This is a genomic window from Aeromonas hydrophila subsp. hydrophila ATCC 7966 (assembly GCF_000014805.1).
Lineage (GTDB): Bacteria > Pseudomonadota > Gammaproteobacteria > Enterobacterales > Aeromonadaceae > Aeromonas > Aeromonas hydrophila.
In genome coordinates this window covers 2,253,011-2,367,359 of record NC_008570.1, presented here as the reverse complement: position 1 = coordinate 2,367,359, position 114,349 = coordinate 2,253,011, and the positions used below count along the sequence as shown (strand labels likewise).

The window sequence follows — 114,349 nt, the reverse complement described above, 5'->3', positions numbered from 1 at the left end:
ACTTGCACCCACCCCGCATCCCGGAGTGAGAGCTGGCGCAGGCTGACCATTCTGTGCTGCCCTGAGAGTCTGTTGGTCGTATCGCTCCGGATGTCTTGCCAGAGCGCGTTGACACAAGCAATCAGGGCAGCGGCAATTTGCCCATCCAGCTAGCTGACAGTGGCCACTCGCCATATCGAACGGGCGACCATCACGGGCTTTGAAGGGGCCGACCGGCAGCAGCTGGTACCAGCCATCACCTTGGGGGGTGAGCTGCGCATCGAGCACCGCCAGCCGCTCCCCGCTGACGGGGTTGGCTTGGAGGATGGCCACGAAGGGCGCTGAGTATGGGGTCTTGGATATGTTCATGCCGCCATAGTGCGGCGGCATGAAGGGGGATGGGGTTTATGGTGGGTTAGTCATTGCACAAAAGTAAATGAATCTCAAATGATTCCAATGGGGTTACGCTTCGGTTAGCATTAGGCTAATTGCATATAAATAATGCTTTTGTAAATAACATGGAGATATCAATGAGTTTTCCTATTACTGTTACTGCCCATATTGATAGCCAAACAACCAATAATACCAGAGAGATAATTCTCCATAAGGGACTGACAACTCTAATTGGCCCAAATGGTTCAGGGAAAACACATCTTCTTCGTTCATTAAAAATGGGTCTTCAGCCATATGTAACGAATAAAAAAATACGTTTCTTATCGGCCGGGAGAATGGGCCCGCTTGAAAACTATCGCTCGGATTATGATGGACATAGAGGTACACCTCGTTTTGACCATGCAAGACTAGGAAGTTCATCAGATACAAGTATGCGGCATTCCATTGAAACGCTGACTGGAGATTTTCAAACATTATCACAACGTGCTGATATTTTAGTAAAAGTACAAGAACGCCTAAGGAAATTATTTAATAAGGATATAATACTTGACTGGGACTCTGGTGGATTAAAAGTTTCTTTTATCAACTTAGATATTCCTGAAACTCCATATTCATCAGGAAAAGAAGCATCAGGATTGATCCATTTAGTTGGTATTCTATCGGCATTGTATGATGATGAGGTTGGGGCGCTCCTTATTGATGAACCTGAAGTATCTCTTCATCCACAATTGCAATCTTTTCTTCTGCAATAGATCATTAATGCGGCTGGGCATCCCAGTGAAGGTGGCTATAAGAAAATAATAGTGATTGCAACACACTCAACAGAAATGTTTAAGATCAATACACCATCTGATCTACCATCAATCATCTTTTGTCACAGCATATCAAAACCACCAGTACAAATCCCAACAGATGCTGGCGAATTAAACAATAGAAAAGTAAAAGAACTTATCGCTCGACTAGGTCAGGAGCATAAACTCGCCCTATTCTCAAAGCGCCCCCTACTTGTGGAAGGCCCATCTGATATTTTTTATATGCAGTGCCTTATCAAATATTTTTGATATTCATCTTGAAGCGGCTGGCTCTCAACTTTTACCTGTCATAGGTAAAGGACAGATGTCAGTCGTCGCAAAACTCTTTAGGTTAATGGGCAAAGAACCAGTAGCCTTGGTTGATGCTGATGGTATTGCAGATGGAACAGCTCTCGTCAGTGGTTACTTAGTGGAGAATACATATGCTGATGAACTTGCAAGTGATTTTGGGGCTGCCACGGCAAATGATATGGCAACAGATATTTACAATGATTTCTGCAGACTTGTTACCAATGAATGGAATAGCATAGCCATATTAGCAGCACAACATCCATACTGGATTAACAAATCTCAAGATGATGATCTTATAGTTTCAAAACGCAGAGCAACATTCTGTACACTTTTTACACATGAAGATCAGCTGCTGCCCCAACAATTCCTTTCCATAAAAAGAAGACTTACAGCACTTTTAAATATTTTGGAAAAAAGTGGTCTCTTTATTCTTAGGAAAGGGTCTATTGAATCATATTACTTAACATCAGATCAAAATACCTCTATAGGTAAACCGAATGCTGCTATTGATGAAATTGACGCATTCTACAGCATTAACAAATCAGATTTAACAACGTCATATGGAGATGTTATTAGATGTATTACTCATGCTGCAATGACTCAAAAAATAAGTGAGGCCGAAGCACTAAGAGCACTAATCCTTGCCATCGTATCTCCTGCACATGAGGTGTTTAAGAGCGATCCTACATCAACTCACTTCAATGCTTTAGCTAGGTCAATCCTTGGCGGACGTTCAGAAATGTTTGATCTAGCAGTTAAAAATGACAGACTCATCGTTGCTATTAAAAGTAATATCCTTGACGTTGATAGCTTCCCTGTTGAACTTAGCAGGGATGACAGTGTACCTCAAGTTATTAACAGAGCTCTAGGTATCACTTCTTAATAAACAGACCTGCAGTCTTCAGTGAAGTGCTATCTGCAACATGACAGCACTTCACTTTTAGCCAAGTGTTTTACATCGCCGATTTGTAGCTGAGTCTAATATCACCAAGTAATTAGCACTCCATTGAATTACTCGCTTTACATTCACCCCAAACCACGCTATCAATTGATTGCCGCTGTATCGTAAGGTGAGCGGTGTAAGGCTGATCCGGTTGTGCCGGTCAGTACCCGCTCTGAGTCTATGCAGGCCGACGGGACTTCAACTTGAACCGAAGTCCGTCCGGCTATTATCCAATCCATCCCGTCACGGACTTCAATATCAAACTGATTGAGGTCACGACCATGGGTAACATCGCCAAACAACGCCATCAGGCTGCCGTTCGTCAATCCTTTCACTGCTTCTATTGCGGACTGCCAATGTGGGAAGCCTCCCCTGCCGCACTGATGCATCAATACCGCCTCACCCCTGCCGAAGCCCGGCTATTGCAGTGCACGGGGGAACATCTGCAGCCACGCGGCGAAGGTGGCTCGAACCAGCCCGCCAATATCGTGGCCGCCTGTCAGTACTGCAACAGCACCCGCCACAAAACCCCCAAGGTGCTATCCCCTGAGCAATATCAGAAAAAAGTACGGGCGCGGGTGGGTAAAGGGGGCTGGTTTCCTAAAGGGATCACCAGCAAGGTCAAGGGGAGCAAAACCAATGGTGTTTAAGGCTGTTCAACCGCGCCAATGGCCAACACCTTGCTATCGGGCTGACCATCCGCTCTGGCGGGTAACACGAGTGCAAGGCCGTAGGTTAGATTAACGAAATGTAATCGGACTTTCGTGGCAGCAATAAAAAGGATGCCCTCAGGCGTCCTTTTTATTGCTGAACAGGATCAACTGCCCAGATGCAGGGCCAGCCAGACTGCCAGCGGTATCACCAGGACCGAGAGCGCATTGCCACCGAGCACGATGCTGGCCACCTTCTCGGGCTGGCACTGGTACTGCTCGCACAGCATGTAGTTGAGCACCGCCGGTGGCAGCGCCACCGACAGCATCAGCAGCGGGATCCAGGCCGGCTGCAGCGGCAACAGCCAGACCGCCAGCCCTAGGGAGATGCCGCCGGCCAGCAGATAGAGCAGGTTGCACTTGAGGGCGAGCCCCAGGTGATCCAGCTCCCCTTCCATCAGCCGGATACCGAGGGCAAACAACATCAGCGGCACCGAGATCTGGCCGAGCAAAGAGGCGCTGGTCACCAGGTATTCGGGCAGCGGAATGTGCAGATTGGCCACCAGCAGGCCGGCCAGGGCGGCCCACAGCACAGGGCTTTTCAGCCAGAGCCAGCGGGAGGTGTTGGCCGAGAGAATGAACATGCCCACCGAGAAGTGGAGCAGGTTGGAGAGCACGAACAGTATGATGATGGCGCCCAGCTGCTGCTCGCCAAAGGCCAGCACCATCAGCGGAATGCCGAGGTTGCCGGTGTTGCGAAACATGGCGGGCAGGATCAGGGCCGGTCGGCTGATGCTGCGAAGCCTGAGCAGGGAGAGCAGCAACCCCGGCAGCAGGATCACCAAGGCCCCCGCCGCGATGAGCGAGAGGTGGGCCATCAGATCCAGCGGGTATTTGACCAGCGCCGAGAACACCAGCGCCGGGGTAAAGAGCTCGATATTGGCCCGATTGACGTAACCCAGCGCGCCGCCCGGACGCAACCTGCCGTAGAGGGCGCCGAGCCCCACCACCGCAAACACCGGAATGACGATATTGAGCAGCGCGCTGAACATGGGCGAGTCCTTTACAGTTCGCGGGCGGGGGTTCCCATCAGCAGCACGGGATCCAGGGTCACTTCCTGGCGGCCGTTGCTCACCCAGAGCTGGCCGTCGGAGATGGTGCAGGTGAGCTGCATGGTGCGCTCCACCATCTCGGTCAGCGGCAGGGTCTGGCTGTCGGAGAGCTCAATCACGGTCAGGTTGTCGTGCAGGCCGAGTTTGCCCTGGTTTTGCTTCCACCAGACGCTGGTGCCACGGCCGCCGTAGAGGTAGAGCACCACATGACGGGAGCGGTTGCACGCCTTCTTGAGACGGCGCTCGTCGGGCTGACCGAGTTCGATCCAGAGTTCAATCTCGTCGGAATAGTTCTTGCGCCAGAGTTCCGGCTCGTCATCGGCAGAGAGGCCCTTGGTGAACTCCAGTCGCTCGGCAGCGTGCCAGGCGAAGGCCGCCAGCCGGATCATCATCCGCTCGTCAGTCTCGGATGGGTGACGGGCCAGGGTGAGAGAGAAGTCCTGATACAGATTGCGATCCATGTCGGACAGGCTGAGCTGAGCCTTGAATACGGTTGCCTTGAGAGCCATAGAAAACCTTGAATACCTTGGGAAGCGGGCCGAAACGAAAAACTGCGCGCCAGTGTAATCAAAATCGGCGGCCGGTTCGACCTCAAGCAGCACACATTTGGCCCCAGGAGCGCAGATAACTGCCTGCCAAGGCTCAAAAAACAAATGCCAGTCCGAAGACTGGCATTTGGCGGTATGAACGAAAGAAGCGGATCACTTCTCGGCGGACTTGACCCCGAAGGCATTGAGCAGCAGGCAGCAGGTCACTGCCACCGCCACAAACCCGCTCAGGAAGATAAAGGGCATGGCCCCGTATCCCAATACAGTCCAGATGGTTTGTTCAAGCAGACTCATTATGTGTCCTTCATCCAGTGAAATGGGTGTCCCTTTCGTGACGGGGTTATCCCCCCGTTCCTGATGATGCTATTTGACCCCAACCAGCGCCTGAGTCCTATGCCACCAAAGTAATAAATAGGGGGCTAGTTTGAGTTGGATCAACAATTTATCCCTTACCGAGGAAAAATATGGACGGGATTCAACCAGTTGTCAGCCTGCGGCCCCTGCATTTTCCATCCAAGCGCCAAAAAGAAGGAGGCGACCCCGGGGTCGCCTCCTTGTCGGTTGGCCAATTGCCGCGAGCGGCGCACGCTCAATAGAAGCGCTGCTGCTCCGCTGCCATCGCCTTGAGGCGATCGCAGGGGGCGAAGCGGTCGCCGTAGCGCTTCTGGTAGTGCTCAAGGCGCCCCACCAGATGCTCGATGCCGAGGCTGTCCATGTAGCGGAACGGGCCACCCAGGAACGGCGGGAAGCCGATGCCGAAGATGGCGCCGATGTCGCCATCGCGAGCCGAGGCCACCACGCCGCTGTCCAGCGCCATGGCCGCTTCGTTGAGCATCATCAACACGCAGCGCTCGGCCAGCTCCGTCTTGGCCAGCTTGGCCTGGGGCGAGATGCCGAGCACACCGTAGACGCTCTCGTCCACCATCTTCTTGCCCTCTTTGCCGGTGAGCTTGCTGCGCGGGGCCGCCTTGCCGTAGAGGTAGAAGCCCTTGCCGTTCTTGCGCCCCTTGCGATCGTTTTGCAGCAGCTTGTTAAAGGCCGCCGGGGCCTGGAACTGCTCGCCCCCCAGCTCTTTTTCGAGGATCGGGGAGATCTTGGCACCCACGTCGATCCCCACCTCGTCCAGCAGGGTGATGGGGCCGACCGGGAAGCCGAAATCGAGCAGGGCACCGTCCAGCACCTCCACCGGCTCCCCTTCCAGCACCAGGCGCGCCGCCTCGTTCATGTAGGGGGCCAGGATGCGGTTGACGTAGAAGCCCGCCTCGTCCTTGACCACGATGGGGGTCTTGCCCTGGGCGCGAGCAAAGGCCAGGGTGGTAGCGACCGTCTCGGCACTGGTGCCGGCGTGGGGGATGATCTCCGCCAGCGGCATCTTGTCCACCGGGCTGAAGTAGTGCAGCCCCACCACCCGCTCCGGGTGCGCCGCCACCGAGGCGATCTGGTGGATAGGCAGAGAGGAGGTGTTGGAGGCGAACACGGTGTGCTCGCCACACTCGCGCTCCACGTCCTTCACCATCTGGTGCTTGAGGGAAAGATCTTCGAACACCGCCTCCACCACCATGTCGACCCGGTGGAAACCGGAGTAGTCGAGGGTGCCGGTCAGCAGGCTCATCTGCTTCTCAAGCTCGCTGCGCAGCAGTTGGCGGCGCTTGAGCTTCTTGGCCAGGATGTCGTAGCTGTAGCGCATGGCATTGCCGATGCCGCTGCTGGCCACGTCCTTGATCCGCACCGGCACGCCTGCCTTGGTGGCGGTGACGAAGGCGATGCCGCCCCCCATCAGACCACCGCCCAGCACGGCGGCATGACCCACCTTGCGCGGCTCGGCCCCCTGATAGGTGACCTCCTTCTTCATCTCGGTGGTGGCAAAGAAGATGGAGCGCAGGGCGGCGGACTCAGCAGTCATCACCAGCTCGCCAAAGTGGCGGGATTCGGCGGCAAGGCCGGCCTGCATCCCCTCTTCCACCCCGATGCGCACCACTTCCAGGATCAGATCCGGGGCCGGGTAGTTGCCGCGGGTCTTCGCCTTCACCCCCTTGCGGGCCTGATCGAACAGCACCTTGCGGCCAAGCTTGTTGGTCTCCAGCAGCTTGCCCTGCAGATCCCGCTTGAGCTCGTGACGGGGCTTGCCCTTCTTGGCCAACTTGATGGCGGCGTCCAGCAGGATGGAGGGCGGCACCACGTCGTCCACCAGCCCCAGTTTCTTGGCCTGCTTGGCCCGCACCTGCTTGCCGGTCAGCATCAGATCGAGCGCCTTGGCCACCCCGATGAGGCGCGGCAGACGCTGGGTCCCGCCGGAGCCCGGCAGCAAGCCCAGTTGCACCTCGGGCAGGCCGAGCACCGTCTTGCCGTGATCGGTGACCACCCGGCCATGGCAGGCCAGCGCCAGCTCCAGCCCGCCGCCGAGGCAGGGGCCGTGAATGGCGGCGATCACCGGGATCGGCAGCGACTCGATCTCGGCGAAGATCACCTGCCCTTCCCGCGACAGCGTCTCGGCATCCTTGGCGCTGGTACAGGCCGCCAGCATGCTGATGTCGGCGCCGGCGATGAAGGAGTCCTTCTTGCCGGAGACCACCACCAGGCCGATCAGCTCTTTATTGGCTTTCACCTCGGCCAGCACCGCGCGGATCTCCTCCACAAAGGCGGCCTTGAGGGTATTCATGCTCTCGCCCGGCACATCCATGGTGAGAATGCCGATGCCATCCTGGCGCACCGCCAGGGAAAAAGTCTTCTCGCTCATCACTCTACCTCCAACACCATGGCCACGCCGAGACCACCCGCCGCACAGGCGGTGTTAAGCCCCAATCCCCCACCCCGGCGCCGCAGCTCGTGCAGGGTCTGGGTGATCATCCGCGCACCGGTCGCGGCAAAGGGGTGACCAAAGGCCAGCGAGCCACCGAGGACGTTGAATTTGTCCATGTCCACCTCGCCGATGGCCTGATCGCGACCCAGCTTGCTCTGGGCAAACTCTTTGCTGGCAAACATCTTGAGGTTGGCCAGGGTCTGGGCGGCAAAGGCCTCGTGCATGTCGATCAAAGTGAGATCGCTGAGCGTGATGCCGGCACGGTCCAGCGCCAGCGGGGTGGCGTAGGAGGGGCCCATCAGCATGTCCTGCCACACGTCGATGGCAGAAAACGCGAAACTGCGGATGTAGCCGAGTGGCTCGAGGCCCAGCTCGCGGGCCCGCCCTTCGCGCATCAGCAGCACGGCGGCGGCGCCGTCGGTGAGCGGAGTGGCGTTGGCGGCGGTGACGGAGCCGTGGACACGATCAAACACCGGCTTGAGCTTGGCATAGCTCGCCAGATCCGAGCTTTCGCGGATGTTGTTGTCTCGCTCCAGCGGCGCCTTGTAGGGCGGCACGTGGGCGGTAAACACCTCGCCACTCAACTTGCCATCGGCCCAGGCCTGTGCGGCCAGGGTATGGGAGCGGTGCGCCAGCGCATCTTGCGCCTCGCGGCTGATCTGGTGGCTCTTGGCCATCTGCTCGGCGGTCTGCCCCATGGAGAGACCGGTGGAGTACTCGGCCACGGCGGGCGGCACCGGCAGCAGATCCTTGACCCGCAACTGGCGCAGGATATTGAAACGCTGCTGCAGATTGCGCGCCTTGTTGAGATCCACCAGGGCGCGGGCCAGCTTCTTGCTCACCCCGATGGGCAGCACGGAGGAGGAGTCGGCGCCGCCGGCGATGGCGATGTCCACCGTGCCGGCCATGATGGATTCGGTGACGTTGGCAACGGCCTGGAAACTGGTGGCGCAGGCGCGCGACACGCTATAGGCATCGGTGCTGACACTCATGCCGGTGCCGAGCACGATCTCGCGGGCTATGTTGGGGGCTTCCGGCATCTGTACCACCTGGCCGAACACCAGCTGGTCGATGAGCTTGGGATCGAGATCGGTGCGAGCGAGCATCTCGCTCACCACCAGTTTGCCCAGATCCACCGCAGGCACGCCGTGAAAGGCGGTGGCCTGCTTGGCAAAGGGAGTGCGCAAACCCGCCACGACGGCAATCCGTTCGCCCTGGCGAGTCGTCAGTTTCAATGGCTCTTTCATCCTGGCTCCTTGGTTAAACGAGAAGACTAAAGGGAGAGGTCTGACCTCATTGCGCCACATCTTAACAATCCACTCACAAATTTCATACGGCTGATTGAAACTAAATTGCCGCCATCTTGGCCCCCTCCCTCGCCCTTGTGCGCCAACTGGAGTATAAAAAGATCAACTTCTATGAAAACAACGGGTTTATTGCATGGCAGCGGCCGAGTTCAGACAGCTTGGGGACTATCTGGGTAGTCAAATTCTGGGACAGGGCCCCCTCATCGAGGGGCTGCTGATCGCCCTGTTATGTGAAGGACATGTGTTGATCGAAGGCGCCCCCGGTCTTGCCAAGACCCGGGCCGTCAAGGCGCTGGCCGGCGCGGTGGAGGGGCGCTTCACCCGCATCCAGTTCACCCCCGACCTGCTGCCTGCCGATCTCACCGGCAGCGAGGTGTTTCATCCCCAGGATGCCAGCTTCGTGTTTCAGCCCGGTCCCCTCTTCAACCACCTGGTGCTGGCGGACGAGATCAACCGGGCGCCGGCCAAGGTGCAGTCCGCCCTCTTGGAGGCGATGGCCGAGCATCAGATCACGGTGGGCAAGAAGAGCTGGCGCCTGTCGCCGCTCTTTATGGTGGCCGCCACGCAAAACCCGATAGAACAAGAGGGGACCTATCCCCTGCCGGAGGCCCAGCTCGATCGCTTCTTGCTCAAGCTGCTGGTGGACTACCCGAGCCCCGCCATGGAGCTGGCCATCCTCCAACTCAACGCCCGCGGCGACACCCTGCCAACACCGCCGCTCACCCTGAGCCAGGCCGATCTGCTGGCGGCCCGCAGCGCGGTGCAGGCGGTGCAGATGCAGGGGCGCCTCGAGCACTATCTGGTGCAGCTGGTCTGCGCCACCCGACCGGGCAGCGGCCTGTGCCCGGAACTCGAACCCCTGGTCGCGGTGGGCGCCAGCCCCAGGGCCAGCATAGGTCTGGCCAGAGCAGCTCGCGCCAGGGCCTGGCTGGCCGGACGGGATTTCGTGCTGCCCGAAGACATTCAACAGCTGGCGCCGGCCGTGCTGCGCCATCGCCTCATTCCCAGTTATCAGGCGCTGGCGGACAACCTCGACAACGAGGCGCTCATCACCCTGCTGCTGGATGCGATCCCATGCCCCTGAGCCCGCTCGTTTCCTCTGTGCGGGCCCTGCTGCCATGACGAGCGCCGCCGATCCCCTCGCCCATCCCGATATCGCCCTGCCGCTTGCCAGACTGCTGGCGATCAGGCTGTGGGCCCGGCAGGGGCCGCGCTCGCGCATTCAACCGGTGGCGCAGGGCCGGCTTGGCCGCACGCCGGGGCTCACCTTTCGCGAGCTGCGCGCCTATCAGGCCGGCGACGAGGTGCGCCACATCGACTGGCGGGTGACCGCCCGCCTCGGTCGCCCCTATACCCGGCTCTACAGCGAGGAGCAGGATCAGGCCCACTGGCTGCTGCTCGATCTCTCCCCGGCCATGTACTTCGGCTCTTGCCACCAGCTCAAGGCACGCCTGGGCTGCGAGCTGGCTGCCGCCCTGCTCTGGCAAGGTGAAAAGCAGGCCAATACTCTGATCTGCCACGGTGTGGAGCCGCATCTGCAACACCAGCGCGGCCCCCTGGTGCCCTTGCTGGAGGCCCTCTGCCACCACTACCGGCTGGGGTTGGCGCGCACGCCGCCCCCCCACGCCCTGGCCCATACCCTGGCCCGGCTCAACCTGCCCCACGGTGCCAGACTGACTCTGATCACCGATCACAGCCCTCTCGACGAGGCGCTCTGCCGCCAGTTGCAACTGCTCGGCCGGCGCCACGACCTGCATTGCTGGCAAATTCGGGATCCACTGGAGGCAGCCCTGCCGGCCCAGGGCCGCCTGGCAGTGCGCGCCGGCCAGCAGAGTGGCTGGCTCGAGGCTGGCGAACCGGGGTTCGCCTGGCGCTATCAAGAGGCTGCCGAACAGCTGGCCCGCCAGAGCCATCAGCAACTGCTGCCGCTGGTGCAGCGCCTCTACCGGCTCGACAACGGCCAGCCGCTGCAACGCCAGTGGCAGGAGGGGGCATGCCGTCAATTCTGAACTGGCTCGCCAGCGCCGTGCCGGGCAGCAGCGTCCACACTTCCCCGCTGGCGGCCCAGCTGCGCGACATTCACCCCGGCCCGCCGCTGCAGCTGGCCTCTGATCCCCGCCTGCTGGGCTGGTGGTGGCTGCTGATCGCGCTGCTGGTCGGCGCCATGATCATCCTCGGCGTGCAGAGCCTGCTGCGTTATCACCGCTGGCGGCGACAGCTCGACTGGCAGTCCCCCGACCTGGTGCCCCAGCTGCAAGCCGTGTTGCGCGAGGCCGTGCTGCCCCGCTGGCCCGAGGCGGCCGCATTGCAGGACGCGCCCTGGCTCGTCTTTCTTGATTCTCTGGGGCTCGATGCTCTGGGGGGCAGCCGCTTTCGCGAGCTGGCCCCGCACTGGTCTGCCTGGCTCTACGGCGGTCAAAGCCCGGATGCGCAGCAGCGTCAGGCGCTGCGCCGGGCCTACCTCGCCTGGGGACGTAGCTGCATCTGCCCGCCAGCCTGGTTGCTGGACCTGCGCACTCGCTGGCGGCGGGGGCGAACCTGCACCAGCGACGCGCACGTCGGGAGAGAGCCATGATCCTCGCCTGGCCCTGGTTTGCCCTGGCGCTGGTGCTGCCGCTGCTGGTGCGCTTTGGTCTGCCCCCCCGCCCCCGCAGCGCACATGATCCTGGCGTATTGACCCATGCCGGCTTTCCCCTGCTGCGCCCCCATGCCGGCCAGCCCCTGTGGCGGATGGCGCTGTGCTGGTGCGCCCTGGTGCTGGCGCTCTGCCGCCCCCAGTGGCAGGAGTCGCCTCAGGTAAGCTATCAGAGCAGCCGGGATCTCATCCTGGCGGTGGATCTTTCCGACAGCATGCGCACCCAGGACATGCTGGATGAAGGGGAGCAAAAAGACCGGCTCAGCGCGGTGCGCCAGCAGATAGACAGGCTCATCGCCGCCCGCCCCGGCGATCGTATCGCCCTCATCGTGTTCGCCGATCACGCCTACCTGCTCTCGCCCCTGACCCAGGAGACCAACGCCCTGCTCGGTCTGACCCGCGAGCTCGATTTCGAGCTGGTGGGACGCACCACCGCCCTCGGCGAGGCCATCCTGCTTGCGCGCCAGCACAAGGCCCCCGAACGCTCCACCGCCCTGTTGCTGGTCACCGACGGGCGCAATACCGCCGGCAGCGCCGATCCCCTGCGCGAGGCCAAGCAGGCCGCCGCCGCAGGCATTCGCCTCTATACCCTGGGGGTGGGCGCCGATCCGGATACCTTTGCCGAGGCGATGACCCCAGCGCAGACCCCGGCCCAGAGCGACCCCAGTGCCGAGCTGGACGAAGCCCTCTTGCAGCAACTGGCCGAGGTGGGCCATGGCCGTTACTTCCGGGCGCGCACCCAGGGGGATCTCGAGGCCATCAATCAGGCGCTGGATACCCTGGAGCCCGTCGCCACCGCGCAGACCCGCTATCGCCCCAACCAGGAGCTCTACCCCTGGCCACTGGCGCTGGCCTGGCTGCTGCTGAGCTGGCCCGCCCGATTGCACTGGCCGGCGCGGCTGACCCGCAAAGCCACTCTGCCTGACAGTCCGTCCCGAGGCGCCCCATGATGGAACTCACTCTGCTGCGCCCGCTCTGGTTGCTGGCCCTGCTGCCCTGGCTGTGGCAGGGATGGCGCCGTCGTCGCCAGGCCCCGCTGCTGACCCCCGCCATGCAGGCCTATCTGCTGCCGGGGCAGCGGCGCCACTTTCCCTGGCTCTGGCTGGCCTGCCTGCCGCTGATCCTGGCCTTGAGCGGCCCGGCCCTGCGCCAGCAGAGCCAGAGCGTTCCCAGCCCGGCCCTCGACATCTGGCTGCTGGATCTCTCCCGCTCCATGCTGGCCACCGATCTGCTGCCAGACCGGGCCACCCGGGTGCGGGTACTGCTGCAGGATCTATTGGCTGACCGAGCACAGCAGGAAGCGGCCCATCCCATCGCCCTCATCCTGTTTGCCGGGGATGCCTACCTCGCCATGCCGCCGACCCGGGATCACCAGGCCCTCGCCCTGCTGCTGCCCGACCTGCGCCCGGCCATCATGCCAAGGCAAGGCAGCGCGCCCGAGCGTGCGGTGGCGCTGGCACTCAAGCAGATCCCCGCCGGCCAGCAGGCCCGCCTGCTGCTGATCACCGATGACCTGACCGCCCGTCAGGCCGAGCGGATCAAGGCGGTGTGGCCCTGCCAGGGCAGCCTCTTTTGCCACGCCCAGGTACAAGCGCGCCTCGACGTCTTGCTGGTCAACAGCGGCCAGGCCAGTCGCCTGCCCGCCACCATAGGCGGTGGCTTCGGCCGTGCCCTGCCGGCACCCGACGTGGTTACCCTGCAACAGTTGGCCGGCGATCTCGGCGGTCAACTGCAGTGGCTGCAACAGGGGGCGCCACGCTTTGCCCCCCTGCCCATGAGCCAGACCACAGGTGCCCACCAGGCCATGGATCTCGGCCCCTGGCTGCTGCTGCCCCTGCTGCCGCTGGCCCTGCTGGCCCGTATCGGCACCCTCTGGCTGGTGCTGGTGGGGACGCTCTTGCTGACGCCACCCTCTCTGCAGGCCAGCCCGGCGCCAACGGCCATCCCGCCTGCTGCCCATGACAATCAGGCCTGGCAGGCCTTCTTGCAAAAGCGCTATCAGGAGGCCGCCCGCACCTTTGCGGATCCCGTCTGGCAGGGCAATGCCTGGTATCGGGCTGGCGACTACGCCAAGGCGGCCGCCGCCTATGGCCTGGCCAGCACGGCCACTGCCCACTACAACCGGGGCAATGCCCTGGTGCAGCTCGGTCAGCTGGCGGCCGCCGAGCAGGCCTATCTGGCGGCGCTGGCGCTGGAACCCAGCCATCAGGATGCGCGCTACAACCTGACCTTGCTGCGCGCCCTGCCGCCCGAGGCAAGCCCACAGGCGCAGGACCCCAAGCCCATCGATGCCCCCGAGCAGGCCGCCCCCCCGGATGCTCCCCTGCCTCCGTCACCTCCCGTCCTGCTGCTGGAGCAGCGGCTGCGCAAGGAAGATCAGCGCAGGCGCGAGCAGGAGGCCGACCGTGGCCTCGCCCCTGGCACTCTGAAAGGAGAGGATCCCTGGTGAGCCGCCTCTTCGCCCCTTGCCATGCCCTGTGCCTGTTGCTGCTCTGGCTGATGACGGCGCAGGTTTTTGCCGCCCCACCCCGGGCCGAGCTGCTGCCGGGGGCCGATCGCCGCGACTGGTTGCTGATCATCGAAGCGGACGGCGAGCGCCAGAGCAGTGAGCTCGCCATCACCCCCCTGCTGCGTCAGTTCGCGGTGGGCAAGGTGACCATGAGCCGGGTCAGAACCCCGCAGCAGAGCCTGACCCGCTGGCAGATCCCCCTGCACCTGCTGGATACCAGCCCGCAGCAGGTGCCGGCCCTGTCACTGGGGGCGGAGCAGGCTCCGTCCATCCCCTTTCCACCGCGCAGCGAAGCCGGCAACCTGGCGCCAGCCCCTACCATCTCCCCCATCGAACTGCAGGCCCGGGTGCTGCAACAGGGGCCGCTCTACCCCGGCCAGCCGTTTGTCTATCAGCTCAGCCTTTGGCTACCGGCCAACATGGAGGCCCCCAACCTCACCGAGCCGGCCAGCGATGCCTTCACCATTCGCCGCCTCGGCAACGATCAGTGGCAACCACCGGCAAGCCCCGGCCTGCCCGGCCGCCTGACCCGCAGCTGGCTGCTGCAGGCCAAAGAAGCGGGGCGCCATCCGCTGGAGTCCCCCCGCTTTCAGGGGCGTTTGGCGCAAGATGACGGCGGCAGTGATCCGCTCTCGGCCCGGGCGGCCACCCTGTTCGTGCAGATCGACGAGCCCCCGCTGCAACCGGTGGCGAGCCAGCTCACCCTGAGCCAGCGGCTGGATCCGCCGACGGCGGCCAGAGCGGGTGAGCCGGTGATCCGCACCCTGACCCTCAGCCTGGAGGGGGGGGATGGCAATCGCCTCAATCTGGCACGCTTGCTCGGCTCATCCGGCCTGCCCGCCGGCATCCGGGCCAGGCCGGATGGGGAGCAGCAGCAGGAGCGCTACCTCGCCAAGGGGACGCTGCGCTTCGAGCGCGAGTGGCGCCAGGCTTTGACCGTGGACGAACCCGGTGACTACCTGCTGCCCGCCATCGAGCTGGCCTGGTTCAACACCCAGCGCGGGCGCATCGAATACGCTCGGCTGCCCGCCACGCCCCTGCACATCGCCGCAAGCACGCAGGCGCCGCCGGCGCAGGATGGGCCTAATGACGAGAGCCTGCGGTGGGTCATCTGGGCTCTGCTGCTGCGGGCCTGCTGGCGCCACGGGCCGCGCTGGCACGCCTTCTATCGCCTGCAACAGGCACTGTGTCGGGCCGATGCCGAGCAGGCCCGGGCCCGCTTGCTGGCGTGGGCCCGCCTGCGCTGGTCACTGCCCCATCCCCGCCTCGATGCCTTGCCCTGTCGCCGCGATCCCGCCCTGGTGCCCCACTTTGCCGCCCTGGAGCGCGCCTGCTTCGCTACCGTATCCCCTGCTGGGAGACACCCGCAAACCTGGGCGGACTTTGCCAGCGCCCTATGCGGCCACGAAACTTTTGCGATAGCCTATGGCCTCAGGCAAATGGCCAGGATCGGTTGATCCTGGCCTTCATTCAAATAAGGAAGCCCAGCGATGGCTTTAGGTTTTTTCAGAAAAAAAGGTGCCACGGTCGGAAAGGATCCCACGACCTCCCCGGTCTATGGAGGCATGGCAGACAAACAAACCAAATACGAAGCCTTGGTACATGCCCTGCACGGGGACATCTACCGTTACGCCTACTGGCTGTGCCGGGATCCGCAAGTGGCGGAAGATCTGGTGCAGGAGACCTTTCTGCGCGCCTGGAAGAGCATCGACTCCCTGCTCGACGACAAGGCCGCCAAGGCCTGGCTCATCACCATACTGCGGCGGGAAAATGCACGCCGCTTCGAGCGCAAGCAGTTTGACCTCGTCGATCTCGACGAGCATCCCCAGAGCGATCAGGAGGCACTGCACAGCGAGCAGGAGATGGAGAACGAGTGGCTCAGACGCCACATCTCCCGCCTGCCGGCCGAATATCAGGAACCCCTGCTGCTGCAGGTGCTGGGGGGCTTTAGCGGCGACGAGATCGCGGCGCAGCTGGGGCTCAACAAGAACACCGTCATGACTCGCCTGTTTCGGGCCCGCAACCAGATAAAAGAGGCCATGGAGTCAACGACCCAACAGAGAGGACACACCAATGGATGAGCTGGAATTTCGCCGTCGGGCCATAGCCCATCCACATGAGCAGGATCCCGCGTTTCTCGAGCAGGCCCAGCGCTCCCCCGCCAATCGCAAGCATCTGGACGAGATGAAGCAGCTCGATCGCAGCCTGCAGCGAGCGATGGAGGTCGAGGTGCCGGCCGGGCTGGCCGAGCGCATCCTGCTCAGACAGGCGCTGGAAGCCGATCAGCCGCAGGTGGTTCCCCTGCCGGTGCGACCGCGCAGCAACTGGCGTGCGCTGGCGATGGCTGCCTCGGTCGCCTTCCTGCTCGGCATGAGCACCCGCTGGCTGAGCTGGCCGCTGGCCGCTCCCGACGAGCTCTCGCTGGCCCAGGTCGCCATGGCCCATGTCTATGGCGAGGAGCCCTTCATCAAGGATGTGGACGAGCAGGTGAGCCTGCGCACCATCAACGCCAAGATGGAGAAATATGGCGCCACCCTGATGGGCATGCAGGGGCTGAAGATCACCTATGTCAACCACTGCTCCTTCTATCAGGGGCCGGCGCTGCACATGGTATTGCAGGGCAAGATGGGCCCGGTCACCCTGTTCCTGGTGCCCAAGCACGTACCACTCACCCTGCAGCCCACCTTTGAAGATGGGCAGCTCAAGGGCGAGATCCTGCAACTCAAGGGGGCCAACATGGTGCTGATCGGTGAGATGGAAGAGCCGCTGGCGCCGGTGGCAGAGCAGCTGGAATCCCGGTTGCACTGGTCGATTTAACAGGCATTAACCCAATCTTGACTCGCCTCGTAGCGGATCAAGCCAACGGGCAGACCAATCAGGTTGGCTGCCCGTTTATCTCCTTTCCCGTCACGATTCTCCCCTATTCGCCACTCATTCCCCGCAAATACCCAAAAATATTTTTGTGATGCAGATCGCTGTATGTGAGTGTTTTTTATCCAATTAATGGTAAAAGAGACTATTTAAGCGGCAAATTCAAACAAATGATTAACACTCTGGAAACTTTTATGTATTCTGCTGTCACTGGTCTGATTTCTTACCTCCTACCAGATCCATAGAATCACGCCAGAATTGAATGGGAAGAAGCTGAAATAACAACAGATCTTGTCACATACAGAGGCAAAATAGCCCTGATGCCGACGGAAAATCTGCCTACAAGAGAGAACACTATGACAACTGCCTTTTTCAAAAAGAGCCTGATCGCTGCCGCCGTCACCCTGGCCAGTACCCAAACCTTCGCCGCCGCGTTCCAATTGAACGAACACTCAGCCTCCGGCCTGGGTCGTGCGTATGCAGGGGAAGCCGCCGTGGCGGACAACGCCTCCGTGTTGTCCCGCAACCCGGCAGCCATGACCCAGTTTGACAAGATGGCGTTCTCTGTTTCCGGTACCTATATCAAGCCGGACGTGGATGTAAATGGTGACATCTATGCAGGCTCCGCCAAGATGGCCGGTGCCAGCGAAAGCGGCATCGCGCCGAGCGCCTTCGTGCCTGCCACCTACTTCATCCAGCCGCTGAACGACCAGTGGGCCTGGGGTATCGGCCTGTTCTCCAACTACGGTCTGGCCACCGAGTACACCGAGAACTTCAACGGTGGCTCCATTGCCGGCAACACCGAACTGCTCACCTTCAACATCAACCCGAACATCGCCTACCGCGTCAACCAGCACTTCAGCGTCGGCGCCGGTCTGAACCTGGTCTATGCCAAGGCTGAACTGAACCGCCGCGCCGGTGTACTGGCCGCCGTGCCGCCGCTGAGCAGCGTACCGGGTATCGGCAAGGACACCATCGTCAGCCACCTGAAGGGTGACGACTGGGGTTACGGCTGGAACGTGGGCACCATGTATGAAGTGAACGAGAACAACCGCTTCGCGCTGACCTATCGCTCCCAGGTAGACCTGAAGTTCAAGGGTGACTATCAGGGCACCTCTTCCGGCTTCAAGACCGTCGGTGGTGAACTGCCGCTGGATCTGCCGGCCCAGGCCGAGTTCGCCGGTTACCACCGTCTGAACCAGCAGTTTGCCGTGCACTACTCCGTCAACTGGACCGACTGGAGCGCCTTCCAGGAGCTCAAAGCCACCAGCGGTCAGTGCAACAGCACCGACGGTGCCGGCGTCTGCCTCTACAAGCCGGAGAAGTTCAAGGACTCCACCCGTTACTCTCTGGGCGGTACCTGGTACGTCAACCCGTCCTGGGAAGCTCGTATCGGCTTTGCCTACGACAACACCCCGATCGAACCGGAATACCGCAGCCTGAGCATCCCGGATTCCGACCGCGTATGGTATAGCGCTGGTGCCACCTACCACATCGACAAAGACATGAGTGTCGACTTCGGCATGGCCTATCTGGACGGCAAGAAAGTGGACGTCAACGAGAAGCTGGTCGAAAGCAACGAAGCCCTGCGCTGGAAAGGCACCTCCCACGGCAACGCCTTCCTCGCTTCCGCTCAGTTCAACATGAAGTTCTGATAATCAGCGAATTGACCAGAGCGCCTACGGGCGCTCTTTTTTTATCCCGAATTCATGTTTCAGCGTACACCTGTAGTAAACAACTGTACGCTTTTCTTTTTTTATCAAGCTATTAGCAGCACATCCCCCAGCATTTAATCTCGTTTTCATCCCCTCGCCCCCACGCCCGTTGCCTTACTGGTCATACCATATAAAATCCTGCCTCCAACCATAAGAACGTTCGAACTTCAGGTTCACTTTCAAGGACAATGCAATGCACTCCATCATGAAGCCGTCTCTCATCACCCTGCTGGTGCTGTCGAGCCAGGCCCAGGCGGCAGGTTTTCAGCTGGCCGAGCAATCCGCCACCGGCATGGGCCGCGCCTTCGCCGGCGAAGCCGCCATCGCCGACAATGCCAGCGTGCTCTCCCGCAACGCCGCCGCCATGACCCGTTTCGATACCATGGCCTTCTCCGGTGGCTTCATCTATGTGCGCCCCGACGTCAACATCGAGGGCACCACCCGGGTGCCGACCCCCAAGGGGCCGGTCAGCCTGGATGCGGCGGCCCACGACATCGCCGATGATGCCTGGGTACCCAACGCCTACCTCATAGTGCCGCTCAACGACCAGTGGCGCCTGGGGCTGGCTGCCACCTCCTATTACGGGCTCGGCGTCAAGATGCCGGACAACTACAATGCCGGTCACTTCGGCAATGTCTCCGACATCAAAACCGTGGATCTGGGTGCGTCGCTGGCCTATCGCGTCAACCGCGTCTGGTCCGTCGGCGCCGGCCTCTCCGCCATTCAGGGCGAAGGGGAAGTGGGCGGCACCTTCCCGTCCAACAACCAGATCGCCAAGCACCTGAAAGGGGATGGCTGGGCCATGGGCTGGAACCTGGGCACCCTGCTGGAGCTCTCGGAAGCGACCCGCATCGGCCTCTCCTACCGCCATGACGTTACCCTGAAGCTCTCTGGCGACGCCATCGGCATCGACCAGAACGGGCAGCCCTTCACCGATACCGGCAGCCTGGATCTGCCGCTGCCCGCCACCGCCGAGCTGGCCCTGTTCCATCAGCTGACGCCGGCACTGGCGCTGCATTCGAGCATCAACTGGACCAACTGGAGCAAGTTCGTGCAGCTGGAATCCGAGCTCGATCACCACGGCGTCATGCACATCAAGGACGAGCACTGGGAAGACAGCTGGCGCTACGCGCTGGGCCTGACCTACCAGCTGGCCCCGCAATGGCAACTGCGCTCCGGCCTTGCTTATGATCGCAGCCCGGTCCCGGCGGATCGCCGCACCATCTCCATCCCCGACTCGGATCGGGTCTGGTACAGCGCCGGGGTGGGTTATCAGATCGATCGCAACCTCTCGCTGGATCTGGGGGTGACGCTGATCGATGGCAAGAAGGTGGAAGTGAGCGAGACCATGCAGCTCAAACCCGGCATCCCGCAGACCACATCCACCTTCCAGGGCACCTCGGAAGGGGACGCCTGGCTAGCCGGTCTGCAGCTCAATTACCTGTTCTGACGCGGGCGGGCATCCCCTGCCCGCTCACTCAAGCACTATGCCAGTTATTGACCGTTTCTGGCCTCCAAGCGCTGGCATAGTGCGCGGCTTCACAATAAAATCAATCCAGTACACACGCTGGAGAGATGCATGTATTCATACGTAGCAAGGCAGCCCATCCTGGATCGGGAGTTGAACACCCACGCCTATGAGCTGCTGTTTCGCGACAGTCTGGATAACGTGTTCCCCCCCATCTCCTCCCAGCAAGCCACCGCCAGACTGGTTGTCGAACAGTTCCTGCAACAGAACATCGATCAGCTGCTTGGCGGTCGCCCCTGCTTCATCAACTTCCCTCACTCGCTACTGCTGGAAGGGCTGGCCGAGTGCCTGCCGCCGGAGAAGGTGGTGATCGAGATCCTGGAAGATGCCGATCCCGACGATGCCCTGCTGGCCAAGGTGAAGCAGTTGCACGGGCTGGGCTATCAGCTCGCCCTCGACGACTTCACCCTGTCGCCTGACTGGGAGCGCTTCCTCCCCTACATCCACATCATCAAGTTCGATCTGCGCGCCACGTCGCTGCTGCAGATCAAGGTGTTCATCCAGCAGCATCAGCAGCTCAAGCTCACCTATCTGGCGGAGAAGGTGGAGGACAAGGCGGAGTTTGAACGGGTCAAGCGCCTTGGCATCGACCTGTTCCAGGGCTTCTTCTTCAGCCGGCCCGAGATGGTCAAACAGGCGACCATGGAGCCGGCCCAGGTGGTGGTGATGCAACTGCTCAACGTGGTCAACCAGCCCGAGCCCGACCTCAACCGCATCGAGCAACTGCTGAGTCAGGATATCTCCCTGTCCCTCAAACTGCTGCGTTACGTCAACCACCTCAAGAGCCACGCCAACCCCATCTCCTCCTTTCGCCAGGCCGCCGTCTATCTCGGCCACACCCAGCTCAAACGCTTCGTGACCCTGGTCGCCGCCACCAGCGCCGGCCACGGCAAGAGTGCCGAGCTCTATCAGATGTCGATGATCCGGGCCCGCTTCTGCGAGCTGCTGGCCCACACCCATGCACCGACCCAGGAAGCCCAGCAGGCCTTCATCACCGGCCTCTTCTCCCTGCTCGATGTGTTGATGGAACAGCCGATGGACAAGCTGCTCGGCACCATTCCGCTGATCGAGGAGATCCGGGTCGCCCTGCTAGAACGCAAGGGCAACCTGGGGTTCTATCTGTCGTTTTGCGAGGATTACGAGAGTGCGAACTGGCAGCGGATCACGGCCAGAACGGCCCGGCTCGGGCTCAATGAAGAGAAGGTCAGTCAGCTCTATCTGACCGCCACCGCCTGGGTCAACCAGCAACTCCTGGCGATGGCGGAGACAGATTAACCCAGCTCGATGGCGACCGCCGTCGCCTCCCCGCCCCCGATACACAGACTGGCCACCCCGCGTTTGAGACCGCGTTCGCGCAAGGCATGGATCAGGGTCACCAAGATCCTGGCGCCACTCGCCCCCAGCGGATGACCGAGCGCGCAGGCGCCGCCATTCACGTTGACCTTGTCATGGGGTAGCTGGCAACCGGCCATCGCCAGCAGACTGACCATGGCAAACGCCTCGTTGACCTCGAACAAATCCACCTCCTCCACCCGCCAACCCACCTTGGCCAGCAGGCCCTTGATTGCCCCGATCGGCGCGCTGGTAAACTCGGCGGGCAGGGCCGCGTGGCTCTGATAACCCACCAGTCGCGCCAGCACCGGCAGCCCCAGCTGCGCGGCAGTGTCGGAGCGCATCAGGATCAGCGCAGCCGCCCCGTCCGAGATGGAGCTGGCATTGGCCGCCGTGATGGTGCCCGTCTTGCTGAAGGCCGGCTTGAGCTGGGGGATCTTCTCGGGCCTGGCCTTGGCAGGCTGCTCATCCTCGGCCAGCAGCAGGGTATCTACGGCCATCACTGGCGCCAGCTCCGCCGCAAAGGCCCCGCTGCGCTGGGCCGCCAGCGCCCGCTCCAGCGATGCGATGGCAAAAGCATCCATATCGGCACGGGTCAACCCGGCGCGATCGGCGCTCAGCTGGGCATAATGCCCCATCAGCTGACCTTCGTAGGCATCCTGCAGCCCGTCGAGGAACATGTGATCGAGCACGCTCTGGTGCCCCATCCGAAAACCGCTGCGCGCCTTGTCGAGCAGATAGGGGGCGCGGCTCATGCTCTCCATCCCGCCGGCGATCACCACCTTGGTGTCGCCGAGCCGTAGCCCATCGGCCGCCAGCATCACCGCCTTCATGCCGGACCCGCACACCTTGTTGACCGTGGTGCAGGGAATGCTGTCCGGCAGGCCCGCCTTCAGCACCGCTTGGCGGGCGGGTGCCTGGCCGACCCCGGCACTCAGCACGTTGCCCAGATAGGCTTCATCGATCTGCTCTCCCCTGAGCCCCACCTCTGCCATGGCCGCAGCAATGGCACAGGCGCCCAGTTCGGGGGCCGTCAGGTTGGCCAGGGTTCCCTGGAAGGCCCCCATGGGGGTACGTTTGGCCGCAACAATCACGATATCCATCAATTGCACTCTCCTTGTTACATTGAAATAACATATGCTGCCGCCGCTGCGGGAACAAGACTTGCGGGGCAGTTGACGTTTGGGTAAGGTGCCAGCCAGGATTGACAGCCAAGATAGCGCCATGAACCGAACCAAGGATGACACGCGGACCTACAGCATCAGCGAACTGGCCCGTGAATTTGATGTTACGACCCGAAGTATTCGTTTTTATGAAGATCAGGGACTTTTGAATCCTGCCCGTCAGGGACAGACCCGGATCTACAGTCGGCAGGACAGAGTGCGGCTCAAGCTGACCCTGCGCGGCAAGCGACTGGGCTTCAGCCTGGCGGATATCCGCGATCTGTTCGATCTCTACGATGCGGACAAGAGCAGCCGTACCCAGCTGCAGACCATGCTGGGGCTGGTGGCCGACAAGCGGGAGACCCTGCAGCAGCAGCTGGAAGACATCAAGATGGTGCTGCTGGAGCTGGACGCCGCCGAGCAGCGCTGCCAGCAGGCACTCGCTCAGCTCGGCTGACGCTCACAGCAACAAACATAAAGAAAGGGGCCTGCGGGCCCCTTGTTCATTGCAACTGGATTATTTGTTCCAGCGGTCCGGATCGTAATCCGGGCTGTAGCGGTCGACGATGACGGCGCAGGCCGCATCACCGGTGATGTTGAGGGCGGTACGGATCATGTCGAACAGGCGATCCAGCGCGAACAACAGCGGCAGCCCCTCGATGGGGATCCCGGCGGCCAGCAGCACGGCGACCACCAGGAAGCTCGGACCCGGCACGCCGGCCTGGCCGATGGCCCCCAGGGTGGCGGTCACTATGATGGCGGCCCAAGCACCCATGGAGAGGTCGATCTGGTAGACCTGGGCGAAGAAGATGGCGACCAGACCGTAATAGATGGCGTTGCCGCTCATGTTGATGGTGGCACCCAGCGGCAGCACGAAGGAGGCCGTGGCATTGGTCACCTTCAACTCCTCCTCGCAGGTCTCCATGTTGACCGGCAGGGTCGCCATGGAAGAGGCGGTGGAGAAGGCGACGATCTGCGGCTTCTTCATGGCAGACAGATACTTGCGTACCGGCGTGTTGGAGAAGAGCACGATCAGCAGCGGATAGACCACGAAGGCGAAGATCAGGATGGCGGCCAGATAGACCACGAACAGCTTGAGCACCAGGGTCAGCACGTCGAAACCGTAGGTGCCGATGGCATCGGCCATCAGGCCGAACACGCCGAGCGGCGCGATCAGCATCACCTTGTTGATCATCCAGACGAAGGCATCCACCAGGGTGTTGAGTCCGTCCACCAGCGGCTTGGCCCGCTCGCGGGGTTGCTTGGCCAGGGCGATGCCGAGGAACATGCAGAACACCAGGATCTGCAGGATGTTGGCTTCGTTGAGCGACTGGAACACGTTGGTCGGGATCATCCCGAGCAGGGTGGCGACCGCATCGGGCAGAGCGCCCTTGTCGGCATAGTCACCGGAGAACATGGAGGCCATGGAGCCGAACTCGACCCCGACACCGGGCTTGAAGATCTGCCCCATCACCAGTGCCAGCAGTACCGCCAGCGCCGAGGTACCGAGAAAGAAGGCCAGCGTGGTGACGCCAATCTTGCCCGCCGCCGGGCTGGCGCCGAGGTTGGCCGCCCCCGACAGGATGGCCACCGCCACCAGCGGGATCACCAGCATCTTGATCAGCTGGATGAAGAGAGTACCGAGCGGTGCAAACACGGTGGCTTGTTCACCCATGAACGCCCCCACCAGTGCCCCCAGCACCATGGCGACCACTACCTGGAAGCCAACGTTCTTAATGAGTCCTTTTGTTAACACAGAATGTTCCTTTAAGTAGCAAATATTCGCACTTTCCCAGTGCAATCAACCAAACAGGGGATGAACAGCTGTCCATTCCCCTGAGCGCGCGCTTTATCTCATATTTATTCGCTGTTTTAAATCGTCAAATCGTTAACGGGAGTTATTGATAAGTTTGCAACAAAGTAAAGATTCAAAAGGCTCACGGCGATTTTTCCCGCTTTATTCATGACAACTGGCAAAAGATTGTGCTACTTTGGCTGGGCAAACGTGCATACAGGGATGAAAACATGCTGAAAGTTAACGAGTATTTTGATGGAAATGTAAAATCCATCGGTTTCGAGCAAAAAGGCGACAAAGCCACCGTGGGTGTGATGGAAGCCGGTCACTACCAGTTCAATACCGCCGCCCCCGAGCGGATGACGGTGGTCAAGGGTGCGCTGACCATCCAGCTGGCCGACGAAGACGAATGGCACACCTATGAGCAGGGTCAATCCTTCGACGTGGCCGGCCACTCCTCCTTCAAGCTGGAAGTGAAAACCCCCACCGCCTATCTGTGCGAGTTTCTCGATTAAACCGCCGGCAACCCTTGCCTGAACACGCACAAAGGAGCAGCCCCCGGGCCGCTCCTTCTTTATTTGGCGCAGACCGCCCTCCTCTTTGCTGACCATCCTTGCTTTCATTTGCGTGCCGCCATCACACCCCTCGGTTTTCCCGCTTTCCATCGACTACAAAAAATTTACAATATTTAGACGAAACCCATAATCGGAGTGGTGTCATGATCAGTGTCTTCGACCTGTTTTCCATCGGGATCGGTCCCTCTTCTTCTCATACCGTGGGGCCGATGCGCGCCTCCTACGCCTTTGTCAACGCGCTCAAGCAGCAGGGAGTGCTGCCCAGCACCGAACGGGTAGAAGTGGAGTGCTACGGCTCGCTCGGCCAGACCGGCAAGGGCCATGGCACCGGCAAGGCCATCATCCTGGGACTGGCCGGTTTCGAACCCGAGTCGGTGGACATCGAAGCCATCCCCGCCTTTTTGACCGAGGTAGAGCGCAGCCAGTCGCTGCTGCTGGCGGGTGAACAGCCGAGCCAGTTTGCCCGCAGCGGCGCCATCATCTTCAACCGGCGCAAGACCCTGCCCGCCCACTCCAACGGCATGACCCTGCGCGCCTTCGCCGGGGAACAGCTGCTGTTTAGCCAGACCTACTACTCCATCGGCGGCGGTTTCATCATCGAGGAGAGCCACTTCGCCAACGCCAAGGAGGAGGCCGCCCGCTTCGATGCGGCCCACCCCATTCCCTACCCGTTCGAAAGCGGCGCCCAGTTGCTGGCCCACTGCCAGGAGAGCGGCCTCTCCATCTCCGGCGTGATGCTGGCCAACGAGAAGGTGTTTCGCACCGAAGCCGAGATCAAGGCCGGCCTGCGCAAGATCTGGCAGGCCATGCAGGGCTGCGTCGAGCGCGGTTGCCGCAGCGAGGGGGTGCTGCCCGGCGGCCTCAAGGTGAAACGGCGGGCCCCGGCGCTCTATCGCCAGCTCAGCTGCGAGACCAATTTCAACAAGGATCCGCTGATGGTGATGGAGTGGGTGGATCTGTTTGCACTGGCCGTCAACGAGGAGAACGCCGCCGGCGGCCGGGTGGTGACCGCCCCCACCAACGGCGCCGCCGGCATCATTCCCGCCGTGCTGCACTATTACGATCGCTTCGTGCGCAAGGTGGATGACGAGCTGCTGCTGAGCTACTTCCTCGCCGCCGCCGCCATCGGCATCCTCTACAAGAAGAACGCATCGCTCTCCGGCGCCGAGGTGGGCTGCCAGGGGGAAGTGGGGGTGGCCTGCTCCATGGCGGCGGGGGCGCTGACCGAGATCCTGGGCGGCAGCCCGGCGATTGTCGAAAACGCCGCCGAGATCGGCATGGAACACAATCTGGGGCTCACCTGCGATCCAGTGGGTGGCCAGGTGCAAGTGCCCTGCATCGAGCGCAACGCCATGGGCGCGGTCAAGGCGATCAACGCCGCGCGCCTGGCCCTGCGCGGTACCGGCGAACACAAGGTATCGCTGGACAAGGTGATCAAGACCATGTGGGAAACCGGCAACGACATGAAGACCAAATACAAGGAAACTGCCCGCGGTGGCCTGGCGGTTAACATTACCGAGTGTTAAAAATCGGTAACTTGCTCCATTTGGTTCCTAAATACCCGGCATTGTCGGGTATTTTTATGGGCAAACGCTTAACAAAATGGATAAGCATCAAAATAAATTTTATACTCGCCCGCTCTGATTCAACAAAAATAGATCTATTTCAACTTTTTTTGGGCTTTGAGCCGTTACACTGTGGTTATCTGGTTCATTGACCTCGGCGACGACGCCCTCGTCCCATGGATCACCCCGTTTCTGCGAGTGGGCATGGCGCCCCCTTCTATCCTGAGGTAATTGTTACATGATCAGCGTTTTTGATATCTTCAAAATCGGTGTTGGCCCCTCCTCTTCCCACACTGTCGGCCCGATGAAAGCAGCCAAACAGTTCGTGGATGAACTGCGTGCAGGCGGCAAGATCCGTGACATCACCCGGATCCAGGTCGATGTCTACGGCTCACTCTCCTGGACCGGCAAAGGTCACCACACCGATACCGCTATCATCATGGGTCTGGCGGGCAACCTGCCGGAAAATGTCGACATCGACGGCATCCCCGAGTTCATCTCCCGTGTCGAGCAGACCGGTCGTCTGCCCATCGGCCTGCACTGCCACACTGTCAGCTTCCCGCGCGATGCCATGGTGTTCCATGACGAAGCCCTGCCGCTGCATGAAAACGGCATGAAGCTGACCGCCTTCATCGAAGATGCTGCCGTCTACAGCAAGACCTACTACTCCATCGGCGGTGGCTTCATCGTTGACGAAGAGAACTTCGGCAAGGCCGACAGCGGCGACATGTCCGTCAGCTACCCGTTCAAGAGCGCGGCCGAGCTTATCGCCCACTGCAGCCAGACCGGCCTCTCCATCTCCGCCCTGATGATGGAGAACGAGAAGTGCTTCAATACCCCGGAAGAGATCTACAAGAAGCTCGGCAAGATCTGGACCACCATGCGTGAAGGGATCGAGCGCGGCTGCCGCACCGAAGGCGTTCTCGCCGGCCCGCTGCGCGTACCGCGCCGCGCCGCGCCGCTCTATCGTCAGCTGACCACCAACGAGAACCTCTCCAACGATCCGATGAACATCGTGGACTGGGTCAACATGTTCGCCCTGGCGGTGAGTGAAGAGAATGCGGCCGGTGGCCGTGTGGTGACCGCGCCGACCAACGGTGCCGCCGGCATCATCCCGGCCGTGCTGGCCTACTACGACAAGTTCATCCAGCCGGTTGGCCGCGACGACTACACCCGCTTCTATCTGGCTGCGGCTGCCGTCGGCATGCTCTACAAGATGAACGCCTCCATCTCCGGCGCCGAAGTGGGCTGTCAGGGTGAAGTGGGCGTCTCCTGCTCCATGGCCGCCGCCGGTCTGACCGAGTTGATGGGCGGCAGCCCGGAGCACGTCTGTGAAGCCGCCGAGATCGGCATGGAACACAACCTGGGTCTGACCTGTGACCCGGTCGCCGGTCAGGTGCAGGTGCCCTGCATCGAGCGCAACGCCATCGCTGCCATGAAGGCGGTCAACGCCTCCCGCATGGCGCTGCGTCGCACCTCCAAGCCGCGCGTCTCGCTGGACAAGGTCATCGAGACCATGTACATCACCGGCAAGGACATGGACTCCAAGTACCGTGAAACCTCCCGCGGTGGCCTGGCCATCAAGGTGATGCAAGTCGCCTGCGAATAAGTCGGCGTGGCAACAATAAAAATGGCGGGCATTCCCGCCGTTTTTATTGCCTGTCGTTTGGATATTCCGCCCCGCCTCACCCGGCAAGTCCGCCGCATCCGATCGTTATTCCCACGCTGACGGCTTGCCCCGATGGCAAATCCGGCGGCACCATTCCGATCGCTATTCCCACGCTGATGGCTTGCCCCCGATGGCAAATCCAGCGGCACCATTATCGATTATTCCACGATACGATCGGCCAGGGTGCCCACCGCCACCACGAAATAGTGGGAGCGATTCCAGTCGCGCAGCACCCGATAATTGGGATAGGCGAGATAGGCAGCCCCGCCCTCCCCATCGGGCTGCACCAGCGAGGCCTGCAGCGACGCCTGCGGCAAGTCTGCCCCATCCGCTTTGCGCACTCCGAGGGCCTGCCATGCCGACAGTGCCCGGATCTCCTCCAGTCCGACCAGCGCAGAATCCAGCCCTGCCGGAGCCCTCACCAGGCGACCCCAGGTTTCATCCCCGTGCCAGCCGTTCTGATGCAGATAATTGGCTGCCGAACCAAACACATCCGCCAGATTGCCCCACAGATCCTGCTTGCCGTCCCCGTCCTGATCGACCGCATATTTGAGATAGGACGAGGGCATGAACTGCACCTGCCCCATGGCGCCGGCCCAAGATCCCTTGAGATCGGCTGGCGCCATTTTCTGCTGCTCCAGAATGCGCAGGGCGTCAAACAACTGCCCCTTGAAGAAGGCTTCACGGCGCCCCTCCCAGGCCAGGGTCGCCAGCGACGACACCAGCGGATATTTGCCGGTCAATTTGCCGAAATTGGTTTCAATGCCCCACAGGGCGACAATAAAACGCGGTTGCACATCATATTCCGCCCCTATTTTTGTGAGCAGCGGCAAATACTGACGATATAGCCGTTTGGCTTGATTGACTTTCCATTGCGGCACGGCGCGAGGAATATAAGTGGCGAGGGTCTGTTTAAATTCCGGCTGATTTTTATCGTGCCGAATGGCGACCTCGATCAGGTGAATATCGGCGAAGGCGGTGGCGACCGTCGCCGGCGAGATCCCGGCGGCCAGGGCCTCTTGTTTGAGACCCGTCACATAATGTTCAAAATCGGGGCTGGCCTGCAGCGGGTAACTGATGATCCCGCTTATCAATAACAGAGCCAGCCGACCCTTCATTCCCGTTCGGCCTTTAATTGGGCCTTGTGTTGTTCCAGCAGGTTTTCCGGTGGCGGTGGCACCTGCAGATAGAAACCCTGGCTCTGCAGCGCCTCCATCACCCGGCTGGTGGAGGCGATCCCCAAGGGCTTGGCTGGGTCCAGTTTGGTCATCAATACCAGTTCGGGACGGCCGAATGCACTCATCAGCACCTCGGGGACGCGGGAAAAATCCTCTCTTCTTTCAACAAAAAGATAGGTCTCGGCTTTTTTGCGACTTTTATAGACTGCACACAACATGGAAATTGATATAATCCAACCGGTTTATTGCCTCTGAGGATGGCAAACTATAACATCGGGAATTGAATAACAATAACGGATTACCGTCTCTGTCTCGGGGAAGATTCATGGTTGAGCGCGATAACGAATTGAAAGGGACCACCTTCACTATTTCTGTGTTGCATATCAGCGATGGCAAACCTGAGCGGATCCGCCAGTTGCTGGCGGCCAAAGTGGCTCAGGCGCCCCAGTTTTTTAATTGTGCCCCCCTCGTCATCAATGTGGAACGGCTCACCGATATCCCCGACTTCGAACAGCTCAAGGAGCTGGTGGAATCGGAAGACTTCGTGCTGGTCGGGATCACGGGGGCCCAGAGCGAGGCGATGAAGACGGCCGCCAAGGCGGCCGGACTGGCGGTGATGGCCTCCGGCAAGAGCCGCAAGGCCGAGCCGCAACCCCAGCCAGAGCCTGCTCCAACCCCGGCCCCCATCGTCGAGGTGAAAGCCGTGCCGGCTCCGCTGGTAGCGAGCAAGGTGCATGTGGGCCCGGTACGCTCCGGCCAGCAGCTCTACGCCGCCGGCACCTCGCTGGTGGTGCTGGGCTCGGTCAGTCCGGGCGCCGAAGTGATCGCCGACGACAGTATTCATATTTATGGCACTCTGCGCGGCAGGGCCATTGCCGGTGCCAAGGGCAACCCCCAGGCACGGATCTATTGCCAGCAATTGCAGGCCGAGCTGCTCTCCATCGCAGGCACATTCCAGCTGAGCGATGCATTGCCGGCCGGCCTCATCCAGCAGCCGGTTCATGTCCGGCTGGATAACGAACAACTCCGTATAGACCGTATCAAATAGAGTTACAAGGAAGCGAGAATGGCGCGAATCATAGTCGTTACATCGGGTAAAGGTGGCGTTGGCAAGACCACAACCAGCGCGGCCCTGAGTACCGGTTTAGCTCAGCGTGGCCACAAGACCGTGGTCATCGATTTTGACATTGGTCTGAGAAATCTGGACCTCATCATGGGCTGTGAACGGCGCGTGGTGTATGACTTCGTCAACGTCATCAATGGCGAGGCCAACCTCAACCAGGCCCTCATCAAGGACAAGCGCTGCGAAAACCTGTTCATCCTGCCCGCCTCCCAGACCCGGGACAAGGACGCCCTCACACGTGAAGGGGTCGAGAAGATCCTGGATCAGCTGACCGAGATGAAGTTCGACTACATCGTCTGCGACTCCCCGGCTGGGATCGAAGCGGGTGCCCTGATGGCGCTCTACTTCGCCGACGAGGCCATCGTCACCACCAACCCGGAAGTCTCGTCGGTGCGCGACTCGGACCGCATCCTCGGTATCCTGGCCTCCAAGTCCCGCCGCGCCGAGCGTGGCGAAGACCCCATCAAGGAACACCTGCTGCTCACCCGCTACTGCCCGACTCGCGTCAACCGTGGCGACATGCTGAGCGTGCAGGACGTACAGGAGATCCTGGCCATCAAACTGCTCGGGGTGATCCCGGAGTCCCAGGCGGTGCTGCGTGCCTCCAACTCGGGGGAACCCGTCATCCTGGACAAGGAGTCCGATGCCGGTCAGGCCTATGAGGATGCCGTTGCCCGTCTGCTGGGCGACACCAAGGATTTTCGTTTTCTGGAAGAAGAAAAGAAGGGCTTCTTTAGCCGACTGTTCGGGAGTTAAGCATGTCATTATTGGATTATTTTCGTTCCAACAAGAAACAGAGCACCGCACAACTGGCCAAAGAGCGGTTGCAGATCATCGTGGCTCACGAGCGTTCATCCAGAGGGGGGCCGGATTACCTGCCCCAGCTCAAGCAGGATATCCTCGACGTGATCCGTAAATATGTGCAGATCGACCCTGACAAGATCACGGTCCAGCTGGACAAGAAGAGTGATGAGTTGTCCGTGCTGGAGCTCAACATCACCTTCGCCGATGACAAGAAGGGATGAGCTGACGCCCTATGCGTGACCCCTTCCCCCAATGAAGACCGGATCCTGTGCCAGGATCCGGTTTTTTTATTGCCACGGCGCCGCCAGCCGTGCTCGCCAAGCACGCAGGGGCCAGCTAGAATACCGCGCGCCACCGCCTGGCCTTGCCGACGGGGTTTTTCTTTTATTTTCAGCTGGAACAGACCGCTTATGTCTTTGAACGACGAAATGCACAGCGTCGAGGAACTGCTCGACACCGCTCTGGAACTCTTCATGGAGCTGGCCTCCGACAACCTGCCGGAGCAGGAGATTGCCCGCTTCAATCAGGAGTTCAACGATCGCGGCCTGCTGGCGGAAACCGATCCGGCCGATGACTGGGAAGCGGACGTGGGATTCGAAGTCAGCGACGCCGACTATGCCGAAGTCTGGATCGGGCTTGGCAACGAGCAGGAAGAGTACGAGCACCTGTTCGCCCGCATGCTGCTCTCCCGCCGTGTTGACGAGAAGTTCTGCCACATCGAATGGCTGCCCCAATAATTCCGGATCCCGATGATCCCAGCCACTACGTCTGGGAGCCGGAGCCCGACCCCGTGCGTCCCGCCCTGGCCAGACGCCTGCTGAGCGGGCTCGGCAAACTGCTGCTGGCGGCACTGCTCAGCACCATCGTCTCGGTGGCCTTGCTGCGCTTCATCGATCCGCCCATGTGGACCTGGCGCCTCGAGCGGGCGCTGTTTCCACCGGCCAAGGTGGCCGAGGTCAAGCACGACTGGGTGCCGCTCGAGCAGATCTCCCGCGAGCTACAACTGGCGGTGATTGCCGCCGAAGATCAACGCTTTGCCGAACACAATGGCTTCGACATGGATGCCATCAGCTCGGCGCTCAAGCACAATCAGCACAGTGAGCGGGTGCGCGGCGCCAGCACCCTCAGCCAGCAGACCGCCAAGAACCTCTTCATGTGGAGCGATCGCAGCTTCCTGCGCAAGGGGATCGAGGCCTGGTTCACCCTGCTGATGGAGCTGGGCTGGGACAAGTCCCGCATCCTCGAGATGTACCTGAATATCGTGGAGTTCGGGCCCGGTATCTACGGCGCCGAGGCCGCTGCCAGGCACTACTTCGGCAAACCGGCCGCCCGCCTGACCCGTTACGAAGCCTCCCTGCTGGCCGCCGCCCTGCCCAATCCCTGGCGCTATCGGGTCAAGCCTCCTTCACCCTACGTCCAGCAGCGCTCGGCCTGGATCCGCCGTCAGATGGGCCAGCTGGGTCAGATCACCCTCAACAAGGTGCATCAGGCCGATTGACCAGCCGGCCGCCAAGGCTCAACTGCCGGCGGCCGGGTCGTCTGCCGGCGGGCCCAGATGGCCGCCTATGGTACCCCGGTGCAGCGGCAGATAGTGCCACCACCAGGCCTCTCGCCGCCGTTTGATCTGCTGTCGCCTTGTCCGTCGTTTCATGGCACCTCTCCCTTGCCCTCGCCCCCTTCAACCATACCCCTTTGCCGGCGCCCTTGCCCAGACCCGGCGCACCATGCCCACTGGTCTGGCCGCCACCGCCAATAATTGCTACAGTAGCGAACCTCGATGTATCTGGAGTGATTTCATGGAACAGCGTACCCCGGATCAACTGGTCGAATGGGCCTATGATCAGTTTCTTGAGCAGGCCGCAGACATGCTGGCCCCCGAACAAATCGTCGACATCACCCTGGAGTTCGAACAGCGTGGCGCCGTCGAGGCGACCCTGCCCAACGCCGACTGGTCAGCCGAACTCGGTGTGCCGGTCGACATGGAGCGCTGGGTCGAGGTGTGGGTCGGCTTGCTGGATCATCAGGAGGAGTTTGAGGTGATTTTTGCCACCTTCCTGCTGCCCCGCCATCTCAATGAGCACGATGTCCATGTGCGCTGGCACCGCCAGCAACAGGCATAAAAAAGGCGCCCTCGGCGCCTTTCTCTTTTCTGCAAAGCCCCTCAGGGACGGGCCGCCATGGCCTTGACCAGACAGCGGCGGCACCAGCAGGCGCTGGCCTCCCCCATGGGCAGGGCCGGCAACTGGCTGCACCAGCACTCGGCGATGGTCGCGCCGGCTGACACGGTGCAAAATGCCGGCTCACCGCAGCCGGGACAGCGGTGGGTACTGGTTGAACCGTCCAGCTGCGCCATTACCGCCAGCTGGGCGTCACTGTCCATGGCGGACCAGCGACCTATCTCGGTCAGGGTACGGCCACAGCCAAGACAGAGGCCATCCTTTGCCTGGCAATGACCAATGCAGGGGCTCGGCACTTATTCGCCATCCGGCGCGTTATCGGCAGCCACGAGCGTGATGCAGTTGTCCTCGAGCACAATCTTGCCCTGCTTGTAGAGGCCGCCGATGGCCTTCTTGAAGGTGCCCTTGCTCATGCCAAGCAGCTTGTAGATGAGCTCGGGTTCGCTCTTGTCACCCACCGCCAGACTGCCGCCCTGCTTCTTGAGGCGGGCCAGGATCAGCTCGCCGGCATCGTCCATCCGCGCCATGCCCGGCTTTTGCAGGGTCAGATCCAGCTTGCCGTCGTCACGCACCTGCTTGACCCAGGCGGTCAGCGGCCGGCCCGTGGTGACCCGGCCGAACACCTCGTTCTTGAACAGCATGCCGGCGTATTCGCCGTTGACGATGGCCTTGATGCCGAGCGGCGTGCGCTCGCCGGGCAGGGCAGTCACTTCGTCACCCGCCTTGAAGGGGGGCTTGTCGGTGCGCAGGAAGCGCTCGAGGCGGCTGGTGCCCACCATGCGGCCCTCGTGATCGAGCATCAGCCGCACCAGATAGACGTGGCCCACCTGCATCGGTTTGTTCTGCTCACGGGTCGGCACGAACAGATCCTTCTTCATGCCCCAGTCGAGGAAGGCGCCAATCTTGTTGGCATTGACCACCTTGAGGCCGACGATGTCGTCCACCATGGCAAACGGCTTGTCGGTGGTGATCACCGGCTCGCAGTCGGCATCCAGATAGAGGAAGACCTTGACCTCACTGCCCTCGGCCACCCCTTCCGGCAGTTGGCGTTTGGGCAGCAGCAGCTCGCCATATTCGTCGGCCGCAAGCCAGGCGCCGCGCTCTTCGAGCTCGACTACGGTAAGGGTGTTCATCTTGCCAATCTGTAGCATGGTGTTCTCTTCTTTCATTGTCCGGATGGCCAATTTTTCATTGTCCGTATGGGCGCGCATGTTACCCCAAGAGCGGTAACAGGGCCTAGTCCCTTGCCCGGTTCGCGGGTGATTTTCAGGGCCTTTTGGCCGCTTTACGGCGATATAATCGCCAGTCAGCCGCCCTTTAGCTGCAAATAACCCCACTTTTGGGTAGACTTCGCCGCTGTCAAAATCCAGAGGAACTGTCGATGAATCCATCCACTCGTACCCGTCATCTCAATCAATGGATCCAGACCCACAGTGGGCAGGACATGACCTACCCGGCGCTGCACGGCTTTTTGTGTGCCCGCCTGGTCGGGCCGGATGCCCCTAACTGGCAGGCCCCGCTGGCCGGTCTGTTGCCCCATGACGCCGAGCTGGATGAGAAGAGCCGCGACGCGCTGCACCATCTGATCGCCGAGCTGGAAGCCCAGGCCGATGAGGCCCAGCTCGCCCTGCCGAGCCAGTGCCGCCTCTCCACCGAGAGTCCGGAGCAGGTCTTCGAGCAGAGTCACCCGCTCGGTCAGTGGTGCTACGGCTTCAGCCAGGGCTTTGCCACCTGGCCCAAGCCCAAGGATCTGAACGACCCGACCACCCAGTACCGTTTCAGCCTGGCCGCCGAGCTGAGCCTGTTTCGCGACAAACCCATGGCCCAGATGCTGCACTCGGCCGCCGGCAGCGACCTCCCCTTCATGGAGTTCTGCAAGCGCCAGCGCCAGAACATGAAAACCGCCCTCAACCAGCTGCTGCAACTGGATGAGTATCAGGCCGTGCCAAGCTCGGAGCTGGCGCTGGACAGCGAGCAGGCCGAGCAGTGGCAACAGTGGTTCGAACGGGCCGATGCCAGTCGCGATCTGCACAGCCGTCTCGGCTGGTTTGACAAGGTGATCGCCGACGCCGAGCCGCTGTTCGACGCCGCCTTCTGGCAGCAGATTGCCGGCCATGGCTGGAGTGCCCACGAAGCGCGCCCGCTGCTGGCCGCCCGGGCCGGGCGGGCCGACTGCCTGCTGCGTCTCGGCCAGCTGGAACAGGCGCGCAGCGAATATCTGGCGCTGCTCGAGCTGTGTGTGGCCGACGAGCTGGGTTGCCGCTATCCCCTCTCCAGCCTCTATGCCCTGCAAGGGGAGTGGCAGGCGCTGCAGGCATTGCTGGTGCGCTTTGATGAAGCCTCCAGCTGGCTGCTCTACAACAAGGCGCTGATGACGTTCGTCTGCGCGGGGGCCGAGGCCGCACAGCCGCTGCTGAGCGCCGCCATCAAGGCCAACGCCCATGTGCCGGCCTGTCTGCTGGGCCAGCGCAAACTGCCCAAACAGGAGCCCCACAGCTGGCAGGCGGGCAGTCGCGACGAGGCCGCGCTCTACACCCTGCAAAGCCGCGACGCCTGGCTCAAGCACAACGCCTTGATCTGGCTGCGCAAAGGCTGAGCCGCAGCCACAAAACCAGCCTCGAACAGACCCGGTTGCGGCGGATGACGTGCGCAACCGCACATTTCTCTGGTGCATGTTCAGACAAACGGCCTTGTGTTACGTATCATCAAGGCCAAAGTATCAAGAGAAACTGCACCCGATGCAGCCGTCACAGCAGGATGTCATATGTCAAAGATCATAGAGCTGCTTGCCCACTATCCCCCCTATCAGCTGGTTCACGCCGCCGAGATGGTGCGCGACACCTTTGAGCAGTTTTACCAGCAGCGCTATCAGCTGACGGTGCCCCAATGGCGCCTGATGATGGTGCTCGGCCCCAACTACCCCATCAGCCAGAAAGAGCTGGTCGAGGCGAGCGGGATGGACAAGGTGCGGATCTCCCGCGAAATTCACCGGCTGGTGGAGAAAGGGATCCTCTTTACCGAGAGCAGCGAACACGACAAGCGGGTCAGCCTGGTCTCCTTCACCCAGGCGGGGCTCACCCTGTTCCAGCAGCTCAAGACCGAAGCGGGCAGCTGGCAGCACACCCTCACCGACTACCTGCCGGCCGAGGCGCGTCAATCCATTCGTCTGCACCTGCAAAGCGTCAGCGACGCCATCGAACAACTTCACCTGCTGGATAGCGAGCGACCCTCATGAACCTGAACAACTTTGCCACCATGGACGTCAACATGCTGCTGAGCCTGGTCAACATGCAGCTGCGTGATCGCTTCGATGATCTCGATGATCTCTGCAAGGCGCAGGATCTCGACAAGGCGGCGCTGGTCGCCAGGCTGGCCAGCGGTAATTTCCACTATCAGGAAGATCAGAAGCAGTTCAGATAGGGATCCGGATCACAACCCGGCCCATGCCGCTGGCTCCGGCGGCAAAAGCTGCTATGGTGATGGCTACCCCGGTCAACTGACCTGCGGCAAGAGGTACGGATACATCTTGCTGTCATAGACCGCGGTTAGCCTTCTATTCACCAGCCGCAGCCAAGGATGACCCATGATGTTCCTGACCCGCCCGACCAGCCTGATCACCCTCTGTGCCCTGCTGATGATCAGCCTCTTGTCACCGCGCCTGCCCGACAGCGCCGAGCAGTGGCTCACCACCCTGCTGCTGGGCTCCCTGGTGGCGGTCTGCCTGATGGTCGGCAGCGGCTGTCGCCGCTTTCTGCGGGATTGACCTACCCGGCCCCATTCGCCACAAGGCCCCAAAACAGACAACGCAGCCCGAGGGCTGCGTTGTCGCTTTCTGACGTCTGGCAAATTGCCGTCTTGATCAGAGTGCCAGGGTCTCCAGCTGGCCTTTGGCCTGCTCGATGCCCTTGGCCTGGGCATCCGGGCCCATGCCCATGCCTTCGGCGTAGATGAAATCCACCTCCTTGATGCCGATGAAGCCCAGCACGGTACGCATGTAGGGGGTCACCAGATCGGTGGCGCTGCCGACGTGCATGCCGCCGCGGGGGCTGATCACCAGGGCGCGGGTGTTTTCCACCAGGCCGACCGGACCGGTTTCGGTGTAACGGAAGGTAACGCCGGCGCGGGCCACCAGATCGATCCAGTTCTTCAGCTGGGTCGGGATGTTGAAGTTGTACATGGGGGCGGCAATCACCACCAGATCGCTTGCCTTCAATTCGGCGACCAGCTCGTCGGACTGGGCCAGCACGGCCAGTTGACGATCATTGAGGTTCTCACCACCGCGCAGGCCCATGGCCAGCTCGCCATCCAGTACCGGCAGGTTCAGGGACGCCAGATCACGCACGGTGACGGTGTCGGACGGATGGTCGGCCAGGAAGCCGTCGATCAGGGCGTTGGATTGGGAATATTGGCCCAGGATGCTGGACTTGAGTACGAGGATGTTGGCCATGGTAAAACTCCATTTGGTTGTCGGTTGAACAGCGGTGCTGTCGATGGAGGTCACTCTAAACATTGGGCTTCTATACAGATAGCGAAAATAGATGCTCAACTTATTCAAAATATTTGATGTTAGCTCACTCTCTCGCCAGCCACTGCTCCCCCGTCCCGCCAAGGCTTGGCAGAACAAACGATTGCCGTTATGATCCGCCGCACTTTTTTCAGCGTTCCGGATCCCATGACACCCTCGCGCAGGCACTCTCCCTTTGCCGGTGCAGTCTGGATGATGGTAGCGGGCCTCTGCTTCGCCGCCGTCAACAGCCTGAGCCAGTATGTCAGCTTCAAGCTCGGCCTCCCTTCGACCCAGGTCGCCTTCCATCAATATCTGATTGCCCTGGTCTGCCTGCTGCCCTGGCTCATTCGTCACGGTCTGCGCCAGTCGCTGATGACCAACCAGCTGCGGCTGCACCTGCTGCGGGTCGCTCTCGCGGTGGTCGGCATCCAGTTCTGGCTGTGGGCGCTGGCGGTGCCCGTGCCCATCTGGCAGGGCATCGCGCTGCTGATGACGTCACCACTGTTTGCCACCCTGGGGTCGGCGCTCTTTCTCAAAGAGCAGGTGAGCCGGGCCCGCATTCTGGCGACCCTGGCCGGCTTTGTCGGCGCCATGCTGATCCTGGCCCCCTGGACCGACGATTTCAGCTGGGCCTCCCTGCTGCCGGTGGCGGCGGCGCTGTTCTGGGCCGGCTACTCCTTGCTGGTGCGCTATCAGGCGGCGAGCGAGTCGTCCCACACCATCGTCGTCTACCTGCTCATCTTCAGCACCCCGTTCAACGCCATGCTGGCGCTGCCGGAGTGGCAGTGGCCGAGCGAAACCCAGTGGCTGCTGGTGGCCGTGTCAGGGGTGCTGTCGGCACTGGCCCAGATGTCCATCGCGCGCGCCTACAGCGTGGCCGAGGCTTCGTTCGTGCAACCTTTTGATTTTGCCAAGCTGCCGATGAACGTGCTGGCCGGCTGGCTGGTGTTTGGCTGGGCGCCGCCCGGCCGATTGTGGCTCGGGGCCGCCATCATCATCGGCGCCATCACCCTGCTCACCCATCTGGAGCAGCGCGCCCACAAATCCGTTTCCTGAGGTACGCCATGCGTGCCTCTTTTTTTGCCCGCTATTCGCGCAATAGCGGCCATCAACCATCACCCACGACATCAGGAGAGATCACATGTTTGGAACCGCTACCCGCCCCGGCGCCACCCGCGCCCTGCTGCTGGGCTCCGGCGAACTTGGCAAGGAGGTCGCCATCGAGCTGCAACGCTTCGGCATCGAGGTGATCGCCGCCGACCGCTATGCCGATGCCCCCGCCATGCAGGTGGCGCACAAAGCCCATGTGCTGGACATGCTGGACGGCGCCGCCCTGCGTGCCCTGGTCAACGAGGTCAAACCGGATCTGATCATCCCCGAGCTTGAAGCCATCGCCACCGATACCCTGGCCGCCCTGGAGCAGGAAGGTGTCAAGGTGGTGCCGAACGCCCGCGCCACCCAGCTCACCATGAACCGGGAGGGGATCCGTCGCCTCGCCGCCGAGACCCTGGGCCTGCCCACCTCCCCCTACCACTTTGCCCAGAGCAAGGAGGAGTTCGTCGCCGCCGTTGACACCATCGGTCTGCCCTGCGTGGTGAAGCCGGTGATGAGCTCGTCCGGCAAGGGCCAGAGCGTGCTGCGCGATCTCGCCAAGCTCGACGAGAGCTGGACCCATGCCCAGGAGGGCGGTCGCGCCGGTCGTGGCAAGGTGATCGTCGAGGGCTTCGTCCCCTTCGAGTACGAGATCACCCTGCTCACGGTGCGCGCCGTCGACGGCATCCACTTCTGCCAGCCCATCGGCCATCGGCAGGAAGATGGCGACTACCGCGAATCCTGGCAGCCGCAAGCCATGAGCGAGCAGGCGCTGGCCCGCTCCAAAGAGGTAGCTGCCAAAGTGGTAGAAGCCCTCGGTGGTTACGGCCTGTTTGGGGTCGAGCTCTTCATCAAGGGTGACGAGGTGTGGTTCAGCGAGGTCTCGCCACGTCCGCACGACACCGGCATGGTGACCCTGATTTCTCAGGATCTCTCCGAGTTTGCCCTGCACGTGCGCGCCATTCTGGGGCTGCCGGTCGGCACCATCACCCAGTACGGGCCGAGCGCCTCCGCCGTGGTGCTGCGCGAAGGTCACAGCCAGGACATTCGTTATCAGGGGATTGGCGAGGCATTGGCTCTGGTGCCAGGCGCCCAGTTGCGGCTGTTTGGCAAGCCGGAGATTGCCGGTCGCCGCCGTCTAGGCGTCGCGCTGGCCCGGGCTGAAGATTGCCCCACCGCCGTCGAGCAGGCCAAAGCGGTGGCCGCCAGGGTGGACGTGCTCTTCTGACCACTTTTTTGTCTCGCACAAACAAACGTTTGCCTGCGTGATCCGGCGCAAGGGGCATGGCAATGCCCCTTTTGCATTGAGGCGCCTCGCTTATAATCCCCCCTTCACCTATGTCAGGAGTACAAGATGTTAACTGCCGTGATCTTCGATATGGATGGTGTTCTGATCGACTCGGAACCCTTTTGGCAACGGGCCCAGATGGCCGTGTTCTCCGAGCTGGGTCACCCCCACACGGTGGAAGATTGCGAATCGACCATCGGCGTGCGCATCGATCAGCTGGTGGCCCACTGGTATCGCCTGCGTCCCTGGAGTGGCCCCAGCCAGGAAGAGGTGGTGCAGCGCATTCTGGATCGGGTCAACGCGCTGATCCTCTCCGAAGGTCAGGCCAAGGCCGGCGTGCTGGAGGCGCTCGATCTCATCGAGGCGCGAGGCCTTAAAATAGGTCTGGCGACCTCCTCCCCCTTTGCCATGGTAGAAGCGGTGCTCGGCAAGCTCGGTATTCGCGATCGCTTCCTGGCGGTCCACTCCGCCGAGGTGGAGCGCTTCGGCAAGCCGCATCCGGATGTCTATATCCACGCCGCCGAGAAGCTGGGGGTGGAGCCGGTGCATTGCCTGGCCATCGAAGACAGCTTCACCGGCCTGCTGGCGGCCAAGGCGGCCTCCATGAAGGCGCTGATCGTGCCGGACCCCGCGCTGGTGGGCGATCCCCGTCTGGCCATTGCCGATCATCAGCTCTTCTCCCTGCGCGAGCTGGATGCCCCGATGCTGGCCAGCTGGGTCAAGTAAACAACAGGCAGGTGCTGTCGGACTGACCTCCTGCCTCCCTTGATCCCGGTCATAAACGTGCGCTTGCTCGCGGTCAGGGCAGTGCGAACCAACTAGAATCAGGGGAGATAGGCGGCCCACGGGCCCGAGGAGGTCATCATGATCGAGTACACCAGCAAGCGCATCGTCTGCCCCCACTGTGGCCATCATACCCGGGTCGAGCTGGATGCCAGCCAGGGGGATCAGGAGTTCTACGAGGATTGCATGGCCTGCTGCAACCCCATCCACCTGCGACTGCACCGGGATGAGGCGCGCGACTGCCTGCAACTGTTTGTGGACGCAGACGACGAACAGATGTTCTGACTGCCAGTGAACCCACCCACCAGATAGCCAAGGGCCTGCATGATGCAGGCCCTTTTCTATGGCAAATCCCTGAGGGCGCGTTGGTCAGCTTACCCCGGCTGACGGGCCGCCAGTACCCGCTCCACCGTGTCAACGATGGCCTGGGTCTGGGGGTCAATCTCGATATTGGTGTGCCAGCCGGCTTTGACCCAACCCAGGTTGGTGCGGGCCAGCGTCTCGGGAATGAGATTGACGCAGAACTCGTTGCCGCGCACTTCCCCCACGGTGAGGCTGATGCCGTCGATGCCGATGTAACCCTTGGTCAGCACGTATTTCATAAGCGTTGGGGCGAGGCGATACCACACCTGCCGGTTGTTGGGGGTGTCGATGACCGAGACCACCTGTGCGGTGCCCATGATGTGGCCGGACATGGCGTGGCCGCCAATCTCGTCGCCAAAGCGGGCAGCCCGCTCCACGTTGACCTTGTCCCCCGGCTGCAGCTGGCCGAGGTTGGTGAGGCGCAGGGTCTCCTGCATCAGATCGAAGCTGACCAGCTCTCCCTCGACCCGGGTGACGGTCAGGCAGCAGCCGTTGTGGGCCACGGAGGCGCCCAGCACCAGCCCCTCGCCCCAGGCCGGGCTCGGCATGCGGATCACGTGGGTACGAAAGTTGGGCAGCTCGTCGATGGCCACCAGTTCGGCGGTCCCCTGTACTATGCCGGTGAACATGTCTCGTCTCCTGCTACGAAAAAAGGCAGGGTAACCTCGCCCCGGGCCCCAGACAAGCGCGCTGGCTGACAAGCGGGCGGCCGATCGCTATAGTGACGGCATTCAAACCAGCGCTGACAAGGAAATAAAAATGCAGGTATATCAATGCTGTGAGGCCATTCGCATCGCCTACAACCAGATTGGCTCCGGGGAGCAGGGCTATGTGCCGCAGGCCATTGCCGCCACCATCAGGGCGCTCAACGCCGTGGCATCGGACGAGCGGGTGCCGGCGGATCTGCGCGAACAGGCCGCCTACGCCGCCGCCAACCTGCTGATCAGCGATCACGAAGACGCCTGATCCGGCCCTTGCGCCAAACGTTTCGTCCCGGATGAATTTCAGGCTAGAATGACCCCCCCGCACTTTGCATTCCCGTTTCGGGAGTGCAAAGGCTCTTCCCGCTACCCGCTCTTTTTACGCTTTATCTGATCCACTCGGAGGTGTCAGTGCAACGTTATTGGTCCGAGGCGAGGCAACTCGTTCGTCTAGCCAGTCCCATTCTGGTGGCCCAGGTGGCCCAGGTCGCCATGAGCTTCGTCGATACCGTGATGGCGGGCCAGGTCAGCGCCGTGGATCTCGCTGCGGTGTCGGTGGCCTCCAGTTTCTGGCTACCGATCATCTTGCTGACCCAGGGCATCATCATGGCGCTCACCCCCATCGTCTCCCAGCTCAACGGGGCCCGCAAGCGGGACGAGGTACGTCCCGCCGTGCATCAGGGCTTCTGGCTGGCGCTGATGGTGATCCCGATCGCCATGCTGGCGCTCTATTTCAGCCCGCTGGCGCTGCACCTGATGAAGGTGGATCCCGTCATGGCCGCCAAGACCACCGGCTTTTTGCACGCCATCATGTGGGGCCTGCCCGCCTTCGTGCTGTTCCAGGTGCTGCGCAACTTCAGCGAAGGGCTCTCCCACACCATGCCGACCATGGTGATCGGCTTCGTGGGGCTGGCGGTCAACATCCCCGCCAACTATGTCTTCATCCACGGTCACCTCGGCATGCCCAAGCTCGGCGGGGTCGGCTGCGGCGTGGCCACCGCCATCGTGCTGTGGGCCATGCTGCTGGCGATGATCGTCTATGTGAAGCTCTCCTCCCACTTCAAGGAGATCAACCTCTTCTCCCGGCTCGCCCGCCCCAATGGCAGCCGGATCTGGCGCCTGTTCCGCTTGGGCTTTCCCATCGCCATGGCCATCTTCTGCGAGGTGACCCTGTTCACCGTGGTGGCCCTGATGCTGGCCCCCTTCGGTGCCGAGACGGTGGCGAGCCACCAGATAGCCCTCAACTTCTCCAGCCTGGTGTTTATGCTGCCCTTGTCGATTGGGGTGGGTGTCACCATCCGGGTCGGCCACAGCATCGGCGAGGGTCAGCCCGAGCACGCCCGCGTCGCCGCCCGCACCGGCCTGATGCTGGGCATGGCGGTGGCTGCCGGCACCGCCGCCCTCACCGTGCTGCTGCGCGAGCATATCGCCAGTATCTACACCGACGACCTGCAGGTGATCACCCTCGCGGCCATACTGCTGTTCTTCGCCGCCATCTATCAGATCTCCGACTCGGTGCAGGTGGTGGCCGCAGCCGCCCTGCGCGGTTACAAGGACACCAAGGCGATCTTCTACGTCACCATCGTCGCCTACTGGGGACTGGGGCTGCCCACCGGCATGATCCTGGGGCTGACCGACTGGCTGGTGCCGCGCATGGGGCCGCAGGGCTTCTGGATCGGTTTCATCGTCGGCCTGACCGGCGCCGCCCTGATGCTGGGTGCCCGCCTGCGTCATATCTATGGCCGCTTTGCCAGCCCGGAGGCCTGCAGCGCCCTCTCCAAGGCGCAATAGGGCAAACTCGCCTGCAAAATCAACAGGCTGCGCAAGAACTGGGCAAACAGTCTGCTTTGTGCGTGCGGCCTGTTGACAGCCTTGGGGGGCATGGGTAGTATGCCGACCACGCCAGCAGTGCTGGTGTGGTGAAACGGGTTTCTGACCCGGTTTGCAAAGTGGGTTTATAGCTCAGTTGGTTAGAGCACTACCTTGACATGGTAGGGGTCGTTGGTTCGAATCCAATTAAACCCACCACTTTTCCGTGATGCGTCCTTAGCTCAGCTGGTTAGAGCACCACCTTGACATGGTGGGGGTCGGTGGTTCGAATCCACTAGGACGCACCATCATGGAAACCTGTTATGCGTCCTTAGCTCAGCTGGTTAGAGCATCACCTTGACATGGTGGGGGTCGGTGGTTCGAATCCACTAGGACGCACCATAACAGTTTGAATATATTGCAGATATAAGTTTGATACAGGCTTATAGCTCAGTTGGTTAGAACAGTACTTTGACATGGCGTAGGCGATGTCGTTGGTTCGAATCCAATTGAACACAGATGTGGGTTTATAGCTCAGTTGGTTAGAGCACTACCTTGACATGGTAGGGGTCGTTGGTTCGAATCCAATTAAACCCACCACTCCCCTGCAATCAGATAAAGTCGCCTTGCGCACCCTGCGTCCTTAGCTCAGCTGGTTAGAGCATCACCTTGACATGGTGGGGGTCGGTGGTTCGAATCCACTAGGACGCACCAGATTAGCAAAGCCCGCTCCTCGAGCGGGCTTTTTGCATTTCCCCTTTCCAGCTTCTCCCGACGTCCGCACGGCGGCAGCCGCCATACGCTCAATCGTGCCTAGCAGGCCAACCTCCCCGCCAACTCCACACAGCTTAAAAGAGATCGAGCTGCTGGCCGCAGATCCGCTCGAACGACTCGCCAATAAAGGGGAGGATCGCATCGGCAATGGGCCTTAACTGCTTGTCGATGTAGTGCTCGTAGTCGATGGCGCTGCGCCGGTATTCCAGCGGCTCGGGGCCATTGAGGGTCATCAGGTAGGCGATGGAGCCCCGATGCTGATAGCGCTGGGGCAGGCCGCGGCGCAGGTTCTCCTCGTCCGCCAGGCGCGCCGCCCGCACATGGGGTGGCACGTTCTTCTGATACTCCTCGAGTTTCTGGCGCAGCCGCTTGCGATAGACCAACAGCTCGTCGTGCTGGCCGGCCCGGGTCTCGTCCACCATGATGCGCACATAGCCGCTGGGATCCTGGTCGTGAAACACCATTTCGTAGAGGCGGGTCTGAAACGCCTTGGCAAGAGGCGTCCAGTCGGTGCGCACCGACTCGAGCCCCTTGAACACCAGCTGCTCCTCTTCACCTGCCTGATGGCCTGCCACCAGCCCGGCATAGCGCTTCTTGCTCCCCTTCTCCAGCCCGCGAATGGTGGGCATCAAGAAACGGCGATAGTGAGTCTCGTACTGGATCTCCAGATAGCTCGGCAGGTTGAACTCGCGCTTGATCAGTGCCGCCCAGTTGTCGTTGATCATCTTCGCCAGCCGCCGACCAATCTCGTCCGCCTGCTCGGGGCTGGCATCCCGCCCCAGGTGCACGAAGGTGGAGTCGGTGTCGCCATAGATCACCTCGAAGCCCTCCCCTTCGATCCACTCCCGGGTCTGCTGCATGATGCCGTGACCGCGCAGGGTGATGGAGGAGGCAAGCCTCGGGTCGTAGAAGCGGCAGCCCCCCGAGCCCAGCACCCCGTAGAAGGAGTTCATGATGATCTTGATGGCCTGGGAGAGCGCCTTGTTGCTGGCGGCCTTGGCCCGATCCCGTGCCGCCCACAGGGTGGCGATCAGATCCGGCAGGAAGTGGCGCTCGCGGGAGAACAGGGCGCCGCGAAAGCCCGCAATGGCGTGGTCGGGGTGCTGCAGCCCCTCGATGAGCCCCATGGGATCGATGCAGAAAGTGCGAATGATGCTGGGATAGAGGCTCTTGAAGTCGAGCACCAGCACGTGGCGATAGAGGCCGGGTTTGGAGTCCATCACATAGCCACCGGGGCTCGCCAGCCCGCCGTCGGCCGGCAAATTGGGCGCCACGTAGCCGCCGCGATGCAGCCGCGGCAGATAGAGATTGGTAAACGCCGCCACCGAGCCCCCTACCCGGTCCAGCTCAAGGCCGGTGAGGGAGGCACGCTCGATGGCAAAGGGGATGAGGTGGCAGAAATCGAAGATCTCCCACACCAGCCGGCAATCTTCCAGGTTGTAGCGGGCCAGCGCCTCCTTGTCGGAGTGGAACAGCTCGGTGATCTTCTCCCCGCGGTTGGCCACATCCTCGATATCCTTGCCACGGCCGAGCAACTCGCTCGCCACCGCATCCAGGCTGTAGCTCGGAAACTGCCAGGTGGCGCTTTTGAGGGTGTCGATGCCGTCCAGCACCATGCGCCCGGGGATGATGACGCTGCCGCTCTGGGGATCATTGCGCGACGATCGCCAGAAGCAGAGCTCGTGACCGCGCCCCAGCCGCAGCCGCCGCTTGTTGAGCTCGGCGCGGCGCAGCAGCAGGCGAAAGTCGAAGTTGACCACGTTCCAGCCAATCACCAGATCCGGGTCGTGCCGCACAAACCAGCGCTCCAGCGCACTCAGCAGGGCGCTCTCGTCCGCCACCCATTCGACCTGGGTACCCCAGCTGGCGGCATCCGCCTCCGGCGTACCGATCATGATGACTCGCGCATCCTGTTCGCTATAGAGCCCCACCGAGAAAAGCGCCCCGTCCATGGCGCACTCCACGTCCAGCGACACCCAGGAGAGGGTCGGCGTCACCGCCTGCGGCGCGCAGCGCGCCTCGTTCACCTCCCAGTAGCCGTGCTTGCCCCCTTTCTTGAGGGTGCGCCCCTCGAAGCGCACGCCGGCAGTGATGAAACGCTCCATCAGGTAGCGCTCCGGCAGCCGGATATCCGCCTCGAAGTGCTCCAGCCCGCGGATGAGCAGCAACTCGATGGCGCGGTGAAAGGCGCTCAAGGTGGCAAAGTAGCAGCCCACCACGGCGCGGCCGTCGAAGGTGTGCATCGGCAGGCGGCGAAACCGCCCGCTCACCCCCGCCCCCTTGAACAGCTCCGCGGCTTCTTCCATATGGCTCTGGGGCAGGAAGAAGACCGGCTCCTGCCCCGGCACCACCAGTCGCACCGGCCCCTGCGAGCTCCAGAGCCACATCACGATCTCGGTGCGTTCGCCATGCCCGTTGCGACCGCGCACATCCCGCCCGTGACGGGTCAGAATAAAGCCGTCTCGCGGCGGTGTAGTGGATGGGATGGACGGGTGGTCAGTCATGCAAGTCATCGGGATCAACATGGAGATGGAAGTATTGTACGTTCATACAGTGCTTTGCTGCAATCGGCATGCCCAGCCGCCATGGCCACGCCAGGCTGCGAGCCGCACCGCAAACTGGTAAGCTCGGCCAGACTGGCAGCGACTGCCGGTGGCGGCTTTATTCGCCGCGCTATTCATCACCCACTCTTCACCCGACATCAGGAGGTCATGTGGCGCTTTACTCTCTGCTGGATCAGCTGGCCATTCCCTATCAGCGCATCGATCACGCCCCCGTCTTCACCTGCGAGGAGGCCAGCCGGCTGCTGCCCAAGCTGCCCGCCGCCAAGACCAAAAACCTCTTCCTGCGTGACCCGAAGAGCGAGCGACTGTTTCTGGTAGTGACGCCGGAAGAGAGCCGGGTCGATCTCAAAGGCCTGGCTGCCGCCCTTGGCGTCAAACGGCTGAGCTTTGGCTCGCCAGAGCGCCTGGAATCTGTGCTTGGCCTCACCCCGGGTTCCGTCACCCTGCTCGCCATGGTGCGCGACAGGGAAAAAGCGGTGGAACTGGTGGTGGATGAAACGATCTGGCAGGCCGAGCGGGTGCAGTGCCACCCGCTGGTCAATACCGCTACCCTGCTTATCCGCCTCGACGACGTGCGCCGCCTGCTGGACCACCTCGGCCGGGAGGCCACCGTCATGCGGCTGCCGGTCGTGAGCGACTGACCCAAGAGGGAGGGAAGCATAAACACCCCAGCGTCATGCCCCGCCCCTGATTAATCGAGTCAGCAGCCCTCTTGTGGCGGTTGTTGCCGCGATCGTGCCCGGATCACTTAAACCATTGCTCAGCGGCGCAATTCATGCTGTGATCCGGCCCAGTCACCCGGCCCTGAGGTCGCTGCGCCGTTCCCGGCAGGAAGAGCCCAAACCCTTGATGCAGAGTCTGTTTTCCTCGGCCCAGTTGCTGAGTCTGGTGCTGTTCGTCAGCCTGTCGCACATCGGGGTCGCGGCCATTTTCGCCTACCTGTGGCATACCCAGCGACCACTGCGCTCTCTGCTCTACTGGTCGGCCAGCGAACTGGCCATCGCCGCCGCCTTTGGCTGCCTGCTGCTGCGAACCCTCACGGGGGATAGCTCCCTTGCCAATATCCTGCTCACCAACCTGCTGATCATCGCCACCCCGCTGCTCTATGAGCGGGGGCTGCGCCACTTCTTTCGACGTGAGGCCGACCGTTTCGGCTGGCTCTGCCCGCTCCTTGCCCTCGCCGGCTTCCTGCTGTTCGCCGTCACCGCCGCGCAGTTGCCGCCGGATGACATACACAGCCGGATCGTGGTGCTCTCCGGGGCCATCTCGCTGCAGATATGCCTGCTGCTGTGGCAGCTCTGGTGCTATCAGCGGCTGGCGCCCGCCTACCGGGTGCTGCGCTTCGCCATCCTGCTGCTCGCCCTGCAACTGGCCCTGCAGCTGGTCAGGATGGCCAAGCATCAGTGGTGGCCGGAGTCGGCCGCCTCCAGCCTCACCGATCCCCTGCTCGGCCCGGTGATCCTGCTCAGCCTGCTCTTTACCATCGCCCGCAGCTTCATTTTGCTGAGCCTGGTGCACACTCGCCAGCAGCAGGCGCTGCTCGCCACCCAGCGCGAGCTGGAGCGACGCGCCAACCTGGATGCTCTGACCGGGCTGGACAGCCGCCACCATTTCGAGCAGCAGCTGGCGGCGCGCGCCTGTCGCAGCGCCCGCCCCTGGCAGCTGCTGCTGATCGACCTGGACAACTTCAAGCAGATCAACGACCGCCACGGTCACCCCGCAGGCGACGCCATGTTGCGGGCAGTGGGACGGGTGATCCGGGAGAGCCTGCCACCGGCGGGGCTGGCCGGGCGCCTTGGCGGCGACGAGCTGGCGCTGCTGGTGATGGAGACATCGCAAACACTGCCGGCCTGCTGCCAGACCCTGCAGCAACGGGTAGCAGACGCCACCCGGCCGCTGGCTGGTGGCCCCATCAGCCTCAGCATCGGGCTGACTTCGCTGCAGCAGGGCGAGCGCTTCGAGCAGGCCTATCCGCGCGCGGATCGGGCACTCTATGCCGCCAAACAGGCCGGCCGCCAGCGCGCCTGCATCCAGGAACCGCACCACAGCGAGCCCAGGCCGCTGTGGCCCCTGGCCACCCAGACCTGATGCAACCCCCCATCGAGTGCCGGGCCGCTCGACCGACCGACGCCCCCGCCTACCGCCGCTACGTGACCGAGTGTGGCGCCGCCGGGCTGCCGCTCTATCAGGTGGCCCAATTCGACCCGGATCAGTGGCTGCAGGAGTTGCTCGCCCATGCCGATGGGCTGCATCTGCCGCCGGGCTACCCGCCCACCACCACCTATCTTGCCCTCGAGGGGGAAGAGATCCTCGCCACCTTGCGCCTGCGTCACGGCGACAATTCCGCCACCCGCCAGTGGCTTGGCCACATCGGTTACGAGACCCGCCCCTCCCGCCGGGGTGAAGGCGCCGCCCGCACCTTGCTCGGCTGGCTGCAGCGCCATGTGCTGAGCGAACCCGTGCTCATCAGCTGTGACGAGGCAAATGCCGCCTCGCTCAAGGTCATTGCCGCCGCCGGCGGGCAATGGCTGGATCGCCGCTACCATGCCGGCGATCGCTGCTGGCTCCGGTTTTACCGGCTGGCCCCGGCCAAGGGGACAGGGCTGAGCGGCGGACAATAAAAAAGAGCGCCACAAGCGCTCTTTGTTCACTGACCACAGCCACCAGCAAGATCAGTAGCTGTCTTCCTCTTCGGCCTTCATCCTGGCCTGACGGGCCAGTGCCTCCTCCTGGGCGCTCTCGATCTCGTGCAGCACGGAGTCGAGATCCACCTGCTCGCGGCTCTCCTCGAACAAGCCGGTCAGCTCGCTGTCGGGGGTCAGCTTGCCATCTTCATACAGGGCCCACATCTCCCGGGCGTAGCGGGTCTTGAGCAGCTCGGGGGCATACATGCCGTAGTAGTTGCGCATGTTGTTGACGTCGCGCTCCAGCATGGCCTTGGCCTGGTTGTTGGCGGCGGCATCCACCACCTGGGGCAGGTCGATGATGACCGGGCCCTGTTCATCTACCAGCACGTTGAACTCGGAGAGATCGCCGTGGATGAGGCCGGCACAGAGCATGCGCACCACGTAACGGATCACCTTGGCATGGTCGATGACCGCCTGCTCGGCAGAGAGCGCCACGTCGTTGAGGCGGGGGGCGACATTGCCCTCTTCGTCGGTGATGAGCTCCATCAGCAGCACGCCATCGAGGCAGACATAGGGCCTGGGCACCCGCACCCCGGCCGCCGCCAGTTTGAACAGGGCATCCACTTCGGTGTTCTGCCACACCTCTTCGTGCTGCTTGCGACCGTATTTGGAGCCTTTCTCCATGGCACGGGCATCGCGACTGCCGCGCACCTTGCGCCCTTCCTGATAGACCACGGCCTGCTTGAAGCTGCGCTTGGACGCCTCTTTATAGACTTTGGCGCAGCGGATCTCGTCGCCGCAGCGCACCACATAGACGTCGGCCTCTTTGCCGCTCATCAGCCGGCTGATGACGTCATCGACCAGGCCGTCATCAACCAGAGGTTGGATTCGATTTGGAATTTTCATGGCCGCCCTTTTACCCTATTTGCGCATCAGAAGATAGCCCCTCCCGGGCCACTTGCCTATCCCTGTTTCCTGACGGCGCCCGGCGTGCCGGCAACCGCGATGATCCCGGTGCGATAACCCGCGCCGCCGGGTCGGCCGGCCTCACTCCCCGGGAGGGAGATCGCCACGGATCCGCTTAATGCCCTCTTCGTAGAACCCATCCGATCCCTGCTGGTGCTCCATGGTCTCGAAGATCTTGAGAAACCACATGTACTGCTCGGGATGCTGGCGCAGCTGCTGCTCCACCATGCCATTCATGGCACAGACATCGGCCACCAGATCAGCACCGGGATAAGGATCGAAAGGCGGCTCGATCTCCAGCCGGTAGCAGCCCTCCTCCTCGTCATAGCAGGCAAGAATGGGCACCGCCCTGGCGCCGGTCAGTTTCACCAGCTTGGGCAGGGCCGGCAGGGTCGCCTTGGGATAGCCGAAGAAAGGCACGAAGATGCTGGCCTCGCGGCCGTGATCCTGATCCGGCAGGTAGAAGAAGCTGGCGCCGCTGCGGATCGCCTTGATGGCCGGCTTGATGCCGACGCTGCGCTCATATACCTTGCCGCCCTTGGCCCGCTCACGGTTGATGTACCAGTCAAACACCTGATCCTTCGGGCTCTTCATCATGGTGCACATGGTCAGCCCCCGAATGGCGAAGTAGCGGCCGATCATGTCCACCGCCCAGGTGTGGGGTACCACCAGGATCACCGGCCGGCCGGCGGCCCGCTCTGCCTCGATATGCTCCCAGCCACGCACCTTGACGCGGCTGGCCAGATGAGCGGCGCTGCGCAGGGTCAGCTCGGCAAAGCCCATGAAGGTCTTGAGACCGACCCGGATCGATTTGAGCAGCAGGGCCTGACGGCCAGCCTCGTCCAGCTCGGGAAAACAGATCTTGAGGTTGGTCTCGGCAATGTAGGCCTGCTTCTTTGACATCCGAAGCAGGGTGGGCGCCAGACGGTTGGCGAGCCGGTCGCGCAGGCCATGGGGCACCAGCGCCAGCAGACAGAGCAGACCGAGCGCCAGCCAGCTGCCCCACCAGCGCGGATACAGCAGACGGGGATGAAATGAGGTGTCAAAAACCGGATCGTGTGAGGACATGGCCGCCATCAAGTCATAGAAAATAAACGGTTATTTTAATTATCCTGACAGATTTTTCCACTTTGGCGGCCACGCCCCCCGGCTACCGGGCTGGCAGGCAAGGAAGCCCTCCCCCATGGCGGGTCACCATCGCCAATAAAAATGGCCCCGCAGGGCCATATGACATAAAGGCGTGCCGCCTCAGGGCAGCGGCTGCAAGCCACTGCGGATGCGCTGGATCCCCGCCTCGTAGCGGCCATCCAGGCCGACCTGATCCTCGCGGGTGTCGAAGATCTTGAGGAACCACATGTACTGACCGGGGTCGCGGCAGAGCTGCTGCTGCACCATGTCGTTCATCCGGCAGGTGTCGGCCATCACGTCCTCGGTGGGATAGTTGTCAAACGGCGCGTCGATCTCCAGCCGGTAGCAGTGCTTGGCCTCGTCATAGCAGGCCAGCAGCGGCACCGCCTTGGCGCCGCTCACCTGCACCAGCCGTGGCAACGCCGGCAGCGTCGCCTTGGGGTGCCCGAAGAAAGGGGCAAAGATGCTCTTCTCGCGGCCATGATCCTGATCCGGCAGATAGAAGAAGCTGCGACCGCCCTTGATGGTACGGATCACCGCCTTGATGCCGGCACTGCGCTCATAAACCCGGCAACCGTTGCGGGCGCGGGCCCGATTGAGGTGCCAGTCAAAGACCGGATTGCGCGCCCGCTTCATCATGGTGCACATGGGCACCCCGCGCCGGGTGAAGTAGTAACCGGCCGCATCCACCGGCCAGCTGTGGGGCACCACCAGGATCACCGGTCGGCCGGCGGCCTGCTCCGCTTCGATATGCTCCCAGCCGCTGACCTGCATCCGGCTCATCAGATAGGCGGGGCTGCGCACGGAGAACTCGCCAAAACCGAGCAGACTCTTGAGACCGACCCGGATCGAGGTCATCAGGATGGCGTCGCGCTCGGCCTCGCTCTTTTGCGGAAAACAGAGTGCCAGGTTGGTTCTGGCGATATAGATCTGCTTTTTCGAGATACGGAACACCAGCGGTGCCAGGGCGGCGGCGAGACGGTCGCGCAGACGGACCGGCACGAACGCCAGCAGCATCAGTACGCCAAGCGCCAGCCAGCTGAGCCAATAGCGTGGATGCAGGAATCTGGCCTCGAAGCGGGTGTCAAACACGGGATCATGGGAAGACATGGATGGGGATCAAGCTAAGAAAATGGAGCTGCATTGTATTCGTCCTGACAGGTAATACCAGTGAAATTCATCATTGTCCCCCCAGGCTGGGCGCTGGCGCAAAAAACGGGGCGCCAACGGGCATGAATGGCACCTTTCGCTGCCAGAACCGGTACAAAAAGCGCTTCACCCGAGGGTGAAGCGCTTGGTCATTATCCGGTTGATGGCCCCTGTCTGCTGCAAGGTTGCTCATCAACGCCCCGTATCCCGGCTCTCACCGTCTTCTTCTTAGCGACGAACCATGCCGTGCGCCATCTCGTCGCTGCCGCCGAGCGGCAGGAAGAACATCAGGTAGCGCAGGGCCACATAGCCGACGATCAGAGTGGCAGCGCCCAGTTCGAAGTGGGCCAGCAACCGGATCTGCTCGACATACTCGGCAGCCTGGGGCCACTGCTCGACCAGGTGGCTCACCTTGAACAGGGCGGTGGCGCCGATCACCAGCGGGAAGGTGAAGGCGGCGTAGCCCGGTGAGAACGGCAGACGCAGCAGCTTGATGAAGGCCAGATAGATGATACAGGTCATCAGCACCGCAATCCCCAGCAGCACGGCCACCAGCAGCAGGGAGGGTTCCTCGCTCACGGTCAGGTAACCGGCCAGTGACAAGCTGGCGGGGGCCGCCAGGATGGCGATGGTCGGCTTGGCGGCATCCGGCACTTCATGGCTGAAGATGAGGCGATAGAGCATCAGCGGCAGCATCAGGCCGTAGCAGAGCATGCCGAACCAGAGCAGGCCGTTGGCCAGCGCTGCAAACTGGCCACCCGGGAAGGCGACGTCCGCGACGATGATCCCCACCGGCGGCACGAACCAGCTCGGCACCATGTGGTGGATTTCAAACTGTTTGGCCCGATGCCAGACGAAAGTGGCCAGGAACGCCAGGTGCAGCAGCACGGCAAACAGCCAGAGCCCCTCGCCCAGACCAGCGTCGAGCATGCCGACCGCCTTGGAAACCACCATGGTGCCCATGGCATAGGTGGGCACCACGCTGCCGACCACGGGGTGAGCCAGATCCTGCCACAGCAGGCGCGGGTGCAGCAGAAACTTGAAGGTCAGGATCACCAGCAGCACGGCGGCAATGGCTGCTCCCAGCAACTGCAGGCGACCATCGAAGTGACCGGCATTTTCCCAGCACCAACCGAGACTGGCGATCCCGAGTGCCAGCCCTGCCATGGGAGTCGGGGCTTTGCCTAAGGATTGACGGGTTCTTGCGATCATGTCTGAAACCTCTGATGAGAGACGATGGGCATAGGATAATGGCCCCGTATCGTTTACGATATCTAAATGAATTAAATCAATCGTTCAGGATATCCAAACATGAAGCTGACCCTGCAACAACTCAAGGTCTTTGCCACCATCGCCCGTTACGGCAATCTGGGGCTGGCCGCCAATGAACTGTGCCTGAGCAAGGGCGCCGTCTCCCAGTCGTTGCAGGAGCTGGAACGCCAGCTCGCCACCCCGCTGTTCGATCGCATTCATCCCAGATTGCAGCTCAACAACGAGGGACGCCTGCTGCAACCGGCGGCCGAGGAGCTGCTGACCCGGATGCAAGACATCGAAACCCTGTTCAGCCCGGATGCCGAACCGAGCGGCCAGCTGCGTCTGGGCGCCAGTCAGACCATCGGCAACTACCTGCTGCCGGCCCTGCTCGCCACCAGCAAGCAGGAGCTGGGACAGCCACCCCGCGTCACCATCACCAATACCCACCAACTCTGCCACCTGCTGGCCAACTTCGAGCTGGATCTGGCGCTGATCGAGGGGGAGAACCACCACCCGGATCTGGTCAGCGAGCCCTGGCTCCACGACGAGATGCTGATCGTGGCTCAGCCCGCTCACCCCCTCGCCGGTCGCAGCCGTCTCTCCCTCGCCCAGCTGAGCGATGAGACCTGGGTGCTGCGCGAGCCCCAGTCCGGCAGCCGCGAGCAGTTCGAGCAGCAGATCCAGCCCGAGCTGCCCCGCTGGCAGGCCGGGCTCGAACTCAATACCCTGGAGGCGGTGATGCTGGCGGTCGAGAAGGGGCTCGGCATCTCCTTCATCTCCCACCTGGCGGTGTCGGATCGGTTGCAGGCCGGCCGCCTGGTGGCCCTGCCCCTGACCCGCCACTTCCCCCGTCAGCTCTCCCTCATCTGGCACCGGCAGAAGTATCACTCCGCCACCCTGCGCCGCTTTCTGCAATTTTGCCGCGCCCAGGAGGATGTGTTGCACAGCGATGCCAGCAGCACCTGAGCCAATGGGATGATCGGGCAGCCTATTGCCCCGCATGCACTTGCCGCCGGGGTATCAACAGCAATAGAAGAGGGAGAGCCCAGGCTCTCCCTCTTTGTCATTCAGCCTTGTGACTCAGCGTTCAGCAGGCAGCAATCCCCGCTCGACCCAGCCCAGCACTTGTCTGCTCAGCGCCTGCGGCACCCAGGGCGAATCGCTCAATCCTTCTCTGACGCAGGCGGCAAAGTGATCCGCCTCGTGCTGCATGCCGCCGCCCCCGACCGGCAACGCAATGTCGTGCGGCCAGGCTGGCAGAGGGTCACCGCCCCGCCAGACGATCTGCTGGGGATTCCACCACTTGCCCACCAGCTCCAGCGCCCAGCCGGGCCCGGACAGCCAGGCCGACTTGTCGAGATCCGCCACGATGGAGGCGGCCAGTTCGGCCTTGAGCGGGCCGACAAAATCAAAGCGGGCGGCTTCGTCCACCTCGCCCGCCTGACGAGACAGCGTGACCTCGGGCTCACCCGCCGCCAGCCCGAGCTGGTGACACAAGGCGGCATAGAGCCAGAGCGGATAGACCCCCACATCCCAGGCGGCGCCGCCGGCCAGCGCCGGGTCGAACAGCTTGCCGTCCCGCGTCTGCACCGAGCCAAAGGCGGCCCGCAGTCTGTCGGGAGCTGGCAGGGCCGCAAGCCGCCCCAGCAATTCGCGCATGGCGGGGAAGCACATCACCTTCATCGCCTCCATCAACAGCAGGCCCCGCTCGGCGGCGAGCCGCACCAGCCGATCCCAGTCCGCCACCCGGGTCACCGCCGGTTTTTCCACCAGCACGTGCTTGCCCGCCAGCAGCATGAGTTCGATCAGGGCGGCGTGCTCCGGGTGGATCACCGCCACATAGACCGCCTCCACCTGGGGGCTGGCCGCCAGCGCCTGATAGCTGCCATAAGCCTGGGGCAGCCCCTGCTCATCGGCGAAGGCCTGCGCCCGCGCTTGATCGCGGGCGGCGATCGCCACCACCCGGCTGCCACTGGCGTGCTCGTTCACATCCTGACAAAAACGGCGGGCAATGGCCCCCGCCCCGGCAATCCCCCAGCGCAGCGGCTGGTCGCTTGATCTCTGTTGCATCCCTGTTTCCTTATGCTGTCTGCCGGTCGGTCATCATGCCTTCGCCAGGCTGCGCAACCAGCGGATCTCGTCGCCCCAGATGGACTCGTCGATGGTCTCAAGGATCAGCGGAATGCCGTCGAAGCGATCGTCATTCATGATGTGATGGAACACCGCCTCCCCCAGGTTCCCCTCGCGCAAGCTGTGGTGGCGATCGACCCGGCTGCCGAAGGTACACTTGGCGCCGTTGATATGCATCCCCTTCAGGTACTGAAAGCCGACCGTCTGTTCGAACTCGGCAAAGACGGCGGCGCAAGCGTCTGCGGTACGCAGATCATAACCGGCGGCAAAGGCGTGGCAGGTGTCAAAACAGATGCCGACCCGGCTCTTGTCTTCCACCCCGTCGATGATGGTGGCCAGATGCTCGAACGACCAGCCGAGGTTGGTGCCCTGACCGGCGGTGTTTTCGATCACCGCCGTCACCCCCTGGCTGCGCTCCAGCGCCCAGTTGATGGATTCGCTCACCAGCTTGAGGCTGGCCGCCTCCGGGATCTGCTTCAGGTGGCTGCCCGGATGAAAATTGAGGTAGCAGAGCCCCAGCTGTTCGCAGCGTTTCATTTCGTCCAGAAAGGCGTCACGGGACTTGGCGAGACCGTCGGGGTCGGGATGACCCAGATTGATGAGGTAGCTGTCATGGGGCAGGATCTGCTCGGGGCGAAAGCCCCCCTTCTCGCAGGCCAGCTTGAAGGCGTGGATGCTGGCCTCGGAAAGCGGCGCCGCCTGCCACTGGCGCTGGTTCTTGGTAAACAGGGCGAAGGCATTGGCGCCGATGGCCTGGGCACGGGCGATGGTGTTCTCCACCCCGCCGGCCGCACTGACGTGGGCTCCGATAAATTTCATCTCATCTCCTCTGCACTGTTGCTGGCTCTGGCCGCGCAGCAAAGGGGCGACCAACATGGGGCGCCATTATGCCCAAGCCCGCCCCTTGCGCCAAACCGGGATTGTCGATGGCAACCATAGAGAGGCCCGCAGCACCGGCCGCCGATGAGCGGAACGTCAACGAGTCAATCGGCCGCGTCGCTCCCGATGCTTGGCTGCCCGCCATCGCGTAGTCCGTCAGGCTCCAGGGCTGATGCCAGAATGCCGCTCAACCACTGGATGAACGCCTGCACCCGGGGGGCCAGCTGACGGCGATGGGCATAGAGGGCGTGAATGGGTAGCGGCGGCGCCTGCCACTTTGGCAGGATGGCCACCAGCTCGCCGCTGGCCAGCAGTGGCTCCACCCCGACTCGCGGCAGCTGGATGATGCCAAGCCCGGCCAGCGCCGCCGCCAGATAGGATTCGCTGTCGTTCACCGTGAGCGCCCCGCTCATCGCCAGCACGGCGCGAGAGCCATCCGCCTGCAGATACTCGAAACCGCTCTCCCTGGGTCCGCTGCCGCCACCGTAGTGCACCAACCGATGGTCGCTCAGCTCGCTCAGGCTGCGCGGCGTTCCATGGCGGGCCAGGTAGCCAGCGCTGGCACAGTTGATCTGGCGGTAGTGGCCGAGGGGGCGCGCCACCAGGCTGGAGGACTCGAGTGCCCCGACCCGGATCACGCAGTCAAAGCCCTCCCGTACCAGATCGACCCGCCGGTCCGTGCTGCTCAGCAGCAGTTGCAGGTCGGGGTGGGCCGCAAGCCAGGCGGGCAGCGCCGGGATCACCAAATGGCGGGCCATCCGGCTCGGCATGTCCACCCGCAGCTGGCCGCTCAGCTGCCCCTGCTGGCGAAACAGCGCGTTGAACTCCTCCATGTCCGCCAGCAGATCCTGACAGCGGGCGTAACAGAGCTTGCCATCCGGGGTCAGCTGCACGCGCCGGGTGGTGCGGTGCAGCAAGCGGGTGCCCATCTGCTCCTCCAGCCGCCGAATGGTCGCCGAGAGCGTCGCCTTGGGGACTCCTAGCTGTTCGGCACTGCGGGTAAAGCTCTCCAGCTCCGCCACCCGCACAAACATCCTCATCGCATCCAGTTGATCCATCCCGCCATTGTCTCGCCAATTGGAACAGTGCATTCATTATCACCTTATTTATCCAATCAACAACGGACAATAGAGTGATCACACCGGCTCATCCCGAGCGCATTACCCACAGACAGGAGTTCCCACATGGCCCACCCCATCGCACTCATCACCGGCGCCAGCCGCGGCCTTGGCAAACAGGCGGCGCTGGCCCTCGCCGCCCGCAGCATCGATCTCATCATCACCTATCGCAGTCAGGCCGATGAAGCGGCGGCCGTGGTGGCCGAGGCGACCGCACTCGGCGTCAAAGCCCACGCCTTGCCCCTTGATGTGGCCGACAGCAGCAGCTTTGCCGCCTTCGCCAGCCAAGTGCGCGAGCAGCTGGGCGCATGGCAGCGCCAGCAGATCGATTTTCTGGTCAACAACGCCGGCATCGGCATTCACGCCACCATAGAGCAGACCACCGAACAGCAGTTCGACACCCTGTTCAACATTCACCTGAAGGGGGTGTTCTTTCTAACGCAACAATTGCTGCCGCTGATCCGTGATGGCGGGCGCATCCTCAACCTGTCGAGCGGGCTCACCCGCTTTGCGCTGCCCGGTTATGCCGCCTATGCGGCCATGAAGGGGGGTGTCGAAGTGCTGACCCGCTACCTGGCCAAGGAGCTGGGGCCGCGCGGCATCGCCGTCAACGTGGTGGCGCCGGGGGCCATCGAGACCGACTTTGGCGGGGGTGTGGTGCGGGACAATCAGGCCGTCAACGACTTCATCGCCAGTCAGACCGCCTTGGGACGGGTGGGCCAGCCGGAAGACATCGGTGGCGTGATTGCCGCCCTGCTCTCCCCTGACAGCCGCTGGATCAATGCCCAGCGCATCGAAGCCTCGGGCGGCATGTTCCTCTAGACCTGTCCCCGCAGAGGATACGGCGCTGCCAGCAGGGGCAGCCCGTCAGTGGCTTAAGCTGACGTCAGGCGCCTGTCCGCAGGCGGCACACAGCGCCTGCGGCAGATGGGCGGCCAGGGTCGCAACCACTTCCACATCGACCCGGCTCTGGCTGGCCAGTTGCTGCAAAAAGCCGAGCGCCTGCCCGGCGCTCAACCCCTCCCGGTAGGGTCGGTTCTGCACCATGGCCTGGAAGATATCGGCCACCCGCAGGATCTTCGCCTCCAGCGGCATCGCTTCGGCGGTCAGGTGGAAAGGGTAACCGCAGCCATTGGGCTCTTCATGGTGATAGGAGGCCCACAGGGCGATCGCCTCGAAGCCGTCGATATGGCGCAGGATCTGATAGGTCTCGAAACTGTGGGTATTGATGATGGCCCGCTCCCGCTCATCGAGTGAGCCCGCCTTGTCGAGGATTTCGTCAGGCACCCGCAGCTTGCCAAGATCGTGCAGCAACCCGGCAATCTCCAACTGCTCGCAGTGCCCCTCTTCAATGCCCATCAGTTCGGCCAGCAGCCGGGCCAGTCTGGCCACACCGAGGGAGTGGGCCACGGTGAAGGGACTCTTGGCATCGACGATGGCCGAGAAGATCCGCGCCAGCTGCTTGAGCTCGCCGTTGCTGGTGAGACAGGGTTCCCGCTCGCTCAGCATGTCGTGCATGTAGTCGCTGATGGCACGCCCCTCCAGTTGCAGCCAGAACGCCTCCGAGCGGGACGCTAAGAGGAAGGCCGCCACCAGCTCGGGATCGAAAAACTCGCCGGCGCACGCCTCGATCCGTTGCCGGATCTCGTGGGTGTGCATCAGCAGGGAACCGTCGCCGTAATGAGGTGCCGCCAGGGCATCCACCCGGTCCACCAGAAAAATAAGATTGGCATGGCGCATCACGCCCGCCGCCAATCCAGGGGTTTGTACCAACCGGTGCCAGTGGGTGTGGTGATAACGGATGGGCTCCGCCAGGGGCGCCAGCGGTGGAAAGTCCTTGAGCAGGTCATGACCGACCTCGCAGTGGAACTGGGAGGACTCCCAGTCAAACTCGCTGACCAGATGGCAATGAATGAAGGTGGAGGAGACGCCGATGTCGTGCAGCACCCCCAGTTCGAACAGACAGGCTCGCTCGCAGGCATTGGCTCCCAGCGCCTTGCCGCACTCGGCAGCCATGATGCCGACCCGCTTGCCGTGCGCCACATCACCGATGCCGACCAGATCCAGCGACGCCGACAAGGCGTATACCACCTGGCGCAAATCAACCTGCTGGGAAACGTGCTCACCGCTGCGGGTGTATGGGGTGTTGCTGTTCATGATGCGTGTCCACATCTGCCAACGTGAAACATCCCGTGTCTGGGGCCGGGTAAACACATTGAATTTAAATCAGAATATGAACTCTGGTGGTAGCCTCACCCAGATACCCCTCATCTAATTGATAAAAAGATGAGTTGGATCAATTTGGCAAGGCACGTGCCGGTTGTGTAATAGATGTGAAAAAAAATGATGACTTGTGGTTACTTGAAACCATCATCAATAGTCATTCGGAAATGGTCTATGGTTAGAGCGAAACGGCCTCAACAGGCTGGATATCAATAAGTTGCCAATAAGGAACCCACCATGAAAGCGCTAACCTTACCCCTGTTTTACCTCTTGTCTTTACTCTTCTGCGGTCAGGCCTACAGTGCCGATGAGGTGATCCTCAGCGTCGCCGCCAAGGGTTGCTGCAACAACGCCGACAAGATGGAGTACAGCCGCGCCCAGCTGCAAGCGTTGCCGCAAGCCAGCGTCACCACTACCACTCCCTGGACCAAGGGCTCCCATGTCTATCGCGGCGTCTTGCTCAAGACGGTGCTCGATACCCTCGGCGTCACTGCCGACAAGATAAAAGTGATGGCCCAGAACGACTACTTTGCGGTGATCCCGCGGCAAGATGTCGAGAAATATCCCGTGCTGCTGGCCATCGAGGAAGATGGCAAGGCACTGACCCTGCGCAACAAGGGCCCGGTCTGGGTCATCTACCCCCTGTCGGACCACCCCGAGCTCAATATCGAGCAATATCACAGCCTGATGGTGTGGCAAGTGCTCAAGCTTGAAGGGATGTAATGATGATCAAGGGCAAGTTCCTCTCCCTTGCCTTTATCATGGTCTCCTTTCTGGGGGTGACCATCTGGTCACTCTTCAATTACGATCGCACCTTCAATGACATGGTCAAATACAACCAGCTCTCCGCCTGGTCTCTGGCCCAGCTGGAGCTGGAGCTGCACGGTTTTGACGAGCAGCTGTCGCTGTATCGCAGCGGTCAGACCGATGCCGGGCAGTTGAACAAGGCCTATGACATCGCCTGGAACCGGCTGGACATCTTCCTGACCGGACAGGAGACCGCCCTTATTCGTTCCCGCTACCAGGCCAGCGAGAGAGTCGGCGCCTTCTTTGAGGTGCTCAAGGAGTATGAGCAGGACGTGGTCAACCCCACCCCCGATTCAGCCCGGCTGGCCGAGATGGAAGGCAGAATGAACAAGCTGCTGCCTTCCATCCGGGATCTGATGGTGATGAACTTCACCGGCCCCTCCGCCATCAAGCAGCGTCAGGAGCTGCAGCAGTCCAAGGAAGGGCACGTACTGGTACTGGTCGCCCTGCTGGCCATCGGCCTGCTCATCCTGTTCGTGGTCTCCCGGGAGATGAAGCTGCAATACTTCCTGGCCTGGAATGACCCACTGACCCTGCTGCCCAACCGGGCCGCCTTCATGACCCGGCTGGAGCGGCTGGCCAAGGGCAAACAGCCCGCCGACTGTACCCTGACCATCTGCCTGGTCGAGTTGAACAACTTCAAGGAGGTCAACGACAGCCTGGGCTATGCCGCCGGAGATGAACTGCTCACCATGGTGGCCAACCAGATCAGAGAATATGCCCATGACCAGGCCTTCATCGCCCGCATGGGCGGCGATGAATTTGCCCTCTTCATCTATGGCGCCATGCCCATCGAGCACCGTGTTCCCTACCTTGTCCGGCTGCTGGATGAATTGAGGCCCACCGTCTTTCAGGCCGATCCGGCGCACCGGGTGCGCGTCAGCATGGGGATAAGCCAGCACCCCATCACGGCCCACAAGATCGAGGAGCTGATCCTGTTCGCCGACATTGCCCTCGCCAATGCCAAAAAGCTCAAGGAGAACCACCTGCAGGTGTTCAACCACCGGATGTTCGAGCACTACAGTCGCAACCGGAAACTGGCTGCCGAGCTACGCGAACATTTGAATATCATCTCCAACAGCACCCTCTATCTGCACTATCAGCCGGTGATAAAACCGGGCAATGCCTACAACATGGGGGCCGAGGTGCTGATCCGCTGGCATCACCCCGAATACGGCTTCATCAACCCGCTGGACATCATCGCCATGGCGGAGGAGAACGGCCTCGGCGAGCTGCTCGGCAAATGGATCTTCAGCCGGGTCAACCACGACATGTCGCAACTGCCGGCCAGCTTCGTGGACAAGCTGGAGCTGGCCATCAACCTCTCCAACTCCATGTTCACCCCGGCCCTGTTCCACCAGGTCAACGAGATGCTGCAACAGAGCCCGCTGCGCGCCGAACAGCTCATTCTGGAGCTGACCGAAACCATCGCACTCGACGATCTGCCGCTCAGCCAGCGCATCTTCAAGGAGCTCAAACACATCCACGTGCGCATCGCACTGGATGATTTCGGCACCGGCTGGTCCTCCTTCTCCTATCTGATGTCTCTGAGCTTTGACAAGCTCAAGATTGACAAGTCCTTCGTCAGCAACATCGAGACCGACCCGCGGCAATTCATGTTCGTCGAGTCCATCACCAAGCTATCCCATCAGCTGGGGCTGGTAGTAGTGGCCGAGGGGGTGGAGAACCTGCATGAACTGCAGCAGCTGGCCCATATCGGGGTGGACGAGATCCAGGGCTACTACTACTCCAAGCCGCTCTCCCCAGCCGAATTCTTCATCTATGCCATGACCCATCTTGCCCACAACACGGAAGAGACCGTGGACGCCAGCTATCACTGACCTCACATCCCATTGCGGACACCCTCTTTCGTCTCACCTTATCCTTCACACCAAAAACAACAGGCCCCGCCGGTGGGCGGAGCCTGTCGAATTACTACTGCTCAGTTTGTCTAGAGCGTTTTGCCGCCCGAGCTTATTACCGTCTGGTACCAGTAGAAGCTGTCCTTCTTGAGCCGGCGCAGGGAGCCGCCCTGTTCGTCACGCTCCACAAAGACGAAGCCGTAGCGCTTCTGGTAGCCGTTGAGCCAGCTCAGGATGTCGGTGAACGACCAGGCGCAATAGCCCAGCAGTTCCACCCCGTCCTGCAGCGCCTCCTGGCACGCCTTGACGTGGCTGCGCAGATAGTCGATGCGGTAGTCGTCGTGCACCCGATCTCCCTCTGCCAGCTTGTCGAACTCGCCGAGGCCGTTCTCGGTGATCATCAGCGGCAGACCGTAGCGGGAGGAGAGCCGGCGCAGGGCGATGCGCATCCCGGTCGGGTCGATGGCCCAGTCCCAGTTGCTGGTCTCAAGGTGCGGGTTGGGGGCCGTCTTGTAGAGGCCGGGAATGCCGCTCGAGGGAGTGGTACCCTTCTGCCCCGTGGTGTTGATACGCTGCAGGGTCTGGCCGCCGAGCGGGTTGTCGGTGAAGGTCAGGGTGTAGTAGTAGTTGACCCCGATGTAGTCGGGCGTCCCTTCCCGCAACAGCTCGAGATCGCCGGGCAGGATATCCGGCGCCTCGCCGGTCTCCCGCAGGTAGGCAAGCGCCGCCTGCGGATAACGGCCAAAGCAGTAGGCATCCAGCCACCAGAGGTTGGTGAACTCCTCGGCGTTTTCAAACGCCAGCATGTCTTTGGGGTCGCACGACGCCGGATAGGCGGGCGAGTAGGCAAAGCTAGGGCCGATCAGCCCCCCCGGCACGTGCTGGCGGAACGCCTTGATGACCTGGGCGTTGGCCAGGAACGCGATGTGGTTGGCGGCAAAGAAGCGCTTGCGATCCTGCACTGCGGGCGGGTGCGTGCCGAGCTGATAGGCGTTGGTCAGGTTGTAGTTCTGCTCGTTGAGCGACACCCAGTACTTCACCTTGCCGGCAAAGCGCTGATACAAGGTCACGCAGTAGTGCTCGAAATCTTCGATGATGCGTCGGTCTTCCCAGCCGCCGTATTCATCCTGCAGCACCTGGGGCAGATCCCAATGATAAAGGGTGAGCACCGGCTCTATCTGATGCGCCAGCAGGGTATCGATGAGTTTCTCGTAGAAGGCCAGCCCCGCCTCGTTCACCTCGCCGCGGCCGGTGGGATAGATGCGCGGCCAGCTCACCGAGAAGCGGTAGGCCTTGAGCCCCATTTCCGCCATCAGCGCCACATCCTCCTCCATGCGGTGGTAGTGATCCACCGCCACGTCGCCGTTGCTGCCCTCAAAGGTCTTGCCCGGCAACTTGGTGAACAGATCCCACACCGAGGGGCCCTTGCCATCGGCGTTCCAGGCCCCTTCCACCTGGTAGGCAGCGGAGGCGGCGCCCCACAGAAAATCGGCGGGGAAGTCGTTGAACTTGTGGTGATGCATCTGGGTTGCTCCTTCTGCGGCGGTGGCACCGGCCACCTCTATCGCGCCGACTGGCGGCGCCCAATGGAATTGGCATAAGCATCGAACAGTTATAAAATTCCGTCCAATGACAAATCAAACCATTCAACATTCCAAACAGGAATCATAGGGGCCGGGATGGAGTTACGGGATCTGAAAGCCTTCGTCACCCTGGGAGAAGTGCTGCACTTCGGTCAGGCAGCGGTGCGCCAGCACGTCACCCAGTCGGCCCTGAGCAAGCAAATACGGCGGCTAGAAGAGGAGCTGGGCGGCGAGCTGTTCGAGCGCAATGCCAGCAGTACCCGCCTCACCGTGCTGGGGCGGGCCCTTTACCAGGATGCCAGCGCCTTGGTGGCGGCCAGCGAGCAACTCGGTCGCACCGCCCGTGACGTGCTGGCGGGCAACAGCGGCACCCTGCGCATCGGCTTCGGGGTTGCCACCAAGATCCTGGTGCCCGCTGCCATCGCCCGTTTTCGCACCGAACGCCCACAGGTCACCATAGAGCTCAACGATCTCTCCACTCACCACCAGTTGCTGGCTCTGAACGAGGGCAAGCTGGATCTGGGTTTTTGCCGCCTGCCCACCCCCAAGGGGTGGCACTGTCTGCCGGTGGTACGGGCGCACTTTGTCGCCGTGCTGCCGGCCAGCTACGCCGGCGTGCGCGAACTGGCGGATCTGGTGGACAAGCCGCTGGCTATCTTGCGCCGGGACAAAGCCCCCTCGTTTTATGATCACCTGATGAACTATCTGGCCCAGAGCGGGCTGCGCTTTCGCGATATCCAGTACGTCAACGACTTCGCCGCCGGCGTCGCTACCGCCGCCGCCGACATCGCCTGGACCCTGGTGCCCTCCTCCACCACCATAGAGCACCCGGATGTGCTGACCCTGCCGCTGCGTGATACCGAGGCGAGCTGGATCATCGGCCTGATCCGCCCGCCCCACAGCAAGGGCCCGCTCATCGACGCCTTCTGGCAGATTGTCGCCGACCTGAGTGAGCCAGGCCCTGCGTCATAGCAGGCTAACCCCGGCTGCCGCCCGATAGACGCATGTCGTGCTGCGCAGGCAGACAGTGAGCGATGAAGGTATCTAGCGGCATCGGCTTGCCGTAGAGATACCCCTGAAAGCGATCGACCCCTGCCTTTCTTAACAGTGCTACCTGCGCCGGCGTCTCAATGCCTTCGGCAATGACGCTGGCACCAATGCGATCTGCCAGGTCCATGATATTCATCACGATCTGATAGGCCATCGTGCTCCGTTCAATGTCCTGCACGAACAATCTGTCTATCTTGATGGCACCGATAAAAGACGAATGGATGTGCTTTAGGGACGAGTAGCCAGTGCCGTAATCGTCCACGGCAAAGCAGACACCGGAAGCTTGCAGAGATCTGAATGCCCCCATCAGTACCGGCTCCGAGTGATGCAATTGTGATTCTCGCTCCACCAGCTCAAGACATAGTCTGGGTTTGTCACCTCTTTCGAACGCCTTCAAAAACGCTTCGCAGGCTGTTTTCAGGGAGGGATTGAGCAAATGTGAAAGGGTAACATTGAAATTGATGGTGAACCCCGGCGGCAGTGTGACGTCAGCCACGCTGATTTTTTCGGCAACTAATGCCATCAACCGTTCCGTCATGGGAATGATGGCTCCGCTCCGTTCTGCCTGGGTTACAAACTCAGCAGGGCTGAGCAGCCCGTATACAGGATGACACCACCTCACCAGCACTTCGCTACCAATTACCGCTTGTGACCGACTATCCACCACTGGTTGGAGATAGGGTATGAATTCATGGTTGGCAATCCCCTTGCGTATATCGATCTCAGTGAAATCAATGCTGGCAAGCCAGTGCCGTATCAGCATATATGCAACAAGCGAGAGAACCATGATGGCTACCATCAACCAGCCATAGCTATCCATCATGGCCATGATGATATAGAGGTCACCTTCAATATAAGGAACAATACCAAAACCGTATTTATCTGAGTGACTCAATACGGCAACAGGAGGAGCTCTCTCAACCTGAAGCCCCATCCCCTGCAACAACTGAGTGTCATGTATCGTGTCTATGGTCAGTTTATAATTGACGATATTGTTCAGTCTATTGTTGTCGGCAATCAGATCCGCTATATATCTTGCATCGATGAAAGCCATGACGCTGCCACTTGGGCCATGTCGAGAGAGAAAAAATACCGGATGACCGAGTATGACATCAAGATGAACACCCTCCTGCCGTGCCGACACGTTAAGCCTCGAGACAATACCAGCGACATTCAGGCTGTTGTCTTTATAGGATGAGCAAATTTCACCGGATTGATCCAGAAAAGAGTAAATCATGGCATAAGCATTACGGGTTGCGGTATCAACCAGCATCTTTGTCAGCTCGGGGCAACCCACTTTTTTACTGCGCGCCACTATGTCATCCATCCCCCCTTCCACCACTTGAAAAATATTGTTAATACCCAATATGGCTCGACGGGCATCTCTGTTGCTCTGCGCAATAACATCTCGCTTTTCATGATTGAATACTGCGTACATGGCAACGATAGAAAATATAATACACATCGCAAGGGCAACCGCATTACATATGCTCGCATTCAATCTGAACAAGCGATGATAGTGAAGCCACTTCACAATGATTGCAGGTCCATCAAGTTGACACTTCTTGGCCTGGCGTAATAAAAACCCTGCACTGCCCAACAGCCAGTGGAGAGCACTACCTCGCTCTGCCTCTTTGTTTCCACTTTGCTGACAATGGTTTTCATCCTGAAAGTCTCCTGCAATGACAACAATGCATCTTTGAAAACATTTATCTCGCTTTGCAACAAAGGGGGCGTATCAAACTTTACACAACTGAATATTCCACTCGACAGGTAACGCTCACGCCAGTCACCACCTCGCCAATCGAAGTTGTCCATCACCAAAATGACGCCATGTTCATGTAATTTCACCAGAGTACTTACTGGTAATGCACTTGATATCAAAGGATACTGGCTGACTTCTATATGGAGCCTGACACCATGCTCTAAAAACACCTCCGAAAAGTAAATCAGAGCATCCCCAAGCGCATATAACACTCTGGATTCTACTTTAAAAAATAAAGCGGTTGATTCTTCTCTCAAAGCATTCAACAGTGCATCGCTTAATTGCAACAGTGTCAATTCGACAAGCGAGATGGCATCACAACTATTGTAAAAGGCAACCGCAGACTGGGTGTCATGAGGTCGATAGAACAACTCAGATAATCGCTCATCCGCAACAACAGCACCATTTAAAGATGCATCCATATGATTTCTTATGGAATCGGCAGTGAACAACTCCTGCACAAGCGGTTTGAGCGAATGTATGATGGCTGGGTTGAACAAGGATCGGCGTTTTGCATTGAATGATTCGATTTGTTCAATCCCCATCAGTCGATAGGGTTGCAGATCAACACCCTTATCTCTGAGCTCCGCAATCAAACCAGACATAACTCCCCTCCGTGCTTTATACAATCATAAATAAGCCCATCTGAATCCAATAAGTGGTGCATACTACAATAACGTATTTCTTGATGGTTTATCCTTTTTGCCTTTTTACACAGGTATGGCAAAACTGTCACCACAAAAAAAATATATGTCGTCATAACAATTCTTGTATATCAAGCCATTCAAGAAACATGAAATAATATCTCTCTAACATTACTTTATTATTGTGGTCAGAGATGAAAAAACTTACATCCATAAAATTAAAATCACTCATCATTGCAAAAACAGTTGATGAGTTGCAAAGCATGAGCGCGGCCGCAGTCAAATTCAATTCTCACCAACCATACGTCAGCAAGATCATCAGTGATCTGGAGAAAGGTCTCGGTTTTAAAATATTCAATAGAGACAATGCCGGTGTGACCACCACAACAATGGGGAAAAACTTCATTGAAAAAGTGGATAACATTCTGATGGCTTATGGTGAACTGGATAATTTTATCGCGGGCTATAAAAACTCGGCCTGTGGTGAAGTTTATATATACGGAGATGATCTTGCCTTGAATTTCATCGCCAGCAAGATTTCACCTTGTTTGACAACAATACAGGGAGATGTCAGCATCAGACTCATTGCAACCCTGGGAGAGTATGCGCCAGATAACAATGATGAATGGGATCTGATTGTCTCTTCCACAATACCCAAGGATGATAACATCATTGTGAGAGAGATTGCCGAGATAGGCTATAACTGTTTTGCCTCACCAACCTTGTTCAATACCACTTTTCATGATCCCTCCTTCCTTAGCAAGGCAGCCTGTATCATTTGGGAAGATAACATGCTCCCTGCAAAAGATGGGAGGCAGTGGATATTTACCATCGACAAGCAACAGGTCAAAATTGATATCGCAGGCAAGATCAGTTGCAACAACATGTCAACCGCTATCGAAATGTCAAAAAATGGTCTCGGCATTATTTATGTACCCTACTACACGGTACAGGAGCATCTCGATTCAGAAAGGCTAATACCACTCTTCGATTACCGGTTGAATCATTATAAAAAGATATATCTCATTTATCGACGCAGAGACAATCAACCCTTCATCGTCAATCAGGTGATCGATCACATCACCGATTATGTGCAACATGCACTGCCGCTCACATGTTGATTATCTCGGTCTAAATTGCCTGACCACAATCCAAGAGAACATACATAGCCACGGAATATCTTGCTATCCCAGCACAAAGGCAGGTAGAACAGCGCCCCCACCCTGCCATTCTGGTGATGCCCGGCACACTCCACTGATTAAACCGCCGCAGCGTAAATATTTACACAACGCCACTGGTGTCATTGCCTGTCACCCGATGAGCCGCGAGCATTGGTGCCTGGATGAAGATGGCTATGGCAGCAGGCTCAAAGAGCGGCCCTCTTCTATTGGAATATCTACGACTTGGGGCCAGGAGGAGTGGTACAAGCGACATAACCGCCGGAGCCATCATCTTGGCCAATCACTGCTGCCAGGCGGTCTCTGGCTGTGCGACAGGCGACACACCAGATGTGGGTCTGGACTTGGCCGACAACTGGGTCACCTTGTGGAAAGCACAAGGCTTGTCTCGGGTATGCAGGGATTTTTGCTCTCTGTAGGACGACCACAGAGAAGCGTGGTGACTTTCCGGTAAGCCCAGATACAGTGGTAACTGAGCGAGAGATTCACAGAGAAGACTCCTGATCCATCCACACAAAGTGGATTACCAAGCGGTCTGAAGGGGGTAATTAGCTGTAACTTATTGAATTGCAGAAACAAGTGGTGGCCCTACCAGCCACATCCCGGCACTCGAGTCCCCCGCCTTGGCTGCTACCTTCCGGTCCTGACCAGGTCGACGGGTTATCAATGCGAGAGGACCAATAGGACCACCGGCGAGGAGAATAGGCAAACTGGCCTCTCAATGCAACGGCTTTCTGCCCTCGCTCGTGCTGTTCGCCTTATTTTTCAACAATCTGGCCAAGGGTTCAGCTAAACAGCATGAATTTGGCACCCACCAGCAGCATCAGCAGGGCGAACGCCTGCTTGAGCCGCTGGGGAGAGAGCCGGTGCGCCAGCTTGGCCCCGACCCGGGCAAACTGGGTACTGGTGAGCACGATGCCGAGCAGCGCCGGCAGATAGATGAACCCCAGGCTCCACTCTGGCAGGTCTGGATTGTTCCAGCCGGCATAGAGGTAGCTGAGGCTGCCCGCCAGGGCGATGGGCATGCTGCAGGCGGCGGAGGCCGCCACGGCGTTGCGCATCGGCACGCTGTTCCAGCTCAGATAAGGCACGGTCAGCGAGCCGCCACCGATGCCGAACAAGGCCGACATCCAGCCGATGACGGTGCCGGCGATGCCGGTGCCGAGCGCCCCCGGCAGATGACGCTCCGCCTTGGGCTTGAGGTTGAGCCCCATCTGCAGCGCCATGGTCCAGGCGAAGCAGCCGATGATGATGTTGAGGGTGCTGGCACTGAGCAGGTTGGCGGTCATGCCGCCGAGCCAGGCCCCGACCAGCATGCCGGCGCCGAGCCGGCGGATCATCACCCAGTCGACCGCACCGGCCTCCTGGTGGGCACGCAGCGAGCTGAAGCCGGTGAAGATCATGGTGGGCAGCGAGGTACCGAGTGCCAGATGGGTAATGATGTCGGGCGCAACGCCCTGGGCGTGAAAGCTCAGCACCAGCACGGGCACTATGATGAGACCGCCGCCGATGCCGAACAATCCCGCTAGCATGCCGGCGAACGCCCCCAGCAGCAGATAACCCATAAACAGCATAAAAATTCCTTCCGAGGCGGTGCAGCGAACAAATGGAGCGCTGCACATAAAAAAAGAGATGGCCCTTGGGCCATCTCTTTATTGTGCCGGTTAACTCAAGGGAATGGTACCGTCCATCACCTTGTAGAAGGCCAGCACCGCGCAACCGAGCAGGGCCGCCGTCATCCCCTGCTCCAGCCGGTTGAGGCCGCGCAGCCCGTGGTGCTGGCGCGCCTTCCAGTAGATGAAGATGCCGGGGCTGTAGAGCAGCGCCACCAGCAGCAGGTACTCGACCCCGGCGGCGTAGACCAGCCAGCAACCGTAGCCGGTAGCCACCAGCGCCAGGAACAGATCGCGCTTGCGCTGATGAGGTTGACCCGCGTAGGTCTCCCCTTTCAGCGCCAGCTTCAGCCCGTAGGCACCGGAGAAGACGTAGGGCACCAGCGCCGCCGAGGTGGCGATGTTGACCAGCGCCAAATAGGTGCTGCTCTGGAAGTAGATGATGATGAGGAAGGTCTGCACCAGGCAGGTGGAGCACCAGAGCGACACCTGCGGCGAGCCGTTCTTGTTCTCCTTGGCAAACCAGCCAGGGAACACACCGGTCTTGCCCGCGATGTAGGGCACTTCCGCCGCCAGCACGGTCCAGCTCAGCAGGGCCCCCATCACCGAGATCACCAGGCCGATGTTGATGAGCCAGGCGCCCCAGGGGCCGACCACGGCTTCCAGGATCATGGCGGTGGAGGGGTTCTTGAGGGCCGCCAGTTGCGGCTGGTTCATGACCCCCAGCGAGAACAGGGTCACCATCACGTAGAGCGCCAGGGCCCCCAGCAGCGCCAGCACGGTGGCACGGCCCACGTCCTTGCGATGACGGGCACGGGCGGAGACCACCACGGCCCCCTCGATGCCGATGAAGACCCAGAGCGTCACCTTCATGGTGGACTTGACCTGATCCATCACCGAACCCAGCTCAGGGGTGCCCTGACCCCAGATATCCAGGGTGAAGGTCTCCATGTTGAAGGCGAGCAGGATGGCCACGCAGAACACGATGAGCGGTACCATCTTGGCGATGGTGGTGACGATGTTCACCAGCGCCGCCACCTGAATGCCGCGCAGCACCAGAGCGTGCACCGACCAGATCAGGATGGACGCCAAGGTGATGGCCACCGGCGTGTTGCCGTCACCGAAGATGACCTTGTCCGGCGTGTCGAAGAAGTAGCTCAGCGCACTGAACACCACGATGGCGTAGGAGACGTTGGCCAGCAGCTGACAGAGCCAGTAGCCCCAGGCGGCGTTGAAGCCGATGAAATCGCCGAAACCGGCCTTGGCATAGCTGAAGATGCCGCCATCGAGATCCGGGCGACGCATGGAGAGGTTCTGATACACCAGCGCAAGGCAGATCATGCCGATACCGGTGATGGCCCATCCCAGCGCGACGGCCCCGGCACTGGCATGAGCGGCAATGTTTTGCGGCAGACTGAAGACTCCGGCACCGACCATGGAGCCGATCACCAGCGAGATGAGGGCACCAAGCCCCAGTTTCTTGTCCATCTCAATCCTGTTTAATTAGGCGGCGGCAGAGCGTCCGTATTCATACTGCGCGCAATATGGGAGGGGCTAGAAATCCGTACCCCGTGAAAAAGGCGGCAACTATATTGCATGACTATTCCGACCGCAATCCCTCGTACCGTCAATCATGCACCGTCTTGACCGCGCGCAATTTTACAGCACTGACCCCGAGGGCCTGTGAGCTGGTTCAAATTAAGAAAGACCCGTTGATATTTCACATTTTTCCATGACCTGAGCCCCGTTTTTACGGATCAGACCTGCATGAGAATGCAGCTTGCAGCCGAGGTCGACAAACCCGGCTGTTGACAAACGTTTCAATAAAAATGCCCCTGCGCCGAGGGCCAGGGGCATCTGCAACAGAGCGCCGATATTCAGAGGCGCAGGCCGCCGTCCAGCTCGATCATCCGCCCAGACAGATAGTCATTGGCGAGAATAAAATGCACCGTCTGGGCCAGCTGCGCCGCCTGCCCGAGGGTCCCCACCGGGATGGCCTGCTGCATGCGGGCCATCGCCTCCGGCTTCATCGCCGCCGTCATGTCGGTGGCAAACACCCCCGGAGCGATGCCCATCACTCGAATGCCGTGGCGGGCCAGCTCCTTCCCCCAGGTGACCACCAGCGAGGCCACCCCCGCCTTGCTGGCGGCATAGTTGCTCTGACCGATGTTGCCGGCGCGGGCGATGGAGGAGATGTTGATGATGACGCCCCCCTCCCCGCCGGTGGCCATCAGCGCCGCCCCCTCGCGCCCGCACAGGAAGGTGCCGGTGAGGTTGACGTCGATGACGCTCTGCCACTGGGCCAGGCTCATCTTCTCCGTCAGCGCCCCCTCCTTCACCTTGATCAGCATGCCGTCGCGCAGAATGCCGGCACAGTTGATGAGACCGTGCAGGGCACCAAACTGCCCCTGGATGGCGGCGAAGGTCGCCTCGACCTCTGGCTCGCTCGCCACGTTGCAGACGAACAGGGCGCACTGGCCGTCACGGCTGCGCACTTCCGCCTCGGTCACCTCCAGATCGGTGCGGTTGACGTCGATGAGCGCAAGTTGCGCGCCCTGCTCCGCCAGACTCAGGGCGATGGCGCGGCCCAGCCCCCTGCCCGCCCCCGTGATGGCGATGACTTTCTGTGTGATATCCATAAATGCTCCTGGTGAAATGGCCAGTGACTGTCGAGTCAAAGACTATCGGGTAAAAAGGTAGATAGCGGCCCTTAACCCGGCTCTGTTTTGTCCAGATAGAGTTCGACGATGCTGGAAAAATCCCGAGCACCCTGCCCCTTGGTTGCGTGCAGGTTGAAGAGGTTGCGGGCCAGGGCCCCCATCGGCACGGCGCTGTGGGCATGCTCGGCCAGGGCCATGGCGAGCCCTAGGTCTTTGACCATCAACCGGGTCATGAAGCCCCCCTGATAGTTGCGCGAGGCCGGTGCATTTTCCATCACCCCGGGCCAGGGATTGTAGCGCTCGAGACTCCAGTTGTTGCCCGAACTCTTGCCCATGATGGTGGAGAGCACCCCCGGATCCAGCCCCTCCTTGACCCCGAGCGCCAGCGCCTCGGCGGTGCCCGCCATGTGGATGGCCAGCAGCATGTTGTTGCACATCTTGGCGATCTGGCCGGCGCCGAGCGCCCCGGCGTGAAACAGGTTCTGCCCCATGCAGGCGAGCACAGGTTTGGCCGCCTCAAAATCCGCTTGTTCGCCGCCGACGATGAAGGTGAGCGTGCCCGCCGCCGCGCCGGCCACCCCCCCCGAGACGGGGGCATCGAGAAAACGGATGCCGCGCGCCTGCGCCGCCGCCCCCACCTGACGGGCCGAGGCCACATCGATGGTGGAGCAGTCGATGACCAGGGCGCCGAGCGGCAGGGCCGCCAGCAGATCCTGCCCGCCCCGCTCACCGGCACCCTCGCCCAGCCAGAGGCTGCGCACATGCTCGCCCGCCGGCAGCATGCTGATCACCAGCTCGCAGCCGCTCACCGCCTCGCGGGCATCGCCGGCGGCGATGCAGCCGGCCTCGATGGCGCGGGTCAGGCTCTCGGCCACCAGATCAAACACCTGTACCGTGTGCCCCGCCCTGGCCAGGTTGGCGGCCATGGGGCCACCCATGTTGCCAAGCCCGATAAATCCAATCCTTGTCATGGTCTGTTCCTTGTGTGTGATCGCCCGTCAGCAGGGACGCAGGGGGTTGTTCCCCTCGGGCCAGCGATAGAAGTCATCCAGCCAGGCCTCGCCCGCCTGCGGGGCCTGCCAGCGGGGTGATTTGTCCTTGTCGATGAGCAGGGCCCGCACCCCTTCCACGAAATCCCCTTTGAGCACGCAGTTGACCGAGAGGGCCAGCTCGTCGGCAAACACCTCGGCCAGCGACTGGCGCCGTGCCTGCCAGAACTGACGCCAGAGGATGGCGCGGCTGATGGGGCTGCCGCTCTGGCAGGTCTCCCGCGCCAGGGCCAGCGCCGCTTCGGCCAGCTCGGCCCCCTCGAGGCGTGCCAACACCCCTTGCAGGGAGCGGCCGGCCAACAGCGCATCGATGCAAGCCTGGTGGGGCAAGAGCACGGGGGCCGGCAGCGTCTGGCCAAGGGATCGCTGCAACCCGGCCAGCAGCCCCTCAATCTGCTCGCCAGTATCGGCAGAGTCAGACCAGTCGAGGGCGGCGAGGCGCGCCGGCAGCTCCGCCCGCTCACGGCTCGCCATGGCGTGATCCGCCAGACCCAGGCCGATGGCATCCGCCCCGTTGAAGCGGGCCCCGGTGAGGCCGAGCCAGAGCCCGAGCCGCCCCGGCATGCGGCTCAAAAACCAGCTGGCCCCCACATCGGGGTAGAGGCCGATGGTCACCTCCGGCATGGCGAACAGGCTCTTTTCGGTCACCACTCTAAAACCAGCCCCGGCAAAGAGGCCGATGCCGCCGCCCATGCAGATGCCGTCCGCCACGCAGATGAGGGGCTTGCTGTAGCGATGGATGTGATGATCGAGCCGGTACTCCTGCTCGAAGAAGTCGCGGGCATAGCCAAACAGTGCCGACTCGCTCGCCTCCTGTTTGCGGTAGTAGAAGGAGCGGATGTCGCCACCGGCGCAAAACGCCTTCTCACCGGCCCCCTGCAGCAGCACGCAGACGATGGACGGATCCTGCTCCCAGCGGGTCAGCGCCGCCTGCAACAACTGGATCATCTCAAGGCTCAGGGCGTTGAGGGAGGCGGGGCTGTCCAGGGTCAGCATGCCGATGTGGCGGCCATCCGCCGTGGGGTGGGTCTCGATGCGCACAGGCTCACTCATGGCGAACCCCCGCAGACAGGGTATCAGCCCCTGCGACATGGCGGGCCGCCATCATTACCTCATTCATCCTTCACTCCCTCACTCTTCACCGGCTTGGATTGGTCGTAATGCCAGCGCGGGGCCCGCTTCTCGAGGAAGGCTGCCACCCCTTCACGCTGGTTGGCATCGTCAAACAGGGTGAGGAACAGGCTGCGCTCCAGCGGCAGCGCCGCGTCCCGATGGCTGCTGCGCCCCTGGTTGATGAGCTGCTTGCAGGCGCGCAGGGCACTCGGGCTCTGACGCTCCACCAGCTGGGCCATCTGGTGCGCCGCCTCCCAGGCGTGGCCCTCCTTCACCACCTCCTCCACCAGCCCCATCTCGTAGGCCAGGGTGGCGCTCACCTTTTCGCCGCAGAGGATCATCCGCTTGGCCCAGCCCGGCCCCACCAGTTCGGTGAGGCGCTGGGTGCCGCCGGCGCAGGGCAGCAAGCCCACCGAGGCCTCCGGCAAGCCCAGCTTGGCCTGCTGCTCGGCAATACGGATGTCGCAGGCCAGCGCCACCTCGAGGCCGCCCCCCATGGCGTAGCCATTGATGGCGGCGATGCTGACCCCGTGAAAGCGGGCCAGCGCCTCGAAGGCGCGGCCAAAGGCCTCAGCCACTTCGCGGGCGTGCTCCAGGTTGCCGTCGGCAAACATGTTGAGATCGGCGCCGGCGCAGAAGAATTTGTCCCCGGCACCGCGGATCACCAGCGCCACCACGTCGGGGCGGCTGTCGAGCTCCACCATCATCTGCAAGAAGGCCTGCAGGCTGGCGAGGGTCCAGGTGTTGGCGGGAGGATGGTCGAGGGTGATGTAGGCCACGTGACCGTGATATTCGAGCCTGATCCTTGTCATTGCGTTGTCCTTGTCAAAAAACCTGCCCCATGATGACAGGGTTGAATGGAGCCGACCTGCGGCTGGCTCACAAAGCCTGACGACGAGCCACGCCAGCCCCGTCGTCAGGGTGAGCTGCCGAGCACAGCGGCTCCCCCCTGCTACTCCAGCGCCAGCCCGGGCTCCGCCAGCAGGCGACGGGCGATGATGAGCCGCATCACTTCATTCGTCCCTTCCAGAATGCGGTGGACCCGGGTATCGCGCAGGTAGCGCTCGAGCGGGTACTCGCGGATATAACCATAGCCGCCAAAGAGTTGCAGGGCGTCGTCACAGATGCGGTGACCCACGTCGGTGGCAAAACGCTTGGCCATGGCGCACCAGGCGCTCTTGTCCGGCGCCCCGGCATCGAGCCTGGCGGCCGCCTGACGCACCAGCAACCGAGCGGCCGCCAGTTCGGTGGCCATGTCGGCCAGGCGAAACTGCACGCTCTGAAATTCGCTGATCGGGTGGCCAAATTGCTGGCGCTGCTGCACATGGGCCAGCGCATCGTCAAGGGCCTGCTGGGCGGTGCCCACAGAGCAGGTGGCGATATTGATGCGCCCGCCATCGAGCGCCTGCATGGCGAACTTGAACCCTTCCCCCTCCTGCCCCAGCCGGTAACGGGCGGGAATGCGCACGGCGCTGAAGTTCACCTCCCGGGTCGGCTGGCTGTTCCAGCCCATCTTCTCCTCCGCCTTGCCATAACTCACGCCGGGGGTCTGGGCCGGTACCATGAAGGCGGAGATCCCCTTCGCCCCCTCGCCACCGGTGCGGGCCATCACCACCAGCACGTCGGTGCTGCCGGCGCCCGAGATGAACACCTTGCTGCCGTCGATGACGTAATCCTCGCCATCGCGCACCGCGCGGGTCTTGAGGGCCGCGGCATCGGATCCGGCGCCCGGCTCGGTGAGGCAGTAGGAGCCCAGCAGCTCACCGCTGGCGAGCCTTGGCACCCACTCCTCGGCCACCTTGGGAGGCAGCCAGCTGCCCAGCATCCAGCTCACCATGTTGTGGATGGTCAGATAGGCGGTGGTGGAGGTGCAGCCCATGGCGAGGCGCTCGAAGATGAGGCTGGCATCGAGCCTCGGCAGGCCGAGCCCGCCGTACTGCTCCGGGGTGTAGAGGCCACAAAAGCCGAGCGCAGCCGCCTGCTTGATGGTAGGGATGGGGAACTCATGCTCCTTGTCCCAGCGCGCGGCGTGGGGCTTGAGCGCCTCCTCGGCAAAAGCGCTGGCGGCCTCCACATAGGCCTGCTGATCCGGGGTCAACGTAAAATCCATCTTGTTCGCTTCCTTGTACTTGTTCGATCCGTTTCTGTCAGTGGGTGCGCCCGGGCAACCTGCCATCAGCGCAGCTGAATGGTCATGTTGGGGCCGCTGGGAATGTCTTCGTCGAACCAGCGTTCGGTGACCGTCTTGGTCTCGGTGTAAAAACGCACCGCCTGCTTGCCGTAGGCGTGCAGATCCCCGTAGAAGGAGCCGCGCCAGCCGGTGAAGGAGAAGAACGGCAGCGGCACCGGGATGGGCACGTTGATCCCCACCTGGCCCACCGCCACCTCGTGGCGAAACTTGCGGGCAGCCGCGCCACAGCTGGTGAAGATGGAGGTGCCGTTGCCGTAGGGGTTGTCATTGATGAGGGCGAGCGCCTCATCGAGGCTCGCCACCTCGAGACAGGCCAGCACGGGCCCGAAGATCTCCTCCTGGTAGATGCGCATCTCGGGGGTCACGCCGCGAAACAGGGTCGGTCCCACCCAGTTGCCCACCGGGTAGCCGGGCACGTCGCAAAAACGGCCGTCCAGCAGACATTCGGCCCCTTCGGCGATCCCCGCCTCGATGAGCCCCTCCACCCTGACTTTCGCCTCCGGGCTGATGAGGGGGCCGTAGGCGGCTTCGGGATCGTGCCAGATGCCGGGCTTCACCTTGGCGAACTCGGCGGCGAGCTCGGGGATCCACTCCCGGGCGCTACCCACGAACACCGCCACGCTGATGGCCATGCAGCGCTGACCGGCGGCGCCGACCCCGGCCCCCACCAGATTGCTCAGCACCTGCGCCTTGTTGGCATCCGGCATGATCACCATGTGGTTCTTGGCACCGACAAAACACTGGGCCCGCTTGAGCTGCGAAGTGGCGCTGCGATAGACGTGACCGCCAACCCGGGCCGAGCCGACGAAACTGACCGCCTTGATGTCGGGATGGGCCAGCAGCGCATCCACCTGCTCGGCGCCGCCGTGCACCACCGACAGAATGCCCTTGGGGGCTCCCGCCTCGGCAAACAGCTCGGCCAGCCGCATGGGGGTGAGCGGATCCTGTTCGGAGGGCTTGAGCACGAAGCCGTTGCCGCAGGCCACCGCCAGCGGGAACATCCAGAGCGGGATCATGGCCGGAAAGTTGAAAGGAGTGATGCCAAGGCAGACCCCGAGCGGCTGCACCCAGGAGTGACCGTCGACCCGCCGTGCCACGTTGCCCATGGTCTCCCCCAGGGTCTGGCTGGCGATGGCGCAAGCCTGCTCCACCACCTCGATACCGCGCCACACATCCCCCTTGGCATCCGCCAGATTCTTGCCGGTCTCCTGGGCCAGCAGGGCCGCCAGCTCGTCGTGATGCGTCTTCAAGAGATGCTGGTAGTTGAACATCACCCGGGCCCGCTCGGAGGCCGGCACTTCCCGCCACAGCAGATAGGCGTCGTGGGCGGTGCGCACCGCCAGTTCAATTTCCGCCGAGGTGGCTTTCGGCACCCGCGCCAGCAGGCTCTGATCCGCCGGGTCGGTCACCTCGATCCACTGCTCGCTCGCGGAAGGGTACGCCTCCCCGCCGATGTGCAGCGGCACGTCGCCGAACCGGGTCTGATGGTTGTTCATGGGCACTCTCTCCTTGCTGGCACATCATGGACCGCTTGCGAACGGACCATGGGCACTCCTGTGACGGGGGCCATCACGACCGGGCAATCGCCCTTGCCGTCATGGCGCAACAAATTTACCTTAGACTAACAATCAATTTACGTTTACGCTAACGTAAACTTAAATCACAAATGGACTGACCAGTTTGGCCCCCTGTTTCAGCTTGGGCCGCCAAGCTGTCACCCCCTTCATATGAGGAGAGCAAGGATGCATGCAGTGATGGACGAGACCCTGTGCGCCCTGACCGAGCAGGTCGAGGCCTTCTGCCAGAAAGTGATTGCACCGCGCGCCAGCGAGATCGATCAGAGCAACGCCTTCCCCCGCGATCTCTGGCCCCGCATGGGTGAGCTGGGTCTGCACGGCATCACGGTGGCAGAGGAGTATGACGGGGTGAACCTCGGCTATCTGGCCCACGTGCTGGTGATGGAGCAGGTGAGCCGCGCCAGCGCCTCGGTCGGCCTCTCCTACGGCGCCCACTCCAACCTCTGCATCAACCAGATCCACCGCCACGGCACGCCGGAGCAGAAAGCCCGCTACCTGCCCGATCTTGTGAGCGGTGAGCATGTGGGAGCGCTCGCCATGAGCGAGCCGGGCGCGGGATCCGACGTGGTCAGCATGCGCCTGACAGCCGTGCGCGAGGGGGATCACTTCGTGCTCAATGGCAACAAGATGTGGATCACCAACGGCCCGGATGCCGATACCTTCGTCATCTATGCCAAGACCGATCCCGCCGCCGGTCCCAAAGGGATTTCCGCCTTTATCGTCGAAGCGGGGACTCCCGGTTTCTCCACCGCCCAGAAGCTCGACAAGCTCGGCATGCGCGGCTCCAGTACCTGCGAGCTGGTGTTCGACAACTGCCGGGTGCCGCAAGCGAACCTGCTGGGCCCCCTGCATGGCGGCGTCAAGGTGCTGATGAGCGGGCTCGATTACGAACGAGTGGTGCTGGCGGCCGGCCCCCTTGGCATCATGCAGGCCTGCATGGACGTGGTGCTGCCCTATGTGCGTGAGCGCAAGCAGTTTGGCCAGCCCATCGGCGAGTTTCAGCTGGTACAGGGCAAGCTCGCCGACATGTATACCCGCCTCGCCAGCAGCCGGGCGCTGGTCTACTCGGTGGCGAGCGCCTGCGATCAGGCCCGCACCAGCCGCAAGGATTGCGCCGCCGCCATTTTGTTTGCCGCCGAGAACGCCACCCAGATGGCGCTCGATGCCATCCAGCTGCTCGGCGGCAACGGCTACATCAACGAATACCCCACCGGCCGCCTGCTGCGGGACGCCAAGCTCTACGAGATAGGCGCCGGCACCTCGGAGATCCGCCGCTGGCTCATCGGCCGCGAGCTGATGGGAGATAATGCATGAGCAGGATCCACTCCCGCCTCGACACCGCTAGTCCGGAATATGCGGCCAATCGGGCCGCCATGCAGGCCCTGGTCGACGATCTCAATGCCCGCCTGGAGGAGATAGCCTTGGGCGGGGGCGCAGCCAACAACGCCCGCCATCAGGCCCGTGGCAAGCTGCTGCCTCGCGAGCGCATCAACCAGTTGCTGGACCCGGGTTCCCCCTTTCTCGAGCTCTCGGCGCTGGCCGGCTGGCAGGTCTATGACGAGCCGGTGCCCGCCGCCGGCATCATCACCGGCATCGGCCGGATCTCTGGCCGCCTGTGCATGCTGGTGGTGAACGATGCCACCGTGAAGGGCGGCACCTACTACCCGCTCACGGTGAAAAAACACTTGCGCGCCCAGGCCATCGCCGAGCGGCTGCGCCTTCCCTGCCTCTATCTGGTAGATTCCGGCGGTGCCTTCCTGCCGATGCAGGACGAGGTGTTCCCCGACCGGGATCATTTTGGCCACATCTTCTACAACCAGGCCCGCATGTCGGCCCAGAACATCCCCCAGCTGGCGGTGGTGATGGGGCTCTGCACCGCAGGCGGCGCCTACGTGCCCGCCATGGCGGACGAATCGATCATGGTCAGGGAGCAGGCCACCATCTTTCTGGCGGGGCCGCCGCTGGTCAAGGCCGCCACCGGCGAGGAGATCAGCGCCGAGGCGCTGGGCGGCGCCGAGGTGCACTGCGCCCATTCCGGGGTGGCGGATCACATGGCCCGCGACGATGGCCACGCCCTGGCCATTGCCCGTACTCTGGTGACCCACCTGGGCAACGAACCGGTAGAGACCAGCCCCGGCTATGAGCCCCCCTGCTACCCCATCGAGGATCTCTACGGCCTGGTGGGCACCAGCCTCAAGCGCCCCTATGACGCCCGGGAGCTGATCGCCCGGTTGGTGGATGGCTCGGACTTTGACGAATTCAAGGCGCTGTTCGGCTCCACACTAGTGACCGGCTTTTCCCGGATCTGCGGCATGCCGGTGGGGATCCTCGCCAACAATGGCGTGCTGCACAGCGACAGTGCCCAGAAGGGGGCCCACTTCATCCAGCTTTGCAACCGGCGCGCCATCCCGCTGATCTTTTTGCAGAACATCACCGGCTTTATGGTGGGAAGCCAAGCCGAGCGCGAAGGGATCGCCAAGCACGGCGCCAAGCTGGTCACCGCCGTCGCCTGCAGTCGGGTGCCCAAGATCACCCTGATCGTCGGCGGCAGCTTCGGTGCCGGCAACTACGGCATGTGCGGGCGCGCCTACGACCCCGATTTTCTCTTTAGCTGGCCCAACAGCCGCATCTCCGTCATGGGGGGCGAGCAGGCGGCCGGGGTGCTGGTACAGGTGCGCCGGGACAAGCTGGCGGCCGAGGGCAAGTCATTGAGTGAGCTGGAGGCAACCGCCATCCGCGCCCCGGTGATCGAGCAGTATGAGCGTCAGGGTCACCCCTACTACGCCAGCGCTCGCCTGTGGGATGACGGCGTCATCGACCCGGCCCAGAGTCGCACCGTGCTGGCGCTGGCACTGGCGGCCTGTCAGGGGGCCGAGACCGGCCCGGAACAGTACGGCATCTTCCGGATGTAAGGAGTTCACATGTCCGATCCACTCAGTCACGCTCTCCAGCCCGGTTTTCGGCTGGAGCGACACGGCCCGCTGGCCGAGCTGGTGCTCGACCGCCCGGCCCGCCACAATGCCTTTGACGCCGACCTCATGCTGGGGCTGCTCGACTGCCTCGACGAGCTGGCCCACACCCACGGCCAGGCCCTCGCCGATCGCCCCCACGCCTTGCTGCTGCGGGCCGAAGGCAAGCATTTTTGCGCCGGTGCCGACCTCAACTGGATGCGCAACCTGGCCCATGCCGATTTCGAGCACAACCGGGAAGACGCCCGGGTGCTGGCCCGGCTGATGCAAACCCTGGACGAGCTCCCCTTCCCCACGGTGGCGCTGGTACAGGGCGCCGCCTACGGCGGAGCGCTCGGCCTCATCTGCGCCTGCGATCTGGTGCTGGCCGCCGATGACGCCCGCTTCTGCCTCTCCGAGGTGAGCCTCGGGCTGGTGCCTGCGGTGATCAGTCCCTACGTGGTGCGCGCCATGGGGATGCGCCAGGCCCGCGCCCTGATGCTCTGCGCCGAACCGTTCGATGCGGTGACCGCCTGCCGCCTCAACGTGGCGCACCGGCGCTGCCCGCCGGATCAGCTGCTGGCCGAAGGACGTGCGCAGGCCCTGCGCCTGTGCCGTAACGGGCCAGAGGCGATGAAAGAGACCAAGCGGCTGCTGGCCGCCCTCGAGAGCCATGGCGCCAGCCTGCACGAAGAAAAAACCGTCGAGACCATCGCCCGGGTACGGGTCGGTCTCGAAGCCCAAGAGGGAATGCAAGCCTTCTTTGACAAACGACCCCCCGCCTGGCGCCCCCGTTTCAAGGACGAAGCATGACTCAATACCACCCCATCAAGCGCCTGCTGATCGCCAACTGTGCTCAATATAACTGGATTGTGGATCAACACGCTTCGCACTTGTGCGCCTTGAACGACAGGGAGCCAGCATGACCCATCACACTCCAATTAAGCGCCTGCTGATCGCCAACCGCGGCGAAATCGCCGTGCGCATCATCAAGACCGCGAGGCGCCTCGGCATTCACACCATCGTCCTCTACTCGGACGCTGACGCCCGCGCCATGCATGTGCGGGAAGCTGACGAAGCCTGGCATCTGGGGCCGGCCCCCGCCCGGGAGAGCTACCTCGACACCGGCAAGGTGCTGCGCATCGCCCAGCAGGCGAACGCCGACGCCATCCACCCGGGTTACGGTTTTCTGTCCGAAAACAGCGATTTTGCCACCGCCTGCGAGCAGCGGGGCGTGCGCTTCATCGGCCCAAGCGGCGCCGCCATCCTCGCCATGGGCGACAAGTCGGGCGCCAAGGCGCTGATGCAGGCAGCCGGCGTGCCGGTGCTGCCCGGTTATCACGGTGCGGATCAGCACCCCGACTTTTTGCGCGATCAGGCGAGCCTGGTGGGCTTCCCGCTCCTTATCAAGGCGGCCAGCGGCGGCGGTGGCAAGGGAATGCGCCGGGTCGATCAGCTGGCCGACTTTGACGATGCCCTGGCGGCGGTCAAGCGGGAGGCCAGCGCCGCCTTCGGTGACGACCACGTGCTGCTGGAGCGCTATCTCGCCCGCGCCCGCCACGTGGAGGTGCAGGTGTTTGCCGATACCCTCGGCAACGCCATCTATCTGGGGGACCGGGACTGCTCGTTGCAGCGCCGTCACCAGAAGGTGATCGAGGAGGCCCCCGCCCCCGACATCGCACCGGCGCTGCGCCGTGCCATGGGCGAAGCGGCCGTCGCCGCCGCCCGGGCCATCACATATCGGGGAGCCGGCACCATCGAGTTTCTGCTGTGCGGGGAGGAGTTCTTCTTCATGGAGATGAACACCCGGCTGCAGGTGGAGCATCCGGTCACCGAGGCCGTCACCGGCCAGGATCTGGTGGCCTGGCAGCTGGCGGTGGCCGAAGGCAAGCCGCTGCCGCTCACCCAGGATGAAGTGGTGCTGCGCGGCCACGCGGTGGAGGCGCGCCTCTACGCCGAGGACGTGGCGGCCGGTTTTCTGCCCGCCAGCGGCCCCATCAATTGGCTCCACTGGCCAGATGGCGTGCGCATCGACACCGGCGTCGGTGCTGGCGATGCGGTGAGCCCCTATTACGACCCCATGATCGCCAAGCTGATCGCCCACGCACCGAGCCGCAGCGAAGCCTTTGCCAGCCTGGCCGACGCGCTGGCGGCGCTGGAACTCGGCCCCTTGGTGCACAACAGCCCGCTCTTGCTGCGCCTGTGCGAAGAGCCAGAAGTATTGGCCATGGGCCACCACACCCAGTGGCCCATTCCCACCGACACCCTGCCCGTTCCGGCGCTCGCCTGGCCGCTCGCCGCGCTCTGGCTCGCCACTCGCGAGCACGGCGCCTCCCCCTGGCAACAGGCTGCAGGCTTTCGGCTGGGCCCCACCCGCAGCTTTAGCGCAGCGGTGCGCATCGGCGAGGAGGCCCGCGTGCTGACCCTCGCCGAGCGGGCCGGCGCCCTGCTCTGGCAGGGCGAGCAGCTCCCGTTCGAGCTCGGGGCGGATCATATTCGTCTGCAGCAGGCCGGCAGCTGGCAGCGCTACCCGCTGCACGCCCTCGGCGAGGGCGACTATCTGCTGCAACTGGCGGGCAGGCGCATCCGTTTCTCGGCAGATGATCAGCATCATCAGCTGCACCATGATCACCAGGCCGGCGATGCCCCCGGCATCCTGGCCCCCATGCACGGCATCGTCGTGGCGTTGCAGGTCGAGGCCGGCCAGCCGGTCAGCAAGGGGCAGCCCTTGCTGGTGCTGGAGGCGATGAAGATGGAGCACGTCCTCAAGGCCGACCGGGATGGGGTGATCGAGGCGCTGCAGTGCCGCCAGGGCGAACAGGTGAGTCAGGGCGCCCTGCTGGTGCGCTTTGCCGAGCAGCATACCGCGCAGGAGGAGCGCTCATGAGCCGAGCACAGGAAAGCCGGGACGACAAGGTCAGCCTGGTGGAGATGGGGCCGCGGGACGGCCTGCAAAATGAAGCTGCCACCCTCTCGCTGATGCAGCGGCTGGAGCTCATCGCCCGCCTGGCCGAGAGCGGGCTGCAGCGCATCGAGGTGGGCGCCTTCGTTTCGCCCAGGAAGGTGCCGCAGATGGCGGATTCCGCCGCACTGTTCAACGCCCTGCCGCGCAGGGGGCCGACCCGCTATGGCGCCCTGGTGCCCAATCTGCAGGGTCTGCAGGCCGCCATTGCCGCCCGCGCCGACGAAATAGGCCTCTTCACCGCCTGCTCCGACGGCTTTACCCGGGCCAACATCGGCATCAGCGTGGAGGAGTCGCTGGTGCGCTTCGCCCCGCTGGTGCAGGAAGCACGCAGCCTCGGCATCAAGGTGCGCGGCTACCTCTCCACCGTCATCGCCTGCCCGTTCGATGGCCCGACCCGGCCCAAGCGGGTCGCCGCCATGGCCGAGCGATTGCTGGATCTGGGCTGCCACGAGATATCGCTCGGCGACACCATCGGCGTCGGCACCCCGGGCACGGTGGCCCCCATGCTGGATGCGGTGCTGCACGAGATCCCGGCCGGCCGGCTCGCGGTCCATTTTCACGACACCTATGGCCAGGGGCTGGCCAACCTGCTGCCGGCGCTGGAGCGCGGCATCCGCACCATCGACAGCTCGGTGGCCGGGCTCGGCGGCTGCCCCTATGCCCCCGGCGCCTCCGGCAACGTCGCCTCGGAGGAGGTGGTCTACCTGCTGCACGGCCTTGGCATGAGCACCGGCGTGGATCTCGACCAGCTGGCCGCCACCGGCCAGTGGGTCAGCGAGCAGCTCGGCCGCCCCAACGGCTCGCGGGTCGGCCGGGCCCTGCACGCCAATGCCGAGCGGCTGCGCACCCGGCTGTGCCAGCCATCCCCGCAATAAGGAGCCCCGCCATGTCCAATACCCTCGCCCACGGGCTCGCCGGCAAGGAGGTGACCTACAGCATCTCCGAGCTGGCCCACGAGTTCGACATCACGCCGCGCACCATTCGCTACTACGAGGACGAGGGGCTCATCACCCCGACCCGGGAGGGGCAGACCCGCATCTACAGCCACAAAGACAAGATCCGGCTCAAGCTGACCCTGCGCGGCAAACGCCTCGGCTTCAGCCTGGCGGAGATCCGCGAGCTGTTCGACATGTATGACACCGACCGCTCCAGCAAGACCCAGCTCAACTCCATGATCCAGCTCATCGAGGCCAAGCGTCACTTCCTGCGCCAGCAGCTGGAGGATATCCAGATGGTGATGGCCGAGCTGGAGGCGGCCGAGCAGCGCTGCGTTAATTCCCTTAACAGCTTGAAAACCAGCGCAGATTAACCGAATCTGGGATCAACTCTGCCTGCTGGGAGACCCCATGAAACGCTGGTGCTGGTTGTTGCTGCTGCTTTGCTGTACGGCATGGGGCCACCCGCTGATCCGGGTCGGTGGTTACCCCTATGCCCCCTTCGTCGTCAAGGACGACAGCGGCCACTATCGCGGACTGACCCTGGATCTCATCGCCCTGCTCAACGACATCCAGCAGGATGTGCACTTCGTGTTCGTGCCCACCTCTGCCCCCCACCGCTACAAGGCGCTGGCCCTCGGCCGCTTCTCGCTGATGCTGTTCGAAGATATCCGCTGGGACTGGAATGCCGATCAGGTGCGCATCACCCGTCCGCTGCTGCTGGGCGGCGAGCGCTACGTCGCCCTCAAGGCACCGGGGCGGGATCAATCCTTCTTTGACAACCTGGCGCAGCGCCAGCTGATCGGGGTCAGCGGCTATCACTACGGCATCGCCGACTTCGACGCCACCGCGAGCACGCTTAAGCAGCGCTTCAATATCACCCTGGTCAAGGACAACATCAACGCCCTGCAGGGGCTGTTCAAGGGGCGCGGCGAGGTGGCCATCCTCAACCTCTCCTACCTCAACCAGTTCGACAAGGAGTACCCCGAGCAGGCAAGCCAGCTGCTGCGCTCCAACCGGTGGGATCAGCAGTATGAGCTGCGCGCCCTGCTCAGCCCGGACGCCGGGATCTCGGTACAGCAGCTGGAACAGTGGCTGGCGCAGCTGAAAGAGAGCGGGAAATTGTCAAGCCTTTGGACAAAGTACGGCGTACAGCATCAAGTGGCACCATGATCATGACCTGAAAGTTTGTTACCCTATGCGCATCAATTGGAGACCCTCATGCCCAAGCCTCTGCGTGCCCGTCTGCTGCGCTACGCCCTCTACCTCTGCGCCGCCCTGCTGCTCTCCCTGCTTATTCTGTTATGGCAAGCCCCCACGCTGACCCAGCGCCACCTGCCGACCTGGCTGGCCAAACACTACGGCCTGCACCTGAGCCTGGGGGAGATCGACGTCGGCCTGCGCCACCCCTCCCTCGCCATTGGCCCCACCACCCTGTTCGATGACCAGCAGCAGCCCCTCGTCGCCTTCGAGCGCCTGCAACTCACCCCCTTGCTAGGGGAAAGCTGGCGCCAGCGCGCCCTGATCCTCGACGAGGCGCGCCTCGTCAAGCCAACCGTCAACCTGGTGCGGCTCTCGGATCAAGGCAAAACCGTCCGTTTCAACCTGACCGAAGCGCTGGCCAGCCTGCTCACCCCGAGTGAAACCACGGACACCGACAGCGGTGCCCCCTTGCTGGTGCAGATCAACCAACTGGCGGCAGAGCAGGGTCACATCACCTATCAGGACAGCCGCAAGCAGAGCAGCCCCGGCTGGGTGCCCAGCCTGACCCTGAGCGGGCTCGACCTGCAACTGCCGACCTTCTCCACCGCCCCTGGCCGCGCCAACCCCTTCGTGCTCGCCGCCACCCTCAATCAGCAGAGCCCGCTCAAGGCGAGCGGTGAGCTCGACATCATGAGCGGCGCCGGCAAGGGGAAGATCAGCCTCGGCAAACTGGCGCTCGCCCCCTTCGCCCCGCTCTGGGCCCCTTATCTCGACGTCAAGCTGGCCAAGGGCGAGGCCAACGCCGAGCTTGCCTACCAGATAGCCGAGGACAAGCAGGGGCTGAGCTGGCAGCTATCCAAGGGCAAGCTGACCCTCAATGACTGGCAGCTCCAGCGTCGCAAGGGCGGCGAATTTGCCCGCTTCAAGCAGCTGGCGCTGACCGGCATCTCGCTCGACGGCAACAAGCAGGTGCTGCAGATAGACCGGCTGGCGCTCAAGGCGCCGGCCATCAGCGCGGTGCTCGATGCCAACCAGCAGCTGGATCTGGCGACCCTGCTGATCCCCCAGCCGCCGGTCAACACCAGTAAAGCGGCCAAATCGGCGGCGCCGGGCCAACCCTGGCGCTGGAGCCTCAAGCAGACTCGCATCGAACAGGGCCAGCTCAAGCTGACCGAATCGAGCAGCGGCAAACCGCTGCTGCGCGAGCTCTCCGCCCTGGCGCTGGCGCTGGGTCCGCTGGGCAGCCAGAGCGGACAGCGCAGCCCGCTCACCTTGAGCTGGGCGCTCAACAACCAGGCAAAACTGGACTTTGACGGCGATTTCGTCCTCGCCCCCTTCAGCCTCAACGGCGAGATCAAGCAACAGGGCCTGCCGCTCAGCTGGGCCCAGCCCTATCTGCAGGATCTGCTGCGCATCAGCGTGCGCGACGGCCAGCTTGCCAGTCGCACCAAGCTGGCGCTGGCCACCGATGCCAAGGGGGCATTGAGCAAGCTGGAGTTGAGCGGCGGGCTCGATGTCGAGCGGCTCAACGTGCTGGATCGGGCCGACAACCAGCGCCTGCTGCAAATTGAGCAGTTGCAGCTGAGCGGCCTGCACTACGACGGCATCAGCCAGCAGGTGAAGATCGACGACATCCTGCTGCGCAAACCCTTCGCCCGCATCGAGATCAACGAAGACAGGGTCACCAACGTGCAGCAACTGCTGTTGCCGCAACCCGCCACGGCCAAGTCCGCCAGCAGCGGGCCGGCCCCCCGCGTCAGCATCGCTCAGGTCCGCACCGAGCAGGGCAACCTGCGCTTTGCCGATCGCAGCCTGAGCCCAGAATTCGTGGTGGACATCGCGGCCCTCAGCGGCCAGAGCCGCCACATCAGCAACATCCCCGGCCAGCGCTCCGAGCTGGCCTTCAACGGCAAGGTGGACCGCTACGCCCCGGTGACCATCCGCGGCGGCACCAACCTGCTGATCGAGCAGCCGGTGCTGGACGTGGCCGTCACCTTCAACAACTTGGAGCTCACCACCTTCACCCCCTACTCCAGCACCTACGCCGGCTATGCCATCGACAAGGGCCAGCTCTCCATGAAGCTCAACTACCAGTTGCAGGGCAACCGGCTGGAGGGGGACAACGACATCACCATCAAGAAGCTGCAGCTGGGGGAAAAGGTCAAAAGCGAGCAGGCCAAGGATCTGCCGCTGGGACTGGCGGTCGCCCTGCTGAGCGATGCCAACGGCGTCATCCAGATGAACCTGAAGGTGAAGGGCAATCTGGATCAGCCGGACTTCAGCCTCGGCAACATCTTCTGGGACGTGCTCGGCAACACCCTGCGCAAGGCGGTCACCTCCCCCTTCTCGCTGCTCGCCTCCCTGGCGGGCGGCAGCGAGGATCTCGATGAGCTGCCCTTCCTGCCCGGGGAGCCGGATCTCACCCCCACCCAGCAGGAGAAGCTGGCCAAACTGGCGCAGGCCCTCAAGGACAGGCCCAAACTCAGCATGAACATTCGTGGCAAGGTCAACTTCAACGAAGAGCGCCCCATCCTGCAGCGCCAGAAGCTGGAGCGAGTGCTGGCCAAGATCACCGGCGGCCCGGTGGACCTCGAGCTGCTGGAGCAGGACTCCGCCATGCAATCGGCGCTGGCACAAGCTTATGAGGCCCGTTTCAACGAAGATCTCGGGGATCTGGCCGATCGGCTGAAGCTCGATGAACAGAGCCCGGCCCTGCGCGCCCAGGCGGTTACCCTGCTGCGGGATCAGCAGCTCATCACCGCCAAGTCCCTGCGCAATCTGGCCATGCGCCGCGCCCAGAACACCAAGGAGTTTCTGGTGGACCGCCAGGGGATCGCCCCGGAGCGGCTGTTCGTGCTGGACAGCCAGGTCAAGGAGGCCGACAAGGAGGCCAAGGTGGTGCTGACCCTGGACGATTGAGCCGCTGACATCAGCAGGATGAGGGGGATGCCATCCCTCTCATCCTGCACGTGGCACGCTCGTATCCTCCTGGCGCCCGCCGCCACATCCATCATCTCGCCGCAGCCTTGCTTTATTGCTTTACCCTTGCTGCAGCCAGCCACTGGCTCTCTCGGCAATTCAGCCACCGCACGGTCACGTCTGCGCACGATGACACCGCCACTTATCGGCCTAGAATTCTCTCACTCAGTCCCCCTAGCCTCCGGTCGTTTCGCTCCTCAACCCCCTCAACAAACCAGTCCCGCGCTAAAGACCCCTGCTCGACCTCGTCGATGCTGCGAGCAGACAGCTTGGCCGTTTGCCTTAATCAAGTAATTAACGCCTCTTGTCTGATGGCATATGAGAGCATTTTTTATCCTCAAATGTACTCGGGCTTGGCAATGGGCATCCCGTTGACGGCACTGCTCATCCCATCGGACAGATTTGTATGAAACTTTCAGAATCGTGCTGATCAATACAATTTTTCAACCTTGTCCGCACCATTCATTCACCTGCTATCTACCTGGATCGCACGAATGGTTAGTCAGGTAAAAAATCCCGTTATTTTTTACCGTTTCGACCATTCCCCCCCTTGCCCAGCGCCCAGAGCCTGCCTAAAATCGCGCGTCTTTTATCAACCCCCACCTCTATTTTTGGAGAACGCCACGTGAGCGAAAAATTGGCCAACCCTGCCCCTCTGGGTCTGATGGGTTTCGGTATGACCACCATTCTGCTGAACATCCATAACGCAGGTTTCTTCCCCATCAGCGCCATGATCCTGGCCATGGGCCTGTGCTATGGCGGTCTGGCCCAGATCATCGCCGGTATCATGGAGTACAAGCGCGGCAACACCTTCGGTGTGACTGCCTTCATCTCCTACGGCACCTTCTGGTGGAGCCTGGTGTTCCTGCTGGTGATGCCGACCATGGGTCTGGCCGAAGCCACCCCGCACGCCTACATGGGCTGGTACCTGCTGATGTGGGGCATGTTCACCCTGTTCATGCTGATCGGGACCGTCAACTACCCGCGCGTGAAGCAGTTCGTGTTCGCCTCCCTGACCGTGCTGTTCTTCCTGCTGGCCGCCCGTGACTTCACCGGCAGCACCCTGATCGGCACCATCGCCGGTTTCGAAGGCATCATCTGCGGCGCCAGCGCCATCTATCTGGCCATGGCCACCGTGATCAACGAACAGTTCGGCCGCACCGTGATGCCCATCGGCGATCACAAGAAAGCTGCCGCCGTTCAGCTCAAAGCCGCTGCCTAAGCACCCGGCCGACACAGCTGTCACGAAAAAGGCACCCCGCAGGGTGCCTTTTTGTTGGGCGCGATTTGCCAGGATCGCCCGGCTAGCCTTGATACTCGGGCTCCCCCGCCAGCAGCCGGGTAGCAGGAAAACGCGCGGCCGGTTGCTGACCGAAGAAGCGGGTGAACTGCTGGTACACCGCCGGATAGGTGTCGCGCAGGCGCAGCGGATCGGTGAAAAAACACTCGCTGCACACCGCAAAAAATTCGGCCGGGTGCGAGGCGGCATAAGGATCGATGGCGGTAGGCTCGTGACGATCCAACTGCCCCTGCATGGCATCGAATGCCGCCTGCAGCGCACCGCTCCACTGGCGCGGATCCATGCCCGCCGGCAGTGGCGGCGCCCCGTCTGCCTCCCCTCCCAGCATGTCGAGCTTGTGGGTCAGCTCGTGGATCACCAGATTGAAGCCGTCCCAGTCCCCGTCCTGCTGCAGCTCGCTCCAGGCCAGCACCAGCGGCCCCTGCGGCCAGGATTCGCCGGCGTTCTCCTCTTCAACTTCACTCACCAACCCGAACTCGTCCTGCACCTGCTGGCGGCGCACCACCGGCTCGGGGATCAGGATGATCTCGTGAAAACCCCGATACCAGTCGAGCCCCAGATTCAAAATGGGCAGCGCCGCCTGCAGGGCCAGCACCGCCTGCTGACGGGAAGTGAGCGACACCCCGAGCTGGGTCAGGGTCTTGCGGGCCAGCAGCTGCTGCGCCAACCCGATCAGGGTCTGCTCCTCCTCCCGGGAAAAACCCTGCAAAATGGGCACCGCGGCCAGGGCCTGCTGCCACTCCAGCGCGCCAGGCCCATTGCCATCTTGCCGGGACGCACCACCAAACACACTTCGTAAGCGGGACCAGAACACGCAAACTCCTCTTGCTGATCAGACTGTTTTCACAAACCGTTTCGGACGCTCGACATACCCCTGCGCCAGATAGAAGCGATGGGCCCCTTCCCGCTTGAGGCTGCTGGAGAGCTCCAGCTGGCTGCAACCCTGCGCTCGCGCCCGCTCCTCTGCCGCCACCAGCAGGTCGGTGCCAACGCCGCGTCCCCTTGCACCCTCATCGACAACCAGCGCCGAGATCAGGCCCCACGCTGGTGCAACGTGCAGCGGGCTGAGCCAGTGCCACACCAGCACGCCCGCTATCGCGTCCCCCAGGCAGGCCACCAGCACTTCGCGGGCCGGATCCGGCACCAGCCAGCGATCCCCCAGCACCTGCGGGCTGACCGGGTAACCCAGCTGGCCGAACAGGTCGGCCATGGCGGCCGTATCCTCGGCACACGCCGGGCGGATCATCGCTATTTCTTGCTCCATCTTCATCCTTGGCCTTGATTTTGCTCTCCCTCTCCCGCCGCAGAGCGCCGACGAAAGAGGAGATGATACCGGGCCGGCACCGCATTCTGTCCAGTTGCACCGGCCATTTGTTAATGTCAATTCACAAATTAACAAGATAACAACATATTTCGCTGGGAAGCCCCAACACAAATCGATATGTTAAAACCCGCGGACTGGCCAGTGGAAACATCCACCGACCCGTCCCACACCATAACGAGTGACCCGAGGGTCACCACCAATTTGAGGGAGCGGGGCACAGACCCCGCCAACAAGACAGCACAACAAAGGAGTTGTTGTACATGAATGAGATCGTCAATGCCATCAATGGTGTGATTTGGAGCCCGGCGCTCATCTATCTGTGTCTGGGGGTAGGCCTCTACTTCTCCCTGCGCAGCCGCTTCCTGCAACTACGTCACATCAAGGAGATGATCCGGCTGATGTTTGATGGCAAGAGCACGGATGCGGGCGTCTCTTCCTTCCAGGCGCTGGCCATGACCCTGGCTGGCCGGGTGGGTACCGGCAACATCGCCGGCGTCGCCACCGCCATCACCTTTGGCGGCCCGGGTGCCATGTTCTGGATGTGGATGGTGGCCTTCCTCGGCTCCAGCTCCGCCTTCGTGGAGTCCACCCTGGGTCAGGTCTACAAGGAGAAGATCAACGGCGAATACCGCGGCGGCCCGGCCTTCTACATCGAGAAAGGACTCGGCATGAAGTGGTACGCCTGGACGTTCGCCATCGCCACCATCTTTGCCTGCGGCGTGCTGCTGCCGGGGGTGCAGGCCAACTCCATCGGCGCCAGCCTGCAAACCGCGTTTGATATCGATCCGAACGTCACCGCCGCCGGTCTGGCGCTGCTGCTCGGCTTCATCATCTTCGGCGGCGTCAAGCGCATCGCCAACTTCGCCAGTACCGTGGTGCCCTTCATGGCGCTCGGTTACATCATCGTCGCCTGCGTCATCATCGCCCTCAACATCCACGCCCTGCCCGGCGTGATCCTGCTGATCTGGAAGAGTGCCTTCGGTTTTGATGCCGGCTTTGGCGCCATTTTGGGTCTGGCCATCATGTGGGGGGTCAAGCGCGGGGTCTACTCCAACGAAGCGGGTCAGGGTACCGGGCCGCACGCCTCCTCCGCCGCCGCGGTAAGCCACCCGGCCAAACAGGGCCTGGTGCAGGCGTTCTCGGTCTACATCGACACCCTGTTCGTCTGCTCCGCCACCGGCTTTATGCTGCTCATCACCGGCCTCTACAACGTGCAGGGACCGGACGGCGCCGCCCTCTACACCGGCATCGCCGGCGTGGCCGCGGGCCCGGGCTACGTGCAGACCGCCATGGAGAGCATGATGCCTGGCTTTGGCAGCATGTTCGTGGCCATCGCGCTGTTCTTCTTCGCGTTCACCACCATCGTTGCCTACTACTACATCGCCGAGACCAACATCGCCTACATCAACCGCAAGGTGAACCGTCCCTGGCTGACCTTCGTGCTGAAATTGACCCTGATGGCCTCCACCGTCTATGGCACCGTCAAGACCGCCGAGCTGGCCTGGGGCATGGGTGACATCGGCGTCGGGCTGATGGCCTGGCTCAACATCATCGCCATCCTGCTGCTGCAAAAGACTGCCTTTGCCTGCCTGCGCGACTATGAAGCGCAACAAGCCAAGGGGCTGGATCCGGTGTTCCACCCGGAGAAGCTCGGCATCAAAAACGCCGACTACTGGGCCGGTCACCGCTCCGAAGACAACCTGGAGCAGGAGAAATCCGGTCACCCCTTCGAACCGGACCAAGATCGCAAGATTTCCTGATCGCGCACTACTCTCCAACAAAAATGGCAGCCGAGGCTGCCATTTTTATTTATTTAAATTCAATAGCTTGATTAACTCAATTAGTTGAATGCCAAAAGCATCGACGGCGCCTACCTGGACGATGACGAAGAGGCTGGCACCGCCGCCGATGAGGGCGCCCTGCATGCCGTGGCCTGGGCCAGTTGGTGGGGCATTCGCACCTTCCAGCAGATCGGGGGCGCCCCGGTCGGGGTATGGCGCGAGCTGCGCCGTATCAGCAACGCCAAGAAGCATGCCGATTTGGTGGGCCCACCCAAGCCCGTGCTGCAAGACCCGCGCTTTGAGGCGGCCCGCTTTGCCGCGGATAACGGCATCTTTCGCTGCTACCCGCACGCCATGGGCGGCGCACTGGCCACCCGTGCCGACCCCCCATCAAGCTGGCCCACCTTATCGAGGAGCAGGCCAACAGCCATGGCGAACGCCTGATGGGCATTACCTCCGCTCGCCTGGGCATCAAGACCCGCCTGCAAGGGTGGGAAGTCGTGCCTGCCGGCACCCATGAAGCCAGGAAAGCCGCCGAGGCTGCAGCGAGGGAAGTTGGGGTTAAGACGGGCGACAGCCCGGCACCTTGGAGCTCTGACAATAACTGTACGCTACCGGATCCTGATGCCTTCACAGACCAGACCATGAGGGAACAATGGGGATTATCGCCTTTCTCCATCGACCGTTTGGAGGCTGGGGCCAGTGTCAGGGCAGACGGTTTCACACTCTGGCTGGAGAACAGACAGGTGCAATCGTGCAGATCGCACCCAAGCGAACCAGATTGGCAGCCAGAAGGACTGTGGCCCGCCGAACAGGACCAGCCGGATGAATACGCGGTGCCGGAAGGCGATCCGGACTGGCCGATGCTGGTTGAGCTATGCGGCAAGGTGTACCAGGCACAAGGCCATGCAGGGACACACCAATGGATTGAGATGCTGCCACAGCCCTATCAGTCAGAAATGTGGCGGGTATTGGAGGGGCTGGACACACAGGAGTGGCAACAGGATGACTACAGCGGTGAGTGGGTATGAACAACACACCGAATGCTTGGTGGTGTTTTTCGTCGCCACTCCTTGGTTGTGTTTTTACTCAGCGGCAGAGGTAACGCCAAAAGAAGCCAAACGAATACACCTAGACATATGAGATACACTGGTAATATCATGTTCTAAAAGAGGTTTTTTACTATTAGTTATGAGGGCGTGGTGGGGCTATACAGAAGGCTATATTAACGGATTAATACCTCCGTCCATCTAATTACTGTTCAGCACCACAAGTAGGATTTGCAAATGTCACTAATACAAGAAATCTCACGTGTCCTAGCTGAAAGCCGTGTAGAACGACTGAAAATGATTGTTGCCTTGTTAGCTGGCTTACTCAGCATTGGCGTTTCTTTTTACCAAGCATATGAGAAAGCGCAGTTCAAAAAAGAGAGCCTGACGTTTGAATCTCAAATGGAGACCCTTACCGAAGTTCAAAAAAGTATAAATAACTTACCCACATTTGTTGCAACTCAAAAAGAACAACTAAGACAATCAGAAGAAGCCATTAATTCACTAAAAAAAGAAGAAGAAGCCCTTAAACCCATGGTTAACGCTGATCGAGATGTTGTCGACTCAATATTGAGACTACAAGCCGAACGAGCAGCTTCAAGTGCTTGGCAGGAACGACTCATCGGGTTTGGTTTAGGAATTGTAGGTTCACTTATTGCCTCACTAATTTGGTCTGGGTTCAGGCGAGGTAAAAGCGTCTAACCAATGATTCAACAAGCGCAACGTTTTATAACATAGATTGGATATAAACATATAACAGGAGAGCTTTTTGATTGACAGATTTAAAATCTGGGTGAGTTCCAAACCCTGGTTTTGGAAGTTCCTAGCAAGGTTAGGGAAAATTAGTTTTTCCTTCGAGCGCAGCGCGTACAAGATAAGATCCTCCGCCTCAAAAACAAAGGGAAATACTCGCATTTTAGGCTCTTTTATATGGGGCGGCGTGAAAGGCTTGTTTTGGGTTATTTTGTGGTTGGCAATCTTAATGTTGGTTGAACATCTCACCAATAACAACCTATCTTCTCTCCCACTACTTAGCGAAGAAGACAAAAAATTTAATATCGATCAGCTCAGACTGTACGCCCAACTGCTCACTGCAATATTCTCAATCTATTTTGCGACAATTGGCATTATACTGAGCGCTGGTTACACTAGGCTTCGCCGGGATATCATCCAAATGCTCACTAACGAGCAAGTCGGTAGCGTCTACTCTCGAGTTTTGGTTTTTTCAGCTATGTTCTGTTTAGCCGCAACAGCCTTACCTTTGTTTGGCTTAGAACCCGGCCTTTTCGTTTATGTCAGTGGTACTATTTTGACTCTGTTGAGCACATTGGTTTTATTTCCATTGGGCCAGAGATTATTTAATTTCTTTGACCTAAACATTCTAGTTCATAGTGAAATACTTCCCAACATTGTGCGTCATATTGAAGGTGCTTCAAACCATAATAATTCAATTTCTTTAGCTAACCATCATTCAAAGGCTGCAAGACTAGGTCTTGAACAACTCTCATATATTGATGAACGTGTAAAATCTAGCAATGAAGGTTTAGAAGATAACCTTCCTGCGTTGACCGACGACTATACTGCTTTGCTTTTTCATTACCTTCAACGAAAACACTCAATAGACCAGGAAAGCTATTGGTTTCCAAGACGGCGCAAGCATAAGCAATGGTTTTTTGCGGATGACACAGCCACTTCGATGGCACTTAAGATGAGTAGCCAGCAACAGCTAATTGAAGAAAAACCTGATTATCAATGGCTCGAAAACGAGATTATCGACAGATTGGCTGGCCATATTGAGCTCGCATTTAAAATCGGAGACCTTGATCTCGCATTAAAACTCATAGCTCGCTTTTCGACTCGAATTCCAGCTTATGCTGCACGGTTTCAATTCGATATTGGCATGCAAGAGATTAAGAGATTCAAGGGCATAATTGAACAGGCTTTCGCCTCATTGAATCCCATGGCTGATGACATTTCAATGAAGGCGCAGATTGGTATTGCTGACATATGGGCTGCACTAGGGAGCAATCTCTGTTTAGAAACACTACGCGGAATAATTACCTTTGAGAAAGAACTGAAAACATTCTTTGAGAAGGACGAGTGGACCGAGCAGTCTCTACGCCGTCTACCCGCCTCTTTGCAAGTAGATCTCGCCTTTATCGTCGAACGTATTGAATTTGAGAAAATGGTCGAAGGGAAACGCCTATCCAAGCCAAAATACGTCCAGCAATTGGCAGTCCAGAGATTGTTGCAGCACTATGCGAACGTTCTACCTGCAGTATGCGACTTTTACCAAAGTTTGCTTCCAGACTTTGTGGACTCACTATCAAAACTCAATATGTCCGAGTCCGCAACACAAGTTGTCCTAGCAAGCTTACATAGTCATTGGAAACTACCAAGATGGTTCGACAATATTACCGAGCTCTTGGAGCGGTATTATGAATATGAGCACTACACCCAAGATCAGTACAAACTACCGGAGATAAACACTGCAGAGATGACTCAGCAGCTTTCCTCTGCCCGAGATGTTGCAATTACCAGGCTCGGCAATGGAACCATGGTCAGACATATTTTCGAACAAAAACACAACGATGAACTGCCAGACCATTTTGGGCAGATTTACTTCGAGCTTGCCGAAGCATGTATAAGTGCTCTTGAGCAAAATGATATAAGCAAGCTGGATAAGGTTCTACCGACATTCATGTCCCTTGCGATTCTTGCGGCAGATTCGAGATTTGTGGACCCATCGCTGGATGTAAGCAATGAGTTCAGATTTCATCTCATTTCAACAGTGATCAATGATTTGGCTTCGGTCTTAGGCTTTGCCATTCTTTACGGGGCATACTTCGACAACAAAAAGTTATCTGCGGGTGCAATAGAGAAGTTCGATGCTTGGATTGAGCACGTCAATGACAAGCAGCAGTACTTCAAGAGAATGATACTCCTATCAAACCCGCACAATTTTAGTATGAGCACATCACCGCGAGATCTAATCAGAATTAATTGGAAAATATCGTTTGAACAGCGTGCAAGGCGCGATGGTTTTGAGGTCAAAATGGGAATGATGCGAGGGAAGCTGCACCCAAACAAAATTGTGAGGGAATTCTTGATGACGCATTCCGATGCGTCTCACTTGTTTTTCGCAAAACATGTCCTGCCGCAACTCGGCCCAATAGACTTCGAGATAGACTACCGTATCACTAATCTTACTCGCCGGTTGCAAGAGGAAGGTAAAGAGGTTCAGAATGAAAATATTTAGGGCCGAACCTTTACTTTGGTACCATCATGAGGCAGACCTTGGGTTAATTGACAAGCTCTTTATTAAGAGCGTTCAAGAGAGGCCTAATTTCAATCGTCAAATGTTTGACGAAGATTTTACGCGATTCTTTGATTTAATAAATCATCGAAACGGAAATGTCTTCGCAATCGTGTCGAATGATGACAAACTAATGCGAAAGCTACTTGGCAATGATAATACGAGATACGCACCATATACGATTGACGAGTCAATAAATAACGTAGTTAAGGATATTGCTCAGTCGCTAATATGGTCCGGGAAAGCGTACTTCTTCCTTCATGAGGATACAGAGCAAGAAGAAATCCACATACATTCAATCAGCTCATGTGGCGTTATACGCTTCTGTGGTGTAAATATTCAGTGGGTACCCAAAAGATGGGAAAGACACTGGAATCAAGAGGACGAGAAACTTCCAAGAGAAATACGTATCTTGGATGAGACCAAAGTAATGCGTTTCGACATTCCCACACCAATCAAACGCATGTTGTCCACACAGAACAGGACTTTGGCAGTCCTTGACAAAAACCAACTTGGGGATGCTAATTTTTACTCTCAGGCAACATACGAGAACCCGAATCCAACCAGCTATTTCGATTTTCGTGTGTGGAGAGATATGCAAGATCAGGTTTTGTATCGTGCCACTCGAAGAACTGGCTGGAACGGTAGAAAGTATGACTCGAAAAAGCGTTCAGACTTCTTCGATTGTCACCGCCTTATCCGCTTTCGACGAAACCAACTTTTGCTCAGAGACAATATTTTGAACCAGCTCAGCAGTGAGCTCTCGAGGATTGGTAGAGGTTACAATGCCAAATTCTCGATTAAAATATCGGTAACTGATGAATTACCTAATGTTGCACACCTTAACGAATTGGAGGAAAGGCTGGTGCATGAGGAGGTGGGATTCGATGAAATCATCGATTATTGCTACAATCGTTGATTAGCTGCTTCGAAGGCCGCAATGCAGTACGCGAAAGTCTGATGAATGCCAGGTGTGAGCAAGAAATAGTCGTAGATGATTACGTTTATTGATTGCATGGCATACATAACAATGCAAAATTACTCAGGCGCTAAATGCGTTTCTCGTTTCTCACTTTGCATTTTACGTTTTTGATTTTCCGATATTAGGTCGCGACGAAACAACATGAAAAAATTTATTACGATATAGAGTGTAACGAACAAGGGGGCTACTGCGCCCCCAATCCTTTCAATACTAACTGCCGCCCCTCTGGCGTGAGCGACCCCATCAAGCTGAGTACCAGCTGATTGGTGGTCTTGGCCGAAGGGCTTAGGGTGTGGGCGAACGACAAGGTGGCCACCCAGCTGTGGCCACACTCGGCATCGGTGCACTGGCAGTAGAGATCCGAGACGTCATCGCTCAGTCGGTTGGCCTTGGTAATGCGGCCTCGCTGGCCACACACTTTGCAATAAACCCGCATTGCCCCCTTTACTACTCAAATCAACAGCCTGTCTTGCCACAGCAAACGCTGATACCTACCATCCGACCTATTACACCGCCGTCATCTGACCCGATCACAATCGCGGGTCCGGCCATGGCACAGTACAGGCGCTCAAGACCGAAGAGGTCAATGACCAGCTCAAGCTGTTTGCCATCCTCTGCCCGAATCGGGATCTCATTTACTACAACCAGAGCGGCCTGTATCAGTTCTGCTCCATCGAGCCGATCGAGCAATTCTCCGATCTGGAGCGCCCCTACCTGCTGGGCCTCAGTGTCACCAACGGGCCCAACCCGCAGATAAGGAAATGAAACCAGAACAGTTCGATCAGATACTGGGGACCCTCAATAGCCTTGGCACCAGATCGATACCATTTCTTGTTTATCCCTGCCTGTCAGAGCGCATTGCGGCGCGGCCCGAACGGCAGACGCCAGCGAAACAGGCTGTTGAGGGTGGCGCGCCACTGATTCGGCCGACCCAGGATCTGCTTTTGCAATCGGGTCTCTTCTTTCAGCATCGCCTCGTCGCTGCGGGCCCAGGCCTGGTTGTAGAGCTGCTTGATCCCCGCCAGCGCGTCCGGCGACTTGGTGATGAGGGTCTTCGCGAACTCCCGCGCCTCGGCCAGCGGATCGTCGCAGACCCGGCTCACCAGCCCAAGGGACTTGGCCTCCGGCGCCGGCAGCTCACGCCCGCTCATGGCCAGTTCCATGGCGGTATCCACCCCCATCAGGTTGCGCATGGTGACGCAGCCGCTCATGTCGGGGATGATGCCCCACTTAATCTCCATCACCGAGAAGCGGCAATCGGGGGTGCTGAAGCGAAAGTCGGCGCCGAGCGCGATCTGCAGCCCGCCGCCAAAGCAGACCCCCTGAGTCACGGCGATCACCGGCACCGGCAACTGATGCCAGCCATAAGCCACCCGCTGGGCCAGGTTGGTGGCTTCATCCGCCTCGCGTTTTAAGATCTCGAGCGCCGCCACCGGCTGCTTGAGCATGGATTTCACATCCAGCCCGGCACAAAAGGCCCGCCCCTCCCCGTGCAGGATCACCGCCCGCAACCCCTTGTGCTGGCGCAACTGCTCGAGTACCCCGTCGATGGCGCTGAACATGGCCCTGTCCAGCGCATTGAGCTTGTCGCCCCGCGCCAGCATCACCTCGGCGATGCCGTCCCGGATCTCGCATTTGACCCTTGGTTTTTCCATTTTCCCCTGTCCTCTCCTGAGCTCACACTGGTCATACCACCACGTTATCAGAGTGTTATCGCCAGGTACAGCGAGGAGCCCGGTTTCCCACTGCCGCGGCGCGTGCGACTAAAGTCGGCTGGCTGGCCAGGCGCCGCTTTGTCAGACTGGCTTGACGCCACCGGCCAAGGATTGCCATGACCAGCCTGTTCAACTTTGCCCGCCCGCCGTTTGACTGCCTGACCGCAGAAGAGCGCCAACGGCTCGAGCAGCACCTCTCCATCTGCTACTTTCGCGCCGGCCAGCCTGTGCTCAAGGCCGGCGATGCCCCCCCCGGCCTCTATCTCGTCCTCAAGGGGGCGGTCGAGGAGTCGAGCCCTCATCACCAGTTTGGCGACTATGGCGAGGGGGACCTGTTCGACGTGCGCGCCCAGTTCGACGGCCACTGCCGCCACCAGTTCAGTGCGCTGGAAGATCTGCTCTGCCAGCTGATCCCCAGAGGCACCTTCATCGAGCTGTGCGAGGGCAACCCCGCCTTCGCTCGCTACTTCACCGCCAGCCTGGCACAGCGGCAACAGCAGCAGGAGCAGCGCGCCCAGCTGGGGCAGAAAAATCTGGCGGAGTTCATCCTGACCCGCATCGAGCCCGGCCATCTGCAGCCGGCACTCATCGTCGACAGCCGCCTGTCGCTCTTGGCCGCCACCGAGGCCATGGTGGCCAAGGGCACCGACTGCCTACTCTACCCGGCCACGGATGGCAGCCTGAGTCTGGCGACCCGCAAAACCCTGCTGCACGCCCTGACGCTCAAGGGACTGCCACTGACGACGCCGCTGGCGGTACTGGATCCGACCCCGCTCATCGGCCTGCCACTGGACAGCTATCTGTTCGACGCCCTGCTGCTGATGACCCGCCATCGCATCAAGCGGCTGGTGGTCTGGCAGGGGCAGGAGGTGGCGGGGATCCTGCACCTGACCCAGGTGCTCGGCCTCTTCTCCACCCACTCCCATGTGCTGACCCTGCGCATCGCCCGCGCCGACACCCTGCCGGCGCTGGAAGCGGTGGCCCGGGAGCAGCAACAGCTGACCCGCTCCCTGTTCGGCCAGGGGATCCACACCGCCTTTTTGATGAAGCTCATCGCCACCATCAACGAGCAGCTGATCGCCCAGGCCTTTGCGTTGGTGATCCCGCCCGCGGTGCAGGAGCGGGTCTGCCTGCTGATGCTGGGCTCGGAGGGACGCGGCGAGCAGATCCTCAAAACCGATCAGGACAATGCCCTGATCCTGCCCGCCGACCTGCACTGGCCGACCCAGCAGGCCGACCTGGCCGCCTTCAGCGATCTGCTGGCCCGGCTCGGTTACCCGCCCTGCCCCGGCCGGGTGATGGTCAACAATCCTGCCTGGGTGAAGCCCTTGGCGCTCTGGCAGCAGGAGATCGAACGGGCCTGCGTCGAGGCCAGTGAAGCAGACTTGCTCTGGCTCGCCACCCTGGCCGATGCCCACCCCATCGCCGGCGATCGCGCCCTGCTTCCTCCTCTTGCCCGCAAGTTGCGCGAGCAGCTGGCCGAGCGGCGAGATCTGCTGGCGGAGATGGTGCGACCGGCGGTGGCGTTTCATGCGCCGCTCACCCTGTTTGGCCGTCTGGAGCGGGCACCGGAGGGACTGGATCTGAAACGCGGTGGCCTCTTCCCGCTGGTACACGGCATTCGCATGCTGGCGCTGGAAGCCGCCATTCTGGAGACCTCGACCCTGGCACGGATCGAGGCGCTGGTGACGGCCGGGCGGCTCAGTACCGGTTTTGGCGACAATCTGGCGGAGGCGTTCAGGCTGTTCGTCCGCTTGCGGCTGCGCAGCCAGCTCAAGGAAGGAGAGAGCCGGGTGCAGGTGAATGATCTCAGCCACGGCGAGCGGGATCTGCTGCGCCAGGCGCTGCATCAGGTGAAGAAGTTCCAGCAGTGGCTCACCTTGCACTTTCGTCTGAGGCAATAGCCATGTTGAGCCGCCTGCGCCGTCATTGGCATGGCCGCCGCGTTCAAGACCCGGCGTTTGCCCCGCTCTATGCCGACCCGCCCGCCGACGAGTGGGTCGCCCTCGACTTCGAGACCACCAGCCTGGATCCCGCCCAGGCCGAGATCGTCGCCATCGGCGCGGTGCGCATCCAGGGCAACCGGGTGCTGACCGGCGAGGCGCTGTCCATCCGGGTGCAAGCGCCGGCCAGCCTGAGCGAACATTCGGTGGTGATCCACGGTCTGCGCCATCAGGATCTGCAACAGGGCATGACGCTGGAAGCCGCGCTGCGCCTGCTGCTCGCCTTTATCGGCCCGCGTGAACTGGTGGGGTATCACATCGCCTACGACCTGCGGATCCTCAATCTCGCCTGCCAGCGATGCTGGGGGCTGACCCTGGCGCAACGGGGGATAGAGGTGAGCCGGCTCTACCACGATCACCTCTATCGCCGTTATCCCGATGCCGCCATCGACCTGCATCTGGCCGCCATCAGCAGCCACATCGGTCTGCCGACCCTGCCCGCCCACGACGCCCTGAGTGACGCCATCACCGCCGCCCTCATCTTCTTGCGCCTCACCCGGGGCGGGCCACTGGCTTATCCCAAAGTCTAATTGCCCACAAATAACATTTGATTCACATTTTGCTTACATGGGCAGCCCTGCTGCTCGGTAGGGACCTCCCTTCATTCACCGTCGACACTCAATGTCATGGAGCACTGCAATGGAACAGCAACCGTATCTTCGGATCCAGCAAGATCCCAACTTCCAGGAGCTGGTCGCCAAGCGCCAGCGCTTTGCCTGGTCCCTCTCCATCCTGATGCTGGGGCTCTATCTGGCCTTCATCATGCTCATCGCCTTCGCCCCCGGCTGGCTTGGCACCCCCTTGAGCGAAGGGTCCACCATTACCCGCGGCATCCCGGTCGGAGTGGGCCTCATCCTCTCCTCCTTCGTGTTGACCGGCATCTATGTGTTTCGGGCCAACGGCGAGTTTGACGAACTGAACCAGAAGATCCTCAAGGGAGCCCAATCATGAAAGGCAAGTCTCTGCTGTTGCTGGCCACGCTGGCCTCCTCCCCCCTGCTGGCAGCCGATGCGCTGACCGGCGAGGTCCATCGCCAACCGCTCAATATCTCGGCCATCGTGATGTTCGTTATCTTCGTGGCGGCCACCCTGTTCATCACCTACTGGGCCTCCAAGCGCAACCGCTCGGCCTCCGACTACTACGCCGCCGGCGGGCGCATCACCGGCTTCCAGAATGGCCTGGCCATCGCCGGTGACTACATGTCCGCCGCCTCTTTCCTCGGCATCTCCGCGCTGGTCTACACCTCCGGCTACGATGGCCTGATTTACTCCATCGGCTTTCTGGTGGGCTGGCCCATCATCCTGTTCCTGATCGCGGAGCGGCTGCGCAACCTCGGCAAGTACACCTTTGCCGACGTGGCCTCCTACCGTCTCAAGCAGACCGAGGTGCGCACCCTCTCCGCCAGCGGCTCGCTGGTGGTGGTCGCCCTCTACCTGATCGCCCAGATGGTGGGTGCCGGCAAACTGATCGAGCTGCTGTTCGGCCTGCAATACCATGTGGCCGTGGTGCTGGTCGGCATTCTGATGGTGCTCTACGTGCTGTTCGGCGGCATGCTGGCCACCACCTGGGTGCAGATCATCAAGGCGGTGATGCTGCTCTCCGGTGCCAGCTTCATGGCCATCATGGTGATGAAGTCGGTCAACTTCGACATCGGCACCCTGTTCAGTGAAGCGGTCAAGGTGCACGAGAAGGGCATCGCCATCATGAGCCCAGGCGGCCTGGTCGCCGATCCCATCTCCGCCATCTCGCTGGGTCTGGCCCTGATGTTCGGTACTGCCGGCCTGCCCCACATCCTGATGCGCTTCTTCACCGTGAGTGACGCCAAGGAAGCGCGCAAAAGCGTGTTCTATGCCACCGGCTTTATCGGCTACTTCTACATCCTGACCTTCATCATCGGCTTTGGCGCCATCCTGCTGGTCAGCACCAACCCGGACTTCAAGGACGCCACCGGCGCCCTGCTGGGTGGCACCAACATGGCCGCCATCCATCTGGCCGATGCGGTAGGCGGCAGCCTGTTCCTCGGCTTCATCTCCGCCGTGGCGTTTGCCACTATCCTGGCGGTGGTGGCCGGGCTGACCCTGGCCGGTGCCTCGGCGGTCTCCCACGATCTCTATGCCAGCGTCCTCAAGAAGGGCAAGGCCAACGAAGCCGACGAGCTGCGCGTCTCCAAGTACACCACTGTGGTGCTGGGGGTGGTGGCCATCGGTCTAGGCATCCTGTTCGAGAAGCAGAACATCGCCTTCATGGTGGGTCTGGCCTTCTCCATCGCCGCCAGCTGCAACTTCCCGGTGCTGTTCCTCTCCATGTTCTGGTCTCGCCTGACCACTCGCGGCGCCGTCTACGGCGGCTGGCTGGGGCTGGTGAGCGCGGTCAGCCTGATGATCCTGGGCCCGACCGTGTGGGTGAAGGTGCTGGGCCATGCTCAGGCCATCTTCCCCTACGAGTACCCCGCTCTCTTCTCCATGGCGGTGGCCTTCGTCGGGATCTGGCTGTTCTCGGTCACCGACAAGTCGCAAAATGCGCTCGACGAGCACGCCAAGTTCTTCCCGCAGTTCGTCCGCTCCCAGACCGGACTGGGGGCAGCCAGCGCCAGCTCCCACTGAACCTTCGATTGACGGTTGCAAGCCGGCCCCAGGGCCGGCTTTTTTCATGTCGAGAGGCAGTCGTCAGCGCCCGTTGCAATCGGATCGACGCGGCCATGGCCGCCAAGGTGCGCGAGCGCACAGCACCACCCTCTCTATCCCCCCTGCAATAGGCCCGGATCACAGTTCTTGCTAAAACTTTCGGGGGATCTGTGCCATAATGCGCGCCATTTGACAGATCAACCGGGACATTCCAGTGCTTTCGAGTAACAACAGTATTGTGCAGGCTTAATTCGCCCGGAGGGCGCGCCATGCCTGTGATATCCCTGAATTTTTACAAATCGTTCTAGCCCCTTTTTACCCCCATTTCCCCGTATTTTCCCTCTCGTTTTGCCCCAAAATTGCCCCAAAATTAACCCATCTACATCGAACAAAAACTCAACCAATGCAGTTCAGCCCATCAAGATCGTATCAATCCCTGGACGATGCATGGTGGCAATGGATCAGTGTTGAAGAGGCAAATTGTTGCCACTAATGAGAGGGCTAAATCACGCGGTCTGTGGTGATGTGGGATTTGACTGCCTGTCTTCATCCCCCCGATCTTTCCGTCGCTCGCTTGCCTCCTTAATGAGGTCTTCCTTCTGCTTTTCCAGATCTTCGAGCATGCCCTGCTTGTCTTTATCAGACAGTTTTGGGTTGTCAGCTATTTCTTTCTTCTTCTGTTCGATCTCATCCAGCTTCTCTTTACTGAGGCCAATCCTCTGTGCAAGCAAATGATCCAAAGCTATCTGGGTAAGACTGCGCTCCTGCGGCTTTTTCACAATCCCTGAACGATCGTAAGTTGGAGCATCGGCATCACCATTTCCACCGAGAGTGACGCGATCTTCAGCGAGCTTAATGCTGTTTTGTTGCTGTCTAAAATTCGACGTGTTCTGATTGTCTATCTGCGATGGCGCTATGAACTGAGATTGAGCCGCACCGATTATCATGACCACCTCCTCTGTTTGAATCTCTAAACTCGAGCAATTTTCGCGCCATCAGTACTGCTGCCATAAAAAAGCCCACACATGGCAGGCTTATGGTGGGCTTTTCTGAACACATTCATGTCATGTGATATGTGATTTCATCGCGAAGACTAGCTATGATGCGCGTGATTGCATCCCGTTCCTGAGGAGTCAAATCGATCTCCTCAAGATACGCTTCTAGTTCCGTCAGTAGTAACTCCATCCTGTGGTCCCTCAAGTGACTTCTCAATCTTTCGACTGTGAAGAATGCTGTATATACATACAGCGAGAGGGACGCTATCACTTTTCATTTTGAGGGTGTATTAAAAACAGCCAACTCTGCAGTTCGGGCTCCCATTTCTGTCGGAATTCCCAATGAAGCATTACCACATGCTAATGACTATATTCACAGCAGAACCAATCAGGCCGAGGATAAAAGTAACTGCCATGAACGTCTCCAAGCTCTCCAGGTTGGATTTACTGAAACACCAGATCCCTAACGCGAACGGTATCAATGCAAATGTGAAGCTGACACTGAAGGCCTTGAGCGCCAACACCATAAATACAAGCGCTAGTAGTATCCACATGGTTAAGTCCTTTTAGGTTAAGTCCTTTTAGGTTAAGTCCTTTTAGGTTCAGTCCTTGTAGGCTATGCCCTCACCGTACCCCGTCATACCGGTTCAACCAGAGCCGTTATTGCATGCTCTACTCTCAAACTCTGTTGATATCATTAATGACTTGGATAACAAGATGAAAGAGCAGCAACAGTTATAATGTAATTTGAAGATCCCCCTGTAATTTTTATTATCATACCCTAACCGATATCGAACACATTGATGACTCACCTATCAATACGATAATTCGCAGTTACATAAATCCATTAGATTCAATATTATAAAGACATCCAGATCAAAATTGATGAGTGATAACCCTCTGTGAATATACCCAAACAAATCCGAATTCTACCGCGTAATGATAACAACTCGAAATAATACTCATGTGTTACCCATTGATATTTATACTCAACATAAAAAAAACCAGTGCCATTAATGGCACTGGCAAAACAAAAAACGGGATAAGTTAGCTCTAGTAAAACAAAGCGAGAGACACACAAACCAGACGGTTGCTTGCATGTCAGTACTACGAGAATAAGGGGGGACTAGCAACTGCTAAACATTGATATCTCTATCTATGCCAACAGAACTCCTCATCCTCAAGAACTAAGTTAACCTCTTGGTGCACAGAAAGAAGCGATCTTAATCACAATATTAATCAAGAAACCCTGCGTGATTAATAGATGATAAAATCAATAATTGTCTCACCACATAAATTAAGGCGTGGCGTGAAAAATAGAGCAAGTTATCTATCGGAAAACACAAAGATTATTTAGCCATTTACTTTTCTCAAAGTTTACGGACTTAAATAAACTGATAGATGATTTTAAATTACTGACATAATCTAAATGCATTTTCGTGAGCGATCTCCCATTTTTATGTGAAGGGATTCGAGGGGATGCTATTTCCAATAGATATGATTATGACTCACAGCTTTGTAAACAAGCTCGTTACGGCTTGCCAGCAGCTTATCTATTCGCTGGCGTTTTTCCTCGGCACTTAATGTTCGATCTCGATGCAGTAACTCAATACGGTTTCGCAATACTCTGATTTGTTGCTGGGTTCGGCTCAAGTTACGTCGAGCCTTCAAGATCCCCCCCTGTTCTTCCAACAGTTCATCGGCCTTATCGTCCTCCCCTTCACCACGGTACTGATCAACGGTGCGCTTGAGCTGGTTCACCTCGTTGAGCATCCGATAAAAATCCTCCATGTGCTGAGTAAACTTGGCAGGACCAGTGCCGCGGTACACGGCTTTAACCAAAGGGACCTCATCAGCACGCCAACTGGCTGACTCCCCGGGACGGCTTGCCCGGATCACCCCATCTGCTACGGCCATCACGTAGCTACCCACAGTGCCAGTGTAACCAATCAACAAGTGTTCCAGCTGCTTGGGTGAGAAACCAGACAATTCACCAAGTTCGCGCATCAGCAAACTCGTTTGCTCGTTGTAACGGGACTCGGCCTTGACGGCCAGATCCTGAGGGCTATCGATTGGGGCACCACGGAAGCTGTCGTAATTGAAAACAGCCTCCACCACTGGCTTGACGATCTGTGGGGTCGGGTTCAGGGCGAAAGTCTCCCAGATCGCCCTGGCCACTGCCTTGCCAAACTGGGCACTGGTGTCCTTAAGCCACTTGGGTAAGTTATCGAACGGGATTTCAATCTTGGTGCGGTAAATCTCGCCGGCGGCAGTTAGATCATGGGCGATGATCCCGCACTTCAGATTCTTGTTGAACAATGCCTCGTCGAGCAGGTAGATATCGATGGCGGTGGAGAACCCCAGCTGGCGCGCCTTGAGAACGATGTTCAGGTACCACATGGTCCGGAACAGCAACTCCTGTGCCGGGCGCAGCTTGAATTGCACCAGCTCACCTTGCTCGTTCTCGATCATGTAGAGATTGTTCATCCGCCACCACTTATCACTGAGCTTCGCGCGGATGTACGCAAGCTGCTCCTGCTCAGTCATGGCGGAGATATCGAGTTCGGTCATGGGGGATCTCAGGTAACAAAAAACCCGCCGAAGCGGGTTAGAATTAGCTAAAAAACTTAGATAACAAATAACAAATAAGTGCAGAACCTGTGACAAATGCTGGAAGCAATGCGTCACCAAACCAAACTTCGTTAAATGACAGATTTATCCATCTAGTTCTATAAGATCTATTCAACATAAAAAATGGAACTACATCGCTATATCTTATAGAAATAATACCATAACCATTATTATTGAATGTTCTTCTAACAACCCTCATTTCTCTATCAGTAAGTCTGTATGGAGAACCATAATCACGACTAACCTGACTTGTAAGACCTAGATGACTTAGTTCCTCAACCCCTGGGGTACTCACAGCATCAGCGAACCTTATTAAAATAAAACGAAAACGAACATCTATTATTTTAACCTTTACCCGCCCCACTCCTTCATCACACTTCATAATGGCATAGCCATCATTATCTACGCGTTCAAACGTCGCACCGGGGTTAAAAGCACACTTCAAAAAACGTATATACTTGCTAGGAAGGAAAAGTTCATTTAAAACTTCACCACGGTGATGCCGCCTTATATCCCCTGATATAAGCCAGTGCCTCCACTGCAAGAAAAACATAACAGCAATCATAAAAAACTCAATCCATTCTGGTCTCGAGAAAACCAATTTCGCTCCAGAAAAAGACAAGTCATTCCCAAAGGAGCCACCAGCGATTGAATATATTAATACAATCGTACTAACAATCATCAAGTTTTTCCTATATTGCCTTTCAAGCTCTACATTATCCCCAACCATTTATTATTTCCTGAACACCATTTGAAAGTGACCATGTTATTATCTCATAAGCCCACCAGTCCCCATACCCTGAAGTTCTGCCGCCACTTCTGCCACCGGTGTCATATCCGCACCACCATCCTTCTCTAGCAAGTCAGCCTCCGCGGTCAGCTTGCGGGTAGCGGCCCGGATGCGACGGGTGTCCTCTTCAATTTTTGGTACGTTAACGGCATCAACCATCAGGGCGCTCAAGGTGCGCTCAATGGACTCAATCCGCTGAATATTGCGGTCGAGGGCCTGCTCGGCTTTCAAAATCTTGTCATACAGCGCGATCCGGTCCGTCACCTCGGTGGCTGTGACCAGGTCCTGCTGCAACCCCTTCAGCAGCTTGGTGACGGAGATCACGCGAGCCCGGGTGAAGTCCAACTCATCGCGCAACCGCAGATCGCGGGCCTGGTCGAACAGCTCTGGCGCATCGAGGAACTGCGCGTAACCGCCGTGGGTCAGTGCGGGCCTGTCGCCTAGCTTCCACTTTGCGACAGGGTTAGGGTTGCCGGGGCTACCGACAGACTCACGATTACCCATGCCAAAGCGGCCATCTGGCTGGCGTACCGATTTTCTTTTCGGGTTTTGACCTGAGTCGTAAGGGGTTTGTGTGGATGAGGATGACCTTTCCACTCTTCCCTCTCCCCTAATCTCATTGGCCTTGCCTTCATTTCCCTTAGTCTGCGCACTTTGCCGATTGCGCACTTCTGACTGCGCATTTCTTTGCGCACTGCGCAGTTTGGACTGCGCAGTTTGCTCCTCAGACTGCGCAGTACGAGGCTTGATATAACGCCTAGCGGATTGGTAGTTGAGGCCATTTTGCTCGCACCAATCCTTTACGCTAATGCCTGTTTCTCCGTGTGCCTGCGCAAAGTCCGCCTGCAAAGATTTCCAGTCGATACGTTGAGCCATCTCGCGTCCTAGAAACAGACACCCCTGCGTTACTGGTGAGATTGTGTGGGAAGTAGAAGCGCATCATAAGCTCTCTCGCAGGCTAGTCCTGATGCTCGAGCACTGTCATATGCTGCTGCCAGCTCACCCGCTCTTTCATCAGCCCGGCTGAGCAAGTCGGCGAGCACCATGGCAGGTTGTTCGGTTGCCGAGCCTCTTTGGGCAGTGCCGGGATTGCTGGCGCACTGACTTGCTCTGGCTGCCAGGCGGCGGGCTTGTCGCGCAACCGGCCAGACTCAATGCCAGCAGCAGCGGCATCAGCTTGTGCTTGGGCGAGTTGTTCTTGTGCATGGTCTCTTACCTCGTCGATTTCAGCCTGCCGGCGCTGTTCCTCTTCCCTGGCTTCCTGCTCGGCCTTGGTCCTGGCAGTAGCGAGCCGGGCAGCCTCTTCATTCCACCTCGCCTGCCAGGTCTTGCGCTCTCCCTCCTGCCCATCAGCATGACCGGACCAGTAGAGAGCCACTCCACTACCGGCCAGAGCGGCGATCACCAATGAGCCAGCCAGGAACGGCAGCATCCAGCTTTTGGGTATCGTAACCATCACTCCCCCTTGCACTTCGCATTGAGGCGCAGTCGATCTTTCCAAAGCCCGGGGCACACCCGGTTCCCCGGCGCCGAACAGTCTTGATTGCCAGCCCGCTTGAACAGCAGGATCGCCTCGCAGGCCCCGGGGTAATCGCCGGCGTTCAGGCGCTTCACGATGGTGGAACGGCAAAAGGCCCCAGGGCCGATGTTGTGGGAGAGCTCGACATAGGCATCGAACTCATACTGGTGGAGAGGCACCTTGATGCAGGCCTTGAGGGCATCCTCGAATATCCGCACCTCCCGAAGGCTTCTGTTCACCGCGGCGACGGGCGTGATGGTGTCACCCATCTTGACCCCTTCGGTGCTCCCAAAGCCGATTGTGGGAAGCCTGGCACCGTGTACCGGGTCGGGGTAAGCCGTCGGCTCAAACCCCTCCCGATTCAGGATCCCCACAAAGCCCGCAGCACTTAGCGTGAGGGCCGCGATTGCAATGCGGACCTTGTTCATTTTGCGCCTCCCCGCTGGCGCCGGGGCTTGATGATGTTCGACCATATAAACCAGCCCATCTGAACCGCTATCCACAGCAAGGTAGCGGCTAGCACCCAATCGTTGAGCGAGTAGCCGGCCAACGTCATTCCTGACACGACAACCGGTGGAGCACTTTTTACCGCGGCGGTTGCGGCGGTCGCTATCCCCTCTTCTTTTCCCATTTATCGTTCCTCCAGAAACGACAAAGCCCGCACGAGGCGGGCCAGAAATAGAAAAGGCCAGGGTCCCGGGGGACTCTGGCCATCATTGGGAGATGCTAACGCTGAGTTGATGAGTATTCAACCAGAAGATTCTGTAACCAACGTCGGTTGGTGGTTAACAATGAACTCTCGCCACTCAGGTTCCAGGTCCAAGGCAGATTGCTCGTCTTGGCTCAACGAGCCCCAAAATGGTAACCAAAATTGATCCCACCAGTATTCGATGTCCCCTTGTAGAGCCCCCATTACTTCAGGATGTATCCAGGGGAAGGAGTCACCAGGAAGAGGCGGATATAGCTTTGTTGTTTGCAGTAGCTCCAGTACATCTAGGTCATCACTTGCAATCGAAACAACCGTTCCAGAGAAAGAAGTATGTAGAAACAACATCAACTTTCGACCGGTCTCATCCGCAGAGCACCTCACTACCTGAGTCGGTAACTCAGGAAGGACCTCATAGCTTAAACCAGCAAGCAATTGCATCAGGGTGTCTCTGTCATCCTCTGATACCAGAAACCGAATGATGTAAGCTTCAGTCTCCGGATCTGCTGGCAATGGTTTGGGGTATCGACTGTATGATTGGTCTAGAGCTATGGTGAACCCAGAGCCTCTAAATACGTCCCGTATCTGAGGAGGATGTGACGTCTGGCTACGCCACAACAGCCCCCTCAAAAAATCCTTTATTTTAGTTTTCATACACCGAGC

The 114,349-nt window shown here is 60.5% G+C and carries 107 protein-coding genes, 5 tRNA genes, 1 other RNA gene and 2 pseudogenes; 68 read left to right on the top strand and 47 right to left on the bottom strand.

Annotated features, from left to right (window positions below; all coding sequences use genetic code 11):
* Window positions 1–159: 159 nt before the first annotated feature.
* The 4 genes from AHA_RS10940 (at window position 160) to AHA_RS10930 (ending at window position 3,068) form a co-directional block, all read left to right on the top strand.
* On the top strand, window positions 160–324 hold the full coding sequence (locus tag AHA_RS10940) for a hypothetical protein (RefSeq protein WP_164927641.1): 165 nt from the start codon (window positions 160–162) through the stop codon (window positions 322–324).
* A 185-nt stretch (window positions 325–509) separates the two neighbouring features.
* A complete protein-coding gene (locus AHA_RS21780; protein WP_139348870.1) occupies window positions 510–1,124 on the top strand; it encodes an AAA family ATPase in 615 nt (204 codons plus the stop codon).
* Between the two features lie 253 nt (window positions 1,125–1,377).
* Window positions 1,378–2,358 carry a toprim domain-containing protein gene (locus AHA_RS21775; protein WP_011706016.1) on the top strand — a complete coding sequence of 327 codons (981 nt, stop codon included), beginning with the start codon at window positions 1,378–1,380 and terminating at the stop codon, window positions 2,356–2,358.
* Between the two features lie 263 nt (window positions 2,359–2,621).
* Entirely contained in the window at window positions 2,622–3,068 is a 447-nt protein-coding gene (locus tag AHA_RS10930) for an HNH endonuclease (protein ID WP_237701995.1), read from the top strand.
* Between the two features lie 167 nt (window positions 3,069–3,235).
* Here AHA_RS10930 and AHA_RS10925 read toward each other — a convergent pair whose 3' ends face one another.
* From AHA_RS10925 to fadI, 5 genes are all read right to left on the bottom strand, one after another.
* Window positions 3,236–4,120: an AEC family transporter gene (locus AHA_RS10925; RefSeq protein ID WP_011706015.1), complete on the bottom strand. Its 885-nt coding sequence runs from the start codon at window positions 4,118–4,120 to the stop codon at window positions 3,236–3,238.
* Between the two features lie 11 nt (window positions 4,121–4,131).
* Complete coding sequence (locus AHA_RS10920; protein ID WP_016350817.1) at window positions 4,132–4,689, bottom strand: YaeQ family protein; 558 nt, start codon at window positions 4,687–4,689, stop codon at window positions 4,132–4,134.
* Window positions 4,690–4,881: 192 nt separating this feature from the next.
* Window positions 4,882–5,022, bottom strand: coding sequence for a TIGR02808 family protein (locus AHA_RS10915; protein ID WP_005301193.1), 141 nt, complete (start codon window positions 5,020–5,022; stop codon window positions 4,882–4,884).
* Window positions 5,023–5,317: 295 nt separating this feature from the next.
* Window positions 5,318–7,465, bottom strand: coding sequence for a fatty acid oxidation complex subunit alpha FadJ (gene fadJ / locus AHA_RS10910; RefSeq protein WP_011706013.1), 2,148 nt, complete (start codon window positions 7,463–7,465; stop codon window positions 5,318–5,320).
* Window positions 7,465–8,775, bottom strand: coding sequence for an acetyl-CoA C-acyltransferase FadI (gene fadI, locus AHA_RS10905; RefSeq protein WP_011706012.1), 1,311 nt, complete (start codon window positions 8,773–8,775; stop codon window positions 7,465–7,467). The genes fadJ and fadI overlap by 1 nt, the downstream gene beginning before the upstream one ends.
* A 193-nt stretch (window positions 8,776–8,968) precedes the next feature.
* Between fadI and AHA_RS10900 the strand changes: the two genes are divergently transcribed.
* The 11 genes from AHA_RS10900 (at window position 8,969) to AHA_RS10850 (ending at window position 21,368) form a co-directional block, all read left to right on the top strand.
* Window positions 8,969–9,919, top strand: coding sequence for an AAA family ATPase (locus tag AHA_RS10900; RefSeq protein WP_011706011.1), 951 nt, complete (start codon window positions 8,969–8,971; stop codon window positions 9,917–9,919).
* 34 nt (window positions 9,920–9,953) lie between these two features.
* Window positions 9,954–10,844, top strand: a complete 891-nt coding sequence (locus AHA_RS10895; RefSeq protein ID WP_164927640.1) for a DUF58 domain-containing protein — start codon at window positions 9,954–9,956, stop codon at window positions 10,842–10,844.
* Window positions 10,829–11,410, top strand: coding sequence for a DUF4381 family protein (locus AHA_RS10890; RefSeq protein ID WP_115586413.1), 582 nt, complete (start codon window positions 10,829–10,831; stop codon window positions 11,408–11,410). The genes AHA_RS10895 and AHA_RS10890 overlap by 16 nt, the downstream gene beginning before the upstream one ends.
* Complete coding sequence (locus tag AHA_RS10885; RefSeq protein ID WP_011706009.1) at window positions 11,407–12,420, top strand: VWA domain-containing protein; 1,014 nt, start codon at window positions 11,407–11,409, stop codon at window positions 12,418–12,420. The genes AHA_RS10890 and AHA_RS10885 overlap by 4 nt, the downstream gene beginning before the upstream one ends.
* Window positions 12,420–13,919, top strand: a complete 1,500-nt coding sequence (locus AHA_RS10880) for a tetratricopeptide repeat protein (protein WP_011706008.1) — start codon at window positions 12,420–12,422, stop codon at window positions 13,917–13,919. The genes AHA_RS10885 and AHA_RS10880 overlap by 1 nt, the downstream gene beginning before the upstream one ends.
* Entirely contained in the window at window positions 13,916–15,436 is a 1,521-nt protein-coding gene (locus AHA_RS10875; RefSeq protein WP_011706007.1) for a BatD family protein, read from the top strand. The genes AHA_RS10880 and AHA_RS10875 overlap by 4 nt, the downstream gene beginning before the upstream one ends.
* A 33-nt stretch (window positions 15,437–15,469) precedes the next feature.
* On the top strand, window positions 15,470–16,060 hold the full coding sequence (locus tag AHA_RS10870) for a sigma-70 family RNA polymerase sigma factor (RefSeq protein WP_011706006.1): 591 nt from the start codon (window positions 15,470–15,472) through the stop codon (window positions 16,058–16,060).
* Complete coding sequence (locus tag AHA_RS10865; protein ID WP_011706005.1) at window positions 16,053–16,796, top strand: DUF3379 domain-containing protein; 744 nt, start codon at window positions 16,053–16,055, stop codon at window positions 16,794–16,796. The genes AHA_RS10870 and AHA_RS10865 overlap by 8 nt, the downstream gene beginning before the upstream one ends.
* A 410-nt stretch (window positions 16,797–17,206) precedes the next feature.
* Window positions 17,207–18,505 (top strand): outer membrane protein transport protein, encoded by a 1,299-nt coding sequence (locus AHA_RS10860; protein WP_011706004.1) that lies wholly within the window; start codon window positions 17,207–17,209, stop codon window positions 18,503–18,505.
* 253 nt (window positions 18,506–18,758) lie between these two features.
* Window positions 18,759–20,015: an OmpP1/FadL family transporter gene (locus AHA_RS10855; RefSeq protein WP_011706003.1), complete on the top strand. Its 1,257-nt coding sequence runs from the start codon at window positions 18,759–18,761 to the stop codon at window positions 20,013–20,015.
* Window positions 20,016–20,144: 129 nt separating this feature from the next.
* Window positions 20,145–21,368, top strand: coding sequence for an EAL and HDOD domain-containing protein (locus tag AHA_RS10850; protein WP_011706002.1), 1,224 nt, complete (start codon window positions 20,145–20,147; stop codon window positions 21,366–21,368).
* Here the strand turns inward: AHA_RS10850 and AHA_RS10845 are convergent.
* On the bottom strand, window positions 21,365–22,528 hold the full coding sequence (locus tag AHA_RS10845) for a thiolase family protein (protein WP_011706001.1): 1,164 nt from the start codon (window positions 22,526–22,528) through the stop codon (window positions 21,365–21,367). The two genes, AHA_RS10850 and AHA_RS10845, sit on opposite strands and share 4 nt — an antisense overlap.
* Before the next feature lie 121 nt (window positions 22,529–22,649).
* Here AHA_RS10845 and AHA_RS10840 point away from each other — a divergent pair, with 121 nt between their 5' ends.
* Entirely contained in the window at window positions 22,650–23,045 is a 396-nt protein-coding gene (locus AHA_RS10840; RefSeq protein WP_016350830.1) for a MerR family transcriptional regulator, read from the top strand.
* A 60-nt stretch (window positions 23,046–23,105) separates the two neighbouring features.
* Here AHA_RS10840 and AHA_RS10835 read toward each other — a convergent pair whose 3' ends face one another.
* On the bottom strand, window positions 23,106–24,344 hold the full coding sequence (locus AHA_RS10835) for a dicarboxylate/amino acid:cation symporter (RefSeq protein WP_011705999.1): 1,239 nt from the start codon (window positions 24,342–24,344) through the stop codon (window positions 23,106–23,108).
* Window positions 24,345–24,613: 269 nt separating this feature from the next.
* On the opposite strand from AHA_RS10835, the gene ppnP reads away from it, so the two are divergent.
* From ppnP to AHA_RS10820, 3 genes are all read left to right on the top strand, one after another.
* Window positions 24,614–24,898, top strand: a complete 285-nt coding sequence (ppnP, locus tag AHA_RS10830; RefSeq protein ID WP_010633884.1) for a pyrimidine/purine nucleoside phosphorylase — start codon at window positions 24,614–24,616, stop codon at window positions 24,896–24,898.
* 203 nt (window positions 24,899–25,101) lie between these two features.
* Window positions 25,102–26,484 (top strand): L-serine ammonia-lyase, encoded by a 1,383-nt coding sequence (locus AHA_RS10825; protein ID WP_011705997.1) that lies wholly within the window; start codon window positions 25,102–25,104, stop codon window positions 26,482–26,484.
* Window positions 26,485–26,761: 277 nt separating this feature from the next.
* The gene (locus AHA_RS10820; protein WP_011705996.1) at window positions 26,762–28,132 is read left to right on the top strand and encodes an L-serine ammonia-lyase; all 1,371 of its coding nucleotides are present in this window, start codon (window positions 26,762–26,764) and stop codon (window positions 28,130–28,132) included.
* A 218-nt stretch (window positions 28,133–28,350) separates the two neighbouring features.
* Here AHA_RS10820 and AHA_RS10815 read toward each other — a convergent pair whose 3' ends face one another.
* On the bottom strand, window positions 28,351–29,310 hold the full coding sequence (locus tag AHA_RS10815; RefSeq protein WP_011705995.1) for a lytic murein transglycosylase: 960 nt from the start codon (window positions 29,308–29,310) through the stop codon (window positions 28,351–28,353).
* Entirely contained in the window at window positions 29,307–29,588 is a 282-nt protein-coding gene (locus tag AHA_RS10810) for a YcgL domain-containing protein (protein ID WP_011705994.1), read from the bottom strand. The genes AHA_RS10815 and AHA_RS10810 overlap by 4 nt, the downstream gene beginning before the upstream one ends.
* Window positions 29,589–29,695: 107 nt before the next feature.
* Between AHA_RS10810 and minC the strand changes: the two genes are divergently transcribed.
* From minC to mtgA, 5 genes are all read left to right on the top strand, one after another.
* Window positions 29,696–30,418, top strand: coding sequence for a septum site-determining protein MinC (minC, locus tag AHA_RS10805; protein ID WP_011705993.1), 723 nt, complete (start codon window positions 29,696–29,698; stop codon window positions 30,416–30,418).
* A gap of 18 nt (window positions 30,419–30,436) precedes the next feature.
* Window positions 30,437–31,249, top strand: a complete 813-nt coding sequence (minD, locus tag AHA_RS10800; protein ID WP_011705992.1) for a septum site-determining protein MinD — start codon at window positions 30,437–30,439, stop codon at window positions 31,247–31,249.
* A gap of 2 nt (window positions 31,250–31,251) precedes the next feature.
* Entirely contained in the window at window positions 31,252–31,518 is a 267-nt protein-coding gene (minE, locus tag AHA_RS10795) for a cell division topological specificity factor MinE (protein WP_011705991.1), read from the top strand.
* A gap of 189 nt (window positions 31,519–31,707) precedes the next feature.
* Window positions 31,708–32,034: an HI1450 family dsDNA-mimic protein gene (locus AHA_RS10790; protein WP_016350836.1), complete on the top strand. Its 327-nt coding sequence runs from the start codon at window positions 31,708–31,710 to the stop codon at window positions 32,032–32,034.
* A 53-nt stretch (window positions 32,035–32,087) separates the two neighbouring features.
* Window positions 32,088–32,795, top strand: a complete 708-nt coding sequence (gene mtgA / locus AHA_RS10785) for a monofunctional biosynthetic peptidoglycan transglycosylase (RefSeq protein WP_011705989.1) — start codon at window positions 32,088–32,090, stop codon at window positions 32,793–32,795.
* Between the two features lie 18 nt (window positions 32,796–32,813).
* On the opposite strand, the gene AHA_RS21950 is transcribed toward mtgA, so the two are convergent.
* A complete protein-coding gene (locus AHA_RS21950; protein ID WP_256681954.1) occupies window positions 32,814–32,948 on the bottom strand; it encodes a hypothetical protein in 135 nt (44 codons plus the stop codon).
* Between the two features lie 145 nt (window positions 32,949–33,093).
* On the opposite strand from AHA_RS21950, the gene AHA_RS10780 reads away from it, so the two are divergent.
* Window positions 33,094–33,417: an HI1450 family dsDNA-mimic protein gene (locus tag AHA_RS10780; RefSeq protein WP_016350838.1), complete on the top strand. Its 324-nt coding sequence runs from the start codon at window positions 33,094–33,096 to the stop codon at window positions 33,415–33,417.
* A 41-nt stretch (window positions 33,418–33,458) separates the two neighbouring features.
* Here the strand turns inward: AHA_RS10780 and AHA_RS10775 are convergent, their stop codons facing one another.
* Entirely contained in the window at window positions 33,459–33,770 is a 312-nt protein-coding gene (locus AHA_RS10775) for a DUF1289 domain-containing protein (protein WP_011705987.1), read from the bottom strand.
* Entirely contained in the window at window positions 33,771–34,643 is an 873-nt protein-coding gene (locus tag AHA_RS10770; protein ID WP_039214397.1) for a CvfB family protein, read from the bottom strand. It lies immediately after the preceding gene.
* A gap of 212 nt (window positions 34,644–34,855) precedes the next feature.
* Between AHA_RS10770 and AHA_RS10765 the strand changes: the two genes are divergently transcribed.
* The 4 genes from AHA_RS10765 (at window position 34,856) to AHA_RS10750 (ending at window position 37,237) form a co-directional block, all read left to right on the top strand.
* The gene (locus tag AHA_RS10765) at window positions 34,856–36,070 is read left to right on the top strand and encodes a UPF0149 family protein (protein WP_011705984.1); all 1,215 of its coding nucleotides are present in this window, start codon (window positions 34,856–34,858) and stop codon (window positions 36,068–36,070) included.
* 168 nt (window positions 36,071–36,238) lie between these two features.
* Window positions 36,239–36,709 carry a MarR family winged helix-turn-helix transcriptional regulator gene (locus tag AHA_RS10760; RefSeq protein ID WP_016350842.1) on the top strand — a complete coding sequence of 157 codons (471 nt, stop codon included), beginning with the start codon at window positions 36,239–36,241 and terminating at the stop codon, window positions 36,707–36,709.
* Entirely contained in the window at window positions 36,706–36,894 is a 189-nt protein-coding gene (locus AHA_RS10755) for a DUF4250 domain-containing protein (protein WP_011705982.1), read from the top strand. The genes AHA_RS10760 and AHA_RS10755 overlap by 4 nt, the downstream gene beginning before the upstream one ends.
* Window positions 36,895–37,057: 163 nt before the next feature.
* Window positions 37,058–37,237: a hypothetical protein gene (locus tag AHA_RS10750; RefSeq protein ID WP_039214394.1), complete on the top strand. Its 180-nt coding sequence runs from the start codon at window positions 37,058–37,060 to the stop codon at window positions 37,235–37,237.
* Between the two features lie 96 nt (window positions 37,238–37,333).
* On the opposite strand, the gene AHA_RS10745 is transcribed toward AHA_RS10750, so the two are convergent.
* Window positions 37,334–37,921 carry an FMN-dependent NADH-azoreductase gene (locus AHA_RS10745; RefSeq protein ID WP_164927638.1) on the bottom strand — a complete coding sequence of 196 codons (588 nt, stop codon included), beginning with the start codon at window positions 37,919–37,921 and terminating at the stop codon, window positions 37,334–37,336.
* Between the two features lie 225 nt (window positions 37,922–38,146).
* Here AHA_RS10745 and AHA_RS10740 point away from each other — a divergent pair, with 225 nt between their 5' ends.
* The 4 genes from AHA_RS10740 (at window position 38,147) to AHA_RS10725 (ending at window position 41,429) form a co-directional block, all read left to right on the top strand.
* Window positions 38,147–39,037, top strand: coding sequence for a DMT family transporter (locus tag AHA_RS10740; protein WP_044801205.1), 891 nt, complete (start codon window positions 38,147–38,149; stop codon window positions 39,035–39,037).
* Between the two features lie 85 nt (window positions 39,038–39,122).
* Complete coding sequence (gene purT / locus AHA_RS10735; RefSeq protein ID WP_011705978.1) at window positions 39,123–40,301, top strand: formate-dependent phosphoribosylglycinamide formyltransferase; 1,179 nt, start codon at window positions 39,123–39,125, stop codon at window positions 40,299–40,301.
* Between the two features lie 126 nt (window positions 40,302–40,427).
* Window positions 40,428–41,087 (top strand): hexitol phosphatase HxpB, encoded by a 660-nt coding sequence (hxpB, locus tag AHA_RS10730; RefSeq protein WP_011705977.1) that lies wholly within the window; start codon window positions 40,428–40,430, stop codon window positions 41,085–41,087.
* Between the two features lie 138 nt (window positions 41,088–41,225).
* Window positions 41,226–41,429: a CPXCG motif-containing cysteine-rich protein gene (locus AHA_RS10725; RefSeq protein ID WP_005301298.1), complete on the top strand. Its 204-nt coding sequence runs from the start codon at window positions 41,226–41,228 to the stop codon at window positions 41,427–41,429.
* 89 nt (window positions 41,430–41,518) lie between these two features.
* Here AHA_RS10725 and AHA_RS10720 read toward each other — a convergent pair whose 3' ends face one another.
* Window positions 41,519–42,136 (bottom strand): riboflavin synthase, encoded by a 618-nt coding sequence (locus AHA_RS10720; protein WP_011705976.1) that lies wholly within the window; start codon window positions 42,134–42,136, stop codon window positions 41,519–41,521.
* A gap of 130 nt (window positions 42,137–42,266) precedes the next feature.
* Between AHA_RS10720 and AHA_RS10715 the strand changes: the two genes are divergently transcribed.
* The 7 genes from AHA_RS10715 (at window position 42,267) to AHA_RS10685 (ending at window position 44,731) form a co-directional block, all read left to right on the top strand.
* Window positions 42,267–42,473, top strand: a complete 207-nt coding sequence (locus tag AHA_RS10715; RefSeq protein ID WP_005301307.1) for a YaeP family protein — start codon at window positions 42,267–42,269, stop codon at window positions 42,471–42,473.
* A 146-nt stretch (window positions 42,474–42,619) separates the two neighbouring features.
* Complete coding sequence (locus tag AHA_RS10710) at window positions 42,620–43,999, top strand: MATE family efflux transporter (RefSeq protein WP_011705975.1); 1,380 nt, start codon at window positions 42,620–42,622, stop codon at window positions 43,997–43,999.
* A 160-nt stretch (window positions 44,000–44,159) separates the two neighbouring features.
* Window positions 44,160–44,236: transfer RNA gene (locus AHA_RS10705), tRNA-Val, on the top strand.
* Between the two features lie 12 nt (window positions 44,237–44,248).
* A tRNA-Val gene (locus AHA_RS10700) sits at window positions 44,249–44,325 on the top strand.
* Window positions 44,326–44,342: 17 nt separating this feature from the next.
* Window positions 44,343–44,419, top strand: a tRNA-Val gene (locus tag AHA_RS10695).
* 121 nt (window positions 44,420–44,540) lie between these two features.
* Window positions 44,541–44,617: transfer RNA gene (locus tag AHA_RS10690), tRNA-Val, on the top strand.
* 37 nt (window positions 44,618–44,654) lie between these two features.
* Window positions 44,655–44,731: transfer RNA gene (locus AHA_RS10685), tRNA-Val, on the top strand.
* Between the two features lie 134 nt (window positions 44,732–44,865).
* Here AHA_RS10685 and AHA_RS10680 read toward each other — a convergent pair.
* The gene (locus tag AHA_RS10680) at window positions 44,866–47,304 is read right to left on the bottom strand and encodes a DNA polymerase II (protein WP_164927637.1); all 2,439 of its coding nucleotides are present in this window, start codon (window positions 47,302–47,304) and stop codon (window positions 44,866–44,868) included.
* A 200-nt stretch (window positions 47,305–47,504) separates the two neighbouring features.
* Here AHA_RS10680 and AHA_RS10675 point away from each other — a divergent pair, with 200 nt between their 5' ends.
* From AHA_RS10675 to AHA_RS10665, 3 genes are all read left to right on the top strand, one after another.
* Window positions 47,505–47,996 (top strand): prolyl-tRNA synthetase associated domain-containing protein, encoded by a 492-nt coding sequence (locus tag AHA_RS10675; RefSeq protein ID WP_049049433.1) that lies wholly within the window; start codon window positions 47,505–47,507, stop codon window positions 47,994–47,996.
* Between the two features lie 208 nt (window positions 47,997–48,204).
* Window positions 48,205–49,443, top strand: a complete 1,239-nt coding sequence (locus AHA_RS10670; protein ID WP_164927636.1) for a GGDEF domain-containing protein — start codon at window positions 48,205–48,207, stop codon at window positions 49,441–49,443.
* Entirely contained in the window at window positions 49,443–49,976 is a 534-nt protein-coding gene (locus tag AHA_RS10665; RefSeq protein ID WP_044801206.1) for a GNAT family N-acetyltransferase, read from the top strand. The genes AHA_RS10670 and AHA_RS10665 overlap by 1 nt, the downstream gene beginning before the upstream one ends.
* A gap of 51 nt (window positions 49,977–50,027) precedes the next feature.
* On the opposite strand, the gene AHA_RS10660 is transcribed toward AHA_RS10665, so the two are convergent.
* The 4 genes from AHA_RS10660 to AHA_RS10645 form a co-directional block, all read right to left on the bottom strand.
* On the bottom strand, window positions 50,028–50,888 hold the full coding sequence (locus AHA_RS10660; RefSeq protein ID WP_011705970.1) for a PA4780 family RIO1-like protein kinase: 861 nt from the start codon (window positions 50,886–50,888) through the stop codon (window positions 50,028–50,030).
* A 141-nt stretch (window positions 50,889–51,029) separates the two neighbouring features.
* Window positions 51,030–52,025 (bottom strand): LpxL/LpxP family acyltransferase, encoded by a 996-nt coding sequence (locus AHA_RS10655; RefSeq protein WP_164927635.1) that lies wholly within the window; start codon window positions 52,023–52,025, stop codon window positions 51,030–51,032.
* Between the two features lie 171 nt (window positions 52,026–52,196).
* Entirely contained in the window at window positions 52,197–53,186 is a 990-nt protein-coding gene (gene lpxM / locus AHA_RS10650; RefSeq protein WP_011705968.1) for a lauroyl-Kdo(2)-lipid IV(A) myristoyltransferase, read from the bottom strand.
* 267 nt (window positions 53,187–53,453) lie between these two features.
* A complete protein-coding gene (locus AHA_RS10645; RefSeq protein WP_011705967.1) occupies window positions 53,454–54,437 on the bottom strand; it encodes a TDT family transporter in 984 nt (327 codons plus the stop codon).
* Window positions 54,438–54,536: 99 nt separating this feature from the next.
* Between AHA_RS10645 and AHA_RS10640 the strand changes: the two genes are divergently transcribed.
* On the top strand, window positions 54,537–55,445 hold the full coding sequence (locus AHA_RS10640) for a LysR substrate-binding domain-containing protein (protein ID WP_011705966.1): 909 nt from the start codon (window positions 54,537–54,539) through the stop codon (window positions 55,443–55,445).
* A 114-nt stretch (window positions 55,446–55,559) separates the two neighbouring features.
* Here the strand turns inward: AHA_RS10640 and AHA_RS10635 are convergent, their stop codons facing one another.
* The 3 genes from AHA_RS10635 to AHA_RS10625 all read right to left on the bottom strand — a co-directional run bounded on the left by AHA_RS10635 (window position 55,560) and on the right by AHA_RS10625 (window position 58,546).
* A complete protein-coding gene (locus AHA_RS10635; protein ID WP_011705965.1) occupies window positions 55,560–56,549 on the bottom strand; it encodes a Gfo/Idh/MocA family protein in 990 nt (329 codons plus the stop codon).
* A gap of 33 nt (window positions 56,550–56,582) precedes the next feature.
* The gene (gene nfo, locus AHA_RS10630) at window positions 56,583–57,428 is read right to left on the bottom strand and encodes a deoxyribonuclease IV (protein WP_011705964.1); all 846 of its coding nucleotides are present in this window, start codon (window positions 57,426–57,428) and stop codon (window positions 56,583–56,585) included.
* Window positions 57,429–57,592: 164 nt separating this feature from the next.
* Window positions 57,593–58,546, bottom strand: a complete 954-nt coding sequence (locus tag AHA_RS10625; RefSeq protein WP_011705963.1) for a LysR family transcriptional regulator — start codon at window positions 58,544–58,546, stop codon at window positions 57,593–57,595.
* 126 nt (window positions 58,547–58,672) lie between these two features.
* On the opposite strand from AHA_RS10625, the gene AHA_RS10620 reads away from it, so the two are divergent.
* Window positions 58,673–59,428 (top strand): SDR family NAD(P)-dependent oxidoreductase, encoded by a 756-nt coding sequence (locus AHA_RS10620; RefSeq protein ID WP_011705962.1) that lies wholly within the window; start codon window positions 58,673–58,675, stop codon window positions 59,426–59,428.
* 45 nt (window positions 59,429–59,473) lie between these two features.
* On the opposite strand, the gene AHA_RS10615 is transcribed toward AHA_RS10620, so the two are convergent.
* Window positions 59,474–60,763: an HD-GYP domain-containing protein gene (locus tag AHA_RS10615; protein ID WP_164927634.1), complete on the bottom strand. Its 1,290-nt coding sequence runs from the start codon at window positions 60,761–60,763 to the stop codon at window positions 59,474–59,476.
* 303 nt (window positions 60,764–61,066) lie between these two features.
* Here AHA_RS10615 and AHA_RS10610 point away from each other — a divergent pair, with 303 nt between their 5' ends.
* A complete protein-coding gene (locus tag AHA_RS10610) occupies window positions 61,067–61,552 on the top strand; it encodes a molybdopterin-dependent oxidoreductase (protein WP_011705960.1) in 486 nt (161 codons plus the stop codon).
* Complete coding sequence (locus AHA_RS10605; protein ID WP_164927633.1) at window positions 61,552–63,477, top strand: putative bifunctional diguanylate cyclase/phosphodiesterase; 1,926 nt, start codon at window positions 61,552–61,554, stop codon at window positions 63,475–63,477. The genes AHA_RS10610 and AHA_RS10605 overlap by 1 nt, the downstream gene beginning before the upstream one ends.
* A gap of 110 nt (window positions 63,478–63,587) precedes the next feature.
* Here the strand turns inward: AHA_RS10605 and AHA_RS10600 are convergent, their stop codons facing one another.
* Entirely contained in the window at window positions 63,588–65,021 is a 1,434-nt protein-coding gene (locus AHA_RS10600) for a glycoside hydrolase family 1 protein (protein WP_011705958.1), read from the bottom strand.
* 156 nt (window positions 65,022–65,177) lie between these two features.
* Here AHA_RS10600 and AHA_RS10595 point away from each other — a divergent pair, with 156 nt between their 5' ends.
* Window positions 65,178–66,053 carry a LysR family transcriptional regulator gene (locus tag AHA_RS10595; protein WP_011705957.1) on the top strand — a complete coding sequence of 292 codons (876 nt, stop codon included), beginning with the start codon at window positions 65,178–65,180 and terminating at the stop codon, window positions 66,051–66,053.
* A gap of 4 nt (window positions 66,054–66,057) precedes the next feature.
* Here AHA_RS10595 and AHA_RS10590 read toward each other — a convergent pair whose 3' ends face one another.
* Together AHA_RS10590 and AHA_RS10585 are read right to left on the bottom strand one after the other, a co-directional pair.
* Entirely contained in the window at window positions 66,058–67,569 is a 1,512-nt protein-coding gene (locus AHA_RS10590) for an EAL domain-containing protein (RefSeq protein WP_164927632.1), read from the bottom strand.
* A gap of 92 nt (window positions 67,570–67,661) precedes the next feature.
* Window positions 67,662–68,501: an EAL domain-containing protein gene (locus tag AHA_RS10585; RefSeq protein ID WP_162517053.1), complete on the bottom strand. Its 840-nt coding sequence runs from the start codon at window positions 68,499–68,501 to the stop codon at window positions 67,662–67,664.
* A 233-nt stretch (window positions 68,502–68,734) separates the two neighbouring features.
* On the opposite strand from AHA_RS10585, the gene AHA_RS10580 reads away from it, so the two are divergent.
* Window positions 68,735–69,661, top strand: coding sequence for a LysR family transcriptional regulator (locus AHA_RS10580; RefSeq protein ID WP_164927631.1), 927 nt, complete (start codon window positions 68,735–68,737; stop codon window positions 69,659–69,661).
* A gap of 643 nt (window positions 69,662–70,304) precedes the next feature.
* On the opposite strand, the gene ffs is transcribed toward AHA_RS10580, so the two are convergent.
* The 9 genes from ffs to AHA_RS10535 all read right to left on the bottom strand — a co-directional run bounded on the left by ffs (window position 70,305) and on the right by AHA_RS10535 (window position 79,840).
* Window positions 70,305–70,401: signal recognition particle sRNA small type (gene ffs / locus AHA_RS10575), an RNA gene on the bottom strand.
* Between the two features lie 102 nt (window positions 70,402–70,503).
* Window positions 70,504–71,292, bottom strand: a complete 789-nt coding sequence (locus AHA_RS10570; protein ID WP_011705953.1) for a sulfite exporter TauE/SafE family protein — start codon at window positions 71,290–71,292, stop codon at window positions 70,504–70,506.
* Between the two features lie 90 nt (window positions 71,293–71,382).
* Window positions 71,383–72,819, bottom strand: a complete 1,437-nt coding sequence (gene arcD, locus AHA_RS10565) for an arginine-ornithine antiporter (RefSeq protein ID WP_011705952.1) — start codon at window positions 72,817–72,819, stop codon at window positions 71,383–71,385.
* A 389-nt stretch (window positions 72,820–73,208) separates the two neighbouring features.
* On the bottom strand, window positions 73,209–73,970 hold the full coding sequence (locus AHA_RS10560; protein ID WP_011705951.1) for an SDR family oxidoreductase: 762 nt from the start codon (window positions 73,968–73,970) through the stop codon (window positions 73,209–73,211).
* 71 nt (window positions 73,971–74,041) lie between these two features.
* Entirely contained in the window at window positions 74,042–74,962 is a 921-nt protein-coding gene (mmsB, locus tag AHA_RS10555; RefSeq protein WP_011705950.1) for a 3-hydroxyisobutyrate dehydrogenase, read from the bottom strand.
* Window positions 74,963–74,989: 27 nt separating this feature from the next.
* A complete protein-coding gene (locus AHA_RS10550) occupies window positions 74,990–76,093 on the bottom strand; it encodes an enoyl-CoA hydratase/isomerase family protein (protein ID WP_011705949.1) in 1,104 nt (367 codons plus the stop codon).
* 59 nt (window positions 76,094–76,152) lie between these two features.
* On the bottom strand, window positions 76,153–76,965 hold the full coding sequence (locus AHA_RS10545) for an enoyl-CoA hydratase (protein ID WP_011705948.1): 813 nt from the start codon (window positions 76,963–76,965) through the stop codon (window positions 76,153–76,155).
* A 140-nt stretch (window positions 76,966–77,105) separates the two neighbouring features.
* Entirely contained in the window at window positions 77,106–78,263 is a 1,158-nt protein-coding gene (locus tag AHA_RS10540) for an acyl-CoA dehydrogenase family protein (RefSeq protein ID WP_164927630.1), read from the bottom strand.
* A gap of 65 nt (window positions 78,264–78,328) precedes the next feature.
* Window positions 78,329–79,840: a CoA-acylating methylmalonate-semialdehyde dehydrogenase gene (locus AHA_RS10535; protein WP_011705946.1), complete on the bottom strand. Its 1,512-nt coding sequence runs from the start codon at window positions 79,838–79,840 to the stop codon at window positions 78,329–78,331.
* Between the two features lie 246 nt (window positions 79,841–80,086).
* Between AHA_RS10535 and AHA_RS10530 the strand changes: the two genes are divergently transcribed.
* The 9 genes from AHA_RS10530 to AHA_RS10490 all read left to right on the top strand — a co-directional run bounded on the left by AHA_RS10530 (window position 80,087) and on the right by AHA_RS10490 (window position 92,173).
* A complete protein-coding gene (locus AHA_RS10530) occupies window positions 80,087–81,235 on the top strand; it encodes an isovaleryl-CoA dehydrogenase (protein ID WP_011705945.1) in 1,149 nt (382 codons plus the stop codon).
* Window positions 81,232–82,833, top strand: coding sequence for a carboxyl transferase domain-containing protein (locus tag AHA_RS10525; protein WP_011705944.1), 1,602 nt, complete (start codon window positions 81,232–81,234; stop codon window positions 82,831–82,833). Before AHA_RS10530 ends, AHA_RS10525 begins: the two co-directional genes overlap by 4 nt.
* A gap of 9 nt (window positions 82,834–82,842) precedes the next feature.
* On the top strand, window positions 82,843–83,682 hold the full coding sequence (locus tag AHA_RS10520; RefSeq protein ID WP_011705943.1) for an enoyl-CoA hydratase-related protein: 840 nt from the start codon (window positions 82,843–82,845) through the stop codon (window positions 83,680–83,682).
* A 109-nt stretch (window positions 83,683–83,791) separates the two neighbouring features.
* Window positions 83,792–85,756, top strand: a complete 1,965-nt coding sequence (locus tag AHA_RS10515; RefSeq protein WP_011705942.1) for an acetyl/propionyl/methylcrotonyl-CoA carboxylase subunit alpha — start codon at window positions 83,792–83,794, stop codon at window positions 85,754–85,756.
* Window positions 85,753–86,709 carry a hydroxymethylglutaryl-CoA lyase gene (locus tag AHA_RS10510; RefSeq protein ID WP_011705941.1) on the top strand — a complete coding sequence of 319 codons (957 nt, stop codon included), beginning with the start codon at window positions 85,753–85,755 and terminating at the stop codon, window positions 86,707–86,709. Before AHA_RS10515 ends, AHA_RS10510 begins: the two co-directional genes overlap by 4 nt.
* Before the next feature lie 11 nt (window positions 86,710–86,720).
* Window positions 86,721–87,143: a MerR family transcriptional regulator gene (locus tag AHA_RS10505; RefSeq protein ID WP_011705940.1), complete on the top strand. Its 423-nt coding sequence runs from the start codon at window positions 86,721–86,723 to the stop codon at window positions 87,141–87,143.
* Window positions 87,144–87,180: 37 nt separating this feature from the next.
* On the top strand, window positions 87,181–87,942 hold the full coding sequence (locus AHA_RS10500) for a substrate-binding periplasmic protein (protein WP_011705939.1): 762 nt from the start codon (window positions 87,181–87,183) through the stop codon (window positions 87,940–87,942).
* A 48-nt stretch (window positions 87,943–87,990) separates the two neighbouring features.
* Window positions 87,991–90,891 carry a DUF748 domain-containing protein gene (locus tag AHA_RS10495; RefSeq protein WP_011705938.1) on the top strand — a complete coding sequence of 967 codons (2,901 nt, stop codon included), beginning with the start codon at window positions 87,991–87,993 and terminating at the stop codon, window positions 90,889–90,891.
* A gap of 685 nt (window positions 90,892–91,576) precedes the next feature.
* Entirely contained in the window at window positions 91,577–92,173 is a 597-nt protein-coding gene (locus tag AHA_RS10490) for an acetate uptake transporter (RefSeq protein WP_011705937.1), read from the top strand.
* Window positions 92,174–92,255: 82 nt separating this feature from the next.
* Here the strand turns inward: AHA_RS10490 and AHA_RS10485 are convergent, their stop codons facing one another.
* Window positions 92,256–93,065, bottom strand: a complete 810-nt coding sequence (locus tag AHA_RS10485; RefSeq protein ID WP_011705936.1) for a M90 family metallopeptidase — start codon at window positions 93,063–93,065, stop codon at window positions 92,256–92,258.
* Between the two features lie 18 nt (window positions 93,066–93,083).
* Complete coding sequence (locus AHA_RS10480; protein WP_164927629.1) at window positions 93,084–93,521, bottom strand: GNAT family N-acetyltransferase; 438 nt, start codon at window positions 93,519–93,521, stop codon at window positions 93,084–93,086.
* Window positions 93,522–93,835: 314 nt separating this feature from the next.
* Here AHA_RS10480 and AHA_RS10475 point away from each other — a divergent pair, with 314 nt between their 5' ends.
* The 5 genes and pseudogenes from AHA_RS10475 (at window position 93,836) to AHA_RS10455 (ending at window position 100,640) form a co-directional block, all read left to right on the top strand.
* Window positions 93,836–95,335 (top strand): alanine/glycine:cation symporter family protein, encoded by a 1,500-nt coding sequence (locus AHA_RS10475; RefSeq protein ID WP_011705934.1) that lies wholly within the window; start codon window positions 93,836–93,838, stop codon window positions 95,333–95,335.
* 90 nt (window positions 95,336–95,425) lie between these two features.
* Window positions 95,426–96,387 (top strand): annotated as a pseudogene (locus AHA_RS10470) (replication endonuclease); the annotation flags it as partial.
* 255 nt (window positions 96,388–96,642) lie between these two features.
* Entirely contained in the window at window positions 96,643–97,107 is a 465-nt protein-coding gene (locus tag AHA_RS10465) for a hypothetical protein (protein ID WP_164927628.1), read from the top strand.
* Window positions 97,108–97,174: 67 nt separating this feature from the next.
* Window positions 97,175–99,664: a hypothetical protein gene (locus tag AHA_RS10460; RefSeq protein ID WP_164927627.1), complete on the top strand. Its 2,490-nt coding sequence runs from the start codon at window positions 97,175–97,177 to the stop codon at window positions 99,662–99,664.
* Window positions 99,651–100,640, top strand: coding sequence for a hypothetical protein (locus AHA_RS10455; protein ID WP_011705929.1), 990 nt, complete (start codon window positions 99,651–99,653; stop codon window positions 100,638–100,640). Before AHA_RS10460 ends, AHA_RS10455 begins: the two co-directional genes overlap by 14 nt.
* Before the next feature lie 247 nt (window positions 100,641–100,887).
* Here the strand turns inward: AHA_RS10455 and AHA_RS10450 are convergent, their stop codons facing one another.
* Window positions 100,888–101,139, bottom strand: a complete 252-nt coding sequence (locus AHA_RS10450; RefSeq protein ID WP_011705928.1) for an ogr/Delta-like zinc finger family protein — start codon at window positions 101,137–101,139, stop codon at window positions 100,888–100,890.
* A 164-nt stretch (window positions 101,140–101,303) separates the two neighbouring features.
* Here AHA_RS10450 and AHA_RS21865 point away from each other — a divergent pair, with 164 nt between their 5' ends.
* Complete coding sequence (locus AHA_RS21865; protein WP_244832183.1) at window positions 101,304–101,468, top strand: hypothetical protein; 165 nt, start codon at window positions 101,304–101,306, stop codon at window positions 101,466–101,468.
* Between the two features lie 83 nt (window positions 101,469–101,551).
* Here AHA_RS21865 and AHA_RS10440 read toward each other — a convergent pair whose 3' ends face one another.
* Window positions 101,552–102,358, bottom strand: a complete 807-nt coding sequence (locus tag AHA_RS10440; RefSeq protein WP_011705927.1) for a crotonase/enoyl-CoA hydratase family protein — start codon at window positions 102,356–102,358, stop codon at window positions 101,552–101,554.
* 176 nt (window positions 102,359–102,534) lie between these two features.
* On the opposite strand from AHA_RS10440, the gene AHA_RS10435 reads away from it, so the two are divergent.
* From AHA_RS10435 to AHA_RS10420, 4 genes are all read left to right on the top strand, one after another.
* Window positions 102,535–104,322 (top strand): putative nucleotidyltransferase substrate binding domain-containing protein, encoded by a 1,788-nt coding sequence (locus AHA_RS10435; RefSeq protein WP_011705926.1) that lies wholly within the window; start codon window positions 102,535–102,537, stop codon window positions 104,320–104,322.
* Window positions 104,323–104,324: 2 nt separating this feature from the next.
* Window positions 104,325–104,951, top strand: a complete 627-nt coding sequence (locus tag AHA_RS10430) for a 3'-5' exonuclease (RefSeq protein ID WP_011705925.1) — start codon at window positions 104,325–104,327, stop codon at window positions 104,949–104,951.
* A gap of 109 nt (window positions 104,952–105,060) precedes the next feature.
* Window positions 105,061–105,372, top strand: coding sequence for a DUF485 domain-containing protein (locus AHA_RS10425; protein WP_011705924.1), 312 nt, complete (start codon window positions 105,061–105,063; stop codon window positions 105,370–105,372).
* On the top strand, window positions 105,369–107,024 hold the full coding sequence (locus tag AHA_RS10420; protein WP_011705923.1) for a cation acetate symporter: 1,656 nt from the start codon (window positions 105,369–105,371) through the stop codon (window positions 107,022–107,024). Before AHA_RS10425 ends, AHA_RS10420 begins: the two co-directional genes overlap by 4 nt.
* A 527-nt stretch (window positions 107,025–107,551) precedes the next feature.
* On the opposite strand, the gene AHA_RS10415 is transcribed toward AHA_RS10420, so the two are convergent.
* The 8 genes and pseudogenes from AHA_RS10415 to AHA_RS10380 all read right to left on the bottom strand — a co-directional run bounded on the left by AHA_RS10415 (window position 107,552) and on the right by AHA_RS10380 (window position 114,127).
* Entirely contained in the window at window positions 107,552–107,992 is a 441-nt protein-coding gene (locus tag AHA_RS10415; protein ID WP_077392310.1) for a hypothetical protein, read from the bottom strand.
* A gap of 1,530 nt (window positions 107,993–109,522) precedes the next feature.
* Window positions 109,523–110,611, bottom strand: a complete 1,089-nt coding sequence (locus AHA_RS10410) for an LPD38 domain-containing protein (RefSeq protein WP_164927626.1) — start codon at window positions 110,609–110,611, stop codon at window positions 109,523–109,525.
* A gap of 43 nt (window positions 110,612–110,654) precedes the next feature.
* On the bottom strand, window positions 110,655–111,401 hold the full coding sequence (locus AHA_RS10405) for a hypothetical protein (RefSeq protein WP_011705921.1): 747 nt from the start codon (window positions 111,399–111,401) through the stop codon (window positions 110,655–110,657).
* A gap of 39 nt (window positions 111,402–111,440) precedes the next feature.
* Window positions 111,441–112,337 carry a terminase gene (locus tag AHA_RS10400; RefSeq protein WP_011705920.1) on the bottom strand — a complete coding sequence of 299 codons (897 nt, stop codon included), beginning with the start codon at window positions 112,335–112,337 and terminating at the stop codon, window positions 111,441–111,443.
* A gap of 29 nt (window positions 112,338–112,366) precedes the next feature.
* Window positions 112,367–112,893, bottom strand: a pseudogene (locus tag AHA_RS10395) (DUF2514 family protein).
* A gap of 23 nt (window positions 112,894–112,916) precedes the next feature.
* Complete coding sequence (locus AHA_RS10390; protein ID WP_011705917.1) at window positions 112,917–113,408, bottom strand: lysozyme; 492 nt, start codon at window positions 113,406–113,408, stop codon at window positions 112,917–112,919.
* A complete protein-coding gene (locus AHA_RS10385; protein ID WP_077392308.1) occupies window positions 113,405–113,611 on the bottom strand; it encodes a hypothetical protein in 207 nt (68 codons plus the stop codon). The genes AHA_RS10390 and AHA_RS10385 overlap by 4 nt, the downstream gene beginning before the upstream one ends.
* Before the next feature lie 117 nt (window positions 113,612–113,728).
* Window positions 113,729–114,127, bottom strand: coding sequence for a hypothetical protein (locus AHA_RS10380; protein WP_164927625.1), 399 nt, complete (start codon window positions 114,125–114,127; stop codon window positions 113,729–113,731).
* Window positions 114,128–114,349 lie beyond the last annotated feature (222 nt).

Coding starts and splice junctions, on each gene's coding strand:
- AHA_RS21780 (WP_139348870.1), top strand. CDS start 510: ATGAGTTTTCCTATTACTGTTACTGCCCATATTGATAGCCAAACAACC.
- AHA_RS10925 (WP_011706015.1), bottom strand. CDS start 4,120: ATGTTCAGCGCGCTGCTCAATATCGTCATTCCGGTGTTTGCGGTGGTG.
- AHA_RS10920 (WP_016350817.1), bottom strand. CDS start 4,689: ATGGCTCTCAAGGCAACCGTATTCAAGGCTCAGCTCAGCCTGTCCGAC.
- AHA_RS10915 (WP_005301193.1), bottom strand. CDS start 5,022: ATGAGTCTGCTTGAACAAACCATCTGGACTGTATTGGGATACGGGGCC.
- fadJ (WP_011706013.1), bottom strand. CDS start 7,465: ATGAGCGAGAAGACTTTTTCCCTGGCGGTGCGCCAGGATGGCATCGGC.
- fadI (WP_011706012.1), bottom strand. CDS start 8,775: ATGAAAGAGCCATTGAAACTGACGACTCGCCAGGGCGAACGGATTGCC.
- AHA_RS10900 (WP_011706011.1), top strand. CDS start 8,969: ATGGCAGCGGCCGAGTTCAGACAGCTTGGGGACTATCTGGGTAGTCAA.
- AHA_RS10895 (WP_164927640.1), top strand. CDS start 9,954: ATGACGAGCGCCGCCGATCCCCTCGCCCATCCCGATATCGCCCTGCCG.
- AHA_RS10890 (WP_115586413.1), top strand. CDS start 10,829: ATGCCGTCAATTCTGAACTGGCTCGCCAGCGCCGTGCCGGGCAGCAGC.
- AHA_RS10885 (WP_011706009.1), top strand. CDS start 11,407: ATGATCCTCGCCTGGCCCTGGTTTGCCCTGGCGCTGGTGCTGCCGCTG.
- AHA_RS10880 (WP_011706008.1), top strand. CDS start 12,420: ATGGAACTCACTCTGCTGCGCCCGCTCTGGTTGCTGGCCCTGCTGCCC.
- AHA_RS10870 (WP_011706006.1), top strand. CDS start 15,470: ATGGCTTTAGGTTTTTTCAGAAAAAAAGGTGCCACGGTCGGAAAGGAT.
- AHA_RS10865 (WP_011706005.1), top strand. CDS start 16,053: ATGGATGAGCTGGAATTTCGCCGTCGGGCCATAGCCCATCCACATGAG.
- AHA_RS10860 (WP_011706004.1), top strand. CDS start 17,207: ATGACAACTGCCTTTTTCAAAAAGAGCCTGATCGCTGCCGCCGTCACC.
- AHA_RS10855 (WP_011706003.1), top strand. CDS start 18,759: ATGCACTCCATCATGAAGCCGTCTCTCATCACCCTGCTGGTGCTGTCG.
- AHA_RS10850 (WP_011706002.1), top strand. CDS start 20,145: ATGTATTCATACGTAGCAAGGCAGCCCATCCTGGATCGGGAGTTGAAC.
- AHA_RS10845 (WP_011706001.1), bottom strand. CDS start 22,528: ATGGATATCGTGATTGTTGCGGCCAAACGTACCCCCATGGGGGCCTTC.
- AHA_RS10840 (WP_016350830.1), top strand. CDS start 22,650: ATGAACCGAACCAAGGATGACACGCGGACCTACAGCATCAGCGAACTG.
- ppnP (WP_010633884.1), top strand. CDS start 24,614: ATGCTGAAAGTTAACGAGTATTTTGATGGAAATGTAAAATCCATCGGT.
- AHA_RS10825 (WP_011705997.1), top strand. CDS start 25,102: ATGATCAGTGTCTTCGACCTGTTTTCCATCGGGATCGGTCCCTCTTCT.
- AHA_RS10820 (WP_011705996.1), top strand. CDS start 26,762: ATGATCAGCGTTTTTGATATCTTCAAAATCGGTGTTGGCCCCTCCTCT.
- AHA_RS10815 (WP_011705995.1), bottom strand. CDS start 29,310: ATGAAGGGTCGGCTGGCTCTGTTATTGATAAGCGGGATCATCAGTTAC.
- AHA_RS10810 (WP_011705994.1), bottom strand. CDS start 29,588: ATGTTGTGTGCAGTCTATAAAAGTCGCAAAAAAGCCGAGACCTATCTT.
- minC (WP_011705993.1), top strand. CDS start 29,696: ATGGTTGAGCGCGATAACGAATTGAAAGGGACCACCTTCACTATTTCT.
- minD (WP_011705992.1), top strand. CDS start 30,437: ATGGCGCGAATCATAGTCGTTACATCGGGTAAAGGTGGCGTTGGCAAG.
- minE (WP_011705991.1), top strand. CDS start 31,252: ATGTCATTATTGGATTATTTTCGTTCCAACAAGAAACAGAGCACCGCA.
- AHA_RS10790 (WP_016350836.1), top strand. CDS start 31,708: ATGTCTTTGAACGACGAAATGCACAGCGTCGAGGAACTGCTCGACACC.
- AHA_RS21950 (WP_256681954.1), bottom strand. CDS start 32,948: ATGAAACGACGGACAAGGCGACAGCAGATCAAACGGCGGCGAGAGGCC.
- AHA_RS10780 (WP_016350838.1), top strand. CDS start 33,094: ATGGAACAGCGTACCCCGGATCAACTGGTCGAATGGGCCTATGATCAG.
- AHA_RS10770 (WP_039214397.1), bottom strand. CDS start 34,643: ATGAAAGAAGAGAACACCATGCTACAGATTGGCAAGATGAACACCCTT.
- AHA_RS10765 (WP_011705984.1), top strand. CDS start 34,856: ATGAATCCATCCACTCGTACCCGTCATCTCAATCAATGGATCCAGACC.
- AHA_RS10760 (WP_016350842.1), top strand. CDS start 36,239: ATGTCAAAGATCATAGAGCTGCTTGCCCACTATCCCCCCTATCAGCTG.
- AHA_RS10755 (WP_011705982.1), top strand. CDS start 36,706: ATGAACCTGAACAACTTTGCCACCATGGACGTCAACATGCTGCTGAGC.
- AHA_RS10750 (WP_039214394.1), top strand. CDS start 37,058: ATGATGTTCCTGACCCGCCCGACCAGCCTGATCACCCTCTGTGCCCTG.
- AHA_RS10745 (WP_164927638.1), bottom strand. CDS start 37,921: ATGGCCAACATCCTCGTACTCAAGTCCAGCATCCTGGGCCAATATTCC.
- AHA_RS10740 (WP_044801205.1), top strand. CDS start 38,147: ATGACACCCTCGCGCAGGCACTCTCCCTTTGCCGGTGCAGTCTGGATG.
- purT (WP_011705978.1), top strand. CDS start 39,123: ATGTTTGGAACCGCTACCCGCCCCGGCGCCACCCGCGCCCTGCTGCTG.
- hxpB (WP_011705977.1), top strand. CDS start 40,428: ATGTTAACTGCCGTGATCTTCGATATGGATGGTGTTCTGATCGACTCG.
- AHA_RS10725 (WP_005301298.1), top strand. CDS start 41,226: ATGATCGAGTACACCAGCAAGCGCATCGTCTGCCCCCACTGTGGCCAT.
- AHA_RS10720 (WP_011705976.1), bottom strand. CDS start 42,136: ATGTTCACCGGCATAGTACAGGGGACCGCCGAACTGGTGGCCATCGAC.
- AHA_RS10715 (WP_005301307.1), top strand. CDS start 42,267: ATGCAGGTATATCAATGCTGTGAGGCCATTCGCATCGCCTACAACCAG.
- AHA_RS10680 (WP_164927637.1), bottom strand. CDS start 47,304: ATGACTTGCATGACTGACCACCCGTCCATCCCATCCACTACACCGCCG.
- AHA_RS10670 (WP_164927636.1), top strand. CDS start 48,205: ATGCAGAGTCTGTTTTCCTCGGCCCAGTTGCTGAGTCTGGTGCTGTTC.
- AHA_RS10665 (WP_044801206.1), top strand. CDS start 49,443: ATGCAACCCCCCATCGAGTGCCGGGCCGCTCGACCGACCGACGCCCCC.
- AHA_RS10660 (WP_011705970.1), bottom strand. CDS start 50,888: ATGAAAATTCCAAATCGAATCCAACCTCTGGTTGATGACGGCCTGGTC.
- AHA_RS10655 (WP_164927635.1), bottom strand. CDS start 52,025: ATGGCGGCCATGTCCTCACACGATCCGGTTTTTGACACCTCATTTCAT.
- lpxM (WP_011705968.1), bottom strand. CDS start 53,186: ATGTCTTCCCATGATCCCGTGTTTGACACCCGCTTCGAGGCCAGATTC.
- AHA_RS10645 (WP_011705967.1), bottom strand. CDS start 54,437: ATGATCGCAAGAACCCGTCAATCCTTAGGCAAAGCCCCGACTCCCATG.
- AHA_RS10640 (WP_011705966.1), top strand. CDS start 54,537: ATGAAGCTGACCCTGCAACAACTCAAGGTCTTTGCCACCATCGCCCGT.
- AHA_RS10635 (WP_011705965.1), bottom strand. CDS start 56,549: ATGCAACAGAGATCAAGCGACCAGCCGCTGCGCTGGGGGATTGCCGGG.
- nfo (WP_011705964.1), bottom strand. CDS start 57,428: ATGAAATTTATCGGAGCCCACGTCAGTGCGGCCGGCGGGGTGGAGAAC.
- AHA_RS10625 (WP_011705963.1), bottom strand. CDS start 58,546: ATGGATCAACTGGATGCGATGAGGATGTTTGTGCGGGTGGCGGAGCTG.
- AHA_RS10620 (WP_011705962.1), top strand. CDS start 58,673: ATGGCCCACCCCATCGCACTCATCACCGGCGCCAGCCGCGGCCTTGGC.
- AHA_RS10615 (WP_164927634.1), bottom strand. CDS start 60,763: ATGAACAGCAACACCCCATACACCCGCAGCGGTGAGCACGTTTCCCAG.
- AHA_RS10610 (WP_011705960.1), top strand. CDS start 61,067: ATGAAAGCGCTAACCTTACCCCTGTTTTACCTCTTGTCTTTACTCTTC.
- AHA_RS10605 (WP_164927633.1), top strand. CDS start 61,552: ATGATGATCAAGGGCAAGTTCCTCTCCCTTGCCTTTATCATGGTCTCC.
- AHA_RS10600 (WP_011705958.1), bottom strand. CDS start 65,021: ATGCATCACCACAAGTTCAACGACTTCCCCGCCGATTTTCTGTGGGGC.
- AHA_RS10595 (WP_011705957.1), top strand. CDS start 65,178: ATGGAGTTACGGGATCTGAAAGCCTTCGTCACCCTGGGAGAAGTGCTG.
- AHA_RS10590 (WP_164927632.1), bottom strand. CDS start 67,569: ATGTACGCAGTATTCAATCATGAAAAGCGAGATGTTATTGCGCAGAGC.
- AHA_RS10585 (WP_162517053.1), bottom strand. CDS start 68,501: ATGTCTGGTTTGATTGCGGAGCTCAGAGATAAGGGTGTTGATCTGCAA.
- AHA_RS10580 (WP_164927631.1), top strand. CDS start 68,735: ATGAAAAAACTTACATCCATAAAATTAAAATCACTCATCATTGCAAAA.
- AHA_RS10570 (WP_011705953.1), bottom strand. CDS start 71,292: ATGCTGTTTATGGGTTATCTGCTGCTGGGGGCGTTCGCCGGCATGCTA.
- arcD (WP_011705952.1), bottom strand. CDS start 72,819: ATGGACAAGAAACTGGGGCTTGGTGCCCTCATCTCGCTGGTGATCGGC.
- AHA_RS10560 (WP_011705951.1), bottom strand. CDS start 73,970: ATGGATATCACACAGAAAGTCATCGCCATCACGGGGGCGGGCAGGGGG.
- mmsB (WP_011705950.1), bottom strand. CDS start 74,962: ATGACAAGGATTGGATTTATCGGGCTTGGCAACATGGGTGGCCCCATG.
- AHA_RS10550 (WP_011705949.1), bottom strand. CDS start 76,093: ATGAGTGAGCCTGTGCGCATCGAGACCCACCCCACGGCGGATGGCCGC.
- AHA_RS10545 (WP_011705948.1), bottom strand. CDS start 76,965: ATGACAAGGATCAGGCTCGAATATCACGGTCACGTGGCCTACATCACC.
- AHA_RS10540 (WP_164927630.1), bottom strand. CDS start 78,263: ATGGATTTTACGTTGACCCCGGATCAGCAGGCCTATGTGGAGGCCGCC.
- AHA_RS10535 (WP_011705946.1), bottom strand. CDS start 79,840: ATGAACAACCATCAGACCCGGTTCGGCGACGTGCCGCTGCACATCGGC.
- AHA_RS10530 (WP_011705945.1), top strand. CDS start 80,087: ATGCATGCAGTGATGGACGAGACCCTGTGCGCCCTGACCGAGCAGGTC.
- AHA_RS10525 (WP_011705944.1), top strand. CDS start 81,232: ATGAGCAGGATCCACTCCCGCCTCGACACCGCTAGTCCGGAATATGCG.
- AHA_RS10520 (WP_011705943.1), top strand. CDS start 82,843: ATGTCCGATCCACTCAGTCACGCTCTCCAGCCCGGTTTTCGGCTGGAG.
- AHA_RS10515 (WP_011705942.1), top strand. CDS start 83,792: ATGACCCATCACACTCCAATTAAGCGCCTGCTGATCGCCAACCGCGGC.
- AHA_RS10510 (WP_011705941.1), top strand. CDS start 85,753: ATGAGCCGAGCACAGGAAAGCCGGGACGACAAGGTCAGCCTGGTGGAG.
- AHA_RS10505 (WP_011705940.1), top strand. CDS start 86,721: ATGTCCAATACCCTCGCCCACGGGCTCGCCGGCAAGGAGGTGACCTAC.
- AHA_RS10500 (WP_011705939.1), top strand. CDS start 87,181: ATGAAACGCTGGTGCTGGTTGTTGCTGCTGCTTTGCTGTACGGCATGG.
- AHA_RS10495 (WP_011705938.1), top strand. CDS start 87,991: ATGCCCAAGCCTCTGCGTGCCCGTCTGCTGCGCTACGCCCTCTACCTC.
- AHA_RS10480 (WP_164927629.1), bottom strand. CDS start 93,521: ATGAAGATGGAGCAAGAAATAGCGATGATCCGCCCGGCGTGTGCCGAG.
- AHA_RS10475 (WP_011705934.1), top strand. CDS start 93,836: ATGAATGAGATCGTCAATGCCATCAATGGTGTGATTTGGAGCCCGGCG.
- AHA_RS10465 (WP_164927628.1), top strand. CDS start 96,643: ATGTCACTAATACAAGAAATCTCACGTGTCCTAGCTGAAAGCCGTGTA.
- AHA_RS10455 (WP_011705929.1), top strand. CDS start 99,651: ATGAAAATATTTAGGGCCGAACCTTTACTTTGGTACCATCATGAGGCA.
- AHA_RS10450 (WP_011705928.1), bottom strand. CDS start 101,139: ATGCGGGTTTATTGCAAAGTGTGTGGCCAGCGAGGCCGCATTACCAAG.
- AHA_RS10440 (WP_011705927.1), bottom strand. CDS start 102,358: ATGGAAAAACCAAGGGTCAAATGCGAGATCCGGGACGGCATCGCCGAG.
- AHA_RS10435 (WP_011705926.1), top strand. CDS start 102,535: ATGACCAGCCTGTTCAACTTTGCCCGCCCGCCGTTTGACTGCCTGACC.
- AHA_RS10430 (WP_011705925.1), top strand. CDS start 104,325: ATGTTGAGCCGCCTGCGCCGTCATTGGCATGGCCGCCGCGTTCAAGAC.
- AHA_RS10425 (WP_011705924.1), top strand. CDS start 105,061: ATGGAACAGCAACCGTATCTTCGGATCCAGCAAGATCCCAACTTCCAG.
- AHA_RS10420 (WP_011705923.1), top strand. CDS start 105,369: ATGAAAGGCAAGTCTCTGCTGTTGCTGGCCACGCTGGCCTCCTCCCCC.
- AHA_RS10415 (WP_077392310.1), bottom strand. CDS start 107,992: ATGATAATCGGTGCGGCTCAATCTCAGTTCATAGCGCCATCGCAGATA.
- AHA_RS10410 (WP_164927626.1), bottom strand. CDS start 110,611: ATGACCGAACTCGATATCTCCGCCATGACTGAGCAGGAGCAGCTTGCG.
- AHA_RS10405 (WP_011705921.1), bottom strand. CDS start 111,401: ATGGTTGGGGATAATGTAGAGCTTGAAAGGCAATATAGGAAAAACTTG.
- AHA_RS10400 (WP_011705920.1), bottom strand. CDS start 112,337: ATGGCTCAACGTATCGACTGGAAATCTTTGCAGGCGGACTTTGCGCAG.
- AHA_RS10390 (WP_011705917.1), bottom strand. CDS start 113,408: ATGAACAAGGTCCGCATTGCAATCGCGGCCCTCACGCTAAGTGCTGCG.
- AHA_RS10385 (WP_077392308.1), bottom strand. CDS start 113,611: ATGGGAAAAGAAGAGGGGATAGCGACCGCCGCAACCGCCGCGGTAAAA.
- AHA_RS10380 (WP_164927625.1), bottom strand. CDS start 114,127: ATGCAATTGCTTGCTGGTTTAAGCTATGAGGTCCTTCCTGAGTTACCG.